Raw genomic sequence first — 115,343 nt, forward strand, 5'->3', positions numbered from 1 at the left:
CGGCCAGCGTGCTCCCCGTGAGGTAGCGCCACTGCGCGCCCGCCTCGCCGTCCGCGAGGACGCAGTCCTCCGCGTAGTCCGGCCCGGTGCGCGATCTCCAATCGCCGCCGAGGCGCTCTGTCGCGTCGTCGACCGCTTCCACCATCTGTCGCTTCGCGGTCTCAGCGTCCACTTGTGCCTCCGTTCGTCGTGAGTCTTCCGCGTCCGGCTCGTGCAGGGCGCAACCCGCCAGGATCGCGGAAACCGCCGCCAGCGCGAGCGAACCCGCGACGGTACGGCGAAGCGTGGTCCAACGGTTGGCGATCATCGTTCTCCGATCAAGGGGTCGAGGCGATCGAGCAGATCTTTGTCCCGGGCGGTCGGCGGCTTCGGACGGAACGGGGTGGCGTCGCCGTCGTTCCCGGTGGTGACCCGGCCGACGTTGTAGATCGACTCCGTATCCGCGTCCAGGTACCCAGCCCCGTCACTGGTGAGGGGGTCGTGGTTCAGGACCGGCCGCCGCTCCGGCGAATCAGCCGGATTGGTGTCCGTGCCGAACGTCGTTGCACCGAACACTGTCGTAGCGGGGTCCACATGGTGCCCGGGCGCGGTGCGACCGAGACCAGCCAGTTGGTCACCCTGCCCGGCCTCGTCGGGGAGCACGTTCCGCGCCTGCCCCACGTACACGTGTTCAGCATGCAGTTTCCCCGCGGAATCAACAGCGTTCGGCAGCCCCGCGGAACCCAGGGAGACGAACCGATCCACGTGCGCAGCTGTGGACGACAGCGCGACTGCAGCGGTGGTGGTGCCGTACGAGTGCGCGACGACGTTGGTGGTGGGCATGGCGCCACCGCGGACTGCTTCCAACCCTCCGATCGACGCGGCGAGGCGTTTTCCGCCCGCCTCAGCCTTCGCCATCCCGAGAACCGACGTCGCATCAGGCGTCTCGTACCCGATCCACGAGATCACCGCGCGATCAGGCGGGTTTGCACCACGCCCCTGTTCGTCGTAGATGTTCTGCGCCGCCATCGTCCACGAACTCATGTCCGCGGTCGTCGTGTTCATCCCCGGAACGGCCCACGTCACGGAGTCAGCCGTGTCGAGGTCACCGATCGAAACGGCCGCCAGCGGGGCTGGTCGTCGGTGAGCGACGAGGTAACGCTCACCGTCCGCCCCCTTCTTCGCCATCGTCGCGTTGATGTTGCGCAGGGACTTCAGCTCGGTCTTCAGCGCCGCGGTCCGCTGTGCCGCCGCCCGTGCGGCACCCTCGTCGCCCGTGGACGCCACCGACGCCAGGAGACTCTCGATCTCGAGCTCGACGTCGCCCAAGCGCTGGTTCAAGACCACGACGTTTGCCGTGCTCCGAGCCCAGTACGGGATGCCCTCCAGGTTGCCGAGCTCGGACAGCACCGACGTCGGCAGCGCGCGAAGGGCATCGGCGTCGACCTTCGTCAGGCCGAGCGCCGCCCACCTCGCAGCGACCTGCGCCGGCGTCAGGCCCGCCGCGAGCAACCCCTGGACGGCGGGGGCTGCCTGTCCCATGGCAGCGATGTCGAGCACAGCGTCGGCGAGCGCGCCGCCGCCTGCGTCCTCGATCGCCTGGGCGGTCTTGGCGATCCAGGACCGGTCCTCGTCGTTCTCCGCGACGTACCGGTCGAACCCAGCCGGCATGCTGCCGCGGTCGACCTGCACCCATGCGCACGAGGACCGGAACGACGACCAGGCCGAACGCACCCGCGCCGCCTCGGCCGAGGCCGCGGCGTCCAGGCCGGCCACCGTCGAGACGAACGTACGCAACGCCATCGGGTCGGCGGAGCTCTTGCCCCGGCTCGCCCCGGCTCCGTACCGCGCACGTTCGCGGCCGCGGAACTCGGCGTCGACGGTCGGTCGGGTGAGCGGCTCGTTCGAGGGTTCCCGGTCGACCAGCGTCCCCCAGAGATCGACCGCCGCGCCGGAGAACGGTCCGGCGAGCGCATCCGCATTCCGCTGACGCTCGGACTCTCGAGCCTTCCACGCGGCGTGCGCACGGACGCGCTCGCGCTCCTGCTCGGCGCGTTGGACGGCTCGGTCGACGCCGGACGCGAGGTCGGTCAGGACTCCGACGAGCTTGCCCCGGTCCTCGGCTTCGATGACCACGGCGTCGCGGAACCGGTCGGCGTACGAGCCTGCGAAGTCCGCCAGTGCCGACTCCGCCGCTCCCGAACGGCTCCCGCCCTGCCCGCGCAGGGTCGCTGCTGCTGCCCGTACCGCCGTTGCCAGTGCCGTCGCGCCCCCGGGTCGAACTCGATGTCCGCCATCGCCTTGCGTCCTCCCCGTGTCGCTCCCCAGCGACCCTACACCTGACACATCACCGGACGGCAGCCCGGTGCGACGTCGTCAGAGGACGTCGCCGCGGCCGCTGATCTTGAGCGCATCCACGACACCCTTGACCCGCTGCGCGTTCGCGCTGGTGGTCACGAGGAGCGCGTCGGGGGTGTCCACGACGACGATGTCCTCGACCCCGATGAGCGATATGAGCCGCTGGCTGTGCGAGATCACGATGCCGCTCGACGAGTCGGCCAGGATGCGCGCACCGTCGCCGAGGACGGCGAGGTTGTTCGGTCGACCACCGGACTGCAGCTTGGCGAGCGAGGCGAAGTCGCCGACGTCGTCCCAGTCGAAGTCGCCGGGGACGACGGCCATGCGTCCGGCAGCAGCAGCGGGCTCGGCGACGGTGTAGTCGATCGCGATCTTCTCGAGCGTGGGCCACACCGCGTCGACGACCGCGCCGCGGGCCGAGGTGTCCCAGGCGTCCGCGAGTTCGTCGATGCCGGCGAGCAGCGTCGGGTTGTTCCGGCCGATCTCCTCGAGCAGGACGTCGGCGCGGGCGATGAACATGCCCGCGTTCCACAGGTACGTGCCCTGTTCGACGTACGAGCGTGCGGTGTCCAGATCGGGCTTCTCGACGAACGACCGGACGGCGTGCGCGGTCGGTGCGCCCTCGATGTCCAGGGTGTCGCCATGCGCGTGGATGTACCCGAAGCCGATAGCGGGCTCGGTCGGCGTGATGCCGATGGTCGTGATGTACCCGGCACGGGCGACGGCGACGGCCTCGCGCACGGAACGGCGGAAGCCGCGGGCGTCGCCGATGACGTGGTCGGCGGCGAAGGAGCCGATGACGACGTCGGGTTCGCGGCGCACGAGGATCGCTGCGGCGAGGCCGATGGCCGCCGTGGAGTCCTTCGGCTCGCTCTCGAGCACCACGTTGTGGTCCTCGACCCCCGGCAGTTGCGACTCGACGGCGACGCGGTGCGCCCGTCCGGTCACGACCATGATCCGCTGGTCGCCCGCCAGCGGGGCGAGCCGGTCCCAGGTCTGCCGGAGCAGCGAGGCACCGGAGCCCGTCAGGTCGTGCAGGAACTTGGGTGCGTCCGCGCGCGACAGCGGCCACAGGCGCGATCCGATGCCCCCTGCGGGGATGATCGCGTAGAAGTCTTCGAGAGCGTCAGCCACGCGCTCACCGTACCGGTCCTGCCGCGCGGATCCTGGGTGGTCTCCGCACGATTCCCGCATGCGGGCTCCCGCAGGGCATCGTCGGCGTGCGCGCGGCGACGGCGTCGCGTTGTTCACCCGGCACCTCCGCCCCGTTCACGTCGTCGGCCCCGCGGGGTCACGTGGCGCCCGGAGCATGGGCGACACCATGAGCGCACGCAGCGTGGAGCGCGGCACGTCCCCCGGACCGTCGCCGTCGTGACCGAGAGCTTCCTGCCCACCCTCAACGGCGTGACCACCAGCGTCCTGGCGGTCCTCGACCACCTGGAACGACGTGGTCACCGCGCGGTCGTGATCGCACCGGACACCCCGGGGCTCGCGCAGTTCCGGTCGCGCAGCGCTGTCGAGCGCTACCGCTCCTTCGACGTGCACCGGATCCCCGCCGTCGCGTACCGGCAGTTCCCGGTCGCGCTCCCCACCCCGTCCTCGACACGATCCTCGCCGCCTCCGGCGCCGACGTGCTCCACGCCGCGAGTCCGTTCCTGTTGGGTGGGCGCGCGATCACGGCAGCCGGGAGGCTCGGCATCCCCTCCGTCGCAGTCTTCCAGACCGACGTGGCCGGTTTCGCCCGCCGCAACGGCTTGACGGCGACCGTCCCGTTGGTCCGCAGGATCCTCGGCCGCATCCACGCCGGCGCCTCGCTGACGCTCGCGCCGTCGAGCGCCACGGCCGCGATGCTCGCCGAGGACGGGGTCCCCCGCGTCGCACGCTGGGGACGCGGGGTCGACACCCAGCTCTTCCACCCGGCCCGGCGGGAGTCCGCCCACGTCCGGGCGCTCCGACGCCGGATCGCACCGCACGGCGAGACGATCGTCGGCTACGTCGGGCGGCTGGCCCCGGAGAAGGAGGTCGAACGGCTCGCCGAGCTCGGCGGGATCCCCGGCATCCGCGTCGTCGTCGCCGGCGGCGGGCCGTCCCGGGCGCTGCTCGAGCGACGACTACGGCACCTCGACGTCACCTTCACCGGACCGCTCCGCGGCGACGCCCTCGCCGACGCGTACGCCTCGCTCGACCTCTTCGTGCACACCGGTCCGGCCGAGACCTTCGGGCAGACCCTCCAGGAAGCGCACGCCTCGGGGCTCCCGGTGATCGCACCGGCGTCGGGTGGTCCGCTCGACCTCGTCGCTCCCGGACTCGACGGCGAGCTCTACGACACCGACGCACCGCAGGCCCTGCGACAGGCGGTCCTGCGGCTCCACCACGACCGTGCACTCGCGGAACGGATGGGATCGGCGGGCCGTCTCCGGGTCGAGGGCACCACGTGGGAGGCCGTCGGCGACCAGCTCCTCGCGCACCACGACACGGCCAGGAACATCGGCGCGCCGCCCGTGGGTCGGGGCCTGCGGGCCGGTCGGGACGAGAAGGTCAGCACCCGCGCATAGGATGGGTCGTGTTCCACACGAACACGAACGGCAAGGGCTCGCCGATCGGGCGAGCCCGTCCTATGGAAGGACGAGCTCATGGCTGAGCCCACCGGCGGCGGTACGGCGACCGCCGTCCCCGACGTCACGATCGAGGCGCCCCGCGCCTCTCGGAAACTCGAGGGCACGCTGTACCGCGGATCGACCGGCATGTGGTCGTGGGTCCTGCACCGGATCACCGGTGTCGCGATCTACTTCTTCCTGCTCGTGCACATCCTCGACACGGCACTGGTGCGCCTCTCACCCGAGGCGTACAACGCGGTCATCGGCACGTACAAGACCCCGATCATGAACCTCGGCGAGATCGCCCTGGTGATGGCCATCGTGTTCCACGCGTTCAACGGGCTCCGGATCATCCTCGTCGACTTCTGGTCCAAGGGACCGAAGTACCAGCGGGCCATGTTCTGGGTCGTCATCGTCCTGTGGGCGATCGCGATCGCGGGCTTCCTGCCCCGCCAGCTCATGAACCTCTTCGCGGACTTCAACTAGAGGGGCACCTGATGACCACGCAGATCGTCGAACCTCCCCGTTCCGCCTCGGCCGCCCGCCGCTCCACCAACTGGGAGAAGTGGGGCTGGATCTACATGCGCGGCTCGGGCGTCCTGCTCGTCGTGCTGATCTTCGGCCACCTCTTCGTCAACATGGTGGCGGGCGAGGGCGTCAAGCAGATCGACTTCGCCTTCGTCGCAGGCAAGTGGGCCAACCCGTTCTGGCAGGTGTGGGACTCCCTCATGCTCGTCCTCGCGCTGATCCACGGCTCGAACGGCATGCGCACGATCGTCAACGACTACGTGTCGAAGCCGGGCATCCGGAAGACGCTCCTCGCCGCGATCCTCATCGCGTGCGTCGTGCTGATCGTTCTCGGCCTGCTCGTCTGCTGGACGTTCGACCCGTGCCCCGCCGGCGCAGCCGCCGCGGACCTGCCCTCCTTCTGCCCGGCGCAGTAGCACCATCCCCGCTGCCGACCGCCTTCCCACCGTCTACGGAAAGACCCCTGTGACCGAGACCACCGTGCACCACCACCAGTTCGACATCGTCATCATCGGCGCAGGAGGCGCGGGCATGCGTGCCGCGATCGAGGCCGGCCCGAAGGCGAAGACGGCCGTCATCTCGAAGCTCTACCCGACCCGCTCGCACACCGGTGCGGCGCAGGGCGGGATGGCCGCGGCCCTCGCGAACGTCGAAGAGGACTCGTGGGAGTGGCACACCTTCGACACGATCAAGGGCGGCGACTACCTGGTCGACCAGGACGCCGCCGAGATCCTGGCGAAGGAGGCCATCGACGCCGTCATCGACCTCGAGAACATGGGCCTGCCGTTCAACCGCACGCCCGAGGGCAAGATCGACCAGCGTCGCTTCGGCGGCCACACCCGCGATCACGGCAAGTCGCCGGTCCGCCGAGCCTGCTACGCGGCCGACCGCACCGGCCACATGATCCTGCAGACGCTGTTCCAGAACTGCGTCAAGCTCGGCGTCGAGTTCTACAACGAGTTCTACGCGCTCGACCTCATCATGGTCGACGTCGTGGGCGAGGACGGCGTCACGCGCAAGCAGCCGGCCGGCGTCGTCGCGTTCGAGCTCGCCACGGGTGAGCTGCACGTCTTCCACGCCAAGGCGATGATCTTCGCGACCGGCGGCTTCGGCAAGATGTACAAGACCACGTCGAACGCGCACACCCTGACCGGCGACGGCGTCGGCATCGTGTGGCGCACGGGCCTGCCGCTCGAGGACATGGAGTTCTTCCAGTTCCACCCGACCGGCCTCGCCGGCCTCGGCATCCTGCTGACCGAGGGTGCTCGTGGCGAGGGTGCGATCCTGCGCAACGCCTCCGGGGAACGCTTCATGGAGCGCTACGCCCCCACCATCAAGGACCTCGCCCCGCGCGACATCGTCGCCCGGTGCATGGTGCAAGAGGTCGCCGAGGGCCGCGGTGCCGGCCCGAACAAGGACTACGTCCTGCTCGACTGCACGCACCTCGGTGCCGAGGTCCTCGAGACCAAGCTCCCGGACATCACGGAGTTCGCCCGCACCTACCTCGGCGTCGACCCCGTCGTCGAGCCGGTGCCGGTCATGCCGACCGCGCACTACGCGATGGGTGGCATCCCGACGAACACCGACGCACAGGTGCTCTACGACAACACCACCGTCGTCCCCGGCCTCTACGCCGCCGGCGAGTGCGCGTGCGTCTCGGTGCACGGCTCGAACCGTCTCGGCACGAACTCGCTCCTCGACATCAACGTGTTCGGCAAGCGCTCGGGCAACAACGCCGCCGAGTGGGTCAAGACCGCCGAGTTCCTCCCGCTGCCCGAGGACCCCGCGGCCGGCGTCCGGGCGATGCTCGACCAGCTGCGCGCCTCGACCGGCACCGAGCGCATCGCCGTCCTGCGCAAGGAGTTGCAGGACGAGATGGACAAGAACGCCCAGGTGTTCCGCACCGACGAGTCCCTCGCCCGCGTCACCGAGACCATCCACACGCTCCGGAACCGCTTCATGCAGGTCTCGGTGCAGGACAAGGGCAAGCGGTTCAACACCGACCTGCTCGAGGCCGTGGAGCTCGGGTTCCTGCTCGACCTGGCCGAGGTGGTCGTCTACTCGGCCCGCAACCGCAAGGAGAGCCGCGGCGGCCACATGCGCGACGACTACCCGAAGCGCGACGACGAGAACTACATGCAGCACACGATGGCGTACCTGACGGGCGACCCGCACTCGTCACTCGCCGACGACCACATCACGCTGGACTGGAAGCCGGTCGTCGTGACCCGGTACCAGCCGATGGAGAGGAAGTACTGAGATGACCGACACCCTGGTCTCCGACGCACCCCGGACCGACACCACCGACGCGCCTCCCGGGTCCTTCTCCGTCACGCTCATCATCCGGCGCTTCGACCCGGACGTCGACGACGAGCCGCGCTGGCAGGACTTCGACGTCATGATGCTGCCGACCGACCGCATCCTCGACGCCCTGCACAAGATCAAGTGGGACCAGGACGGCTCCCTGACGTTCCGACGCTCGTGCGCCCACGGTGTCTGCGGCTCGGACGCGATGCGCATCAACGGGCGGAACCGGCTGGCGTGCAAGACCCTGATCAAGGACCTCGACGTCTCCAAGCCGATCTACGTCGAGGCGATCAAGGGTCTGCCGCTCGAGAAGGACCTCGTCGTCGACATGGAGCCCTTCTTCAAGTCCTTCCGCGAGGTCCAGCCGTTCCTGCAGCCGAAGTCGGCGCCCACCCCGGGCAAGGAGCGCATCCAATCGGTGGCCGACCGCGCACGCTTCGACGACACCACGAAGTGCATCCTCTGCGCCGCGTGCACCTCGTCGTGCCCGGTGTTCTGGACCGACGGGCAGTACTTCGGCCCGGCCGCGATCGTGAACGCGCACCGCTTCATCTTCGACTCGCGTGACGACGCCGCCGAGGTCCGCCTCGACATCCTCAACGACAAGGAGGGCGTCTGGCGCTGTCGCACCACCTTCAACTGCACCGACGCCTGCCCCCGTGGCATCCAGGTGACGAAGGCGATCTCCGAGGTCAAGCAGGCCGTCATGCGGGGCCGCGCCTGACACTCGGGGTCGTCCAAGACTCGACATCGACTCCACCGATAGGCTCCGCTCCATGACGTTCGCGGCCACCCGCCCCATCCTCGACCAGCTCGGCTACACGATCCGCTACGTGCAGCTCCCCGGAGAGACCCTGCACGAGCCGCCGGTCGAGGGCGCGCTCCGCGTGGTCCCGGCCGAGGCGTCCGACGAGTTCGCGCTCGAGGTCGTCGACTACGGCACGGCCCGTCGCCTCGCCACCGCGCGCGGCGAGGAGGACGCGGTCGAGATGCTCCGTCGGTTCCTGAACCGGCCGTTCCCGGCTCCGCGCGACATCGCCCGGCACGAGCTCGACGGGCTCCGTGACCGTGCGGCGTCGACGTACCCGCAGCTGGCGCAGCAGGTGTCACAGGCCGGCGAACAGGGGCTGACCATCCAGATCCCCGCGGGCGTCCCCGTCGACCGCATCGGTGGTCCGGACGGCTACCTGCTGCACCCGCTCGACACCCCGCTGCCGAGCCGGTCGCTGCCGCCGCACGTCGCCGGTGTCCCGGAGACCCACCGCTACCTGGTCGAGCGCCCGTTCATGGTGAACGTCCGCTTCGTGCAGCCGTGGTTCGAGCAGCCGGGCGGCGCGCTCCGCTTCCAGATCGCCGACCCCACGGTCACCGTGCGCGACCTCGTCGTCGACGGTGCGCTGGCTCGACTCCGCGTGGTCTGACACCTCGCACGACGCAGATCGGCCCGCACCGCGCATTCGCGCAGTGCGGGCCGATCGCCGTTGTGCGGCGTTACGCCTGGTCGGGACGGTCGTACTGCGCACCGGCCGGGTTCGGCGGCAGGCAGCCGAACACGATCGCGGCGATGCCGACGAACATCCCGATGAGCCAGAGCGGACCGGCGAGGTTCGCGTCGTGCACGCGGCGCCACCCCAGTGCGATGTTCGGGATGAGGGTCGCGAGCCACCAGAGGCCGTACAGGACGAGCAGGATGAAGATCCAGGCCGGGGGCGAGCCCTCGCTGTGCGTGTAGCCGTACTCGTCGGTGGTGGACGTCGAGGCGCTCCACGAGATGATGCCGGCGATGAACCCGCCGTACAGAACGAGGGTCACGATCGCGTTCGCCAGGATCCAGTACCAGTACTCACTGCGGCTGGCGCGCCCGTCGAACCTGGCGTACTTCTTGAAGAAGCGCGTGAAGGCGTCGAGGAACCCTGCACCGTAGAAGGGTGCCCACAGCGGCGGCGCTCCGTCGGGCCCGACCGGGATCGGCGGACCGGCCTGCGGGTACGGGTCGGCGTACTGCTGGCCGTACCCGGGCTGCTGGCCGTACCCGGGCTGCTGCCCGTACCCGGGCTGCTGGCCGTACCCGGGCTGCTGCCCGTACCCGGGCTGCTGCCCGTACCCGGGCTGCTGGCCGTACCCGGGCTGCTGCCCGTACGGACCGGGCTGCTGCCCGTACCCCGGCTGCTGCTGCCCAGCATCAGGTTGCCCCGACGGCTGGTCGCCGCCGGGCTGGCCCCACTGCGGTGTGTCGTTGCTCATCGAGCGCCGGTGGGTCGGTCGTAGCGCTCTCCCTGCGGGTTCGAGGGCAGCAGGCCGAACACGATGCCGACGATGCCGACGAAGATCGCGATGATCCACAGGGCACCGGGCAGGTTGGCGTCGTGCAGGCGTCGCCAGCCGAGGGCGAGCGTCGGGATGATGATCGCGAGACCCCAGAGCAGCGCGAGGATGCCGGCGACCACGAAGAGCGCAGACGGGCTGGTCACCGTCGACTGCACGCTCGCCGAGGTGTCCGTCGACATCGACACCGTCGAGCGCTCCGAGGTGGCGAAACCGATGCCGTACAGGATGCCGAGCACGATGCCGACGATCACGTTCGCCAGGTACCACCACCAGAACTCACTGCGGCTCGCACGTCCGCTGAAGGTCGCGTACTTCTTGAAGAAGCGTCCGACGGCCTTGCCGAAGGAGATCCCGTACCAGGGGGCCCAGATCGGCGGCTCGCCGTTCGGTCCGGTCGCCGGCTGCTGGCCGTACTGCGGCGTTCCGTTGTACGGGTTCGGCTGGCCGCCCGGCTGCTGGCCGGACGGGTTCTGCGGGTACTGGTCACTCACGGTGTCCCCCTCGATCGTTGGCTGGTAGTCGGGTCCGAGTCAACCAGAACCGTCGCGAGGCCGCCGCTCGTCACCCACGGTGGGGTTCGTCGTACCGCTGCCCCTGCGGGTTCGAGCCCATCAGACCGACGATCAGCGAGAACAGGACGCCGAGTGGCGGGATGATGAAGAGGAAGGCGAAGTACCCGCTCAGGTTCACGTCGTGCAGTCGTCGCACCGTCAGCGCGATGAAACCGAGGGCGCAGGCCAGGGCCCACAACCCACTCAACCCGTTCGACGCGTCGTCGAAGAACGGCAGCACGTCGAAGAACCCGCCGACGATGCCGGTGGCCGCCGAGCCGATGACGTACCAGAGTGCCCAGAACCAGAACTCCGACTGGCTCGCGCGGCCGTCGAACCGGACGTACTTCTTCCAGAACCGCGGGAACGCCTGCACGAACGGGATCCCGTACCAGGGTGCCCACAGCGGGGCTGGCGCTGACCGGTCGGCTGCTGGCCGTACGGTCCGGGCTGCTGGCCGTACGGTCCGGGCTGCTGGCCGTACGGGTTGTGCGGCGGGTACTGGTCACTCACTGGTTCGTTCCTTCCGGGGACGACTGCGATCACCGTCGAGTCTGGCAGCGGCAGCGACCGGACGCGTCCCCCAGCGGAGGACAGCACAGCAACAGCGCTCCGACAGCGCTCCGACCAGCTCAGGGCAGCAGTGCCAGCTTGCCGCCGGGGTGCCCGGACTCCAGCAACTCCGCGGCCGCCTTCGCCTCGGCGAGCGGGAACGTCCGCGCCACCGGGACCTCGAGCTGTCCGGCCCCGGCCAGGTCGATCAGTCGCTGCCGGACCGAGTCGCGGAACGCCTTGCTCGCTGGCTGCGCCCCACCGACGGCGGCGAACCCCGCCTCGGCGGCACGCGCCTGCGCGGCGATCGTGACGATCCGGTCGCGATCCGCGACCACCGCGAGCGAGACGTCGACGGCCTCGTCGGTGCCCACGCAGTCCAGCGCCACGTCGATGCCGGAGGGTGCGAGCGACCGGACCCGTGCCTCCAGGCCGTCGCCGTACGCGACCCACTCGCCACCGAAGCGTCGCACGACGGCCGCACCGTGCTCGGAGGCGGTGCCGATGACGCGCGCGCCGAGCAGGCGGAGCTGCTGCAGCAGGCTGACGCCGACGGCTCCAGAGGCGCCGTGCACCAGCACGGTGTCGCGTCCCGCGGCACGGGTGACGCGCAGCATGTCCGCGGCGGTGGTACCCGCGAGCAACAGGTTCGCCGCCTCGGGGAAGCCGAGCCCGACGGGCTTCGCGAAGACGTCCGCTGCCGGGACGGTGAGGGACGACGTCCAACCGCCGGCGACCCGGAACGCCAGGACCTCGTCGCCGACCGCTCCCCGCCGGACGCGATGGTGGTGTCCGGTCCGACCGCGGTGAGCACGCCGGCGACCTCGTAGCCGACGGGTACCGGCAGGTCGGCCGGATCACCCTGCCGCGTGTGCTTCGTGTCGGCGGGGTTCATGCCGGCGGCGCGGACCGCGATGGTGACCTCGCCGGGTCCGGGTGCGGCGACCTCGGTGTCCACGAACTCGAGGACTTCGCTGCCGCCGAACCGCGGTGCCACCCAGTGCTTCGTCATGCGGCCGACGCTACGCCCCGATCCGCCGACGCCGTCAGTACCCGAATGACTGACGGCGCCGGCTCTCTCACCCGTCAGTGGTCCTCCAACGGGAGTCGACGTCGTGTACGGGAGGTTCGTGCACGGAGCACCATCACGGCGATGCCGCCGAGCAGCATCACGCCGGCCGCGGTGAGCGGGATCGTCGGATCGCTGCCGGTGAAGGCCAGTTCGGTCGTGCCGCCACCGTTGTCGCCGCCGACCACCGGGACCGCGGGAGCCGTCGAGGCGGGACCGGTGGGCACCGGGGCCGAAGCGGTCGGCGTCGGCGTCGCGGTGGGCGCCGGCGCGCGGACGGTCACGACGTAGGTCTCGGTGTCCGGCGGTGCGGTGCCGTTGTCGACCGTGATCGTCACCGTCGTGGTGCCGGGCGTGGTCGGCGTGCCGGAGATGACGCCCGTGTCCGGGTTGATCGTGAGTCCGGGCGGCAGGGTTCCGCCGTCGGAGTACGTGGGTGCCGGGTTGCCGGTCGCGGTGACGGGGAACGAGTACGGCGTGCCGGCGGTCGCGTCGGTCGGGGTACCCGAGGTGATCGTCGGTGCGACGCTCTCGGACGGCGTTCCGGCAGCCGGGCAGTTCGTCGGCCGGGTGATGGTGTTGTCGTCGAGCGTCACCGCTGCGTTCCGGGCGAGCAGTCGGCCGACGACCGTCGCACCCGTCGTAGCGGTCACGGACTGGTCGGCGAGGACGGTGCCCTGGAACTGTGCGGCACTGCCGATGGTCGCGGAGCTGCCGACCTGCCAGAACACGTTGCACGAACTGGCGCCACCGGTGATGACGATCCTGGTGCCGGACCCGATCGTCAGGGTCGACGCGGCCTGGAACACCCAGACCGAGTCCGCGCTGCCGGCCAGGGTCAGCTGGCCGGTGTTCGCGAGCTGCAGCGTGTCACCGTTGTAGACGCCCGGGCTGAGGCTGAGCCCGTTGAGCTCCTGGAGCCCGGTCTGCGTCGGCGTCAGCGAAGCCGCCACGTTGTACGCGGTCGTGGTGTCCGACTGGGCCTGCGCGGCCGCGGCGTCGGTCTGGTGGACGGTGCCGTTCACGGTCCCGTTGCCGGTGCCGCCGAAGCCGGTGATCGAGGTACCGGGGGAGACGCCGAGGTCACCGTTGACCACGGTCGGCCCGGTGTTCGTCACGGTCTGCGCGCCGAGGACGCCGTAGCTCGCGGCGGTGCCGAGACCGACGGGGCCGTCGATGATGGTGGCGGCGGACGCGGCCGAGGAGGCGCCGAGGGCGAGCGCCGCGGCGAGCGCGATCCCGGTGCTGGCGACGATGAGCGGACGGAGGATGAGGGTTCTGGCCACGACGGCCCCTGCCTGTGATGGCGAAGTGCCGAAAGAGCGTCGGAGACACCCGGCGTTCACCGTGTCCCGAGCGTGTCCGCATCGCATGTGTTCCGGGGTCCTGACTCCCAGGTTCACCCGGATCAGCCGATACCGGACAGAACCGGTCCGTCCTGGTCGACGACGGCCGTTCGGTATCGTCCTCTCATGCCGCGCGCCGCGATCGTCGTCAATCCCGTCAAGGTCGACCTGCGGGTCCTCCGCAACACCGTCACGGCCGAGGAGGAGCGGAACGGCTGGGGTCCCACGACGTGGTTCGAGACCGCGGCGTCCGACGACGGCCGCGCCGCCGCGCTCGATGCGCTCGCCACCGCGCCGGACGTCGTCCTCGTCGTGGGCGGCGACGGCACGCTGCGGGTCGCGGCCGAGGTGCTGCACGGCTCCGGCGTGCCACTGGCCGTGCTCCCTGTCGGCACCGGGAACCTGTACGCCCGGAACCTGCGCATCCCGCTGAACGACGTCGCCGGCTCGGTCCGAGCCGCCTTCAGCGGGACCGATCGGCCGGTCGACCTCGCGTTCGCCGAGCTCACCGACCCGCAGGGCACGACGACGCGCCACGCCTTCCTGGTGATGGCGGGCATCGGCCTCGACGCGAACATGGCGGCCAACACCAACGCACGGCTCAAGAGGCGGTTCGGCTGGCTCGCGTACTCCGACCCGATCATGCGGTCCGTGATCGGCAACCGGCAGATCGACCTGCGGTACCGACTCGACGACGGTGACACCCGGACGATGCGGGCGCACACCGTCATCGTCGGGAACTGCGGCACCCTGACCGCCGGCGTCCTGCTACTGCCCGCCGCGAAGCCGGACGACGGGGTGCTCGACGCGGTCGCGTTCCGCCCCGGTCGGACGGTCGGCTGGGCCGGCGTCGGCTACGGCCTGTCGCTGAACCGCTTCTTCCACCGGACCGGGTTCGGCCGGTTCCTGTCGTGGCTCATCCCGGACACCCGGACGCTGCGGTACACGAGCGCACGGGTCCTCGACCTCGAGCTGGACCAGCCCGAGCAGGTCCAGCTCGACGGCGACCCGTTCGGAACCGTGGTCGCGGTGCGGCTGGCGGTGGACCACGGCGGACTCACCATCCGGGTGGGGCCGTCGCGGTGACCACGTGATGACGGGAGGCCCGGTGCCAGCTGGCACCGGGCCTCCCGTCATCACTGGGCCGTGTCGAGAGCGTCAGCCGCGCGCGGTACGCACCCGGTCCGCGAACGCCGCGTGCAGCGGGTGCTCCGCGGCGAGGCCGGTGATCTGCGTCACCACGTCGGCATCGGACGCGTCCGAGGCCAGGAGCGCCTGCAGCTCGACGCTCTGCTCGTCGTCGGCGACGTCGAAGCGGAGCGCCGCGCCCATCGCGTCGAGCAGCGCGGTCGGCTCGGTGCCGTCCTCGGCCAGCGCCGCGGCGGGCGAGACGAAGCGCTCGTCGCGCGACAGCTTGCGGAGCGGCTGCCGGCCGACGCGTGTCACCGTGTCGGGCAGGTGGGGGTTCTCGAACCGGGCGATGATCGCCTGGACGTAGGCGCGGTGCACCTCGGGGTCCAGTTCGTGGCGACGGACGAGCAGGTCGCTCGTCTCTGCGAGGACGGACTCGAGCCTCGGAGCGCACGGCGGGGATCGCGATGGCGTCGGAGATCTTGTCGGCCCCGGCGACGAAGCCGTGGTACGCGACGGTGGCGTGCCCGGTGTTCACCGTGAAGAGCTTCCGCTCGATCGAGGCAGCGAGGCCGTCGACGTAGTGCGCGCCGGGGATCTCCGGCTCGTCCCCACCGAACGGCGTGCGGTCGATGGCCCACTCGAAGTAGGTCTCGACGGTGACGTCGAGGCCGGCGCCGTCGGGCTGGGCCGGCACGATGCGGTCGACGGCGGTGTTCGCGAACACGGCCTTCGCGAGCGCCGCGTCACGGCCCTCGGCCGGGAGCGCGTCGACGACGAACTCGCGCAGACGGTCCGTGGCGTTCAGGGCGTTCTCGCACGCCATCACGGCGATGGGCGCAGCGTCCGCGTCGCGCTGCTGGAGCGCTCGCGCGATCACCGGGGCGATGAACTTCAGGACGTTCGGGCCCACCGCGCAGGTGACGATCGCGGCAGCGGCGATCTCGGCGACGACGCCGTCCTCGTCCTGCGCGCTGTTCAGGGCGCGGAAGTTCGTGACCTCGTGGTCCTCGGCGCCGGTGCCGACCTCGTGCACGGTGTACGAGTCGGCGGCGGCGAGGGCGTCGATGAGCGGCGCGGCGACGTCGGCGAAGACGACCTCGTAGCCCGCTTCGTGCAGGAGCAGGCCGACGAAGCCGCGGCCGATGTTGCCGGCACCGAAGTGGACGGCGGTGCCCCGGTCGGTGGTGCTCACTCGTTGACCTCGCCGAGGATCGACAGGATCGCGCTGGTGTCGGCCGCGTCGGTGAGCTTCTGGACCTCGTCCTCGTCGGAGAACACGATCGCGATCTTGGACAGGATGTCGAGGTGCTCGTTGTTCACGCCGGCGATGCCGACGACGAAACGCACGGGGTTGCCGTCCCAGTCGATCGGGCTGGCGTAGCGGATGAACGACAGCGCAGAGGACTTGATGGCGTCCTTCGCGTCGTTCGTGCCGTGCGGGATGGCGAGGAAGTTGCCCATGTAGGTGGACACGCTCTTCTCACGCTCAAGCATCGCCGGGTAGTAGTCCGAGGTGACCGCGCCCGCAGCCTCGAGGATCTCGGCCGCTTCCTTCATCGCCTCCGACTTGGTCGGCGCGGTGTCCTCGGTGTGGATCCGGATCTGGCTCTCCTGCAGGACGGGCATCGTGGTTCTCCTTGGTGTTCGAGGTCGTGTCGGAGGGGACGGGGGTGTCCCCGTCCCCTCCGATACTGCACTTCGTTACTGGTGGTGGCGTTACTGGTTCTTGAGCTGCTCGACGACCTGGTCGTACTGCGGCGCGTTCATGAAGTTGCCGACCGACACGTGCTGCGCGTTCGGGTTCTTCTGCTTGGCGCGGTCCGTCAGCTCTTCCTGCGTGATGATCAGGTCCTCGTCACCGGAGAGGTTCGCGATCGCCTTGTTGGAGACCGTGACCCCCTCGATGCCCGCCTTCTTGATCTTGTTGCGCAGGACGCTGGCGCCCATCGCACTCGAGCCCATACCGGCGTCGCAGGCGAAGACCAGGTTCTGGACCCTCGTCGCAGTGGCGGTGGTGCCCGACGCGGCGGCCTCTTCGGTGCTGGCCGGGGCGTTGCCGCCGAGCAGACCCGCGGTGGCCGAGTTGACGTCGCGGCCCTTGTTCGCCTGGAGCTTCGCCATCGCGGCGCTCATGTCCCCGTCGTTGCCCATCTCGCGGTCACGCTTGCGGGTGGCGAGGAGGAAGAACGACGCGACCGCGAACGTGACTGCCGCGGACAGGACGACCGACAGGGTGACGCCGAGGAAACTGTCCCGCGGCGTGTTCAGGAACACCGCGAAGATCGATCCGGGGGACGCAGGTGCCGTCAGGCCGGAGTTGAAGATGACGTTCGTCAGCACGCCCGTGCCGCCACCGAGGATGACCGCGATGAACATGACCGGCTTCTGCAGCACGTACGGGAAGTAGATCTCGTGGATGCCGCCGAAGAACTGGATGATGATCGCGCCGGGGGCGGTCGAACGGGCGATGCCGACACCGAAGATGGTGAACGCCAGCAGCAGGCCGAGGCCGGGGCCGGGGTTCGCCTCGAGCAGGAACAGGATCGACTTGCCCGACTCCTTGACCTGGTCCACGCCGAGCTGGTCGAGCACGCCGTGGTTGATCGCGTTGTTGAGGAAGAACACCTTCGCCGGCTCGATGAACACGCTCGCGAGCGGGAGCAGGGAGTGGTTGATCAAGAACTCGACAGCTGCACCGAGTGCGGTCGCGATCCCGGTGAAGACCTTCGACAGCCAGAAGAACCCGGCCAGGAACAACCCGAACCCGAGGATGCCGGCGGCGTAGTTGTTGACCAGCATCTCGAAGCCCGGCTTGATCTTGCCGTCCCACAGACGGTCCAGCTGCTTGATGATGTACGCACCGAGCGGCCCGCAGATCATCGCACCGAGGATCATCGTCGAGTCGGACCCGAGGATGACGCCCATCGAGAAGATCGACCCGACGACGGCACCGCGGGTCTCGTAGACCATCCGGCCACCCTGGATCGCGATCGCGAGCGGGATGAGGTAGGTCAGGATCGGGCCGACGACACCGACGACGCTGCCGTCACGGGATCCACCGAGCGCGGCGACCGGCGTCCAGCCGTCCGGGATGAAGAAGGCCGTGATGATGCCCCACGCGATGAAGATCGCGATGTTGGGCATGACCATGCCGGAGAGGAACGTGCCGAACTTCTGAACGGCGACGCGTGCGCCGCCCCGCGACTTCGCGGGTGCGTCGGGCGCTGCAACGGACGACGTTGTCATGTGCGGTGACTTTCTGTGTGGTGGGACTGCTGCGGTGTGAAGGGGTGGTGGTGCTGGGTGGATCAGACGGCGTGCGCGGCCGCTGCGGCGGACTTCGCGGCCGCCGCCGTGGACGCGGCGAGTGCCGCCTGGGCCATCTCGCGGGCCTGTTCGAGCGTGTGCTGACCGAGTTCGGCGCGCACGTCGGCCAGGGCCGCGGGGGTCATGGAGAGGGTGGTGGCGCCGAGGCCGACGAGCACGACGGCGAGCAGCGGGTCGGCGGCGGCCTCACCGCAGATGCCGACGGGCTTGCCCGCGTCGGCACCGGCCGCACCGAGCTGCGCGACGAGGCGCAGGACGGCGGGGTGCCACGGGTCCTGGTACGACGCGACGGTGCCGAGCATGCGGTCGGCGGCCATCGTGTACTGGGTCAGGTCGTTCGTGCCGATCGACACGAAGTCCGCGTTCTGGAACACCTGTTCGGCCATCAGTGCGAGCGACGGCACCTCGGCCATGACGCCGGCGGTGCGGATGCCGAGCCTCGCGGGCCAGGGTGACGAAGTACTCGGTCTCCTCGGCGTCGGCGACCATCGGGGCCATCACCCAGAGGTCGGCCTCGGTCGCGGCGTCCGCCTGGGCCAGTGCGACGAGCTGGTCGCGCAGCACCTCGGGGTGGTTCCGCAGCGCACGGAGTCCGCGACGACCGAGCGCCGGGTTCTCCTCGTCCTTGTCGGTGAGGAACGGCAGCGGCTTGTCGGCGCCGGCGTCGAGCGCACGGACGACGACCTTCTTGCCCGGGAACGCAGCGAGGAGCTGACGGTAGGACTCGGTCTGCTCGTCGACGGTCGGCGCCTTCGGCGAGTCGAGGAAGAGGAACTCGGTGCGGAAGAGCCCCACGCCCTCCGCACCGAGAGCAACGGCACCCGCGGCGTCGGCGGGGCTGCCGAGGTTCGCGAGCAGGGGCACGACGTGACCGTCGGCCAGGGCACCGGCGGTGAGCGGTGCTGCGGCCGCGGCGAGCCGGTCGGAGATGCGCTGCTCGACCTCGGCCACGAGCGACTCGGACGGCTCGGTGACGACCGTGCCGGCGACGGCGTCGACGACGATCGACTGACCGTCGACCAGGTCGTCGGCACCGGTGACGCCGACGATCGCGGTGATGCCCTTGGCGCGGGCGAGGATCGCGGTGTGCGAGGTCGGTCCGCCGTCGCGGGTGACCAGCGCGAGGACCTTGTCGAGGTCCAGCAGAGCGGTGTCGGCCGGAGCGAGGTCACGGGCGACGAGGACGAACGGGGTGTCCGACTCGGGGACACCGGGGGCGTGCACGCCGCGGAGCTTCGCGATGATGCGCTGGGCGACGTCGTCGAGGTCGGCTGCGCGCTCCCCATGTAGCCGCCCATGCCGACGAGCAGGTCGCGGAACTGGGCGAACGCCTCGTACACGGCGCGCTCGGCGTTGGTGCCGCCGTCGATGCGCGTGTGCACGTCGTCGAGCAGGGTCGGGTCCTGCGCCATGAGCGCCTGCGCCTCGAGCACGGCCTGGGCGTCGCCGCCGGCGAGCTGTCCGCGCTTGTTGAGGTCCTCGGCCACCACGGCCAGTGCGTCGTGCACGGCCTGCTTCGCGTCGTCCGCCGAACCGGTCAGGGCGTCCTTCGACGGTTCGCCGAGCGGGTCCGCCATGCGGAGCACGGGGCCGTGGGCGACGCCACGACCGACGCCGGTGCCGAGCAGTTCGGACATTCGAGACTCCTTCATCTCACACGCGCTTGCGGTGGGGTGTTCGTTCGGTGCGCGCACGGCTGAGACGGGACCTCGCCGGTGCGGCTGAGCAGCACACTACCCCGATCCGCGTTGACAAACAAACACATCCGGGGATAAAAATGCAGAAACAGATGCCCGTTTGCGTCTGGCGGCCAGCCGCTTCGGCTCGGTTCCGTCAGGTTCGTGCCCGGTCATGTCCGTTCCGTTCCGACCAGGAGACGACGAGGTCCGATGTACGCACCAGAACGCCACCAGCGCATCGTCGAGCAGGCGCGCGCGCAGGGGCGGGTCGACGTCAAGGACCTCGCCGAGCTGCTCGAGGTCACTCCAGAGACCATCCGCCGCGACCTGACGAGCCTGGAGCGCCGCGGGTTGGTCCGACGCGCCCACGGCGGCGCGATCCCGGTCGAGCGGATCACGATCCACCCCGGCGTCGGCGACCGCGGCGGCATCAACCAGGCCGAGAAGATGGTCATCGCCGAGGCCGCGCTCGAGGAGCTGCCGGAGAACGGCTCGGTCATGATCGACGCCGGCACCTCCACCATCTGCCTCGCCGAGATGCTGCCGACCGACCGCGGACTCACCGTCGTCACGCACTCGCTCCCCGTCGCGATGGCCGTCGCGATGGCCGTCGCGAACCGCCCGGGCATCGACCTGCACCTGCTCGGCGGCAACATCCGCAGCGACTCCCTGGCCGGCGTCGGAACGTGGACACACCAGCTCATCGGCATGGTGAGCGTCGACGTCGCCTTCGTGAGCATCAACGGGATCACGCCGGAGCGCGGCCTGACGACCCACAACATGGCCGAGGCCGCCGTGAAGTCGGCGATGATCAAGTCCGCCCGCCGGAGCATCCTGCTCGCCGACCACACCAAGTTCGGCCGTGAGGAGTTCGGCCGCGTCGCACCCCTCGCCGCCATCGACACGATCATCACCGACCCCGCCGTCAACCTCGACCTGGTTCGCGAGGTCGAGGCCGCCGGCACCGAGGTGTTCTGGCCCGGTCGACCCTGACCGCTCGCCCGACCCGCCCATCCGGCGCTCGCTAGCATGAGCGCACCACCCATCGACAGGAGTACATCGATGTCCGAAGCCACCCGCACCGTGACCGTCGCCAGCGCGTCCGGCCTGCACGCGCGCCCCGCGTCCCTCTTCGTCCAGACCGTGACGGCCTCCGGCCACCAGGTAACGATCGCCAAGGGCGACAAGTCCGGCAACGCCGGCAGCATCCTCGCCCTGCTCGGCCTGGGCATCGAGAACGGCGACGAGGTCAGCCTCACCGTGACCGGCGACGACGCCGAGACCACCGCCGACAGCCTGGTCGAGTTCCTGCAGACGGACCACGACGCGGCCTGATCGCGCGGATCCGACGGACGGGAGGCACGGTGCCAGCTGGCACCGTGCCTCCCGTCCGTCATGCGGCGGCCCGTACTGCCGTGCTCGACGAGCCCCGTCCGGTGCGGTCCGCAGGCTGTCGGCGCCCGCCGATAAGGTGGTCGGCATGACACGCCTGCGCCTCGCATCCGTCAACGTGAACGGCGTCCGCGCCGCCTTCCGCAAGGGCATGGGCGACTGGCTCGCCACCCGCGACGTCGACGTGCTCGCCCTGCAGGAAGTCCGTGCGTCGAGCGAGGACCTGGCCGGTCTGCTCGGAGACGAGTGGGACATCGTGCACGACCCGGCGACCGCCAAGGGCCGGGCCGGCGTCGCGATCGCCTCGCGACACTCCGCCCAGATCCACCGCGTCGCCCTCGGACCGGACGAGTTCGACTCCGCCGGCCGGTGGCTCGAGGCCGACTACGAGATCGGCGGCACCACGGTCACGGTCGTGTCCACCTACGTCCACTCGGGCGAGGTCGACACCCCCAAGCAGGACGAGAAGTGGAAGTTCCTCGACGCCATGACCGAGCGGCTGCCCGCCCTCCGCGCGCACAACCCGCTCGCCGTCGTCGTCGGTGACCTCAACGTCGGGCACGACCAGCGCGACATCAAGAACTGGAAGGGCAACGTCAAGCGAGCGGGCTTCCTGCCGCGCGAGCGTGCCTACTTCTCGCGCTTCTTCGGTGCCGACGGCGAACCGGTCGAGGGCGCCGACGGCTCGACGGGGCAGGGGCTCGGCTGGGTGGACGTCGGGCGTGCGCAGGCCGGCGACGTCGAAGGGCCGTACACGTGGTGGTCCTGGCGCGGTCAGGCGTTCGACAACGACACCGGCTGGCGCATCGACTACCAGATGGCCACGCCGGGCCTCGCGGCGAAGGTCACGGAGTACACGGTCGACCGCGCCGCGGCGTACGACCAGCGATGGTCCGACCACGCTCCCGTGGTCGTCGACTACGAACTCTGATCCCCACTCCTTGCGCTCCACCTGACCCACAGGAACACCACCATGACCAAGACCCGCATCTTCTCGGGCATCCAGCCGTCCGCCGGCTCGCTGCACCTCGGCAACTACGTCGGGGCGCTCATGCAGTGGCGCGACCTGCAGGACGACTTCGACGCCATCTACTGCGTCGTCGACATGCACGCGATCACCTCGCCGCAGGACCCGGCCGAGCTCCGCGCGAGCACCCGGGCGACGGCCGCGCAGTACATCGCGTCGGGCATCGATCCGACGAAGTCGACGCTGTTCGTGCAGTCGCACGTGCCAGCCCACGCCGAGCTCGCCTGGGTGCTCAACACCCTCACCGGGTTCGGTGAGGCGAGCCGGATGACCCAGTTCAAGGACAAGTCGGCGCGGCAGGGGTCCGAGGCCGCGTCGGTCGGGCTCTTCACGTACCCGGTCCTGATGGCCGCCGACATCCTGCTGTACGACACCAAGGTCGTGCCGGTCGGAGACGACCAGCGCCAGCACGTCGAGCTCACCCGCGACCTCGCCGGACGCTTCAACTCGCGGTTCGGCGACACGTTCGTCGTGCCCGAGGCCCGCATCGGCACCGAGACGGCGCGCATCTACGACCTGCAGGACCCGACGAGCAAGATGAGCAAGTCTGCGGCGTCCGACAGCGGCCTGATCCGGCTGCTCGACGACCCGAAGCGCACCGCGAAGAAGATCAAGTCGGCCGTCACCGACGACGAGCGCGAGATCCGCTCCGACCGGCAGGCGAAGCCGGGTGTGACGAACCTGCTCGCGATCCTGTCCGCCTTCAGCCGGACCCCCGTCGCCGAACTCGAGGCATCGTTCGCGGGCAAGGGCTACGGGGACCTCAAGGGCGCGGTCGCCGACGCCGTCGTCGCCGAGCTCGAGCCGGTCCGCACCCGCACGCTCGAGCTGCTCGACGACCCAGCGGAACTCGACCGGCTGCTCGCCGTCGGCGCGGACCGTGCCGAGTCCATCGCCCAGGAGACCCTGGCGCGCGTGTACGACCGGATCGGGTTCGTCCCGCGCTCGCGCGGCTGACCGTGCTGCCGGTCACGCTGGAGTCCGCCCGGGTCCGACTCGACGTCCCGACCCGGGCGGACACCGCGGCGATCACCGACGCCTGCCAGGACCCGGACATCGTCCGCTGGACGACGATCCCCACGCCGTACCGCGAACAGGACGCACGGACCTTCGTCGACGCCCTGGTCGGTCCTGGCTGGGCGTCGGACCGCGAGTACACCTGGGCGATCCGTCGCAGTGGGTCCTCCTGGCTCGAGGGGATCATCGGGTACCGCACGGCCGGCCGCGACCTGGGGTTCTGGCTGGCGCCCTCGGCCCGCGGCGCCGGCTTGATGCGCGATGCGGTCGAGCTCGTCGTCGACTGGGCCGTCGCCGACGGGGCTCCGGACGTCTACTGGGAGTGCTACGAGGGGAACACAGCGTCGGCCGCGGTCGCCCGCAACGCCGGGTTCTCGTTCACCGGCGTCGGGCCCGCCCGGATCCCCGGACGCGACGGCGGCCCGACGACCGCTTGGACCGCCCTGCGCCGTGCCGACGGCGCGCCCGCATCGGACCTGGCGTGGCCCGACGCTCCGTGACGCAGCGCTCCGTGACCCGGTCCCGCATGACGCCGCGTTCACGACGATGACGCGTCACCGATCCACCGCCGGTAGGCTCGATCCGTGAGCGACACGGCACGACCCACCGAGGTCCGGGCGATGCGCCGCGGGCTCGAGCTCGCGGCCCTCGGACCCGTCGTGGGCGACCACGCACGGGTCGGCGCGGTGATCCTCTCCCCGCTGGCGACGTCCTCGCCGAGGGGTGGCACAAGGGTGCAGGAACCCCGCACGCCGAGGTCGACGCGATGGCGAAGGTCGATCCGGCACAGCTGCACGGCGCGACGGCCGTCGTCACCCTCGAACCCTGCAACCACACCGGCCGCACCGGCCCCTGCGCCGTCGCCCTGATCGAGGCCGGGGTCGCCCGTGTCGTGTACGCGATCGACGATCCGGGCGCGGACGTGCACGGCGGTGCCGACCGACTCCGCGCCGCCGGGATCGACGTCGTGTCCGGTGTGCTCGCCGACGAGGCCGAGGCGTTCCTCGAACGGTGGCTCCTGTCGGTCCGCCTCGGACGCCCGTGGGTGACCGTGAAGTGGGCCTCGAGCCTGGACGGCCGCGCCGCGGCTGCCGACGGGACGAGCAAGTGGATCACCGGCGCCGCAGCCCGACAGCACGTCCACGAGCAGCGTGCCGCGCACGACGCGATCCTGGTCGGCACCGGCACCGTGATCGCCGACGACCCGAGCCTGACCGCTCGGGGTGACGCGGGCGAACTCCTCGCCGACCAGCCGCTCGCGGTCGTGCTCGGTGACCGCGCCGTCCCAGAGGACGCCGCGGTCCGGCGACACCCCCGCGGGCTCGTGACACTGCCGGGGCACGACCTCGCCGCCTCGCTCGCCGCTCTGCGTGGGCACGGCGTGCACTCGGTGTTCGTCGAGGGCGGCCCCACCGTCGCGTCCGCGCTCATCGCCGCCGGGCTCGTCGACGAGTACCTCGTGTACGTCGCCCCGATCCTGCTCGGCGGGCCCCGGGTCGCCCTCGATGACCTCGGGGTGGGAAGCATGTCCGGGCGTCGGCGGTTGGACGTACTATCGACCACCAGCCTGGGCCCTGACCTGCTGGTCCGAGCCCGACCGCAGCGCAGCGCGACAGCGCAGCAGCAGACACCGCAGCAGCACGACGCAGCACCCGGGTTCGGAGACGACGGGCCCACGAACGACCGGAGCACCCCATGACCGACGCGCTGACCTCCTCCACCCCGGGCAGCCCCGTCCAGTTCGAGGTGTCGACGAACGTCCCCACCACCCACGGGACGTTCCAGATGCGCGCCTACCGCGACCTCGTGACCGGCGCCGAGCACGTCGCGATCATCGCCGCGCTGCCCGACGGGTCCGCCCCGTCCGACAGCGCCCTAGTCCGCGTGCACTCCGAGTGCCTGACCGGCGAGGCGTTCGGCTCGCTGAAGTGCGAGTGCGGGCCCCAGCTCGACGCCGCACTCGACACCATCGCTGCCGAGGGCGGGGTGGTGGTCTACCTGCGCGGGCAGGAAGGACGCGGCATCGGGCTCATCAACAAGCTCAAGGCCTACCGATTGCAGGAAGACGGCCTCGACACGCTCGACGCCAACCTGGCGCTCGGGCTGCCGGCCGACTCCCGTGCGTACGGCGGCGCCGCGGGCATCCTCGCCGACCTCGGGATCACCCGCGTGCGACTGCTGTCGAACAACCCCGAGAAGCGTCGCCAGCTCGAGGAGCACGGCATCACCGTCGAGTCGCTCGTGCCGCTGGTCGTCGGTGTCTCGGCGCAGAACGCCGGCTACCTCGACACCAAGCGCGACCGGATGGGGCACCAGCTGCCCGCGCACCTCGAAGCCGGGGCGGGCGCAGGCGCCAACAGCTGACTCAGGGCTGATTCGCAGGTGGGCGACATCTGTCGTACCATGTTGTCTTCCGTCACAAGCGGTCCCCCACCAACCGAACGCACCCGATCGGTGCCCGCGCCACCCTGCGCGAACCGATCGGTGTCCGCCGTTTCGGGTATCCGTGCTCCCTGCCAGGAGCGCGCACCACGGAAGACCACACGACACCCATGACCGCCGCACCGGCACCAGCAACCCCGACCTCAGCTCCGGCACCAGCAGGCAACCCACGCTCGCGCGTCGTCATCGCCAGCCTCGTCGGCACCTCGATCGAGTTCTACGACTTCTACGTCTACGCGACGGCCGCGGTCCTCGTCTTCCCGACGCTGTTCTTCCCGAACGAGGACCCCACGGCATCGCAGCTGTCGTCGTTCGTGACGTTCGCCCTCGCCTTCTTCGCGCGACCGATCGGGTCGATCATCTTCGGGCACTTCGGTGACCGGGTGGGCCGCAAGACCACACTCGTCGCGTCGCTGCTCGTCATGGGCACCGCGACGTTCCTGATCGGCTGCCTGCCGACGTTCAGCACCATCGGCGTGTGGGCGCCGGTCCTGCTCGCCGTGATGCGCTTCGCACAGGGCGTCGGCCTCGGCGGCGAGTGGTCCGGTGCGGCACTGCTCGCCACCGAGAACGCCCCCAAGGGCAAGCGCGGCGTCTTCGGTTCGATGCCGCAGCTCGGCGCTCCGATCGGCTTCCTGCTCGCGAACGGTCTGTTCATCGCGATCAACGCCGCGATGCCCGCCGGCGCCGACGGCACCCCGAACGCCGACTTCCAGGCGTGGGGCTGGCGCATCCCGTTCCTCCTCTCCGCGGTGCTCGTCATCGTCGGGCTGTACGTGCGCTTCAAGCTCGTCGAGTCGCCGGTGTTCCGCGGCGTGCAGGAGTCCGGCACGGTCGCGAAGGTCCCGCTGGGCCGGGTGTTCCGCACCTCGTGGAAGGCGCTCATCGTCGGCACGTTCGGCATGGTCGCGACGTACGTCCTCTTCTACTTCATGACCACGTTCACGCTGTCCTACGGCACCACCGGTGCCGAGGCCGGTCCGCTCGTCCCGAAGGTCGGCCTCGGCTACAGCCGCGGTGAGTTCCTGACACTGCTCATGATCGGCGTCGTGTTCTTCGGCATCTTCACCCCGATCGCCGGCATCCTGGCCGACAAGTTCGGGCGCCGGAAGACCCTCATCCCGACCACGATCGGCATCGCACTGTTCGGCCTCACGTTCCAGTTCTGGTTCGCGGCGTCCCAGGGTCCGATCACGGTGGTGACGTTCCTGATCGTCGGGCTGTCCCTGATGGGGCTGACCTTCGGACCGATGGGGGCCCTGCTGCCGGAGCTGTTCCCGACGAACGTCCGGTACACCGGCTCGGCGATCGCGTACAACGTCGCGTCGATCCTCGGTGCCTCGCTCGCACCGACGATCGCCCTGGCGCTGTGGAAGGCCGACGGCAACATCTTCCTGGTCGGGCTGTACCTGACGATCGCCGCCGTCGTGACGCTCGTCGCGCTGCTCTTCGTCCGCGAGACGAAGAGCAAGGAGTTCGCGGACGCCTGAGACGCGACCACCTGACGGACGGGCGCGCCCTGCGCAACGCTTCGCGTTGCCGCTGAGCAGGGCGCGCCCGTCCGTCGTGCGCGCACGCCCACTTCCCGGCGCGAGACGCCGTCGCACCAGCCTGTCCGTCAACTCAGGTTGACAGTTGTCGGTACGTCAATGTAGGTTGACAGCCATGGACCGACCGACCATCACGAGCCTCGCGGCAGGAGCCTCCGGGGACGACCCGTTCTCCGCCCTCGCCAACGTGCGCGAGCTCCGCCGTGAACTCGACCGGACCGAGGAACTCGCTGCTCGTGCCGCCCGGAACGCCGGGGCGTCGTGGCAGGAGATCGCGACCCTGCTCGGTGTCAGCCGACAGGCAGTGCACAAGAAGTACGGCAGAAACTAGGAACACGATGAGTCTCCCCTTCGCGCGCCCCAAGAAGACCGATGGCCCCCGCGCCACCTTCGGCCGCCTGTTGTCCTACCTGTTCGAGAACAAGCCGGCGATGGTCGTCATCATCGTGCTGAGCATCCTCGGCGCCGGGGCGTCGCTCGCGCAGCCGCTGCTCGTCAACCAGGTCGTCACGGCGGTGCAGCAGGGCAACACGCTCAGCACGCTCGTCTGGCTGCTCGTCGGGCTCGTCCTGGTCGCCGGCGTCCTGAACGGTGTGCAGCACTTCCTGCTGCAGCGTGCGGGCGAGGGCGTCGTGCTCTCCACGCGCCGCAAGCTCATCGCCCGCATCCTCAACCTGCCGATCTCGGAGTTCGACACCCGTCGCACCGGCGACCTGGTGTCCCGGGTCGGCAGCGACACCACGCTCCTGCGCGCCGTCCTGACCCAGGGCCTGATCGAGTCGATCGGCGGCGCCCTGACCTTCATCGGCGCGATCATCGCGATGGCGATCATCGACCCGCTGCTGCTCGTGATCGTGGTCGTCATCGTCCTGGTCGCGATCGTGGTCGTCGGCGGACTGAGCCGGCGCATCCGGGTCGCGTCGAAGCGTGCGCAGGAGAAGGTCGGCGACCTGACCGCGGCCGTCGAGCGCGGCATCGGCGCCGTCCGCACCATCCGAGCGGCCGGTGCCACCGAGCGCGAGGTGCACGAGGTCGACGGACACGCGACCGAGGCCTACCGGCGCGGCCTCGACATCGCGAAGATGTCCGCGTTCGTCGTGCCCGTCGCGAGCATCGTCATGCAGGTGGCGTTCATCGCCGTGCTCGGCGTCGGCGGCGCGCAGGTCGCTGCGGGCACCATCACCATCGCCACGCTCATCACGTTCATCCTGCTGCTCTTCATGATGATCATGCCGCTCGGCCAGGCGATGGGCGCCGCCGTCGCGGTCGCCCAGGCGCTCGGCGCGCTCGGCCGGATCGAGGAGATCCTGCACCTGCCGACCGAGGCGCAGGACGACGCCGCCGCGCGGCCCGCCGCCGCGGTCGCCTCCGACGACGCCATCACGTTCGAGCACGTCACGTTCCGGTACGCGGCTGCGGCGGATGCGTCCGGTCCGGACGGCGCCGTCGCGTCCGGCGCGGTGGATCGACCGGGAGGCCCGGATCGCCTCGCCGACGAGCGTCCGGCCGACGACGTGGTGCTCCACGACGTGTCGTTCCGCGTTCCCCGCGGCTCGCGGGTGGCACTCGTCGGTCCGTCGGGTGCTGGCAAGTCGACGACCCTCGCCCTGATCGAGCGGTTCTACGACCCCTCCGAGGGCGTCATCCGGCTCGGTGGCATCGACGTCCGGGGCATGGACCGCCAGGAGCTCCGCGCCCAGATCGGCTACGTCGAGCAGGACGCCCCGGTGCTCGCCGGCACCATCCGAGCAAACCTGCTGCTCGGTTCGCCGGACGCGACCGAGGACGACTGCGTCCGCGTGCTCGAGGCGGTCAACCTCGGCGAGGTGCTGCACCGCGACCCCCGCGGTCTCGACGCCCAGGTCGGCGAGGACGGCGTGATGCTCTCCGGCGGCGAGCGTCAGCGGCTGGCCATCGCCCGCGCCCTGCTCGCCGCTCCCCGATCCTGCTGCTCGACGAGTCGACGTCGTCGCTCGACGGCGTGAACGAGCAGAAGATGCGACTGGCGATCGACGCCGTCGCCGAGGACCGCACCCTGCTCGTCATCGCGCACCGGCTCTCCACGGTGGTGGACTCCGACGTCATCGTGGTGCTCGAGCACGGCCGGGTCGTCGGCGCCGGCACGCACTCCGAGCTCGTCGAGTCGACGCCGCTCTACCGCGACCTGGCGAAGCACCAGCTGCTGGTCTGAGACCGGGTGCCGCCACACCTCCGACGGCGGGGCGGCGGTGCGTCAGAGCTGTGCGCCTCCGGGGTTCGCGAGCCCCTCGTCCATGTCGCTGCGGTCGACGTGCCCGCCGGCCGCTCGGACGTCGTCGAGCGCGCGGGCGCTGCGGTCGTCGTCGACGCCGGCGACCAGGTCCTCGTAGACCGCGACGTCGATGCCGGCAGCACGGGCGTCGAGTGCCGAGGCCCGGACGCAGTGGTCGGTGGCGATGCCGACGATGTCGACGGAGTGCACCCGGTGCTCGGTCAGGATCTCCGGCAACGGCACACCCGCCTCGGTCCGTGCCTGGAACGCCGAGTAGTCCGGCGTGCCCTGGCCCTTGAAGACGTCGACGTCGATCGGCTCGGTCTCGAGCTCCGGGTGGTACTCGGCGCCCGGTGTGCCGGCCACGCAGTGCACCGGCCACGTGTCGACGAAGTCGGGCCCCTCGGGTCCGGCGAAGTGTCCACCGTTGTCGTCGTCGCCGTAGTGCCAGTCGCGGGAGCCGACGATCAGGTCGTACTCCTCGGCGTGCCGGCCGAGGAACGCGCTGATCCGTTCCGCGAGGGCCGCGCCCCCGGTCACCCCGAGTGCACCGCCCTCGGTGAAGTCGTTCTGGACGTCGACGATGAGGAGAGCCCGTGCCATGGGCCCATCCAACACCCGGTGACTCAGGAGTCGGTGAGCTTGCTCCCGCACGAGTAGGCGGCCGCGGTCACCGCGTCGAGCGCCGGCAGGGCGGCCGCGCGCGACGACCCGATGGCGTAGAACGCGAAGGTCAGGCGTGATCCGTCCGCGGCGTCGATGTACCCACCGAGGGTGTTCGCGCTGTCGATCCACCCGGTCTTCGCGTGCACCTTGCCGCGGGCGACGGCGTTCGCGCCGGTGAAGCGGCTGGCGAGGGTGCCGGACTGGCCCGACACGGGCAGGGCGTTCGCGAGGGTGCCGAGGCCCTTCGCACCGGCGGCGACCTGCACCATGAGGTGGGCGACGAAGTTCGGCGACACCGCGTTCGCGGCGCTCTCGCCCGAACCGTCCTTGATGACGATGCCGGCCGGGTCGACGCCGTAGGACCCGAGCGCCGACCGGTACACCGAGGTCAGCGAGGCCGCCGAACCGTTCGAGCCGGACTCCTTCGACGACACCCGAGCGAGCATCTCGGCGAGGGTGTTGTCCGAGTTCGGGATCATCTGCCCGATCAGCGTCGACACCGGCTGCGACGACACCGTCGCGATGGTGTTCGTGCTGGTCGTGGCGCGCTTGACGATCTGTGCCGACCCCGCCCCGGCGACCCCGGCGTTCGCCAGTGCCGTCCGGAACGCGGTACCCGCACGGCCGACCGGGTCCTCGGACCGGGGCGAGGTCGCCGCAGCCGGGTTCGCCCGGTCACCGTCGACCATGAGCGCCGTGACCTTCGGCTGGTACCCGATGGTGCGTTCGGACACCGGCCACGTGGGGTCCCACGCGTCGGCGTCGCTCCAGTACGTGTCGTCGGTCACGATCGTGCTGACCGGGGTGCCGCCGACCTTCGCCTTGACCTGCTGGGCGAGCTGCGCGAGCGTCGGGGCCCCCGGGTAGACGGTGCCCTTGCCGGCCGACAGGGTGGCGTCGCCGTGCCCGACCAGCGCGATGGTCCCGGCGGACTCCTGCGTGACCGTGGTCGGGATGCGGTGGCCGCCCCCGAGCACGGCGAGCGCCGTCGCCGTCGTCAGGGTCTTCATGACGCTGCCGGTCTGGGCGGCCTTGTCACCGTCCTTCGAGAACAGGACCTCGCCGGTCTTCGCGTCCATGACGTAGCCCTCGAACGCGCCGAGACCGCTCGCCGACGCCGCGCCAGCGATCGAGCAGGTGCGCAGGGCGGAGGGACCGGCCGGGTCCTCCGGCACGGTGCGGGCGGCCGGGGTGGGTGTCGGCGTGCTCGTCGGACGCTTCGTGGTGGCGGCCGACCGGCTCGGCGTCGCGGCCGCGCTCGATGTGGCCGCTGGCGCGGCGGTCGTGCGCGTGTCCGGTGTCATGGCCGCCGCGACCGCGACGGCACCGCCGGAACCGACCACCAGCAGCGCCGCGAGACCACCGGCGATCCACGGGACCGGACGACGCGCAGCAGAGGCACGCACGGCGGCGACGGCGGCGCGGACACGCTCCGGGACGGAAGGCGGGGTGGACTGCTGATCGGACATCGCGACCGATCCTACGGAACTGCGGCAGGAGCCTCCAGGCCGGATCTTCGCCCGGTGGACGACGGGACCCGGATCAGGGTGCTGTGGAGGGGTCGTCCGCCGGGTACCGGACCCCGACCTGGCGGCGGGCCTCGTCCATCACGGCCATGATCGCGACGGACTGTTCGGCGTCCATCGGGCCACCCTCGTACGCGCCCGAGGTGACCATCGCCTCGAACGCGCGGGCCTCGTGGCCGTAGCCGGCGAGCTCCTCGCGTGCGTCGAACTCCTCGACCACGACACCGTCGCGGTCCCGGATCCGCCACGTCGTCGGGGTGAACCAGGTCGAGTCGATGTCGATGCGCCCCGATTCCCCGATGACCGAGGCGGTGTTCGGGCTGCGCACGTCCATCCCGAAGTGCACCATCGACTGCGCACCGCCGTCGTGCGTCAGGACGAGGCCCATCTGCGTGTCGACCCCCTGCTCGCTCAGCGTGCCGGCCGCGACGAGCGAGGAGGGCACCCCCAGCACGTCAACGGCGAAGGACACCGGGTACACGCCCAGGTCGAGCAGGGCTCCACCGCCGAGGGCGGGATCGCGCAGCCGGTGCGACGGGTCGGTGGGCAGGGCCTGGTGGTGCGTCGCCTCGACGAGTACCGGACGGCCGATGCGCCCCTCGGCCAGGACCTCGCGGATCATCGCCATCTGCGGCAGGAACCGGGTCCACATCGCCTCGGTCACCGCGACGCCCGCTCGACGGGCAGCATCGACCACCGTCCGTGCCTCGGCCGCCGTCATCGTGAAGGCCTTCTCGACGAGGACGTGCTTGCCGGCGTGGATCGCGAGCAGGGCATCCTCGGCGTGCCGGACGTGCGGGGTCGCGACGTACACGGCGTCGACCGTGTCGTCGGCGACGAGGTCTTCGTAGGAGCCGTGCGCCCGTGGGATGCCGAACTCCGCCGCGAACGCCTCGGCGCCGCCGCTTGTGCGACTGCCGACCGCCGTGAACTCGATGCCCGCGGCGACGCAGTCGCCCACGAAGGACCGGGCGATGCCGCCCGTGCCGATGACTCCCCAGCGAACCGTCATGCGGCCATGTCTACCAGGACTGGCCGCAGCACTTTGGTATGGACTCCACGGGTGATTGCCAGCTAACGTGCTCCACGATCCCCCATCCGGGGGTCACTCCTCCCCGAGTCGAAGGTGTGCAGGTCCTCCATGCGCCGTTCCGTCCTCTCCGTCGTCGCCACCAGCGCCGCGATCGTCCTCACGTCCACCCTCGTCGGCGGTCCGGCCAGCGCACACGGGTGGGGCGACCCAGGACACGGACCGGGGCACTCCGCCGACGCCGGCCTGACGCCGCGCACCCACTTCACGATGGCTGCCGACGGCACGTCCGGTGCGACGCAGGGCGGCGAGGGCATCCCGAACATCGACTCCGTCAAGAAGACCATCGCCACCTACTACGGCGACCCCGGCACCGGACTCGCGAACCGCGCCGACTCCCCGTACATCCGCGAGATGCGATCGATCGTCGCCCGCCAGGGAGCGTCGCTGCAGCGCATCCACGACCGTGCCGTCCGGCACGGCGAGAAGCCCGCGATCGTCCTCGACGCCGACGACACCACCCTGTGGACGTACGACATGGAGGTCGCGGACATGCACTTCGTCTTCGACCCCGCACGGCAGGACGAGTGGGTGCAGGACGAGCGCTTCGCCGCCACTCCGTCCATGGTCGGCTTCGTCAACCGCGCCGCCGCGATGGGCTTCACCGTGTTCGGACTGACCGGCCGGAACGACGACCAGAAGACCGCGACCGTGCAGAACCTGTCGAAGGTCGGCTACACCGCCTTCACCGAGGACCACTTCTTCACGAAGTGGACCGGCAAGGGCGCCTCGCAGCAGCCGTCGTACGTGACCTGCGCCGCCGCGAGCTGCACGACCGTCGAGTACAAGGCCCTGACCCGCAAGCACATCGAGCAGGACCTCGGCTACGACATCACGCTGAACATCGGCGACCAGTGGAGCGACCTGCAGGGCGGGTACGCCGACCGGTCGCTCAAGCTGCCGAACCCCACGTACTACCTCCCTCCGCCGATCTGCCCGGCGTCTCCGAGCCCCGGCTGTCCCCACGGACGCAGTTCACGATGGCGGCCGACGGCTCCTCCGGTGCGACCCAGTCCGGTGAGGGCATCCCGAACATCGACTCCGTCAAGAAGACCATCGCCACGTACTACGGCGACCCCGGCACCGGACTCGCGAACCGCGCCGACTCCCCGTACATCCGCGAGATGCGATCCGTCGTCCGCCGGCAGGCCCCGTCGTCGCCGCCCAGTGCGCCGTCGGCCGCAAGCTGCACCGCAACCCCGCGATCGTGCTCGACGCCGACGACACCACGCTCTGGACGTACGACATGGAGGTCGCGGACATGCACTTCGTCTTCGACCCCGCACGGCAGGACGAGTGGGTGCAGGACGAACGGTTCCCCGCGACCCCGTCGATGGCCTCGCTCGTGTCGATCGCACAGCGTTCCGGCTGCACGGTCATCGGGCTGACCGGCCGGAACGCCGACCAGGAGACCGCCACCATCGACAACCTGCAGCGCGTCGGCTACCCGCAGTTCTCGGCCACGAAGCGCGGCACCGAGACGTACTACACGAAGTGGACCGGCGTCGGGGCGTCGCAGCAGCCGTCGTACATCACCTGCGCCACGGCGAAGTGCACCACCGTCGAGTACAAGTCGCAGACCCGGGCGCACATCGAGTCACGATCGGGCGGCCGGTACGACGTGGTCGCGAACTTCGGCGACCAGTACAGCGACCTGCTCGGCGGTTCGGCGGACCGCAGCGTCAAGCTGCCGAACCCGACCTACTACCTGCCCTGAGGCCGGCGCTCGCGCTCAGCGGCGGTGCTTGCCGAGCGCCGCGTCCGGCGCCGCCATCGGATGGTTGCGGAACCACCGCAGCAGGGCGCGCGCCTTGCTCGTGTCCGCGCTGCCGTCGCCGTCGGCCAGGAACGTGTCGAACCCGTCCGGCAACGGCGTCTCCGCGTCGCGGTCGAACGCCATCGTCCACTCGCCGAACCGCGGCGTGTGGATGCGCTCCTCCACGAGCAGGCCGACATCGGTGTGACGAGGGTCGTCGATGATGCGCTGGTAGGTCTCGAGCACCGCGTCCTCCGGACCCTCCAGCAACTGCATGAAACGGCCGTCCTTGTACACGAGCAGACCGGACAGGCCGGAGGCGGCGTTGCGGGACCGCGCATGCTCGAGCAGCGCGTCCAGGCGTTCCTGGTCGAAGGGCTCGTCAGCGGCACTCATGTAGAGGAGGGACAGCAGCATGACGACCTGACGACCTTTCGACGCGCGGAGCGGGTTCGGTTCCGATGGTGGCCGATGGACGTCGCCCCGGGAATCCCCAGAACGGGGAGGACGTGCGGTTGTCCGCACCCGTCACCGGGGATCGTACGTGCGGACCCAGTCGATCTCGAGGTGGCCTGGGTCGCCCCAGTTGCCGACCTGGAACATGTAGCGGTGCGGGGACGCCGGGACGTTCCGGGCGACCGTGTACACCAGCTCACCGTCGAGGTAGTAGTTGACCGCTCGCCCCGGGATCCACTCCGTCGTGTAGGTGTGCCACGAGCTCCAGGACACGTGGGTGTTGTAGTGGTCGAACCCCTTCTCGTGACCGGGCACCATCGAGTGGTGGAACACCCGGGGCGTGCCGTCGAAGTTGCCCTCGGGGAAGTTGACCTCGCCGTCGGCCCAGTCGTCCGACGTCGGCCACAGCATGACCGCGACGCCGTTGTCGGCACCGCCGATCGCGCGCGCTCGGATGCTGAACGTCCCGCCCACGTGGGACCAGGCGTCCTCCGGGGTGCCGAAGGTGCCAGCCGCACCGTGCTCGCCGTCCAGGGCGACGTCCATGTACCCGTCGTGCGCGCTGATCTGCGAACCCGACCAGTAGCGTCCACCAGTGCCGTCCGGGTACGGCTGCCACGATTGCGCGTACGTCGCAGCGAACGGTCCATCCGCCGCCGCTGGTGTGTCGAAGTCGACCGAGAAGGTCGGCACGCGGCCGATCGTCGGGTCGGAGCGGACAGCGGGGCCGTCCGTCCGCAGCGGCGTCGCGCTCGGACGCTGGCCCTGGGACGCAGCGGCTGCCGACGAGCGGCTGGATTCGGGGACTGCGGCGGCGCTCACGGCGAGTGCCACTGCCGCAGCACCCACGAGGACGATCATCGTCACACGGGTGAGCACAGTGCCTCCATCGGTCGTCCGCCGGAGGAGGCTGGGCGATGCGGGTTCTTGCGTCACAGGGACCCCCGCGACGTCGTCACGCTATCCCGGACCCGGTGCCCCTGTCTGTCCCACAGCCGAAGCGTGCGGCTTCCCGCCAACAGAAAAATCCCCGGTCAGGACTTGATGCAGATCCGTGACCGGGGATGTGTGCTGAGCCGCCTGTCGGAATCGAACCGACGACCTATTCATTACGAGTGAATCGCTCTACCGACTGAGCTAAGGCGGCGCGCTCGCTCCGATCCCGGAGCGGCACGATCAATGACTATACAGGCTCAGACGAGTGAACGCGAAACGAGCACGCCGAGCTCGGCGAAGGACCTGCGGAGCTCGTCGACCAGGTGCGAGCCGGTCTCGGACCCGGACCACTCCCACCACGCGTGCCGGAGCGCACCGAGCGCCACGATCGACGCCAGGCGCGCCCGACGACGGAGTGCATCGGGGTCCGCGGCGAGCTCGGGGTCCTCGCGTTCGAGCCGCCGGGCGACCGCGGCCTGGATCTCGGCCTGGAACTCCTTCATCGACTCCATGCGACGACTGAAGAGCTCGGAATTCGCCCGGAGCACCTGCTGCCGTTCCTCGATGAGTCCACGTTCCTCGATGAGCTCCTGCGTCGAGTGCACGAGCAGTGCGCCGAGGTCCGAAAGCAGGTGGCCATCGGGTCCCCGTCGACGAACTCCTGCAGCGCAGCGTCGTCGGGCAGCTCGGGGTCGTCCCCGAGGATCGCCTGTTCCTTGCTCGGGAAGTAGTTGAAGAACGTGCGGGGGAGACGTCGGCTCGACGCGAGATCTCGTCCACGGTGACCGCGCCGAGGCCGTCCTCGATCGCGATGCGGAGCGCGGCCGCCTGGATGGCGCGGCGGGTGGCGCGGCGTTTCCGTTCGCGCAGGCCGGGTTCAGCGTCGGACATGCCGTGATTGTCCCATGCCCCACTCGTCGCGGGGACTGTGCGTCGCGGGGAGTGTGCGTCGCGGGGACTGTGCGTCGCGGGGAGTGTGCGTCGCGGTCAGTGCCGGACGCGGGCGATCGTGACGAGTAGTGCCTCGAGCGCGAGCAACGCCGCCACGTTTGCGGCGATCCGCTGCCGGGCGAGGGCGATCGCGTCGAGCACTTCGAGCGCCGCGGCCGGCGTGACCGACTGCAGGGCCTGGTCGAGGTGGTCGCGCATCGCCAGGTTGACGGGTTCCGCCGGGGCGCCGAGACCGAGCAGGAGCAGGTCGCGGTACAGCGAGGACACGTCGACCAGGATGCGGTCGAGACCGTCGCGCAGGCTGCGGGTCGCACGGCGCTTCTGGTCGTCTTCGAGCAGACGGAGTTGCGAGCGGAGGGCCGGCGGGATCGTGCCGCCGGGTTCGACGCCGAGCGATCGCAGTGCGGCGTCGCGTTCCTCGGAGTCGCGCTGCTGCGTGATGGCCTTCGCGTCTTCGTCGGCGACGGCGAGCAGGTCGGCGGCGGCCATCACGGCATCACCGACACCGCGGACGCCGAGCACGGTCGTCAGGGTGCGACGCCGACGATCGCGGGCGTCCTCGCTCGTGGCCAGGCGCTGCGCCATCCCGATGTGGCTCTGCGCCTGCCGTGCTGCGTCCATCGCGAGGGCGCGGTCGATGCCGGTGCGGGCGACGAGCAGGTCGGCGACGGACTCGATGCCGGGGACCCGGAGGCGTACGGAGCGGACGCGCGACCGGATGGTGGGCAGCAGGTCGGCTTCACTCGGGGCGCAGAGGATCCAGACCGTGCGCTCCGGGGGTTCTTCGAGCGCCTTGAGCAGCAGGTTCGAGGTGCGTTCCGTCATGCGGTCGGCGTCCTCGATGATGACGATGCGGTACCGCCCGACCGACGGCGAGTAGTACGACGACGTCACGAGCTGCCGGATCTCGTCGATCGTGATGATCACGCGCTGCGTCGTGAGCACCGACACGTCGGGGTGGGTCTTCGCGGTGATCTGCTGCAGGGTGTGGTCGTCGTCGGGACCGTCGCCCACGAGGGCTGCGGCGAACGCCGTCGCCACGTTCGACCGACCGGACCCGGGTGGCCCCGTGATCAACCACGAGTGCGTCATGCCGCCGGTGCCGTCGGTCGACTCCGCGGCGTTCCGGAGGGAGGCGACTGCTTCTTCCTGACCGGTCAGGCCGTCCCACACGCTCACGGAGCCATCCTGTCAGTGACCACCGTCATGCGGGCGACGACCACCTTGCGGGCGCCCACGGTCATGCCGCGTCGATCGTGACGAGCGGGGCGACCGCGGCACGGATGGCACGCTGCACGTCCTCGGTGGATCCGCCGGCGTCGACCACCAGGAAGCGGTCGGGCTCAGCCGCCGCCATGTCCAGGAAGGCCCGTCGCACCGACTCGTGGAATGCCTCGGCCTCGGACTCCAGGCGGTCGAACGTGTCGCCACGGGCCGCGGCGACTCGGGCGCGTCCGACCGTCACGTCGAGGTCGAGCAGGATCGTCAGGTCCGGCGCCAGGCCGTCCGCCGCCCACTCCGACACCGAGCGGATGTGTTCGGCGCCGAGGCCGCGCGCGACGCCCTGGTAGGCGACCGACGAGTCGATGTACCGGTCCTGCAGCACGACCTCGTCGCGGGCCATCGCGGGACGCACGACCGTCTCGACGTGGTGCGCGCGGTCTGCCGCGTACAACAGCGCCTCGGCCCGGGTCGACACGTGCCCGCGCTCGTGCAGCACGATCTCGCGGATCCGGAGGCCCAGGTCGGTGCCTCCGGGCTCACGGGTGCGCAGGACGGTGCGGCCGTGCTCGACGAGCCACGCCGAGAGCAGCTCGGCCTGGGTCGTCTTGCCCACGCCGTCGCCGCCCTCGAGCGTGATGAAGCGTCCGGTCACTTCTTCTTCGCCGGCGCCCGTCGGGCCGGCGTCTTCTTCTTGACCGGGCCCTTGGCGCGCTTGTCCGCGATGAGCTGGACCGCGCGGGCGTGGTCGACGGCCTCGACGTCCTCGCCCTTCGGGATCGTCGCGTTCGTCTCGCCGTCGGTGACGTAGGGGCCGAAGCGCCCGTCCTTCATCTTGATCGGCTTGCCGGAAACGGGGTCCGCCTCGAACTCCTTCAGCGCGGAGCTCGCGGCACGGTTGCCGCCGTACTTCGGCTGCGAGAAGATCTCGAGCGCACCGGGGAGGTCGATGTCGAAGATCGCGTCCTCTCCCGGGAGCGTCCGGGTGTCCGTCCCCTTCTTCAGGTACGGGCCGTAGCGACCGTTCTGCGCGGTGATGTCGTTGCCGGTCTCCGGGTCCTGTCCGACGACGCGGGGCAGGTCGAGGAGCTTCAGCGCGGTCTCGAGGTCGACGGTCGCCGGGTCCATCGACTTGAAGAGCGAGGCGGTCCGTTCCTTGGGTGCCGCGGCCTTCTTCGTCGTCTTCTTCGCCGGGGCCTTCTTCGCCAGGGCCTTCTTGCCGGTCGTGGTCTCGGCGGGTGCCTCGACCGCTGCGGGCTCCGGGGTGGCAACCGCGGCGTCGACGACCTCGCCGGTCTTCGGGTCGACGGTGGGCTCGGGCTCCGGGGTGCGCTCCGTCACGTAGGGGCCGAAGCGGCCGTCCTTCGCCAGGACCTCCTTGCCCGTTTCCGGGTTGATGCCCACGACGCGGTCGCCGATGACGGGAGCGTCGACGAGTTCCTTGGCCTTCTCGACGGTCAGCTCGTCGGGTGCCAGGTCCTCGGGGACGTTGACGCGACGCGGCTTCTCCGGGTCATCGCTCGGCACCTCGATGTAGGGGCCGTAGCGACCGATCCGCAGGGTGAGGCCCGGTGCGAGCTCGACCGAGTTGATCTCACGTGCGTCGATCTCGCCGAGGTTGTCGATGACGGTCCGCAGGCCGCGCTGGTCGTCGTCGCCACCACCGAAGTAGAAGCCCTTGAGCCAGTCGACCCGGTCGGCGTCGCCGCGGGCGATCCGGTCGAGGTCCTCTTCCATCTCGGCGGTGAAGTCGTACTCCACCAGTTCGCCGAAGTACTCCTCGAGCAACCGGACCACGCTGAACGCGATCCAGTTCGGCACGAGCTGGGTGCCGCGCAGGGACACGTAGCCGCGGTCGATGATCGTCGGGCTGATCGTCGGGTAGGTCGACGGACGCCCGATCCCGAGCTCTTCCAGCGTCTTGATGAGGCTGGCCTCGGTGAAGCGCGGCGGCGGCGTGGTGTCGTGCCCCTTCGCCAGCACGTCGTGCACCTCGAGGTGCTCGCCCTGCTTGACGTCGGGCAGTGCGACGTCCTGACCGGCACGTTCGCTCGACTCGTGGCGGTCCTCGTCGCGGCCTTCCTCGTAGGCGCTGAGGAACCCGCGGAAGGTGATGACGGTGCCGGACGCGGTGAACTCGGCGTCCGTGCCGTTCGCGGTCGACGAGATGCCCTCGACCGACTCGGTCGACGCGATGCCGAGCACGATCGATGCGGTCGAACCCTTGGCGTCCGCCATCTGGGACGCGACGGTGCGCTTCCAGATGAGGTCGTAGAGCCGCCACTCGACACCGGTGAGCGTGCCCTGCAGTTCCTGCGGGGTGCGGAAGGAGTCGCCCGACGGACGGATCGCCTCGTGCGCCTCTTGCGCGTTCTTGCTCTTGCTCGCGTACAGACGGGGCTTGTCCGGCACGGTCGCGGCGCCGTACAGGTCGGCCGCCTGCTTGCGGGCCGCGTCGATCGCCTGCTTCGAGAGCGAGACCGAGTCGGTACGGATGTAGGTGATGTACCCGTTCTCGTACAGCGTCTGCGCCGCACGCGCCGTCTGCCGCGGCGACAGGCGCAGCTTGCGAGCTGCCTCCTGCTGCAGGGTCGACGTGGTGAACGGTGCCGCCGGCCGACGGGTGTACGGCTTCGAGTCGACGCTGCGGACGGTGGCGTCGCCGGCGCGCTCGAGCACGGTGGTCAGCGAGGCGGCTGCGGCCTCGTCCAGGCGCACGACGTCACCGCTGAGCGCACCGCGGTCGTCGAAGTCGCGCCCGGAGGCGACGCGGGTGCCCTGGATCCGGGCGAGTCGCGCCGAGAAGGAGGACTCCCCCGTCTTCTCGAACCGAGCGGAGAGGTCCCAGTAGTTGGCCGAGACGAACGCGAGACGCTCGCGCTCGCGGTCGACCACGAGCCGGGTCGCGGCGGACTGCACACGACCGGCCGAGAGGCCGGGAGCGACCTTGCGCCACAGGACCGGCGAGACCTCGTACCCGTAGAGACGGTCGAGGATGCGGCGGGTCTCCTGTGCGTCGACGAGGGCGGTGTCGAGCTCACGGGTGGCCTCCTGCGCACGCTGGATCGCCTCCTTCGTGATCTCGTGGAAGACCATCCGCTTGACGGGGACCTTCGGCTTGAGGACCTGGAGCAGGTGCCAGGCGATCGCTTCACCCTCGCGGTCTTCATCTGTTGCGAGGTAGAGCTCGTCGGCGTCCTTGAGCGCACGCTTGAGCTCGGCGACCGTCTTCTTCTTGGCGTCGGACACGACGTAGTACGGCTCGAAGCCGTTGTCGACGTCCACCGAGAACTTGCCGAGGGAGCCCTTCTTGAGCTCGGCCGGCAGGTTCTTGGGCTCGACGAGGTCGCGGATGTGTCCGACCGAGGCCTGGACTTCGTATCCGTCACCGAGGTATTGCGCGATCGTCTTCGCCTTCGCAGGGCTCTCGACGATCACGAGCTTCTTCGTGCCTGGCACGTGTCTCCTTGATCCGTGGTGCTGGTCGGCCCTGGACACGAACGTGTCCGGGTCGCCCGGGACATCGGTGACCGGTGGCCGACAGGCACACCATACACACCGTGGTCGGGGTGGTCGTCCGCCGGACCGGCGACCGCGGATGCGCCGACGGCGAACGGTCCGGAGCCGATGACCACCCGTACCCGGGCCGTCGCGGTGGCGAGGTCGCAGGCCACGAGGGCCGAGCCGTTCGCCTGTGCGACCCGCTCGGCGACGTCGCACGGCGACCCGGTCAGGAGTCCGACGGACGCCGCAGCGGCCGAGGTCGCGGCGGCGTCGGCGGCGTCCCCGGCCCGGACTGCCTGCGTGCGGTGTCCGGCGGCGGCGAGCGCCGACGACGCGACGAGCACCCCGACGCCGAGGACGGCGGCGACGAGCACGGTCACCGAACCGCGCTCGGGGTCAGCGTCCCCCGGTCGCAGCACACGCCGTCGCCCGGAGCGGCAGCGCCGAGAACGGACCGGTGCCACCGCGCGTCGCGTCGACGCACACCAGGTCGTCGGTGCGCCGGACGGTGACGGAGGATCCGGGTGCGATCCGCTCGGCGGCGGCGAGTCCGACGGCGTCGTCGCCGCGCCCGACGCCCCGCGCGGCCGCCGCAGCGGCCGACTGCAGGCGTCCCTGTCCGTCGACGACCAGCACGGCCGCGACGAGCAGGGTGAGGACGAGGGCGACGGCAGGCAGCACGACCGCGAACTCGACCGTGACCGAGCCCCGGTCGGAGCGCCGCCCGTGGTCACAGCGAGAGGGCACCGCGGACGAGTTCGGTGAGGATGGTCTGCACCTCGCCCGAGCGCATGACGGCGACGAGTACGCCGGCGAACGCCACGGCGGCGAGGATGACGACCGCGTACTCGGCGGTCGCGGACCCCTGGTCGTCCTGGGCGACGGCGCGGAGCCGGTCGAGGACGCGGTTGGTGCGACGGATTCGGTTCGGGGTGGTGCTCATGGGTTCGTCCCTTCTGTTGCGGTGATCCCAGCGTCGCGCGTGGCCACCGCACGATCGGGGCCGCGAGCGCCATCTGTGGAGAGGTCATCGCGCACCGACGACAGTGGAGGAGAGGACGCCGACCACGACGGGGACCACCCCGACGAGCACGAACGCGGGCAGGACGCAGACGCCGAGCGGCAGCACCAGTCGGACGGCCAGGCGCTCGGCCGCGGCGAGCCCGGCGGCGGCAGCGTCATCACGGACGTCCTCCGCGGCGCGTCGCAGCAGTCCCGCCGCGGGCACGCCCGCCCGCCTGGCCAGGTCGAGGACCTCGCGCAGACGGACCACGTCGGCCGCCGGCGGGACGATCCCGTCGGCGGCACGACGGACCGCCTCGCCGGCGTCGATCCACGAACCGCCGCCCGAGACGGCGACCGCCCAGGCGTCGAGGACGACCCCGGGCACGCGTCCGTCCGGCGTCGCCGACCGGACGAGCCGTGCGGTCCACGCGCGCCCGGACAGGACGAGCACGGCGGCGAGCGCTGAGCAGACCCAGCCGAGCGGCGAGCCCGTGAGCACCTGCACGGCGCCTGACCCCCACGCGGCCCCGAGTCCGAGGCCGAACAACGGCAGCGCCAGGACGACGCGGGCACTGGTGCGCGGGCCGGCGAGGGCGACCCGGACCGCCCGGTCCGACGCGGCCGATCGACGGAGCGCTCCGGCGAGGGCACCGAGGGTCTCCGCGACGGGGGCACCGGTCCGCTCCGCGACCCGCAGGACGACGGCGATGTCCGCGGACGCGGGAGCGAGCCCCGCGCGAGCGGCCCCCGCAGGGAGCCGGCCGACCAGTTCCCAGGCCCGCGGCGGCGGGACCCCGGCGGCGACGAGCGTCGCGACCCGGTCCAGGGTGCCGGCCACGCGCGCCGGGTCGAACGGCACGGGACGCCGGGCCCGACGCCCCGGGAGCGACCCCTTGCTCACGGTGCTCCGTCCACCGGGCGCACCCCGAGCCTCCCGTCCGACCCGACGTGGAACGCGCCCACCGCGGCGAGCCGTCGTCCACCAGCCCGACGCTCGACGTGGAGCACCAGGTCGAACGCACTGACCGCTTGTCGGGCCAGCGCCTCGACGCCGAGCCCGGCGAGGGCGCCGAGCGCCTCGAGCCGAGCGGCGACGTCCGCGACACCGTTGGCGTGCACGGTGCCGGCGCCCCCGTCGTGGCCCGTGTTCAGCGCGGACATGAGCTCGCGGACCTCGGCGCCCCGGCACTCCCCACGACGATCCGGTCCGGGCGCATCCGCAGGGCCTCACGCACGAGCCGGTCGAGGCCGAGCGCGCCGACGCCCTCGGCGTTCGCCTGCCGTGCTTCGAGTGCGACCACGTGCGGGTGGGCGATGCGCAGCTCGGCGACGTCCTCGACCGTGACGATCCGCTCGTCGACCGGGACGGCGGCGAGCATCGCGGCGAGCAGGGTGGTCTTGCCGCTGCCGGTGGCACCGGTGACCAGGACGTTGCGGCGCTGGTGCACGGCGTCCTCGACGATGGAACGCGGCACGTGCTCGAAGGTGCCGGCGCGGTCGAGGGCGGCGAGGGTCGGACGGTCTGGGTGTGGGAGCCGGATCGAGAGGGCCGTGCCACCGACCGAGACCGGGGCGAGCACGACGTGCACTCGGATCCCGTCGCCGTGCCGGACGTCCGCGCACGGCGTGGTCTCGTCGACGTGGCGGCCGCCGAGCGCCACCAGCCGCGTGGCGAGTTCGCGGGTGCGTGCCTCGGTCAGGCGTGGCGCGACGGCTTCGAGTCCGACGCCACGGTCGGTCCAGGTGCCGACGCCGCCGACGACCAGGACGTCGGTGACCCCGGCGTCCGTCACCAGTCCGGCGAGTTCCTCGAACTCGACGGCACCGTGCGTCCGGCGTCGGAGGGCAGCGGCAGCAGCCCCGGGAAGGAACGGCCCGGCCTCGGGCAGGAACGGCGTGGCACGGTGACGGTGCATGACGCCAGAGCGTAGGAGGAGAGCCGTTTTCGGCATCCGGTGCCACAACCAGCCTGTGGAGGGTAAGTGCCGACGGCACCAACGGACCGATTTGTCCCCCGAAACGGAAAGCCGTACCCCACTCGGCGACGAGCGCCCGACACGGCGTGACGGCAGACCACGCGCGCAGGTCCCGTCGATCACGGGCGCCGGGACGGAGTAGCAACTGCTACGAGACCGCCAGGCACTCCATGCGTGAGCATGTACCGGTCTGTCCACTCGACCGGCGTCCCCGCGCGGATCGCCGCCGATCGTCGGCGGCCGGCGAACGCTGATCGCTCGAGCCGGACCCCGGACAAAAGAAGAGGCGGCACCGGTTGGGGGAACTGGTGCCGCCTGGACACCGAAGGATTGGGGGAAATCCGATTCGATGCCGCCGGAAACGAGTCCAGCAGGATCTACTGTACCCCACGATCCGCCCCTCGGGGCAACCCCCGACACGACCGCCGGGCGTGCCGCCGCGACCAGGACACACCGTCGTCCGCCGTCGCGGCCCCGCTGCCCCGCACCCGGGCCCGCCGCCGCGGCCCCGCTCCCCGCACCCGGGCCGCGACTCGTCACGGAACCGCGCAGCGCACGGGCCGAGGGGTAGTCTCCGTGGCGCACCCTGAGGACGCAACGACGCGAAAGGACATCGATGTCCACTCCGACCCAGACCGACCACCGCGAGGACGACGGCGCCACCTTCCCGCCGACACCCGAGTTCGTCGCCGACGCCGTCGCGCACGAGGACCTGCACGAGGCCGCCGCCGCCGACCGCGAGGCCTTCTGGGCCGAGCAGTCCCGCAGCCTGCTCGACTGGCGCACCCCGTTCACGCAGACCCTCGACTGGTCCGGCGCCCCGTTCGCGAAGTGGTTCGCCGACGGCACGCTCAACGTGGCCGAGAACTGCCTCGACCGGCACGTCCGCGCGGGCAACGGCGACCGCGTGGCGATCCACTTCGAGGGCGCACCCGGCGACACCCGCCGGATCACCTACGCCGAACTCACCGCCGACGTGCAGCGCGCCGCGAACATGCTCACCGACCTCGGTGTCGGGCAGGGTGACCGAGTGGTCGTCTACCTCCCGCTCATCCCCGAGGCGGTGGTGACGATGCTCGCCGTCGCCCGCATCGGTGCCGTGCACTCCGTGGTCTTCGGCGGGTTCAGCGCCGAGAGCCTCCGTGCCCGCATCGAGGACGCCGGCGCGAAGCTCGTCGTCACGGCGGACGGCGGCTGGCGCCGTGGCACGGTGTCCGCGCTCAAGCCCGCGGTCGACGAGGCACTCGAAGGCGAGGGCACCGACAGCGTCGAGCACGTCCTGGTCGTCAAGCGCGGTGGCAACGAGATCGCCTGGAACGACCGCGACGTGTGGTGGCACGACGAACTGGCGAAAGCGGACGCCACCCACGAAGCGCAGGCCTTCCCCGCCGAGAACCCCCTCTTCATCCTCTACACCTCTGGCACGACCGGGAAGCCGAAGGGCATCGTGCACACCTCCGGCGGGTACCTGACCCAGGCCGCGTACACGCACAAGAACGTGTTCGACATGCACCCGGAGAAGGACGTCTACTGGTGCACCGCCGACATCGGCTGGATCACCGGGCACTCGTACGTCGTCTACGGCCCCCTGGCGAACGGCGTGACGCAGGTGCTCTACGAGGGCACCCCGGACGAGCCGAAGCCCGGCCGCTGGTGGGACATCGTCGACTCCTACGGCGTCACCGTCCTGTACACCGCGCCGACCGCGGTCCGAGCGGCGATGAAGGCCGGCCGCGAGATCCCCGAGGCCCGCAGTCTCGAGACCCTGCGACTGCTCGGCAGTGTCGGCGAACCCATCAACCCCGAGGCGTGGAACTGGTACCGCCAGGTCATCGGCCACGACCGCACGCCCATCGTCGACACCTGGTGGCAGACCGAGACCGGCGCGATCATGATCTCCGCGCTGCCCGGCGTCACGAAGCTCAAGCCCGGCGCCGCACAGACGCCGCTGCCCGGCATCGTCGCCGAGATCGTCGACGACGACGGCAACCGAGCCGACCCCGGCGAGAGCGGCTACCTCACCATCACCGAGCCGTGGCCGTCGATGGCGCGCGGCATCTGGGGCGACCCGGACCGCTTCGTCGAGACGTACTGGTCGCGGTTCCCCGGCCGCTACTTCGCCGGCGACGGCGCACGGCTCGACGGTCAGGGCGACATCTGGATCCAGGGCCGCGTCGACGACGTCATGAACGTCTCCGGCCACCGCCTGTCGACGGCCGAGATCGAGTCCGCACTGGTCGGACACGAGGGCGTCGCCGAGGCCGCCGTCGTCGGAGCCGCCGACGAGACGACCGGGCAGGCGGTCGTCGCGTACGTCATCCTGACCGCCGAGGCCGCTGCGGACGTCGACCGCGAATCGGCGTCGACCGAACTCCGCAACTGGGTGGGCAAGCGCATCGGCGCGATCGCGAAGCCCCGTCAGGTGGTCATCGTCCCCGAACTGCCGAAGACGCGCTCCGGCAAGATCATGCGGCGTCTGCTCCGCGACGCGGCCGAGGGCCGCCGCATCGGCGACACGACGACGCTCGCCGACCCGACGATCATGGCGACCATCGCGGAACTCATGGAGTCCCGGTGACGGAAGCAGGGCCTCCCGTCCATCTCGGACTGGAGGCCCTGCTCACGTTCGTTCCGTCGGTCGCTGCCGTCAGGCGGTGAGCTCCACCACCAGCTCGACCTCGACAGGAGCGTCCAGCGGGAGCACCGCGACGCCCACCGCGCTCCGCGCGTGGACCCCGGCATCGCCGAAGACCTCGCCGACCAGCGTGGAGGCACCGTTCGCGACCCCGGGCTGGCCCGTAAAGGACGGCTCCGACGCGACGAACACGGTGACCTTGACGACGCGGGCGACGCGGTCGAGCGAGCCGGCGACCGACTCGACCGCGGCGAGTGCGTTGAGCGCTGCCACGCGGGCCTGCGTGGTGGCGGTCTCGGCGTCGACGGACGCCCCGACCTTGCCGGTGACGGGCAGTGCGCCGTCGACGAACGGCAGCTGGCCGGCCGTGTAGACGTACTGGCCGGTGACGACCGCGGGGACGTACGCCGCGACGGGTGCGGCGACCGGCGGGAGGGTCAGCCCCAGCTCGGCGAGGCGGTCCGCGATGCTCATGCGTCGGCCTTCGTGCGCTTGAGGTACGCGACGAGCCCACCCTCGGGGCCGGTGACGATCTGGACCAGCTCCCAGCCCTCGTCCCCGTAGTTGTTGAGGATGGCGGTGGTGTTGTGGATCATCAGGGGCGTGGTGAAGTACTCCCAGCGAGTCATGCGGTTCCTTGCCAGCCTTTCAGTCGTGGGTGTCGTTTAGGCTGCATCCTATGTCTGCCCAGAAGACGTCTGCCTCGCGGACCAAGCCCGTCTCAGCAGTCGGCGCCTTCATCGGATTCGTCGGGTTCAGTGCCCTCGCCGGCCTGCTGGTCACGATCGGGGTCACCCCGGCCATCGCGGTCGCCGGTGTCACGACGACGTCGACGATCGGTGTGTTCGAGTCCCTGCCGGAGTACATCGAGATCGGTGACCTGCCGCAGCGCAACGAGCTGTACGCCTACTCGGGCGGCAAGTCGGTGCACTTCGCGACCGTCTACGACCAGAACCGCCAAGAGCTGAAGTTCGACAAGATCAGCGACCAGCTCAAGAACGCGGCCATCGACGGCGAGGACAAGCGCTTCTACGACCACGGCGGCGTCGACATGACCTCGCTCATCCGCGCAGGCGTCGGCAGCGTCGCCGGTGGGCTCGGCGAGTCGGGCGGTGGGTCGACGCTGACCATGCAGCTCGTCCGCAACATCAAGATGAACCAGGCGCTCGAGCTCCCCACGAAGAAGGAGCAGCAGAAGGCCTACAACGAGGCCGTCGAGCAGACCATCCCCCGCAAGCTCGAGGAGATGAAGCTCGCCATCGGGCTGGCGAAGAAGTACTCCAAGAAGGAGATCCTCACCGCCTACCTGAACATCGCCTACTTCGGCGACCAGACCTACGGCGTGCAGGCGGCGGCGCAGCACTACTACAACAAGAGCGCGACCGACCTGACCCCGGCCGAGGCGGCCTCGCTGCTCGCCATCGTGCAGTACCCCGAGGCGCGCAACCTGTCGAGCCCGAAGAAGTACGAGGCCAACGTCGCCCGGCGCAACGTCATCCTCAAGTCGATGTACGCGCAGAAGAACCTGACGAAGGCCGAGTACGACCAGGCCATCGCGGCGAACCCGAAGGACTACGTCCACCTGACCGCTCCCTCGCAGGGCTGCCGGGCGTCGGTGGGCGACGGTTCGCAGTTCTTCTGCGACTACGCCGTCAAGGTCGTCAAGGAGATGTCGCAGCTCGGCTCGTCGCAGAAGGCCCGCGACACCGCGTGGCGCAACGGTGGCTACTCGATCCAGACGACGCTGAACATCGACCTCAACGCCGAGCAGAAGCAGCTGCTCAACACGTACGACAACAAGGCCGAGACCCGCCTGGCACTCGGTGCGACGCTCAACTCGATCGAGGCCGGCACGGGGCGCATCCTGACGATGGCGCAGAACAAGGACTACGACCAGTCCCTGAAGTCCGCGCCGACGTCCACCTCGATCAACTACAGCGTCGACTACAAGTACGGCAACTCCGGCGGCTTCCAGACCGGCTCGACGTTCAAGGCGTTCACGCTGCTGGACTGGATCAAGACCGGGCACGGGCTGAACGAGACGGTGAACGGTACGGCGCGCGTCGTCAGTCCGTGGACCCGATGTGGTGAGACCGACTACACCAGGTTCGATGTGTCGAACGACTCCCCGGCGAGAACGGCAACTACAGCGTCCTCGGAGCGACGGCTGGCTCCATCAACGGCGCCTTCGCTTCCATGGCACAGAAGCTCGACCTCTGCGACATCAAGAACATCGCTCAAGACTTCGGTGTGCACCGTGCGGACGGCACCGAGCTCCGCGACAACCCGTCCTTCATCCTCGGAACCAACGAGATCGCGCCGATGACGATGGCTGCCGCGTACGCGGCCATCGCGAACAACGGCATCTACTGCGCTCCCGTCGCCATCGAGCAGATCACGAACGCTGACGGCAAGAAGCTCGGCGGTCAGCAGAAGAGCTGCAAGCAAGCCATCGATCCGGCTGTCGCCCAGACTGCCGTCTACGCGATGAAGCGCACCATCACCAGCGGTACGGCACGGGGTGCTCAGACGCCCGATGGCCAGCAGCTGTTCGCCAAGACCGGCACCACCGACGAGGCGGAGCAGATCTGGTTGGTCGGAGCGAGCTCCCGGGTCGCCACCGCCTACTGGCAGGGCAACACCGACGGCAAGAAGATCAACCTCCGGCACTTCAGCAACGGTGTGAACGGGACGTACGCGGGCACCCGAGCGGAGGTCTGGCGGCAGGCGCAGACACCGGTGAACGCTGCCTACCCGGGCGGAGCGTTCACGGACCCGTCGCCGACCTCGATCCGGGGCAACAGCTCGCCGGTGCCCGACGTGTCGGGCAAGTCGGCCGCCGATGCCAAGGCGACGCTGGCAGCAGCTGGGTTCACGTACGTGGACGGTGGCGCACAGCCAGGAGCCCAGAAGGCCGGCACCGTGACCTCGACGTCCCCGTCGGCGGGTTCCTTTCTGTCGAAGAACTCGAGCGTCACCGTGTACACCTCCGACGGCTCGCAGATCACGGTCCCCTCGGTGACCGGCAAGCCCCTCGCCGACGCCCGCGCGCAGCTCAACGAGGTCGGACTGACGAACGTCGCGATCTCCGACCAGTTCGCCAAGGGCGGCGGGGACAAGGAGTGCCGCGTCGCTGCGGTCGACCCGGGCGTGCACACGGACGCCAGCAAGGGCTCGACGGTCACGCTGACGCTGTACGGCGACAAGAACGGCAAGGCGCCCAAGGACTGCAAGTGACCCGCGGCCGCGCCGCCCTCGGGGTCATCGGAGCCGGCGCGGCCGTCGGCGCCGCTGCGTTCGCCTGGGGATCCCTGGTCGAGCGCCGACGCTTCGGCATCCGGTGGGAGACCGTCCCGGTCCTCCCGCCGGGGTCGCGTGACGTCACCGTCCTCCATCTCTCCGACATCCACATGGCCCCGTGGCAGGCCGACAAGCAGCAGTGGCTGCGCGACCTGTCGCTGGTCGAGCCGGACTTCATCGTCAACACCGGTGACAACCTCGGACACGCGACGGCGAATGCCGCCGTGGAGTACGCGCTGGAGCCGTTCCGCGGCGTCCCCGGCGTCTTCGCGTACGGGTCGAACGACTTCTTCGGGCCGTCGCCGCGCAACCCGCTGAAGTACTTCTCCGGTCCGAGCCGGATGCACGGCGGAGCGAAGCCCGTCGAACTCGACATCGACCGGCAGACGGCGTTCTTCGAGTCCCTCGGTTGGCTCGACCTGAACGACCACGCCCACGCCGTCGAGCTCCGCGGCTCGCGCTTCGAGCTGTTCGGCACCTCGGACGCCCACCGCGACTGGGACCGCCTCGACCTGCTCCCCACGAACGTCGACGAGATGCGCGGCGAGGTGCCCTGGTCAGAGGACGAGGACGGCCCCACTCCCGTCGCGATCGGTGTCACGCACGCGCCCTACCGCCGTGTGCTCGACGCCTTCGTCACCCAGGGCGCAGACGTCATCTTCGCCGGGCACACGCACGGCGGCCAGGTCCAGGTCCCCGGGGTCGGTGCCCTCGTCACGAACAGCGACCTGCCCCGCCGGTACGTCAGCGGACTGCACAAGTGGGAGCACCGGAACCACTGGTCGTGGCTCGAGGTCTCGGCCGGTCTCGGCACCTCGATCTACGCGCCCGTGCGCTTCGCTTGCCGCCCCGAGGCGGTCGTCGTCACCCTCACCGCCCGCACCTCCTGACGACGCGCCCGGGAGTTCGCCGGATGGTCGTGAGCACCCCGATCATCGGATAGTATTGTCGGGTTGCTCCGGTACGGAGTGATCACACCGCGGGGTGTGGCGCAGCTTGGTAGCGCGCCTCGTTCGGGACGAGGAGGTCGCAGGTTCAAATCCTGTCACCCCGACACTGTGTTGAGACAGTACGAAGAAGGCCCTGGTTCTCCGGAACCGGGGCCTTCTTCTTGTTCACGGTGGGGCGCTCGGTACTACACCTTCCGACACACGACGTGACCGCTGCTCCTCCGGCTGCGACGACGCGGCTAGCCTCGACAGCGATGTCACGCACCGACCACCTCCGCCCGGTCCTCGAACGGATCGCCGCACAGTTCCCCGAGCTCGCCGACGACCCGGTCCTCACGCGGAACCTCGTCGACAACGTGACGTCGATGGTCGCCGAGGCACACGAGCGCTACGTCGCCGGTGCCGAGGACAGCGTGGTGAGCGGCGCGTACCTCGATCCGGACCACCTGGCCACCGGCTCTCTGCACGCCGAGCAGTCCCAGCACCCGGCCGGCGCGATGCTCGCCGCGGAGATGCTCTTCGACGCCTACCTGCCGGTCTTCGTGGACGAGGTCCGCGCGGAGTCCACCGCCGAGGTCCTGCGCGCCACCCGGGCCCTGCATGCGGGCATCTGGAGCCGGTTCCCCGCCGGGGCCGTCGCCTACACGGAAGCGCTGCGCCAGCGCGTCACGACGGCGCACCTGGACTCCCGCACGCAGATCGCCCGAGACCTGCACGACCGCGTGGCGCACGGCATCCTCGCCGGGCTGCAGCGACTCGACCTGGTGCTGCTGACCGATCCCCCGGCCGGCGAACGGGCCGACCAACTCGACGACGCCGCACGGCTGCTGCGCGGAGCACTCGGCGACGTGCAGGACCTCGCGGTGAGCCTGCACGCCCGCGTCGGCGACTCCCTGCTCGACGATGCGGTCGCCCGGCACGCCAGGGACCTGTTCGCCGACGACGACCGTCTGTCGTTCAGCACCACGGGTACGCCCGAGCACCTGCCGAACTGGCAGGCCGAGGAAGCACTGACGATCCTGCTCGAGGCGCTCACGAACCGGCGGAAGCACGCTGCGGACTCCGCCGCCGAGGTGCACTTCGCGTGGACCCAGGCCGCCCTCGTCGTGACGGTGTCCGACGACGGTCCGGGCTTCGACCCCGCCGCCGACACTGATGGGCGCCTCGGGCAGCAGACCATGCGCGAGCGAGCCGCCGTCATCGGGGCGCGACTCGACGTCGAGAGCACCCCGAGTACCGGCACCGACACCGGCACTGGTTCCGGCACCACCGTCCGCCTGACGATCCCGAGGGGGACGCTGTGACCGTCACGCATGTCGCCATCGTCGACGACCACCAGCTGTTCCGCGAAGGACTGGCCACGATCCTCGCGGCCGTCCCCACGATCCGTGTGGTCGCACACGGCGAGCGTCCGTCCGACGTCCTCGACTCCCCCGAGGCTGCCGCCATCGACGTCCTGCTCCTCGACGTCGAGCTCGACGGCCGACGCGCTCGCACCACGATCGCCACGGTGCGCCGAACCCGTCCGGACATCCGCGTGGTGGTGCTCACGATGCACCGGGATGCCGTCCTGCGCCGGACACTGCTCGACGCCGGCGCGGTCGACTTCGTGACGAAGGACACCCCGAGCCGCGAGCTCGTCAACCGCATCGCACGGGCCGCGCACGCCGACGCCGCGCCGGTGACGTTCCCGATCGACCTGGTCAGCGAGGCCCGCGCGGGCTCACCGCTCAGTGACCGCGAACTCGAGGTCCTGCGGCTCCTGGCGGCCGCACGCACCAACGCCGAGATCGCGGCGGACCTGCAACTCGCGATCGGCACGGTCAAGCGGCACGTCTACAACGTGTTCCGCAAGCTCGACGTCGGTTCGCGGGTCGGCGCCGTGGCTGCAGCGACGCGCCTGGGCCTGCTCACCTGAGGCTCCGCTCCACTTGGTGAGCAGAAATGGTCGGGTGCCCGACGGCGACCCGACCATTTCTGCTCACCAAGCGAACTCGAACTAGACCGACGCCCCCGCGGACGCCGACGCACCCGCGGGCACGAGCCGCCCCGCGGCGTGCAACCCCGCGATGACGTCGAGCGCCTGGTGCCGGTACCGCGCCTGCGCAGCCCCCGGCGCGACGATCACGCCGTTCGCCCCGGTGGACTCCACGAGCGCGTTGATCTTGTCCGCCACCTGGTCGGCGGTGCCGTACGCCTGGCGCTCGGTCCGCGCGGCGATGAACCGACGCTCGAGGTCGTTGAACTCGTACGCACGGGCCTCGTCCATCGAGACCGGCTCGGGCTTCGCCCCCTGCCGCATCCGGATGAACGAGATCATCCCGGGAGCGCTCTGCTCGTCGACGACGGCCGGGTCCTCGTCGGTGACGACCTGCACGCCGATGAGTGCGTTCGGCGTCTGGCGGAACCGCGAGGGCCGGAACGAATCGCGGTACAGCGCGAGCGCCGCCTCGGTGTTGTCCGACGCGAAGTGGTGGGCGAAGGCGAACGAGACGCCGAGCGCCCCGGCCACCTGCGCGCTGTACCCGGAGGAACCGAGCAGCCAGAACTCCGGCACGTCGCCGAACCCGGGGACGGCACGGATGCGGGACAGCGGGTTCGACTCGTCCATGCCGGTGAAGAACCCGATCAGGTCGGCGAGGCGGTCCGGGAAGTCGTCGACGTCGAGCCGGTCGGTGCGGCGCAGCGCCATCGCGGTCGCCCCGTCGGTGCCCGGCGCACGGCCGAGCCCCAGGTCGACGCGGTCGCCGTACAGCGCACGGAGCGTGCCGAACTGCTCGGCGATGACGAGGGGTGCATGGTTCGGCAGCATGACACCGCCGGAACCGATGCGGATGGTCGAGGTGGCCGCGCCGACGGCGCTCAGCAGGACCGCGGGGGCCGACGAGGTGATGCCGGGCATGCCGTGGTGCTCGGCGACCCAGAACCGCTCGTAGCCGAGCTTCTCGGCGTGGACCGCCATGTCGATCGAGCCCTGCAGGGCTTCGGTGTTGGACTGGCCGTACTCGCGCGTCGCCAGGTCCAGGACGGACAGGTGCAGGGTGTCGTCGCTCATGTGGTCACCAACGCGCGCCGCGGCACACGCATTCCACGACGAGACCGCCTCCTCCACCGGTCAGGACACGCCGTCGTCCGCCAGCCGACCGGTCACCAGGCGTCGCCCGGACGTCGCACAAGCGACGGTTCGCGACCGAACGGCGGACGCATGCGGCGCGCCTTGGACGTCAGGCGCGACGGCCGGGAGGCCCGTGGCGGGGCTGCACCGCGCCTCCAGGCCGTCTGCGGTCGCGTCTCGGACGCCGAGCGGTCACGACGTGCTGCGCGCACCGCGCGGACCGGTCACGTCCGGTCGCCCGACGAGCGCACCGCCGACGCGACGCGACCGCTCGACGAACCCGAGCGGGGTGTCGTGACCGGCCGACGGGCGCGACCGCTCAGGCGCCGTCGAGCCGGCCGCCGGACTCCGTCAGGTAGCAGTTGGCGCAGAGCGACTCGTAGGCCACGTCGACGCCGTCGATGGCGACCTGCGAGCCGTCGAAGACGAACCGGCCGTCGACGGTGCGGGCGTTGAAGACGGCCTTGCGACCGCACCGGCAGATCGTCTTGAGCTCTTCGAGCGAGTGTGCGACCTCGAGCAGACGTGCGCTGCCCGGGAACGCCTCGGTGCGGAAGTCGGTGCGGATGCCGTACGTGATCACCGGGATCTCGTCGAGGACCGCGATGCGCAGCAGGTCGTCGACCTGTCGCGGGGTGAGGAACTGCGCCTCGTCGACCAGCACGCAGCTGACGGCGCGGACCATGCCGTCGAGGCGGTCGGACTGGGGGTCGACGGCGCCGGCCGCGGCGACCGCGGACCGGACGTCGGCATCAGGGGCGAAGACCAGGTCGACGGTGCGGGTGACACCGAGGCGGGACACGATCTCACGGTCGCCCTTGGTGTCCACCGCGGGCTTCGCGAGCAGGACCCGGTGACCGCGCTCTTCGTAGTTGTAAGCAGCCTGCAGGAGCCCCGTGCTCTTGCCGCTGTTCATCGCGCCGTAGCGGAAGTAGAGCTTCGCCACTACGCGAGGAACCCGTCCTCGGCGGCCCGCCGGATCAGGTCGGACTTCTTCGAGGCGGGACGGCCGACCTTGCTGTACTTCTCGCGGACCCGGCGCAGGTAGGTCTTCGCGGTCTCGTACTGCACGTTCATCTGCGCGGCGACCTCGTTGGTCGAGTAGCCGGACACGTACAGCCGCAGCGCTTCTTCCTCGCCGTGGCTGAGCTTCGGACGCTGGTGTGCGGCCGCGCCGGTGGGCAGCGGACGCCACTCGCGCGGCTGCGGGGTCTCGCGTGCGACGCCCATGATCTCGCGGGCGACGTCCATGACCTCGCGCATCGGCAGGGACTTCGACAGGAACGCCGCGGCGCCTGCTGCCAGGGCACGGTCGCGGGATTCGCGGCTGTCGACGCTGGAGAGCACGATCACCTTCGCGCCGGCGGCACGGCAGGTGCGGACACGGGCCTCGATCGAGACGGGTTCCTTGAGCTGGAAGTCGAGGAACACCAGGTCGGTCGGGAAGCTGTCGCTGTGGACCATCTCGAGCCAGGTGTGCGCGGTCAGGGCCAGGTCGAAGTCGAACGCGTTCACCGCGATCCAGCTCGACAGGCTGTCCAGCAGCACCTCGTGGTCGTCGAGGATGGCCAACCGCACACGTCGTGCCCCCGGGTTCGGGAGGGACGGGGACCCCTCCGAGAGCCTGTTCGGGTCAGTGCTGGTCATAGGAGAACCTTAGTGCGAGGGCGGACGGACGAACCGCGACGTCGAGGTCGGGGAACGTCACACGGAGGACGGCGAAGTAGGGGTCGAAGGTGTGGTGGATCCCGATGTCGGAGTCGGCCACGGCGAGGTCGAGTGCGAGCAGCACGCGGGCGCCGCGGGCAGGGTCGGTGCGGGCCGGGTCGGCGCGTGCTGGATCGCCGCGGGTGGCCGCGCCGTCCTGCCCGTCCGCGCGCCGCACCGTTGCGCGGAACCCGGCAGGGTCGACGGTCGAGGCACGGAAGGCCGCCCGGAGGAACGTCCGCACCACGGAGCGCTGGTCGGCGTCGAGCAACGCGGTGAGCCCGTCCGGGTCGTCGACGACCGGGGCGTCTGCGCCCTCGACCCGCACGGCCTGCTCGAACCAGGTGCGGTCCGCGTCGGCGACCATCGCCCGGCGGATGCCGTCGGCGATCAGTCGTGCCCGTTCGCGGTCGGCGTCGGTGATGACATCCCGCGTGCGCAGCTCGGCGAAGAACGGCGCGACGTCGCGGGCGAGGATCGTCGACCGGTCCTGCTGCACGCTCGCCGCGATGCCGTCCCGCTCCGCACGCTCGACGGAGTAGGAACCGGCCCGGATCTGCACCCGCTCGGCCAGGCCCGCGAACGTCCACGCGAAGACGGCCGACGCAGCGGTCAGCACCAGGGTCGGCGCCGCCGCCAGGAAGGCTGCGACGGCGACGGGGATCTCGTGCGGGAACGTCGCGGCGCCGACGCCCCAGGTCACGGCGTTGACGACGGCGAGCAGGGCGCCGCCGATGGTCAGGTCCGTCCACGGCCGGTACGGCGCGACCATGACGATGCCGGTCGCGGTGATGAGCGACATGAAGTCGTTCAGGGCGCTGCGATCGGGTCCCCACTGCGCGGCGACGCTCGTCACCGCCGCCAGGCCGAGCAGGCCGACGTGCGCGACGAACGCCCAGCGCGGGAACGGTGCGCGGAACGGACTCGAGGCGGTGAAGACGACCGCTGCCGACGCCGCGACCAGGATGACGGTGAGCGCGCTGAGGGTGGGGCTGCCCACGACGTCACGGTCGAACACGGACACCAGGAGCGCCCAGACGATGCTGGCGGCGCCGAGCCCGATCGCGAGCGGACGCGACCCCATCGCGCCGAGCGGGTCGTACTGCTGCGCGGTCCGACGGGCCTCGGCCGTGGCGCTCACCGGTCGGCTCCTTGCACGTCAGGGGCCGCGGCGTCGGTCGTGGGGGTGACCGGTCCGAACGGCACCGTCATCATCACGCTCGTCCCCGAACCGGGTGACGACCAGATCTGGACGTCGCCGCCCACCCGACCGATGCGGTCACGGACGGAGCCACGCAGGCCCATCCGGTCGGAGCCCGTGGAGTCCTCGTCGAAACCACGACCGTCGTCGACCACCATCACGGTGCACGATGAACCGTCGTCGAAGACGCTGACCTCGGCCGCGTCGACACCGGCGTGCTTGCGGACGTTGGCCAGACACTGCCCCACAGCGCGGACGAGCGCGGTGACGGCACGCTGGTCGAGCCGGTCGAGTGCGGACGGGTCGCCGGACACCGTGACGTCGAGACCGGCCGCACGGTGCTCGTCGACCATGACGGCGAACGCGTCGACCGCTGCACCCGGTCGCTGCCGGGCGTCCGGTGCCAGCCATCCCTTGCCGGTCAGGACGGCGACGTCGGCCTCGACGGTCCGCGCCAGGTGCGGGTCCATCGGCCCGTCGGGAGCCAGGGCGATCGCGTTGAGGTGGTTCAGGACGGTGTCGTGCAGGATCGCAGCGGCCTCGGCTTCGACCCCGGCACGGTACGCGGAGACGTGCTCCTCACGCGCCGACCGCAGCAGCTCCGGCTGCACCCGCTCCGACCGACCAGTGCTCCGGCTCGTGAACAGCACCAGGACGACCACGAAGCCGAGCGTCACCCAGGCGAGCACGAGGGGACGCGGCGGGCCGTCGGCCTGGACGACCGCGATCCACGTCGCCGCCCGACCGGTCAGGAACCCGAGGAAGGACCACAGCACCACGCGGCTCGGCAACGCGCCGGCACCGCCGACCAGGATGAGCGGGATGACCGCCAACGACAACAGGTACGAGGTGACCCAGCCCAACGGGACCTGCTGCTGCACGACCATCGCGAACCACCAGGCGCAGACGCCGCCGACGACCAGGAACGCGACCGCGGAGCGCCACGTGCCGAACTGCACGTGCACGCCGATCATGCCGAGCATCGGGACGAGCGCCAGGACCGCACTGATCACCTGTACGTCGGGCTCGGACAGCCGGTACAGCAACAGCGCGATCGCCGCCGCCACCAGCGACCCGATCGCACCGGCGTGGAAGGCCCGCACCGTCGACCACGCGTTCACTCGCGGAGCGAGGTGCGTGGGGATGCCGAGCACGAGATGGGTCCTTCCGGGTGGCGGGAATGCCGCCCACGATCAAACACCTCGGTGCTGACCGTGTACCCCGAAACAGCGTCCGTTCGGCGACCCGGTCGATGATACCGGCCCCCACGACGCACCGATGTCCCCCGAACGCGCGCACCTCGGTGCTCAGAACAACGTCTGCGTCGTGACCGGTCGGAGCAGACGGCGGTCGAAGCCCGGATCCGCACGCTTGAGCGGCGAGGCCGTGGGGATCGACTGTTCCTGCGGCACCGTCGAGGGGTCCGAGAAGCCCATCGACCCTGTCGCCGGGTCGACCCGCCCGAGGCCGACGCCGTGCGCCGCCAGGATCGGTCGGATGCGCTCCGACAGCCACCGGCGGTAGTCCTTCGGCGCGAAGGTGTTGTCGAGGTACATCGCCCGGTAGCGCGCCACCAGGTCGGGCCGTTCGCGTCCGAGCCACTCGAACCACCACGGCTTCACGCCCGGCCGCAGGTGCAGCGCGGAGTACATGACGCTCGTGGCGCCGGCCGCCGCAGCCCGACCGACGGCGTCGTCGAGGTGTGCACGGGTGTCGGTGATGTACGGCAGCACGGGCATGAGGAACACCGCACAGTCGAGCCCGGCGTCGCGGATCGCCCGCACGGTGGCGAGCCGCGCGGCCGTCGTGGGCGTGCCGGGCTCCACCGACTGCTGCAGGTCGTCGTCGTACACGGCGATCGACATCGCGAGGTCGACCGGCACCACCTTCGCCGCCTCGGCCAGGAGCGGCAGGTCGCGCCGGAGCAGCGTGCCCTTCGTCAGGATGCTGAACGGTGTGCGGCTGTCCGCCAACGCCTGGATCACCCCGGGCATCAGTCGGTACCGCCCCTCGGCCCGCTGGTACGGGTCGGTGTTCGTGCCGAGCGCGATCGGGTGGCGGTCCCACGTGGGCTTGCCGAGCTCGCGCCGCAGCACGTCGGCCACGTTCGTCTTCACGACGATCTGCTGGTCGAAGTCGGCGCCGCCGTCGAACTCGAGGTAGGTGTGCGTCGGCCGCGCGAAGCAGTACACGCACGCGTGGCTGCACCCCCGGTACGGGTTGATGGTCCACCCGTAGGTGCCGGAACCGTCGGCGCTCGGCACCCGGTTCAGCGCGCTCTTCGCCAGGACTTCGTGGAACGTGACGCCCGCGAACTCGGGCGTCGTCACACTGCGGACGAACCCGCTGTTCGACTCCATGCCCGGCAGCGCGTCGCTCTGCTCGGCATCGATCGCCTGTCCACTCCACCGCATGCCGTCATTCGAACACATGTTCGAACGGGCCGCAAGCCGGAGCTGGTCAGTGGTGCAGTCCGAGCACCTTCGCCGTGCGCTCGAGGGTGGCATCGGCCAGGGCGGCGTCGTCTCCGAGGTCCTGCCCGTAGGTCGGGACCATCTCGAGGACCGCGTCCTGCCAGGCGTCCCAACGGTCGGGGAAGCACTTCCGGAGCAGGCCGAGCATGATCGGCACCGCGGTCGACGCCCCCGGCGAGGCCCCGAGGAGCCCGGCGATCGAACCGTCGGCAGCCGTGATGACCTCGGTACCGAACTGCAGCACCCCGCCCTTGTCCTTGTCCGGCTTGATGACCTGCACCCGCTGGCCCGCGATGATCTTGTGCCAGTTCTCCGGCTCGGCGCTCGGCATGAAGTCGCGCAGCGCGTCGAACTTGGTCTGCTTCGAGGCGAGCAGCTGGCCGATCAGGTAGCGCACCAGGTCGAAGTTCGAGAACGCGACGCTCAGCATGGGGCGCAGGTTGTGCGGTCGGATCGACTTGAACAGGTCGAGCAGCGACCCCTGCTTCAGGAACTTCGGGCTGAACCCGGCGTACGGCCCGAACATCAGCGACGCGTTGCCGTCGACGATGCGGGTGTCCAGGTGCGGCACCGACATCGGCGGCGCACCGACGCTGGCCTTGCCGTAGACCTTGGCGGCGTGCTTCTGCACGACTTCGGGATCGTCGGTGCGCAGGAACTCGCCGGAGACCGGGAAGCCGCCGTACCCGCGGATCTCCGGGATGCCGGACTTCTGCAGCAGCTGCAGGGCCCCACCACCGGCACCGACGAAGACGAACTTCGCGGCGATCTTCTGCGTCGACCGACCGACCTCGTTGAGGACGTCGAGCGCCCAGCCGTCGAATTCCTTGCCCCGCGAGATGTTCTTGACCTGGTGGTTCGGTTCGAACTCGAGACCGTCGAGCTCGAGCTGGTCGAACAGCTGTCGGGTGAGCGACCCGAAGTCGACGTCGGAGCCCGCCGCCGAGTAGGTCGCCGCGATCGGCTGGTCCTTCTTGCGGCCGGGGATGAGCACGGGTGCCCACTTGCGGATCTGGGCGGGGTCGTCGGAGAACTCGATCCCGGCGAACAGCGGGTGCCCCCGCATCGCCTCGTACCGCTTGCGCATGTACTCGACGTTGTCCGCGCCCCAGACGAAGGAGATGTGCGGGGTCGGGTTGATGAAGTTGGACGGGTCGGGCAGCGCGCCGGTCTCGACCAGGTGCGACCAGAACTGCCGCGAGACCTGGAACTGCTCGTTGACCGTGACGGCCTTCGCGATCTCGACGCGACCGTCGGCGAGCTCGGGCGTGTAGTTCAACTCGCAGAGCGCGGAGTGCCCGGTGCCGGCGTTGTTCCACGGGTTCGAGGACTCCTGCGCGACGGCGCCGAGACGCTCGTAGACGCGGATCTTCCACGATGGCTCGAGCCGGTGGATGATCGCGCCGAGGGTGGCGCTCATGATGCCTCCCCCGACGAGGACGACATCGATCGGGTCCACCTGCTTCACTGCCACCCGTCGATCCTACCGGCGTCGACCGACAGGCCGGTCAGCCGCGCGCGGAGACCGAGTCGCCGCGTGCGGCCGTGCCGCTACGCGGCGACGGTACGGCGCGCGACGATCGCCTCGGCGATCTGCACCGCGTTGAGCGCTGCACCCTTCCGCAGGTTGTCGTTGCTGACGAACAGCGCGAGCCCACGACCCTCGGGCGCGGACTGGTCGGCACGGATGCGGCCGACGAACGCGGGGTCCTGGCCGGCGGCCTGCAGCGGCGTCGGCACGTCCGACAGCTCCACACCGGGTGCGCTCGACAGGATCTCGGTCGCACGCTCGGGCGACAGCGGACGCTCGAACTCGGCGTGCACCGAGATGGAGTGGCCGGTGAAGACCGGCACACGCACGCACGTGCCGGCGACGAGCAGGTCGGGGAGCTCGAGGATCTTGCGGCTCTCGTTGCGGAGCTTCTTCTCCTCGTCGGTCTCCCCAGGCCGTCCTCGACGATGCTGCCGGCGAGCGGCACGACGTCGAAGGCGATCGGGCGGACGTACTTGACCGGCTCGGGGAACGTCACGGCGGAACCGTCGTGGGTGAGCGCTGCGGTGTCCTGCTCGAGGGCGGCACGCGCCTGGCCGAGCAGTTCCTCGACACCGGCGAGCCCGGAGCCGGAGACGGCCTGGTAGGTCGTCGCGACCAGACGGCGGAGCCCGGCTTCGGTGTCCAGCACCTTGAGCACCGTCATGATCGCCATGGTGGTGCAGTTGGGGTTCGCGATGATCCCCTTCGGGGCCTGGTCGATCGCGTGCGGGTTGACCTCGCTCACGACGAGCGGGACCTCGGGGTCCATGCGCCAGGCGCTCGAGTTGTCGACGACGAGCGCCCCGGCCGCGGCGAACTTCGGCGCGAGGGCCCGCGAGGCGGTGGCGCCGGCCGAGAACAGGGCGATGTCGATCCCCGACGGATCGGCCAGCTCGGAGTCCTCGACCACGATCTGCTCGCCGCGGAACGGCAGGGTCGTGCCGGCGGACCGGGCGCTCGCGAAGAACCGGACCTGGTCGGCCGGGAACGCGCGCTCTTCGAGCAGACGACGCATCACGGCGCCGACCTGTCCGGTGGCGCCGACGACGGCGACGGTGAGGGTGCTCATGCGGTGCTCCTGGGGGTCAGCGGGTCAGCGTGGGTCAGCGGCCGGTGCCGGCGTAGACGACGGCTTCGGCATCGGCGTCGAGGTCGAACGCGCTGTGCACGACCCGCATCGCCTCGTTGAGGGTGTCGGCGCGGGTGACGACCGAGATGCGGATCTCCGAGGTGGAGATCATCTCGATGTTGATCGACGCGTCGTGCAGCGCGCGGAAGAGCTTCGCCGAGACGCCGGCGTTGGTGCGCATGCCGGCACCGACCAGGGCGAGCTTGCCGATCTGGTCGTCGTACTGGATGCTCTCGTACCCGATGTCGGACTTCGCGACCTCGAGCGCCGTGAGCACGGTCTGGCCCTGGTCCTTCGGCAGGGTGAACGAGATGTCCGTCCGCCCGGTCGACGCCGCCGACACGTTCTGGACGATCATGTCGATGTTCGCCCCGGCGCGTGCGACGTTGGTGAAGATCTCGGCGGCCTTGCCCGGCTGGTCCGGGACGCCCACGACGGTGATCTTCCCCTCGGAGAGGTCTCCGGCGATCCCGGTGATGATCGGTTCTTCCACGGTTTCCCCTCGGCAGGGTTGTAGACGATGGTGCCCTCGGTGTTGTTGAACGAGGACCGGACGTGCAGGGTGACGCCGTGCCGGCGGGCGTACTCGACGGCACGGATGTAGAGGACCTTGGCGCCGGACGCCGCGAGTTCGAGCATCTCCTCGCTCGTGATGCGGTCGACCTTGCGGGCCTTCGGCACGACACGAGGGTCGGCGGTGAAGATGCCGTCGACGTCGGTGTAGATCTCGCAGACGTCGGCGTCGAGCGCGGCGGCGAGCGCGACGGCGGTCGTGTCCGAGCCACCCCGGCCGAGCGTGGTGATCTCGCCCGTCGTGCGGTTGAACCCTTGGAACCCCGCGACGATGGCGACGTGGCCGGAGTCGAGCGCCTCGCGCACGCGCTTCGGGGTGACGTCGACGATGCGCGCCTTGCCGTGCTGCGCGTCGGTGAGCATGCCCGCCTGGCTGCCGGTGTACGACGAGGCTTCGACGCCGAGGCTCTTGATCGCCATCGCGAGCAGCGCCATCGAGATGCGCTCCCCGCGGTCAGGAGCATGTCGAGCTCACGGCCGGCGGGGATCGGGGTGACCGAGTGCGCCAGGTCGACGAGTTCGTCGGTGGTGTCGCCCATGGCCGAGACCGCCACGACGACGTCGTTGCCGGCCTTCTTCGTCTCGACGATCCGCTTCGCCACGCGCTTGATGCTCTCGGCGTCCGCGACGGAGGATCCACCGAACTTCTGCACGATCAAGGCCACTGGCTGGTACTCCCGGAGACGGCGACACCGCGAGGTCACGCGGTCTCACAATGGTAGTCGGTGTTTCGAGGATGTTGCGTGCGAGCCACCCCAGACGCAACGATCCTGCGTGGGGCTCAGCCGCCGACGACGCGCCGGCCCTCGAACGCACGGCCGAGCGTGACCTCGTCGGCGTACTCGAGGTCACCGCCGACCGGCAGACCCGAGGCCAGCCGGGTCGTCCGGATGCCCATCGGGACGAGCAGCCGGCTCAGGTAGGTCGCCGTCGCCTCGCCCTCGAGGTTGGGGTCGGTCGCGATGATGACCTCCTCGACCGTGCCGTCGGCCAGGCGGGTCATGAGCTGCTGGATCCGCAGGTCGTCCGGGCCGATGCCGTCGATCGGGCTGATCGCGCCACCGAGCACGTGGTAGAGCCCGCGGAACTCACGGGTGCGCTCGATCGCCGCGACGTCCTTCGCCTCTTCCACCACGCAGATCGTGGCCGGCGACCGGCGCGGGTCGCGGCAGATGCTGCACTGGACGTTCTCCGTGACGTTGCCGCAGATCTCGCAGAAGCGCACGCGCTCCTTGACGTCCGCCAGCAGCTCGGACAGCCGCGACGGGTCGAACGACTCGGTCTGCAGGATGTGGAACGCGATGCGTTGCGCCGACTTCGGGCCGATGCCCGGCAGGCGACCGAACTCGTCGATGAGGTCCTGGACGATCCCGTCGTACATCAGGCACCGTCCTGGTGGAGAGCGGTCTCCTCGATGAACTGGGCATTGAGGATCTCACGCACGACGGCCTCGCCGTAGCGACCGGCGACCGGCGCACGACGTGCCGGTGGTGCGGTCCGTGGCGCGGCCGGCGGAGCGGTCTGCGCGCGCGGGGCGGCCGGCGCCTGCGCGGGCGCTGCGGCGGATCGACCGTGACCGGGGTCCGGGAACGGCGCGCCGTCGTCGTACGGTTCGTCGTCCAGCGGGTAGTCGTCGACGGGCACGCCCGGTACGACGGGTCCTCCGGGAGGCGCGGCGACCGTCGACGACGCCGCCTGCACACCGCCGTCGGTCGGCTGCACCCCTGCGGTGCGGTGGCACCGGCGGGTTGCGCGGGCGCCTCGGACCGGGGCTGCTGCGGATCGACGGACTCGGCCGGGGCGACGGGCGCGGCGGCCGGGGCGGTGCCGAAGGGTGCCGCCCAGCCGGGCTCGACGGACTCGGGCACGGCGTCGGCGGTGGGGTCGCTGGCGGGGATCGTGGCGACCGCCCAATCGGTCACGGGTGCGCCGGACGGTGCGGGCGCCTGCGCGGGAGCGGGTGCCTGCGCGGGAGCGGGTGCTTGCGCGGGAGCGGGTGCCGACGCAGCAGCGGGAGCCGGCGCCTGCTCGGCAGCCGGTGCCTGCTGGGGAGCGGGTGCCGATGCCGGGGCGGGTGCCTGCGCCGGAGCGGGTGCTTGCGCCGGAGCAGGTGCCTGCGCCGGACGGGGCTCCGGCTCGGTGGCGGCGGGAATGGACTCCGGCGTGGACGCCGCGGCTTCGGGTGCCGCCGTCGTGGCGGGCGCTGCGGAGGCGGCGGCCTCGGCAGGGGCGACCGGGCCGTCACCGGTGGCTGCAGCAGCGTCGGAGGCCGGAGCCGACGACGGAGCGGGCGCGGCGGACTGCGGTGCCGACGATGCCTGCGGCTGCGCTTGTGGCTGCGCAGCGGGCTGGCTCGCCGGCGCCGGACGGCCGGCCGGGGCGGACGGCTGCTGTGCGGGAGCCGGGGTGCGCTGTTGACCAGGACCCCCGGGACCGCGGGCGACGAACTTCACGCGGAGCCCGATGACGTCCATGATCGCGGCGCGGAGCAGTTCGCTGACGCTGGCCGAGGGGTCGGACATCTCCTTGAACGAGGCGACGTCCTGCTGGCTCGGGAAGGTCAGGGTCAGCACGTCGTCGCGCAGCGCGGTCACCTGTGCGGTGACGACCACCGACCACGCCGACCGCTTGGCGTGCTGCACGTGCTCGACGATCTGCGGCCAGGCGTCGCGCATCTGCTGGAAGCCCACGGCGCCGACGGTCCGGACCGCCGGCTCGTCACCGATCGTCGTGCCCTGGCCCGTGGACGAAGCACTGACGGGTGACGAAGCACTGACGGGTGACGAGGTGCTGACGGGTGACGAGGCGCTGACGGGTGACGAGGCGCTGACCGGTTCGGCGGCCCGGGCGGTCGGGGCAGCGGGCTCGGGAGCGCTCGGGACGGCGGCAGCCCAGGAGGCTGCGGCATCACGTGCCGCACTGCCGGCGTCGGACTGCGCCGCCGGAGCCGGGTTCACCGACGCCGCGGCGGGAGCCTGCTGCCCCGCCGGGGCCTGCTGCGCCGCCGGGGCCTGCTGGGCCGCGGGGACCTGCTGCGCGGCGGGCTCCTGCCGACGCGGCGCCGCAGCCGACGACGGGGCCGGTTCGGGCACCGGGCTGGTGGCGGCCGGCTGTGTCGACCCCTGCGCTGCGACCGCGCCGGACGGTGCCTGGTGTCCGCCGGCGTCCCCGACACCGACTCGGCGCTCGAGCCGCTCCACCCGAGCGAGGGCCCCGCGCTGGGTGTCGTCGGCCTCGGGCACGAGCATGCGCGCCGTCATGAGCTCGAGGTGCAGCCGGGGCGAGGTCGCTCCGGTCATGTCGGTCAGCGCCTTGTTCGCGATGTCCGCCCCACGGGACAGCCCGGTGGCACCGAAGACGCCGGCCTGCCGGGTCATGGTGTCGAGCTCGTCCGGCGAGACACCGCGCAGGACCGCTGCGGCGCTCTCGTTCGTCGCCGCGACGACGATCAGGTCGCGCAGCCGCTCGAGCAGGTCCTCGACGAAGCGACGCGGGTCCTGACCGGTCTGCACGACCCGGTCGATCGCGGCGAAGGCGGAGGCCGGGTCGGCCACGGCGAGGGCGTCCACGACGTCGTCGAGCAGCGCGGCGTCGGTGTAGCCGAGCAGGGCGACCGCGCGCTCGTAGGCGATCGCGCCGTCTTCGCTGCCGGCGATGAGCTGGTCGAGCAGGGACAGGGTGTCGCGGACGGAACCGCCGCCGGCGCGCACGACCAGGGGCAGGACGCCGGGTGCGACCGTCACCGACTCCTGCGTGCAGAGCTGCTCGATGTACTCGAGCATGACGGCGGGCGGCACGAGCCGGAACGGGTAGTGGTGGGTGCGCGACCGGATGGTGCCGATGACCTTCTCCGGCTCGGTCGTCGCGAAGATGAACTTGACGTGCTCCGGGGGTTCTTCGACCAGCTTGAGCAGGGCGTTGAACCCCTGCGGGGTGACCATGTGCGCTTCGTCGAGGATGAAGATCTTGTAGCGGTCACGCGCGGGGGCGAACACGGCGCGGTCACGGAGGTCGCGCGCGTCGTCGACGCCGTTGTGGCTCGCGGCGTCGATCTCGATGACGTCGAGCGAACCGCTGCCGTCGCGCGCGAGCTCGACACAGCTCGGGCAGACGCCGCACGGGGTGTCGGTCGGCCCCTCTGCGCAGTTGAGACACCGCGCCAGGATGCGGGCCGAGGTCGTCTTGCCGCAGCCACGCGGGCCGCTGAACAGGTAGGCGTGGTTGACGCGGTTGGTGCGGAGCGCCGTGCGGAGCGGGTCGGTGACCTGCGACTGCCCGATCAGCTCGGCGAAGTTCTCGGGCCGGTAACGGCGATACAGGGCGGTGACCACGCGACCAGGGTAGCCGGGACGACCGACACCCGCGTGCCCCTCCACAGGTCCACGGGCACTGGATCGGACCGCCTGCGCAGGGTGGGCCGAGCGCACGGACGGCACCGCGCCTCCCGGCCGACACGGGGTCGGACAGGAGGCGCGGTGCGGGACGCTGCTCGGGCTCAGCCGCGGCTGCGGCGGCGGGCGCCCCTGGCCAGGCGGGAGAGCCCCAGCAGACCGAGGAAGACTCCTCACGCACCCGCGCAGGAGACGGACACAGCCCCGGCTCCCCCTACGGAGACAGAAAAGACTCCTCACGCACCCACGCAGGAGACGGACACAGCCCCGGCTCCCCCTACGAAGACAGAAAAGACTCCTCACGCACCCACGCAGGAGACGGACACAGCCCCGGCTCCCCCTACGAAGACAGAAAAGACTCCTCACGCACCCGCCAGAGCCCGGCTACCCTTGCTGCGTTTCCGCCCTGGGGGAGTTCACCTGGATGGCGTCACGTGAGGAGCCGCCGACAACTCTACCGGATGCGACCAGGCAGGATTGACACATGAAGATCGCCATCGCCGGAGGACACGGCCAGATCGCACTGCTCCTCGCCCGCCAGATCACCGACGCCGGACACGACGCCGTCGCGATCGTCCGCAACCCCGCGCACGTCGCCGACGTGGAGCAGCAGGGCGCCACGGCGATCGTCGCGGACCTCGAACAGCTCGGCGACGACGACCTGGCGCTGCGCCTCCGCGGGGTCGACGCCGTGGTGTTCGCCGCCGGCGCCGGGCCGAACAGCGGTGCGGAGCGCAAGCTCACCGTCGACCGGGACGGCGCGATCCTGCTCGCGGACGCCGCGGAGCGCGCCGGCATCGACCGGTACGTGATGGTCTCGGCGATGGCGGCGGACACCTACGATGCCGAGGCCGCGGTGGTCCCCGCGAAGGACGACGCCGCCGTGTTCCAGGTCTACCTCCGGGCGAAGGCCGAAGCCGACGCGAACCTGCGCGCCCGACGGCTGCGGTGGACGATCGTGCGTCCGGGCGGCCTGCTCGACACCCCGCCGCAGGGGACGGTCGACGTCGGGCGCAACGTACCGCGTGGCTCGATCCCCCGGGCCGACGTCGCCACGGTCGTACTGCACGCGCTGCTCGACGACTCGGCCGTCGGTGTCCAGTTCGAGGTCACGAGCGGGAACACGCCGATCCCCGCGGCCCTCGACGCGCTGTCCTGAGGCGCGCGCCTCGTCCGCACCGTGCGCACCTCCTCACCCCCGTGCGAGCTTGCACGCTCCGTGCCGCGCCACAAGCGCGCACCCAGCCACCAACCCCGCACCAGCCCACCCAGGCCGCACCATGCGGTGACCGCGACACAGCGCCGGACGGGAGGCACGGCGCCAGCCCGCCCCGCGCCTCCCGTCCGCACCGTGCGCACCTCGTCACCCCGTGCGAGCTTGCACGCTCCGTGCCGCGCCACAAGCGCGCACCCAGCCACCAACCCCGCACCAGCCCACCCAGGCCGCACCATGCTGGCACCAGGCCGCGCAGCGCCCCACGCCCCGCGTCAGAGCGCGACCGCAGCCGACTGCCGGGCGATCTCCAGTTCTTCGTTCGTCGGGATCACGAGCACCGCGACACGTGACGTGTCCGTGGAGATGACCCGGGCCTCCCGGGAGCCCAGCTCGTTGCGGTCCGCGTCGATCTCGATGCCCAGGTGCTCGAGCCCGGCGAGCACGCGCCGGCGCAGCAGCGCGTTGTTCTCGCCGACGCCGGCGGTGAAGACCACCGCGTCGAGCCCGCCGAGCTGCGCGGTGTACGCGCCGACGTAGCGACGGATGCGGTGGCGGTACACAGCGAGCGCCGCCTCGGCGACCTCGTCGCCGTTGAGGGCGGCGTCCTGGACGTCGCGCATGTCGCCGTTGCCGGTCAGTCCGAGCAGCCCGGACTGCTTGTTGAGCATGGTGTCGAGTTCGTCGAAGGACAGCCCGGCCTCGCGGTGCAGGTGCAGCAGGACGGCGGGGTCGAGGTCGCCGGAACGGGTGCCCATGACGAGGCCCTCGAGCGGCGTGAGGCCCATCGACGTCTCGATCGACTTCCCGCCGTCGATCGCTGCGGCCGAGGCACCGTTGCCCAGGTGCAGCACGATGGTCTTCAGCTCGGACAGCGGGCGGTCGAGGAAGACGGCGGCCTGCTCGGAGACGTACTTGTGGCTCGTGCCGTGCATGCCGTAGCGGCGGATGGAGTACTTCGCCGCCAGGTCGGCCGGGATCGCGTACGTGTACGCATGCGGCGGCATGGTCTGGTGGAACGCGGTGTCGAACACGGCGACGTGCGGGACGTCGGAGAACACCTGCTTCGCGGCCCGGATCCCCTCGAGGTTCGCCGGGTTGTGCAGCGGCGCGAGGCTGTTCAGTGCCTCGATCTGTCGTTCGACGTCGTCCGTCACCACCGTCGCGCGGTCGAAGGTGGTGCCGCCGTGCACGACGCGGTGGCCGACGACGGCCGGCGGGTGCTCGTCGAACGACGGGCCGACCTTGGCGAACGCGTCGATCATCGCCTGGAACCCGGCGGCGTGGTCCGGCACGGACGCGGCGTCGTTCGACGACGACGCCCCCGTCAGCGCGTTGGTGTGCTTCCACGCGCCGGCCGACTCGCCGATGCGCTCCACGAGCCCGGAGGCGAGCGTGCGCTCCCCTCGAGTTCGATGAGCTGGTACTTGAACGAACTCGATCCGGAGTTCACGACGAGGGCTGCGGTCACGGGTGGTGTCGCTTTCTGCTCATGGCCTGGTCGGCCGGACGGGAGGCGCGGTGTGCGTCACGCGGGTCAGGCCACGTCGGACGCGGTGCCGGCCTGGATCGCGGTGATCGCGACGGTGTTCACGATGTCGCTGACGAGCGCGCCGCGGGAAAGATCGTTGATCGGCTTGCGCAGTCCCTGCAGGACCGGCCCGATGGCGACCGCGCCGGCGGAGCGCTGCACGGCCTTGTAGGTGTTGTTGCCCGTGTTGAGGTCCGGGAAGATGAAGACGGTCGCCTTGCCGGCCACCGGGGAGTCCGGCATCTTCGTGCTCGCGACCGTCGGGTCGGCAGCGGCGTCGTACTGGATCGGGCCCTCGACGAGCAGGTCCGGGCGGCGTTCGCGCACGAAGGCGGTGCCGGCGCGGACCTTGTCGACGTCGGCGCCGGAGCCGCTGTCGCCGGTCGAGTAGCTGAGCATCGCGACGCGGGGGTCGATGCCGAACTGGGTCGCCGTCTCGGCCGACGAGATCGCGATGTCGGCGAGCTGCTCGCTCGTCGGGTCCGGGATCACCGCGCAGTCGCCGTAGACCAGGACGCGGTCGGCGAGCGCCATCAGGAACACGCTCGACACGATCGAGGTGTCCGGACGGGTCTTGATGATCTCGAAGGACGGCCGGATGGTGTGCGCCGTGGTGTGCTTCGCGCCGGAGACCATGCCGTCGGCGAGCCCGAGCTGCACCATCATCGTGCCGAAGTACGAGACGTCGGTCACGGTGTCGCGCGCGAGCTCGATCGACATGCCCTTGTGCGCCCGGAGGCGGGTGTACTCCTCGGCGAAGCGTTCGCGGAGCTCGGGGTCGAACGGCGACACGAGCTGGGCGGCGTCGAGGTCGAGGCCGAGTTCGGTCGCGCGGGTGCGGATCGCGGCGGGGTCCCCGAGGATCGTCAGTTCGCAGACCTGGCGGGCGAGCAGCGTCGACGCCGCGCGGAGGATACGGTCGTCCTCGCCCTCGGGCAGCACGATGCGCTTGCCGTACCCCCGTGCCCGGTCGAGCAGACCGTGCTCGAACATGAGCGGCGTGACGACGCCGGACGGCGTGAGCTGCAGGCGGTCGCGCAGGGACTCGGCGTCGACGTGCTGCTCGAACAGGGCGAGCGCGAGGTCCGCCTTGCGGGGCGAGTCCGCCGCCAGGCGCCCGCGGGTCTGCGTGATGCGGAGGGCGGTGTCGTACGTGCCCAGGTCGTTCTGCGCGATCGGCAGCGAGCTCGACAGGCCCTCGAGCAGCCGGGAGATCTGCGGTGCGGTCTCGAACCCGCCGTTCAGGATGACGCCGGCCAGGCTCGGGAACGTGTCCGACTGGTTCGCCAGCAGGGTCGCGATGAGCACGTCGCTGCGGTCACCGGGGACCACGACGATGCCGCCCTCGATCAGGCGGGGCAGGACGTTCTCCATGCTCATGCCGGCGACGACGGTGCCGAGTGCCTCGCGGTCGAGCAAGGCGTCGTCCCCGCGCACCAGGGTCGCGTCGGTCGCCTGCAGCAGCGCGCGGACGGTCGGGGCGACGAGGACGCGGTCCTCCGGGATCGCCCACACGGGCACGTCCGGGTGGTCGTCGTGCACGGCCCGCTCGACACTCGCCACGATGGCGGCGAGGGCCTCCGGGTCGGCGCGGTTCACGACGACGCCGAACAGCTGCGCGTGTGCCGCCCGCAGCTCGCTCGTCGTGACGTCCGCGACCTGCGCCATCCCCTCCGGCGTGCGGGCACCGCGCTCGGCCGCGTCACGACCACCGAGGACGAGGAGGACCGGGGCACCGAGGTTCGCGGCGACCTTCGCGTTGAACGACAGCTCGGTGGGGCTGCCGACGTCGGTGTAGTCGGACCCGAGCACGACCACCGCGTCGCACTGCCGCTCCACCTGGGCGAAGCGGTTCACGATGGTGCCGAGCGCTGCGTCCGGATCCGCGTGGACGTCGTCGTAGGTGACCCCTACGGCGTCGTCGTACGAGATCCCGACCGCCGTGTGCTGCAGCAGGAGTTCGAGCACGTAGTCGGGTTCGGCGACCGAGCGGGCGACGGGGCGGAACACGCCGACGCGGCCGACGGAGCGTGCGAGGGTCTCGAGGACACCGAGGGCGACGGTGCTCTTGCCCGTGTGCCCTTCTGCTGACGTGATGTAGATGCGGGTCGACACGCGCCCCAGGGTAGTCGCCGGACATGTCACGACAACTGGGAGCACCGCCCTCGACGACACACGGTCGTGAGCACCCCGCAGAACCTGTACCATTGGGTGTCGCCGTCGCGAGACAGCGCAAGGAGAATTCGCCTAGTGGCCTATGGCGCACGCTTGGAAAGCGTGTTGGGTGCAAGCCCTCGGGGGTTCGAATCCCCCATTCTCCGCCAGCAGCAGTTGGGTGCGCGCGCAGCACCCGACTGCGGGGTTCGAATCCCCCATTCTCCGCCGAGCAAGCCCCGCACCACGGTGCGGGGCTTTCTTCGTTCGCGGCGTTCCTCGTCGCCGGTCCCCTACGCGACGGACCCACCTGTCCCCTGTTCGCCAAGGACTGGCCGTCAAACGCCGATCCGGGGTGGAACGGGCTGTCCCCGGTCCCCGTCGTTCACCTATGCTTGCCGGAGCGGACGACTCCGGGACGAGTCGACCGCGGTGCATCGAGCGGCAGGGGCGTCGCTCGCAGGGCGGCCGATTCGGCGTGCCCGGGAGACCCGAGGGTTCAGGAGACGCGCATGGGGGACACGACGGTGCCAGCGACGCCACACCTGCGCGCCACCGTGTACGACGTCGTCCTCCGCCCCCGCCGGTCCCTCGTCCGCTCGACCGCTCTGAGCATCGTGTTCTCGGCCGTGCCGCTCGCCGTCGCCCTGGTCTGGGTGTCGTTCCCGTTCCGGACGTGGGCGATTGTCGCGACCGTGGTCGTCGCGCTGGCGGTCCTCGTCGGCGTCGTCTTCGTCCGACTGAGCACTGCGTACATCGGCATCGACCCCGACGGCCTGACGATCCGGGGCGTGGTCACCGCGCACCGCCGGATCCCCCGTGACCGCGTGCACAGCCTGGCGCTCGCCACCACCTACGGCAGCTCGGTCGACCGCACCATGCGCGAGCTCGTGGCGTTCGACGCGACGGGCGCGCACCTGTTCCGCATCCGTGCCGACGTGTGGGGCGACGACGGGCTCGCCCAGGTCGTCGACGCCCTGGGCGTCCAGGTGACGGAGGAAGCACGTCCGGTCTCGGCCCGGGTCTTCGCGAAGCGCTACCCGTCGAGCCGCGCCTGGTACGAACAGCGGCCGGCCTACCTGTTCGTCGGCGGCGTGGCGGCACTCGTCGTCATGGGTCTGCTCGTCGTCGAGTTCACCGGCCTGCTCGGTCGCTGACGCTCGGAGCTGCTGGACGTCACCGACGGCGGCGCAGCGTCGAGAAGATCCCCTGCACGACCTCCTTCGCGATCGTGCCACCGAGCCGTGACCCGAGCAGGTCCGACAGCGGGTCGTCCGCCTTCCGAGAGGTCGTCGTCCGCGTGCTCCGCCCCGACCGGCCCGAACGCCGCGACGCCGCAGCCCGCTCGGCCTTCTCGAACTCGCGCTGCGTCCGCTCGTACTCCTTCTGCGCAGCAGCCCGCTCGCGTTCCTCCTGCTTGGCCTGCGCCGCGGCCTCCTTGGCCGCGGTCGCCGCAGCACGCGCCGCTTCCTTCTCGGCCTCGGCCGCCGCGAGGGCTGCGTCCTTCTGCGCGTCGGCCGCAGCGGCCTCGGCAGCTGCTGCCTCCATCCGGCGCGCGAGCATCTCGTGCGCCGAATCCGGATCCACCCGGGTGCCGTACGTCGCGAGCAACGGCGATGCCTGCACCCGCGACTGCATCTCGGCTGCGGGCATCGGGTCCATCGAGCCCTGCGGCGCGCGCAACCGGGTCCACGCGACCGGCGTCGGCGCGCCCTTCTCGTTCATGACCGTGACGATCGCCTCGCCGGTCGCCAGCGAGGTCAGCACCTCGCCCAGGTCGTAGTCGCTCGAGGGGTAGGTCGACACCGTCGCCCGGAGCGCCTTCGCATCATCGGGGGTGTGCGCCCGCAGCTGGTGCTGGATGCGGGACCCGAGCTGCGCCAGGACGTCGTTCGGCACGTCCTTCGGGGTCTGGGTCACGAAGAAGATCCCGACGCCCTTCGACCGGATCAACCGCACGGTCCGCACGATCTGGTCCGTGAAGTCCTTCGACGCCACGCTGAACAGCAGGTGTGCCTCGTCGAAGAAGAACACCAGCTTGGGCTTGTCCTGGTCGCCCACCTCTGGCAGTTCGTTGAACAGGTCGGCCAGCAACCACATCAGGAACGTCGAGAAGACCTCGGGCTGGTCCTGCACGCCCGGGACCTCGAGCAGGCTGACGACCCCCGGCCGTCCGCCGCCGTGCGCAGGAACACCTGCGTGTCGATCTCGGGCTCGCCGAAGAACTGGTCGGCACCCTTGTCGGCGAACGTGATGAGCTCGCGCAGGATCACCCCGGCGGTCTGCTTCGACAGACCACCGAGCTCGGCGAGTTCGCCCTTGCCCTGGTCGCCCACCAGGAACGTCAGCACGCTCCGCAGGTCGGCCAGGTCGACGAGCGGCAACCCGGCCTGCTCGGCGTAGTGGAACACCAGTCCGAGCGAGGACTCCTGGGTGTCGTTCAGGCCGAGCACCTTCGACAGCAGCAACGGCCCGAACCCAGACACCGTCGCGCGGATCGGCACGCCCGTGCCCTGACCACCGAGCGAGAAGAGCTCCGCCTGGCTCGCGACACCCTGCCACTGCTGGCCGATGCCCGCGGTGCGCGCGAGCAGCTTCTCGTTCCCCTGCCCGACCACCGCGAGCCCCGACAGGTCGCCCTTGATGTCGGCCGCGAAGACCGGCACGCCGTTCGCCGCGATCTGCTCGGCCAGGACCTGCAGCGTGCGGGTCTTGCCGGTGCCGGTCGCGCCGGCGACCAGCCCGTGCCGGTTCAGCATGCCGAGCGGGATGCGGACCTGCACGTCGGGCTGCGCCTCGCCGTTCACCAGGGCGCCGAGTTCGAGCGCCTGCCCCTCGACGGTGTAGCCGGTGCGGATCGCGGCGACGGCGTCCGGTCCGAGCGGGCCTCCGCCACTGGCGGGAGGCGCGGTGCCGGCCGCCGGTACCGGGACGGCCGCGTCGGGGGCCGCCGTCGCGTCGTCCGGGACGGCTGCGGCTGGTCCTGCGGTAGTGGGCTCTGGAACCGGTGGGGTGGCGGAGGCGGGCCGCGCGTCGGGGGCGAGCTGTGCCTCCTGTCCGGAGGGTGCCGGTGACTCGGCGACCGCCGGTTCGGCGTCCGGCGTGAGTGCTGGTGCTTGTGCCGCGAGCGCGGCCGCGAGCTCCTCGGCCCGCTGCGCGGCTTCGTCGGCCAACCGGCGTGCCTCGTCCGCTGCCTGTTTGGCGGCCTCGGCCGCTGCCCGTGCCTGCTCCACCGCGTCGCTCATGGGCACAGCCTATGGACGCGCGGAGGCCGCTGTCCGGCTGTTCCGGGCAGCTGTGGAGAACCCGTCAGTGCGTGAGCTCGGGGACCGTCCGGGGCCGCACCACGAACCACAGGATCAGGATGGCCATCACCGAGGTCGAGGCCATCACGATCGCCATCGGGGTCGCGGTCGTGATGCCGAGCCAACCGACGATCGGCGAGATCAGGCCGGCGACGCCGAAGTTCAGGGCGCCGAGCAGCGACGCCGCCGTGCCGGCCTCCTTGCCGTGCGCAGCCAGGCCGATGACCTGCACGAGGGGGAACGAGAACCCGCACGCCGCGATGAAGAACCACAGGGGCACGAGCACGCCCACGAGCCCCGCACCGAGCTGGTCGAGCACGATGATCGCGATCGACGCCAGGAACAGGGTCGCCGTCGAGCACGCCAGGATCCACTGCGGCCCGACGCGCTGCGCCAACCGCGCGGAGATCTGCACACCGAGGACGACGCCCACCGAGTTCACCGCGAAGAGCAGTCCGTACTGCTGCGCGTCGAGTCCGTAGACACCCTGGAACAGGAACGGCGACGAGCTGAGGTACGAGAACAACCCGCTGAACACCATCGCCCCGATGAGCGCGACCCCCACGAAGATCCGGTCGGAGAACAGCGCCTTGTACCGCTGACCGATCGTGGAGTGCCCGGCCTCGCGGCGACGGGCGGGGGCAGGGTCTCGACGATGAGCAGGATCGACGCGATCACCACGGCCAGGCCGTAGCAGGCGAGGAACACGAAGATGCCGCGCCAGCTGGTGAACTGGAGCATCTGCGAGCCGATGAGCGGCGCGAGGATCGGCGCCAGCCCGTTCACCATCGCCAGGCGGGACAGCATCCGGACCAGCGGCTTGCCGCCGAACAGATCGCGGACGGTGGCCATCGCGACGACACCGCCGGCGGCCGCACCCATGCCCTGGAGCACGCGGAACACCGCGAGGAGCTCGATGTCGGGAGCGGTCGCCGCGCCGATCGACGCGGCGATGTGCACCGTCGTCGCGATGATGAGCGGCAGCCGGCGGCCGACCTTGTCGCTCCACGGACCGACGAGCAGCTGCCCGAACGCGAACCCGAGCGTCGTCGCCGTGAGCGTCAGCTGCACGGCGCCGTCGGTGACGCCGAACTGCTCCTTGATCGCCGGGAACGCCGGCAGGTACAGGTCGATCGTGAACGGCCCGAGCGCCGTCAGGGCACCCAGGACGAAGACGTAGACGAGTCGCTGCCCACGGGAGAGGGAGTCTCCGGGGTGCAGGACGACCCGGAGCGAACCGGTGGTGGCGGGCGCGGTCACGAGCAGGGGTCCTTCGGCGGTGAGGGGCGGGGAGGTGATCGCGGCGTCGATCGAATCGATTCGTCCGCGGAACCATCCTACGGGCCGACGGAACACTCCCGACGCCGTCGGCACGGATTGCCCGCGTGTTGCCACCCGCCGTCCGCGTGCCGATCCCGCGCCATGCGGTACCGTCGGACTGCTCGGGGGCCTCCGGGTGAACCGGATCAGAAGGGGGTGGGTGTCATGGTGGATGCCCGGATCCTGCACACGACCGCCGCCCTGCGCGAAGCGATCCTGCGACTGGCGGCCGACCGCCCCGTCTCCGAGATCACCGTCGCGGACGTCACCCGTGCCGCCGGCATCAACCGCGCGACGTTCTACTCGCACGCGGTCTCCCCGGTTCGCTGCTCGCCGACGTGCTGACGCCGGAGCTCGACCGCATCCGGCAGGACGACGCCGACGACCGACGGGCCGCAGCCGCCCGCGGGGCTGACGCGGCCGAGCTCGCGACCATCACGCGACGGGGCATCAACGCGGTCGTCGAGCACGTGACCACCCACCGCGACATCTACGCCAAGGCACTGCCGGACCCGAACGACGCGTCACTGCACCGGCTGCTCGTGGGCCACTTCACCGAGTCGAGCGCTCTGCACATCCGCGAACTCGACGCCGACCGCCGCCCGGAACTCCTCGACGACGTGGCCGCCGGCTACGTCGCGCAGGGCTTCGTCGGGGCGATCGAGGCGTGGCTCGCCGGGCCCCGGCGGTCGCGGAAGGCGCTCGTCGAGACGATCACGCTGTCGTTCCCGGCCTGGTGGAGCTGAGCTGAGCCGCCTGCTGGCGCAGCGCTGACCGGCCCGGTGGCGCTGAGCCGAGCCGCCTGCTGGCGCAGCGCTGACCGGCCTGGTGGCGCAGCACGGCTCGGCTCACTCCGCGTCGGTCGAGTCGCCGTCGCTCGGCTCGGTCTCCGGCTTCTCGCCGCGCTGCAACGACCGCACCACCTCGACGGCGGTGGCCGACAGGTCCGCGTCGTCGGCGCTTGCTGGCACCCGGTAGTCGGCGGACACGCCGTCGCCCCCGTGCCGCTCGCCGGCAGCGGATCGCCCAGGGACACCACCACGACGCCGGCGTCGTGCGCCGTCTGGATCACCCCGGTGAGCGCAGACGGCCGAGCCGCGTGCACGAGCAGGGCCTTGGCACCCTTGCGGACGAGCTGGGCGACCGCGGTCCGCTGGGACGCCGCCGCACCGGACGCGGGCGCGACCCGGACGTCGGGACGGAATCCGGCACCGGACAGGCCGGTTCGCAGGTCCTCGCCCAGAGCCGCGTCGCCGTCGACCAGCACGACGCCGATGACGGCCTGCTTGTCGAACCCGCCGTCGGAGCTGGTCAGGTCCGTGCTCTGCACCGGCGTGGGCGCAGCGGACGTCGTGCCCTGGCAGCCGGCCAACGCGAGGGCGGCCGTCAGGACGACGGCTGCAGCGACGATGCGCACCACGGGTGTCTCCTCTTCGGTCCGGTCTGCCACGCTACCCGGCTGCGCGGTCCGGCGACGCCGACGACACCGGCGCGGGGACGGGTCCGAGCCGCCGGACCGCGGCGATCGCCAGTGCGGCGAAGCCGATCATCGCCGCGAAGACCAGGGGAAGGACACCGTGCCCTCGGCGCCGCCGGTCGCGGTGAACAGCAACCCGGTGACCGCCAGACCGATGACGCTGCCCGCGGCGTCGGCGATGGTGAGCGCCGAGCTCGCGAAGCCGTCGTCGCCTTCGCCCGAGAACCGCAGGGTGAGCATCGACGTCCGCGGGTAGATCGCCCCCATGCCCGCGCCGCCGACGAACCAGCCGGCGACGAGCACCCACCACGGCAGGTCGAGCGTCGCCACCGCGAAGGCCGCCAGCAGGCTCACCAGGACGAGCGCGAGTCCGACACCGAAGGTCCGACGAGCGGTCAGGCGGTGCTCCCCAGCCGACCGTGCGCCCAGCTCGAGGCCGCCCAGCTGAGCGCGGCGACGGTCAGCGCGAGCCCCGCTGCCGATGCGGACAGGCCGTGCTTCGCCTGCAGCAGGAACGGCACGTACGCCTCGCTGCCGAAGAACGACGCCGCCACGAGCCCGCGCAGCAACACCACCGAGGGCAGTCCGGCGGCAGCGCGGAAGGTGCCGGTCGGCAGCAGCGGGCGCAGCGCGAACCACGTCCCGACCAGGCCGACCACGACCGCGGCCGCCATCCCCCACGGGGTCAGGTCCGGCGCGACGTTGAGCAGCAGGATCGACACGGCCGCAGCGACCGACCACCCGATCCGGATCCGCTGCCACGGCGGCCGCAGCTCGACCGCCGGTGCCTGCAGCCGCCCGAGCGTCGGCACGAGCACGGTGAACGCGCCCACGGCGATCACGAGCGCCCCCGCGAAGACCCAGTGCCAGTTCCACGTGTCGGTGACGATGCCGGCGATCGCCGGGCCGATGAGCGCCGGGACCACCCACGCGGCCGCGAACCCGGCGAACACCGGTCCGTGCAGCTCGGCGGGGAAGATCCGGGCGACGAGCACGTACAGCACGACGTCGATCGCACCGGCACCGAAGCCCTCGACCAGTCGACCGACGAGGAAGACCTCCATCGTCGGCGCGAGCATGACCACGGCGGTCCCGACGGCGAACAGCAGCGCGGAGACCCAGGCGACGATCCGGCCGCCGGCGCGGTCGGTCCAGTTGCCGGCGAGCACCATGCCGGGCACCCCGGCCGCGAGCGGTGCCGCGAAGGCCAGGGCGTACAGGGCCTCGCCGTCCAGGTCGCGACTGATCACCGGCATGATCGTCGTCATCGCCAGGTTCTGGAACGCCGCGACGCCCACGATGGCGACCATGCCGATCGTCGCGAGGGCGTACCGGCCGCTCAGCAGGCCCGTCCTCGTCGCCGTGGTGCTCACCCGCTCATCGTAGGGGCGAGGGGCGACACCGCCGACGTCGCGGGGCGCGGACCACGCGCAATGCGCGTCAGCGCCTGCTGCAGGTCCGCGTCAGCGCGTCAGCGCCTGCTGCAGATCCGCGATCAGGTCGCCCGCGTCCTCGATGCCGACGGACAGCCGCACCACGTTCTCGGGCACCGCGAGCTCCGTGCCCTTCACCGACGCGTGGGTCATCTCGCTCGGGTACCCGATGAGCGACTCCACACCCCCGAGCGACTCCGCCAGCGCGAACAGCTCCGTGGACTCCGCGAAGCGCCGGGCCGCGTCCGGGCCGCCGGACAGTGCGACGGACAGCATCCCGCCGAACCCGCGCATCTGGCGGGCCGCGACGTCGTGCCCCGGATGGTCGGTGAGCCCCGGGTAGTAAACGCGTTCGATGCCCGGCGCGGTGACGAGTGCCTCGGCGACGGCCTGCGCGTTCGCGGAGTGGCGCTCCATCCGGACCGCCAGGGTCTTGATGCCGCGGGTGGTCAGGAAGGCGTCGAACGGCGACGAGATCGCACCGGCGCCGAACTGCAGGAACTGCACCTTCGCCGCGAGCTCCTGGTCGGCGAGCACCACGGCCCCACCGACGACGTCGGAGTGGCCACCCAGGTACTTCGTCGTCGAGTACACGACGACGTCGGCACCGAGCGACAGCGGCTGCTGCAGGTACGGCGACGCGAAGGTGTTGTCCACGACGACGAGTGCACCGGCCTCGTGCCCGAGGGTCGCGAGTCCGGCGATGTCGGCGATCTTCATGAGCGGGTTGGTCGGTGTCTCGACCCAGAGCACGGTGTCGTCGGGAGCGCCCTGCAGCGCGGCCCGGACCTGGTCGAGTTCGCTCATGTCGACGACGACGAGCTCGACGCCCCACGGCACGTGCAGTCGGCTGACCAGACGGTGGGTCCCGCCGTAGACGTCGTTCCCCATCACGACGCGACCCCCGGGACGGAGCGCCGCCCGGAGCAGGGCGTCCTCGGCGGCGAGACCGGACGCGAACGAGTACGCGGCCACGCCGCCGTCCAGGTCGGCGAGCAGCGTCTGCAGGGAGTCGCGCGTCGGGTTGCCGGCGCGGGAGTACTCGTAGCCGTTCCGCATCCCACCGATGCCGTCCTGCACGTAGGTGGACGTCAGGTGGATCGGCGGGATGACGGCGCCGGTGGGGCCGTCGGGCTCCTGGCCGGCGTGGACGGCGCGGGTGCTGAACTCGGTCATGCTGGCTGCGTTCCTTACTCGGAGAGGTAGGTCAGGAGATCGTGGCGGGTCAGGACCGTGACCGGCTTGCCGTCCTCGACGACGAGCAGGGCGTCCACCGTCTCGAGGGCTCGACGCGCTGCGGAGACGGACTCGCCCACGCCGATCAACGGGAGCGGCTCGCCGACGAACCCGGTCAGCGCGTCCGTCATCTTCGCGGCACCGGTGAAGACCTGTTCGAGCAGGTCCTTCTCGGCGACGGCCCCGATGACCTCGCCGATGACGACCGGGGGTTCCGCGCTGAGCACGGGCATCTGCGACACCCCGTACTTGGTCATGATGTCGACGACCTCGCGCACGGTGTCCGCCGGGTGCGCGTGCACCAGGTCGGGCAGGCGGCCGTCCTTGCCGGCGATGAGCGACCCGACGGTGCGCGCCTCGTCGGTCTCGGCGAAGCCGTACGAGCGCATCCACCGGTCGTTGAAGATCTTGCCGAGGTAGCCGCGGCCGCCGTCGGGCAGCAGCACCACGACGACGTCGTCCTCGGTCAGGTCGCGGGCGGCCCGCAGCGCGGCGACGACCGCCATGCCGCTGGACCCACCCACGAGCAGGCCCTCCTCCCGCGCCAGTCGCCGGGTCATGGCGAAGGAGTCGGCGTCCGACACCGCGATGATCTCGTCCGGCACCTCGGGGTCGTAGGCGGTCGGCCAGAAGTCCTCACCCACACCCTCGACCAGGTACGGCCGACCGGTGCCGCCGGAGTAGACCGAGCCCTCGGGGTCGGCCCCCACGATGCGGACACGGCCGTCGGACGCCTCCTTCAGGAAGCGCCCGGTGCCCGAGATGGTGCCGCCCGTCCCGACGCCCGCGACGAAGTGGGTGATCTGCTGCTCGGTGTCGCGCCAGATCTCCGGACCGGTGGTCTCGTAGTGGCTGCGGGGGCCGTTCGGGTTGGCGTACTGGTTCGGCTTGTAGGCGCCGGGGATCTCGCGGACGAGCCGATCGGACACCGAGTAGTACGACTCCGGGTGCTCCGGCGCCACTGCCGTCGGGGTGACGACGATCTCGGCGCCGTACGCCGTTAGGACGTTGCGCTTGTCCTCGCCGACCTTGTCCGGCAGCACGAACACGCACCGGTAGCCGCGCTGCTGGGCGACGAGCGCGAGCCCGACCCCGGTGTTGCCCGAGGTGGGTTCGACGATCGTCCCGCCGGGCCGGAGGTCACCGGAGGCCTCGGCCGCATCGATGATGCGCGTGGCGATGCGGTCCTTCGACGATCCGCCGGGGTTGAGGTACTCCACCTTCACCAGGACGGTCGCGCGCACCCCCTCGGTGACCCGGTTGAGCTTGACGAGCGGGGTGTCGCCGACGAGGTCGACCACGGAGTTCGCGTAACGCACGGGCCCGAGTCTAGGACGCCGACACCGCGTTCTGCTGGGATGCGACGTGCGCGGACACCGCTGCGGACACCTCGGCGCGTCGACGGTCGATCACGTCGCCCATGTCGCGCGCCAGCGCTGGGGTGGACCGCACGATCTGGTCGAGCGCCGTGGCGGGGACGACCAGCACCGCGACCTCGGTGCGCGCCGTGGCGGTCGTGAGCAGGGCCTCCCGGGTCAACGCCGTCTGCCCGACGTAGTCGCCGGCCTCGACGCGGGTCGCCGGCAGGTCGGCGTCCTCGAACGGGACCCGCAGGTCAACGCTGCCCGACAGGACGAACCGCACCGAATCCGGCACCGAGCCGACCCGGTGGATGACCTCGCCGGCCGCGTAGCGCTCGAGCCGCACCGTCGGCGCGAGCGCCGCGGTGTCGTCGCCGGTCAGGTACAGCGTCGCGGCGATCGAGGCGAGCGCCTCGTCGCGGCGTGCATCGGTGACGAAGTCGTCGGTGGTGTCGCCGTCGAGCCCGAGCCCCTCGCGACGCGCCGCGTACCAGAGCCACATCCGGAACTGCGCCAGCGCGTCCGCCTCCTGCGACGGCCCGCGCACCTCGAACGACAGGTCGTAGGCCGCGCCGCCCGCCGGGACCGCGACGGGCTGCGTCCCCGGGTACCGCTGGGGCAGACCGGCGGCGACCCGCTGCAGCAACGCGACGACCGCGGCGGGCGGGTCGTCCGTCGTGAAGGTGACGGAGGTCGTGACCGGGAACGTGCCGCCGGTTCGGCTGAGGTTCGTGAACGACGAGCCGGCGAGCGAGGAGTTCGGCATGATCAGGATGCCGGCACCGGTGTCGATGTGCACCGACCGCCAGTTCACCTCGACCACCCGGCCGCGCGTCCCGCCGGTGTCGAGCCAGTCGCCCAGGCGGAACGGCTGCTCGAAGAGCAGGAACAGTCCGGCGATGACCGGGCCGACGGCGGACTGCAGCGCGAGGCCGATGACGAGGGACCCCACGCCGAGCGCCGTGAAGATGCCGCCGACGTCGGCACCCCACACGATCTTGAACACCAGCGCGAGCCCGAGGGCGATGAGCACGATGCGGGCGATGTCGACGAAGATCGACGGGATCTTCTCGCGCCAGCTGCCCTCGCGTGCGTTCGTGAACAGCACGATGTTCAGGCCGTTCAGCACGAAGACGATGACCAGGAACCCGAGCACCGTGCCGATCACCTGGTTCACGACCGGCTTGCCGGGGTCGACCGCGTCGGTCACCTGCACCGACAGCACCAGGATCGCGATGATCGGCACGACCGCGTTGCGGAACAGCCCGACGACCTTGTGCATCGGGTTGTGGTGCCGCTCGAGGGCGGACTGCAGCTCGGTGAGCACCAGGAGCACGACCGGCAACCCGACGATCACGCCGATCGACGGCCAGAACCACGACTGCTCCCAGAACGCGGTCACGACGCCACCCGCTCGAGCTTCCAGACCTTCTGCGGACCGGTCTGGGTCTGCACCGTCCCGACGTCCTGCACGCCACCGCGGTCACCGAGCTTGTCGATCACCCGCTGCGTCGCGTAGACACCGGGCGCGGGCGCGATGCCCTGGACCCGGTAGGCCAGGCTGACGGCGTCGCCCCACATGTCGTAGACGATGCTGGAACGACCGACCAGACCGCTCGTCACCTGCCCGGTGTCGATGCCGGCACGCAGCCCGACATTCGACCCGTGCTGGGCGTTGAAGCGCTCGAGCGCGCCCTGCGCCTCTTCCGCCCAGTCGACCACCCGTCGCACGTTGTCGACGCGGGGCACGCTCAGTCCGCAGCTGGCCAGGTACCCGCTGCGCGTGGTGCGCACGCGCTCGATGCCGTGCCGACCAGCTGCCTCGTCGAGGGCCCGCCACAGGTCGTTGAGCAGCGACAGCGACTCCTCCGCCGTCAGGCCGGCGGCGAAGTCGTCGTACCCGATGATGTCCGCGTAGACGACGGCGACGTCCTGGTGGTCCGAGGCGATGGTCTCGTCACCCTGCTTGTACCGCCGGGCGACCTCCTCCGGCATGAGCGTCAGGAGCAGGGTGTCGTTCTGCCGCCGCTGCTCGTCGAGCAGGTCCTGCTTCACCTGCAGACTCCGGCTCATGTCGTTGAAGGCGAGGCCGAGGTCGCCGATCTCGTCACCGGCCTTCGTCTTCACCTCGACCCCGAGGTCGCCGCTGCTGACACGGTTCACCGCGGTCTGCAGGCGGCGGATCGGCCGGACGAAGACCTGTGCCAGCAGCAGCGACAGCAGGCTCACCAGGACGATGATGGCGACCAGGGACAATCCGATGTTCCGGGCGAAGTCGTTCACCGGGGCGAAGGCCTCGGCGGTGTCCATCTGCGCCACGACCACCCAGCGCAGGCCGTCCACCTCGAGCGGCGCGTACGCCGCGAGCACTTCCTTCCCGCGGTAGTCGGTCGAGATCACCGTGCCCGACTTGCCCTGCAGCGCCCGGGTCACCGGCGTCGAGTTGACCTCCTGCAGGAGCACCGACCCCTTCACGGCGATCTGCCGCGCGGCCGTGCTCGGCGCCGTCCCGGCCGCGATCACGTCGCGCTGGTACTGCTTCGGGTGCTCGAGCAGCTGGCGCGGGTAGGACCGCATCAGGTGGTCAGCCCCGACCAGGTACGACTCCCCCGTGTCGCCGAGTCCGTCGGCGGCCCAGTCCTGGTTGCCGGTCATGACCTGGTTGATGAGGTCCACCGGCACCTGCACGGCCATCACGCCGGTGATCTTGCCGTCGTCACCGACCGGCGACATCACCCACAGCGTCGGCACGTTGAGGCTCGGTGCGTACCGGGCGAAGTCGGTCACCACGAAGTCGTCCGCACTGGTCAGCTGCAGTGCCTGCTCGTACCCGATCGCCAGGTTCGAGTCACGGTACGGGCCGTCCTGCAGGTTGGTGCCGAGGTCCGCACCGGAGTACGTGGAGTACGTCACGTCGCCGTCGGTGTCCATGAGGAGCAGGTCCTCGTAGCCGGCGGACTCGACCGCCTGCCGGAAGTACGGCTGGTACTCGGCGTGCGCCTCGGACCAGCTGCTGCCGTCGCCGGCGTCGTCGAGCTGCGCGGCCTCGTCGTAGTCGTCGAAGGGCGCCGTGTAGCGGGCCTGCAGGTACGCCTGCGGATCGGTCGTCGGTGCGAACTGGTCGGGGTTCGCCGAGCCGCCGCTCCGCGCGTCCAGCTGCGGGACGAAGGTGTCCGAGTACCAGGCGTCGACCTTCGAGTGGTCGGCGTCGGACACCGGACGGTCGCGCAGGTCGTCCCACCCCGCCGAGAACGCCTTCGTCGCGCCGATCACGCTCTCGTTGCGGGTCTGCGCGACGACCGTCTGCGTGAACTGGTCGAACGACCGCTGCAACTCGGTGATCCGCGACTCGCGCAACGACGTCACCTGGTTGAGCGCGGCAGCCTCGAGCGAGGCGCGACCGTTCAGGTACCCGACGACGCCGACCACCAGCGCCGCGACGATGCTCACTGCGAGCAGCATCACCAGGAGCTTCGACTGGATGTCGAGTGAGCCGCTCGTCAGGAACGCCCGGAACTTGCCCTTCCTGCGAGGTGCGTCCTCGACGACGCGAGGACCGACCGTCTGCCCCGACGTGTCCGTCGTCGGTGGGATCGGGTCAGGGCCGGCGCTGCTGGTGTCGGACGTCGGTGGGACTGCAGTCACTTCGAACTCCGCTCAGGAGGGCAGGGTGCACGCGTGCGCGTCAACCACAGGTACCACGCGAGCAACACTCGTGTCAGGTATCCGACGTCCGTTGCGGTTTCGTGACCACCGTCGTCGGGTTGGCGACACCTGTCGCGGTGCGGGCTGGAGACGGCGGGCTGGAGACGGCGGGCTGGAGACGGCGGGCGGTCGGACGGGAGGCGCGTTGCGGCCCCGTCACGGGCCTCCCGTCCGCCGTCGGGTCACCTGTCCGTTCCGCGCACGCGCAGCGTGCGTCGGCGCCGGTCGGTCTGTGGCCACCGGCGCCGGCCGGCCGGCTCAGCGCTCGACGGCGTCCGCCGGTGTGTTCTGCTGCCGGTGCAGGAGCGCGTAGGTGCCGTCGAGCGCGAGGAGTTCGTCGTGCGTGCCCTGCTCGACGATCCGCCCGTGGTCGAGCACGAAGATGACGTCGGCGTCTCGGATCGTCGACAGCCGGTGCGCGATCGAGATCGTGGTGCGCCCCGCGGCGGCGGTGTCGAGCGCGGTCTGCACGACCCGTTCCGAGATCGAGTCCAGCGCGCTCGTCGCCTCGTCGAGCACGAGCACGGGCGGGTCCTTCAGGAGCACGCGGGCGATCGCGATCCGCTGCTTCTCGCCGCCGGACAGCCGGTACCCGCGCTCCCCCACGACGGTGTCGTAGCCGTCCGGGAACGAGGCGATCGTGTCGTGGATGTTCGCCGCCCGTGCCGCCCGTTCGACCTCGTCGTCGGTGGCGTCCGGCTTGGCGTACCGCAGGTTGTCGCCGATCGTCGCGTGGAACAGGTACGTCTCCTGGCTGACGATCCCCACGTGGCGCATGAGGTCCTCGTGCACGAGGTCGCGGACGTCCTGCCCGGCGAACCGCACGGAGCCCTCGGTCGCCTCGTACAAGCGCGGCACCAGGTACGACACGGTCGTCTTGCCCGCGCCCGACGGACCGACGAAGGCAGCGAACTGGCCGGGCCGGAGCTCGAACGAGACCCCGCGGAGCGCTCGGCTTGTCGGCCTCGCCGTCCGGGTAGGTGAACGTCACGTCGTCGAAGGCGACGTGACCGACCATCGTGTCGTCGACGGGCTTCGCCGTGGGCGAGTCAGTGATCGCGGGCTTGAGATCGAAGTACTCGAAGATCCGAGCGAACAGCGCTCCGGAGGTCTGCAGGTCGAGCACCACCCGGAGCAGTCCGACCGTCGGGAACAGCAGGCGCGACTGCACCGTCGTGAACGCCACGATGGTGCCGGCGGTGATCGGGACGTCGCCGATGATCAGCCAGGCCGCGACGAGGTAGATGATCGCCGGGATGATCGACAGGAAGATCTGCACGATCGCGAAGAACCACTGGCCCGACATCTGCTGGCGGACCTGCAGCTGGATCTGGTTGCGGTTCTCGTCCCCGTAGCGGCGGGTCTCACTGCGCTGCTGGTTGAAGCTCTTGGCCAGCAGGATGCCGGAGACGCTCAGCGCCTCTTGCGTGATCGCCGTCATGTCGGACAGCGACTCCTGCGTCTGCCCGGCGATGCGGGCACGGACCTGCCCGACCCGACGCTGCGCGATGACGAGCAACGGGAGCAGCACGACCGCGACCAGGGTCATCTGCCAGCTCAACAGCAGCATCGCGACGATCGCGGCGATGACCGTGACGGTGTTGCCGAGCACGGACGAGATCGTGTTGTTCAGGACGCTCGCGACGCCGCCGACGTCGTTCTGCAGGCGGGACTGGATGACACCGGTCTTCGTGCGGGTGAAGAACGCGAGCTCCATGCGCTGCAGGTGCCCGAACAGGCGCATCCGCATGGCGCCCATGACCTTGTTGCCGACCGTCGCCGTCAGGTACGTCTGCCAGACGCCCACCCCGGCGCTCGCGATCCAGAGCAACACCATCGCCGACACGAGCTCGACCAGCACCGGGACGTCGGGGCTGCCGGACGGTGGGAACAGGCCGCGGTCGAACGCCTGCTGCGTCAACAGCGGCGGGATCACCGAGATCGCCGCGCCGATCAGCACGAGGACGACCGTCAGGATGATCGACCTGCGGTGTGGGACGAACAACCCGGCGATCCGCTGCACCAGGTGCGGGATCTTCGGCGCTTCGGCGTTGGCGGCCTTCTGTGCACGGAAGTCACCGCTGGAGATCCGGCCGCCGCCGCGCGGACCACCGCCACCGCCGCCCCCGCGCATCCCGCCGCCCATGCTCATGCAGCAACCGTATCCCCGCGGTCGGACATCGGCGCCCGCTCGACGACCGCCGTTCCGCGGTGCAGTCCGACAGCCGTATTTGACCCCGTTCAGGGGCGTGCGAGCATGTGCCGTCCCCGCCCCCGCACCACCGAGGTCCCATGACGTCCGCGCCGTCCCGTCCCACGTCCCTCCGCCAGCAGCTCGCCCGCCGCAAGCCGATCGAGCAGCTGCAGTCCGAGGCCGCCGTCGGCGTCAACGGCGAACCACTCCGCCGGTCGCTCGGTGTCTGGCACCTGACGATGATCAGCGTCGGCGCGACCCTCGGTACCGGCATCCTCGTGGTGCTCGGCACGGCCGTGCCGCTCGCGGGCCCGGCCGTGTGGATCTCCTTCGTCGTCGCCGGGATCGCGGCCCTGCTCTCGGCGCTGTCCTACGCCGAGATGGCCGGAGCCGTCCCGACCTCGGGGTCGAGCTACTCGTACACCTACGCCACCATGGGCGAGGGCATCGCCTGGGTCTGCGGGTGGTGCCTCGTCCTCGAGTACGCCGTGTCGGTGGCAGCGGTCGCGGTCGGCGCGAGCGAGTACGTCGACGAGACCCTGCGCGTGTTCGGGCTGCACCTGCCGACCGCCCTGTCCGCGCCGCCGGGTGACGGCGGCGTCGTGAACCTGCCGGCGGCCGTCCTGGTCCTGCTCGCCACCGTCGTCCTGATCCCCGGAGCCCGCGAGAGCGCCTGGGTGAACACCGTCATGGTCGTCGTGAAGATCGCACTGCTCGTGTTCTTCGTGGTCGTCGCCTTCACGGCCTTCCAAGCGCAGAACTTCGAACCGCTCGCACCGATGGGTGCCGCCGGGGTGACCGCTGCGGCCTCCAGGCTCTTCTTCTCGTACATCGGTTTCGACGCCGCCTCCACCGCCGGCGAAGAGGCGAAGAACCCCCGCCGCGACCTCCCCGGGCGATCATCGGTTCGATCGCGCTCATCACGGCGCTGTACATCCTCGTCGCCGTCGCCGCGATCGGTGCCCGTTCGTGGACCGACTTCTCGTCCTCCGAGGCCTCGCTCGTCCGCATCGTCGTCGACGTCACGGGACAGCCCCTCGTCGCGCTGGTCTTCTCGATCGGCGCGGTCGTCGCGATCGCGAGCGTCGTGCTGACGGTGCTTTACGGCCAGACCCGGATCCTGCTCACCATGGCCCGCGACGGCCTGGTCCCGAAGGTCTTCGGTCGGGTCTCGCGGCGCACCGGCACCCCCATCGCGAACACGTTGATCATCGGCATCGCGGTCACGATCGTCGCCGCACTGGTCCCCCTCGGCGAGCTCGCCGACGCCACCAGCATCGGCACCCTCGTGGCGTTCGCGCTCGTCAACGTGTCGGTCATCGTGCTCCGTCGCTCGCAGCCCGACCTCGAGCGCTCGTACCGCGTCCCGCTGTTCCCCGTCGTGCCGATCCTCGGTGCCCTGAGCTGCGTGCTCCTGGCGGTGTTCCTCGGCGCGACGACGTGGATCGCGTTCGGCATCTGGATGGTCGTCGGCGCCGTGCTCTACCTGGCCTACGGCCGCCGTCACAGCACCTTGCGCTGACCGCCCGGCCCGCCCCGTCCCGGCCTGCGACACCTCCGCCAAAGCGACAGTGTGCCGCGAACGGTTCGCGAACATCTGTCGCTCTGCCAGGAGGCTCGGCCCGGGTCCGGCGGGAAGTGTCGCTTTGGCAACACGATCGGTCTGACCTCCACCCAGCCACCGACGACCGCCGCGGTCAGCGGCACGGCACGCCGTGCTGTCGGAACAGCGACCGCAGTCGTTCAGGTGCCACGAGGTGCTCCCAGTACACGCGGACGAAGCCGTTCACCTCTGATCGGCCCCGGACACGGTCCTCTCGCTGCTTCTCGGTCCACACCGCATCGGCGCCGGTCCTCCCTCCGAGCATCCCGGGGTCCTCGTACTTCTGTCGGCCGTCGAACTCCACGACGATGCCCTGGCGTGGGAGCCAGAAGTCCACGCGGTCGACACGGCCGTCCGGTGAGCGGAACTCGTGCTGCGGTTCCCAGTCCGGACAGTGCAACTCCGCCGCGCGGACCGCCAAGTACGACTCCCCGACCGATTCGTGGCGCACGTCGCAGATCGCCAGGGCCTGTTCGAGTCGTACCGCGCCCCAGGGACCTCCGGCAACGCACAGACGCTCGAGCTCCCCGCGTTCGACACCGCTCCGCAGCGCGTGGTCGAGCCCCACGACGGCATCGGCGAGGGTGCCACGCCGAGCGTTCTCGACGGTGGTCTGCGCCAAAGCGGTGAACGGGACACCGTGGAACAGCCTCCCCGACCGCTCGGGCGCACCGGCGTGCACGGTCAGTCCCACGCGGTGCCGGTCGTGCTCGAGCCCGGCGTCGACGGCTTGGACACGCTCGGGCCACGGATCGAGTCGTGGCAGACCGAACACCGCGGCAGCCGAGTCGAGTGCGAACACCGCGTCGGACCGGAGCAACGGGATGACGGCCCGCATCCGGACGAGGTGTCGGGAGCGACCGTCAAGAGCCTCCCACGGCGCGCGTTCGACGTAGACGCCGTGCCGGACGCGCACGAGCTCATCGGCCCGCTGCCGTCGCTGGAGATGGCGGGCGCCAGCCCGATCGAGGTCGTTCGTGCGGAAGATCTCGATCGCGTTGGCAGGGTGCATGACAGCACACTGTCGCTCGAGACGACCAGTCTCAGGGTCCGGAGCCGATCTGTGGACAACCGCCGCGCCTCCCGGCGGTCAACGGTGTCCCGCCAAAGCGACAGATCTCAGCAATGAGCGACTGAATGTTCTGCCATCGCGACAGAACCCCGCGAACAGTCGGCGGCACTCTGTCGCTTTCGCGGTAGCGGACGCCCGCGAGCTGTCGCTCAGCGCGAAAAGTCCCCACCCGCACGCACGCACCGCACCCCGCGCAACGACGAAGGCCGCCACCCCGAGGGGCAGCGGCCTTCGTGAACCGAACGGTCGAGACTACGCGAGCTCGATCGTGGCGCCAGCGGCCTCGAGGGTCGCCTTCGCCTTGTCGGCGGTCTCCTTGTTCGCACCCTCGAGGATCTTGGCGTCGGCGGTCTCGACGAGCGCCTTGGCCTCACCGAGGCCGAGCGACGTCAGGCCACGGACCTCCTTGATGACCTGGATCTTCTTGTCACCAGCGGACTTGAGGATGACGTCGAACTCGGTCTTCTCCTCAGCGGCCTCGGCCGGGGCAGCGGCGGCCGGAGCGGCAGCAGCGGCCGGGGCAGCAGCGGTGACCTCGAAGACCTCTTCGAACTTCTTCACGAAGTCCGAGAGCTCGATGAGCGTGAGCTCCTTGAAGGCCTCGATGAGCTCGTCCTGCGAAAGCTTCGCCATGATTTTCTCCTACTACTAGCTAATACGTGTGGTTGTGGAACGCGAGCCTGATCAGGCCGCGGACTCCTGCTTCTCGCGAAGGGCGTCCACAGTGCGGACGGCCTGCGAGAGCGGGGCCTGGAACAGGTACGCAGCACCGAACAGCGAGGCCTTGAAGGCGCCGGCGAGCTTGCCGAGCAGAACTTCACGGGACTCGAGGTCGGCGAGCTTGTCCACCTCGGTCGCGGAGAGCGGGTTACCGTCGAAGTAACCACCCTTCACCACGAGCTCGGGGTTCGCCTTGGCGAATGCACGCAGCGACTTCGCGACGGCGACGGTGTCACCGTGGACGAAGGCGAGAGCGGACGGACCGGCGAGTTCCTCGTCGAACGAGGAGATGCCGGCGTTGTTCGCCGCGATCTTGGTCAGCGTGTTCTTCACCACGGCGTACGTGGCGTGCTCACGGATCGAGTTGCGGAGCTCCTTGAGCTGCGCGACCGTGAGACCGCGGTACTCGGTGAGCAGAACGGCGTTCGAGCTACGGAAGGACTCCGTGAGCTCGGCGACCGCAGCTTCCTTGTTCGCCATGGTTCTCCTTGGGGTTTCTTGCCGGCTAGCCCCAGGTCTCCACACATGAAAAAAGCTCCGGCGCAGAGGCTCGGAGCTGCTCTCACAAGATGGTGGGAGTGGTTCGGAACACCTGCGCGGGATGCCTCATGCATGAGGACCTTCGGTCACGCTGCGAGCAGCACGACATCCGGCGGTCTTTGGCTTCGAGAACAGTAGCAGATGCGGTGGACGAGACCAAACGGCGGTCGGGAGGCGCGGTGCGGGCCCGCCCCGCGCCTCCCGACCGTCAGTGGGTCGCGTCCACCGCGGCGGGCGTCCCCGACCAGTCAGCGGACGCCGGAGAAGCGTCCGCACCAGCGGCCGACACGGCCGGAGCGGCCGACGGATCCACCGGCAGGTGCACCGTGAACACGGTGTCTCCCGGCACGCTCGCGACCTCGACGCTGCCGCCGTGCGCCTGCACGACCGCGTCCACGATGGCGAGCCCGAGCCCCGTCGACCCCACGGTGCGCGACCGGGAGCTGTCGGCACGGGCGAACCGCTCGAACAGCTTCGGCAGGAACTCCGGGTCGATGCCCTGCCCGGTGTCGCGCACGGTCAGGTCGACACCGGGGCCGGACGGCGACGGCGCGAGACCCACGGTGATGCGCGTGCCGTCGGGCGTGTGGGTCCGGGCGTTCGTGACGAGGTTCACGATGACCTGGTGCAGGCGCGCGGCGTCCCCCACGACCACGACGGGCGACGACGGCACGTCGATCTCGATGACGTGCCCCGGCGAGGCGGCGTGCGCGTCGTTCACGGCGTCGAGCACGAGCCCGGTCAGGTCGACCTCGTCGAACTGGATCTCGCGCCCCTCGTCGAGGCGGGCGAGGAGCAGCAGGTCCTCGACCATCGACGTCATCCGGATCGACTCGGACTCGATGCGGCTCATCGCGTAGACGACGTCCTTCGGCAGGTCACCGCCCATCCGACGGGTGAGCTCGGCGTACCCGCGCACCGAGGCGAGCGGGGTGCGGAGCTCGTGCGAGGCGTCGGCGACGAACTGCCGGACCTTCTGTTCGGACCGTTCCCGGGCCTGCATCGCGCTGCCGATGTGCCCGAGCATCCGGTTGAAGGCGCTGCCGACCCGGCCCACCTCGGTGCGGGGGTCGCTGTCGGGCACGCGGACGCCGTCCAGGGCATCGCTGCGGTCGAGGGGCATCCGGGCCACGGTCGAGGCGGTCTCGGCGACGCGCTCGAGCGGGCGCAGCGAACGCCGGACCACGACGGCGGCGACGATCGAGGCGGCGAGCAGCGCGGCGCCGACGACGATGACGACCACCCAGAACAGTTTCCAGACGCTGTCGTAGACCGACGCCATCGGCAGTCCGACGACCAGCACGGCGGGACCGACGTCCACTGCCGTGATCCGGTAGCGGCCGATGCCGGAGCCGAGGTCGACCGTGGTCGGATCGGCACCGACGCGCACCGTACCGAGTGCCGCCACGCTCGACTCGGTGATCCCGCCCGGGCGCCCGTACTCGTCGAGCACGTTCGCGATGACGACCTGCCCGTCGACGAAGTACGCGGTCAGGGTCCCGGCGGCCTGGCCGGACAGCCGCGTGAGGTCGATGCCCGGCTGACCCGACTCGTTCTGCTGCAGGTACCGCTGCGCGCGGTGCGTGGCGCCCGTGATCTGCTTGTCGATCGCGCCCGTCTGGATCGAGGAGAGCGCGATGATGCTCGCCGCCCCGATCACCGCGCTGACGGCGACGACGAGGGCGACGATGCTCAGGACGAGCCGGCGCCGGAGGGTCACGAGGTGGGCTTGATGACGTACCCGACGCCGCGCACCGTGTGGATCATCGGGGTCTCGCCGGCGTCGATCTTCTTCCGCAGGTACGAGATGTAGATCTCGACGACCGAGGACTTGCCGCCGAAGTCGTACGACCACACGCGGTCCAGGATCTGCGCCTTCGACAGCACACGACGGGGATTGCGCATCAGGAACCGGAGGAGCTCGAACTCGGTGGCGGTCAGCTCGATCGGCCGGCCGGCACGGTGCACCTCGTACGACTCCTCGTCGAGCACCAGGTCCCCGACGACGATGCGGGAGTCGCCGGCCTCGGAGATCGAGATCTGCGAGCGGCGGATGAGGCCCCGCAGCCGCGCGACGACCTCTTCGAGGGAGAACGGCTTCGTGACGTAGTCGTCGCCACCGGCCGTCAGCCCGGTCACGCGGTCCTCGACCGAGTCCTTCGCGGTGAGGAACAGCACCGGGGTGTCGTCGTTGTTCTGCCGCAGCCGACTGAGCACCTGCAGCCCGTCGAGGTCCGGCATCATCACGTCGAGCACCATCGCGTCGGGCTTGAACTCCCGCGCCGTCGTGAGGGCGTCCTGCCCACCGTTCGCGCTCTTGACGTCCCAGCCCTCGTAGCGGAGCGCCATGGACAACAGGTCGGTGAGGCTGGCTTCGTCGTCGACGACCAGGATGCGCAACGGGGTTCCGTCGGCACGCGTGAGGCGCGGGGCTGCTGCAGGCTGGGAGATGGTCACGTCTTCGAGTATCGAGGAATTCCTATGAGCTGTCTGTGGACCGCCCCTCCGCGCTCTGTGGATCGCTCCGAGTGCACTCGGCTGCTCCTTCGTAGGTTGGGGGATGTTGCGATCCTCCGCTTGGCCACCGTCCGCCAGGCACGTCGACACCGCGGGGATCGAGGAGACGGCCGGGAGGCCCGGCTCGAGCCCGGCAGACCGTCTGACGGCCGCGCGCACGCTCGCCGCCACCGCCCCGCTCCTGTCCGTGGGGACCGCCGGCGGTTTCCTCGCCACGCTCGCCGCCGTCGCCGCGGGCGACGTCGCGACCGCCCGCACCGTCGAACCCCACCTCGACGCGCTCGGCATCCTGCAGCAGGCCGACGTGCCGGTCCCCGCCGACTCGACCTGGGGCGTCTTCGCCGCCGAGGGCCCGGGACTCCGCCTCGAGGCCGCGCTGCAGGACGACGGCACGGCGCTCCTCACCGGCACGAAGCCGTGGTGCTCCCTCGCGTCGACGCTGTCGCACGCGCTGGTGACCGCGCACGCCGGCGACGACCGCGTCCTCGTCGCGGTGGACCTGCGGCAGGACGGCGTCACCGCGCACGACGAGGCCTGGGTCGCCCGTGGCATGCCCGACGTACCGAGCGGACCGGTGGACTTCGACGGCGTCCCGGCACAGCTCGTCGGTGCACCCGGCTGGTACCTGCGACGGCCTGGTTTCGCGTGGGGCGGCATCGGTGTCGCGGCGTGCTGGTGGGGCGGCGCGGTCGGAGTCGGGCGGGTCCTGCGCTCGCTGGCCGCAGCCCACCCGGAGTCCGAGCTGCTGCAGGCCGCCCTCGGTGCGACCGTGCTCGACCTCGCGGACGCCGAGGACGCCCTCGCCGACGCCGCCGCCCGCATCGACCGCTCCGAGGACCCCGACGCTCCCGACGTCGACTGGCCACTGCTCGCCCAGACGGTGCGCTCCCGGGTCCGTCGGAGTGTGGACTCCGTGCGCGAGCGGGTCGTCGCCACCGTCGGCCCGGCGCCCCTGACCTCGGACCCCGCCGTCGCGGCACGGGTCGCCGACCTCGAGCTGTACGTGCTGCAGGACCACGGCGCACGCGACCTCGCCCGGATCGGCCGGATGGTCACGGAGCGCGGCGGTGTCGCGTGGTGAGCTTCGACCACCGCGAGCCGGGCACCGACCCCGCGGCGTGGACCCCGTTCCTCGACTCGGTGCCGACCACACCGGTGGACCTGGACGGCATCCGCTCGGTGATGGTCGTCGCGCCGCACCCCGACGACGAGACCCTGGGCGCCGGCGGACTGATCGCCAGCGCCGCGGATGCCGGGATCCCTGTGCACGTCGTGCTCCTGACCCGCGGCGAGCGCTCCCACCCGGACTCCCCCACCACGACCGCCCCGGAGCTCGCAGCCGTGCGCGACGCCGAGTTCACCCGCGCCCTGGCCACGCTGCACGCCGGTGCGACGTCGTCGTCGGTCGGCATCCCCGACGGCGGCACCCGCGAACACCGGGACGAGGTCACCGACGCCCTGCGGCAAGCGCTCGACGACGCGGAGCGACCGACGCTCGTCGTGGCGCCGTGGCGGGGTGACGGCCACCGCGACCACCGCATCGCGGGCGAGGTCGCCGAGGAGGTCACCGCCGGAGCGGCCGGGGTGTCGCTGCTGACCTACCCGATCTGGGCATGGCACTGGGATGACCCGTCCGCATCCGCACAGCCGTGGGGCCGAGCCCGGGTCCTGCCGCTCCCCGACGCCGTGCGGGCACGGAAGCGTGCCGCCCTCGACGCCTACGGCTCGCAGATCCGACCGCTGTCAGGTGCCGCCGGGGACGAGGCGATCGTGGACGACCGGCACGCCGCGCACCACCTGCGGTCGACCGAGTGGTTCTTCGCGCCCGAGCCGACGGCGTCGCGCTCGCGGGAGTCGTTCGACGCGCACTACGAGCGGAAGCCCGAGGGGTGGGACTTCGAGGGCTCCTGGTACGAACGCCGCAAGCGTGCCGCGACGCTCGCCGCGCTCCCCGGCAGCGGTACCGGTCGGCGCTCGAACTCGGCTGCGCCACGGGCGTGCTGACCGCCGCGCTCGCCGAGCGGGCCGACGCCGTGCTCGGCACCGACATCTCGGCCGCGCCGTTGGCCCAGGCTGCCGTCCGCGCGCCGGGTGCCCGGTTCGTGCAGGCCTCGCTGCCCGCCGAGTGGCCGACGGGTCGGTGGGACCTCGTCGTGATGTCCGAGGTGGGCTACTACCTGTCCCCCGCCGACCTCGACGAGACGATCGACCGGGTGCTGGCGTCGCTCGACGACGACGGCGTGCTGGTCGCGTGCCACTGGCGCCACCCCGACGACGAGGCGGTGTCGAGCGGCGACGCGGTGGACGACCGGCTCGCGGAACGGTGGCCACGGCCAGCGCTCGTCCGGCACGTCGAACCGGACTTCGTGCTGAGCGTGCTGCCCGGCCCCGGCGTCGTGTCGGTCGCACGGGCCGAGGGGCTGGTCCGGTGACCGCGTCCTCCGGCGTCACGCGCATCGACGTCGTGCTGCCCGCCCACGACGAGGAGGACCGCATCGCCGCCTGCCTCGACGCGTTGCTCGCTGCTCGCGCCCGACTCTCCGCGGGACACCCGGACGTGGCGGTCTCGGTGACCGTCGTGCTCGACGGCTGCACCGACGACACGGCGACGGTCGTCGAGCGCTTCCCCGTCGACGTCGTCGCGACCGCCCACGTCGGGGTCGGTCGGGCGCGCACCATCGGTGCCACGCACGCCCTCCGGCAGTACCCCGCCGACCCGGTGTCCCGCTGGCTCGCCCACACCGACGCGGACTCGCGGGTGCCGGAGGGCTGGCTGGTCCAGCAGGCCGGCGCCCTCAGGTCCGGCGCGCACGTGCTCGTCGGCGCCGTCGTCCCCGACCCGGACGACCTGGACCCGGTCGTGCTCGCTCGGTGGACGCAGGCGCACCCGCCCGGAGCCGCGCTCGGGCACGTGCACGGCGCGAACCTCGGCGTACTGGCATCCGCGTACCTGGCGCTCGGCGGGTTCGACCCCGTCCCCGAGCACGAGGACATCCGGCTCGTCGAGCGGGCGCGAGCGATGGGGTTCCGCGTGGACGCGACGGTCGACCTGCCGGTGGTGACGAGCGGTCGGTTCGCGGGCCGCACACCCGGCGGCTACGCGGAGCACCTGCGCCGGGAGTACGGCGACGCGAGCTGAGCGCCCCTTAGACAGCTCATAGGCTGCCGATGGGGCGGCCACTGACCGGCTGCCTACGTTCTCCTCCGTCGGCCCCGCCGTGCGCTCTGCACGGCCGGTGACCCCAGCCGGCCACCACCGAGGAGAACCATGTTCCTGACGTACCTCAGGCGCGAACTCACGAACCGCAAGAAGCAGACCGTCATCATCGCGATCGGCATGGCGTTGGCCATCGCACTCGTGGTCATCGTGTCCTCGATCGCGGGCGGCGTGAAGGCGGCCCAGTCCAGCGTCCTGCAGTCCGTGTACGGCGTCGGCACCGACATCACCGTCACGAAGACGACGACCCCGAGCGCGTCGGGCTCCGGTCGGCCGAGCTTCGACTTCGGCAGCCAGAGCGGTGACGACAGCGACAGCAGCGGTTCGACCGACCTGTCGCAGTCACGGCTCGCCGTCGCCCGCGGTACGAGCACGCTGAGCGCCGCCAACCTGACCACCGTCACCGGCACCGACGGCGTCAAGGCGGCGACGGGTGTGCTGACCCTCGAGAACAGCACGTTCTCGGGTCAGGTCCAGCAGTCGACCGACGGCAGCAGCACGGACAGCAGCAGCTCCGACAGCAGCGGCACGGACAGCTCCACCCAGCAGGGTCCGCCGAGTGGCGACTCCGGTCAGGGCGGCGGCTTCGGCGGCGGCTCGTTCAACGTCGACTCGTTCACCGTGACCGGCATCCCCGTCTCGGGCGACGCCGTCGGGCCCCTGACCAGCACCGAGCTCACCAAGGGCCGCACGTTCACCGCGAAGGACGCCGGCAAGGACGTCGTCGTGCTGGATGCGTCCTACGCGAAGAGCGAGTCAAAGGCGGTCGGTGACACCGTCGACATCGGCGGCACCGACTTCGAGGTCATCGGCATCGTCACCTCGACGGGTTCGTCGTCCACGACCGGCTCGAACACCTACATCCCCCTCGACACCGCGCAGGCGCTGGCGGACCTCGACGGCAAGGTCACCTCGATCTACGTGTCCGCCGAGTCCTCGTCGGACGTCAGCGCGATCAAGACCGCCCTGCAGAAGAAGCTCACCACGGCCACGGTCTCCACCGAGTCCGACCTGGCGTCGAGCGTCTCCGGTTCGCTGAGCACCGCGTCGAGCCTCGTCTCGAACCTCGGCACCTGGCTGTCGATCGTGGTGCTGGCGGCGGCGTTCCTCATCGCGATCCTCTTCACGATCTCCGGCGTCACGAGGCGCACCCGCGAGTTCGGGACCCTCAAGGCCATCGGCTGGTCGAACGGCCGCATCACCCGGCAGGTCGCGGGCGAGTCGCTCGTGCAGGGCCTGATCGGCGGCGTCCTCGGCGCAGCGGCCGGCCTGATCGGCATCCTCGTGGTGAACATCATCAGCCCGACCATCTCGGCGAGCGCCTCGAGCACGACCGGTGGCGGCGGCGCGGGTGGCGGCGGCGGCATGCCCGGTGGCGCGGCGACCGCGGCCGCGGGCAGCGGCACGACGGGCGGCGCCCCGGCCGGCGGCTTCGGCGGCGGCGCGAGCACCGCGTCGACGACCGACGTGGTCCTGCACGCCCCGGTGACCGTCGAGGTCATCCTGCTGGCGATCGGCCTCGCGATCCTCGGTGGCCTCATCGCCGGCGCACTCGGCGGCTGGCGCGCAAGCAAGCTCCGTCCGGCCGAGGCACTGCGGAGCGTGGCCTGATGCCCGGCCCCGCCACCGGCGCGGTGCCGACCACCGGACCCGCACCGACCCCGAGCACGCGACCAGAAGGAGTGACCGTGACCAGCACCGACACCGCACCCGGCCAGGCGGAGGCGAGCCGCGCCTCCAGTCCGATGTACCGGCTGACCAACGTCAGCAAGACGTACAAGCAGAAGAACCGCACCGTCACCGCCCTGACGAACGTGGACCTGACGATCCCGCAGGGACAGCTCGTGGCGATCCAGGGGCCGACCGGCGGCGGCAAGTCGACGCTGCTGCAGATGCTCGGGGCGCTCGACCGGCCGACGGCCGGGTCGATCCACCTCGGTGGCGACCGCGACGTGGCGAAGCTCGGCGACCGCGCACTGACCGACCTGCGGGCGACCGAGATCGGCTTCGTGTTCCAGAGCTTCAACCTCATCCCGACGCTGACGGCGCTCGAGAACGTCGAGACGGCGTTCGCGGGGTCACTCGCGAACCGAGCACGTTCGGAGATCCGCGAACGGGCCACGGCTGCGCTCCGCGAGGTCGGGCTCGGCGAGCGGATGGAGCACCTGCCGGCCGAGCTCTCCGGCGGGCAGCAGCAGCGCGTCGCGATCGCCCGCGCGCTGGTGAAGAACCCCAGCGTGCTGCTCGCAGACGAACCGACCGGCGCGCTCGACGAGGGCACCCGCGACGAGATCATGGGGCTCATCGAGAAGCAGTGGAAGGAACGCGGGCTGACGGTCGTCATCGTCACGCACGACTCGTGGGTGGCGAAGCGGGCCGAGCGACGCCTGCACCTCAAGCAGGGGCAGGTGCGCGAGGTCTGAGGGACCCGAGTCTCGCGGTGGGCGACAGCCCTCGTGGCCACGGGCCCGAGGACTGTCGCTCAGTCCGAGTCTCGACCCACGGGGTAGTCGCAGTAGGCGAACCACCGCGAGTCCAGCGACCACGGCGGCACGTTGACCGTGCCCTGGCCGCCGTCGAGCACGACGAGGGTCTCCGGCACCGGCATGATCCGGGCGCCGCGGACCAACACCCCGGGCAGCCGCCGCAGCTCCACGCGCTGGTCGGCCGGGTGGCCCTGCACCCCCGGCTCGTACGACAGGTAGAGCAGGTGCTCCCCGTCCGGCGAGAGGTGCGGGAACCAGTTCACCCGGTCGTCGTTCGTGATCCGGACCGGGTCGGTCGCCCCTGGCCACAGCGCGACGAGCTGCGCGGTGCCCGGCGTGAACCGCTCCGAGTTCCACACGAGCACCTCGCCCGCGAACGAGACGCCGTCGTCGGGGTGCTCGTCGCGGGTCAGGAACGTCGGGTCCCCGGTGGCCGGGTCGACGAGTGCGACATCGGTGGTCCAGACGCCCTCCTCGGTGCGCTCCCCGACGATCGCCGCGAGGGTCTCCCCGTCCGGGGAGATGCCGTGCAGGTAGAACTTCCGGACGACCGGCAGCGCGGTGGTCACGTCGGTGAGGGTCGCCGCCGCTCCGCCGGCCGGCACGGGCACCCGGTACAGGTCCCCGTCGCGGCCGCTCACCACGACGGAGTTGCCCGAGGGGTCGAGCACGTGGTCGTTGTTGATCTCGGGGACGCCGGGCATCGGCACCGGCACGAGCGCGGTCTCGTCGAGCACCTGCCCGCCGTGCTCGAGGAGCCAGAGGTCGCCGTCGCCGTTCAGCAGGATCGTGCCGTCGTCGAGCACGTTCGGCGCCTCGACGAGCACCGTGCTCGACTCGAACACCAGCCGCGAAGTCCGCGACTCGAGGTCGTAGACGTGCACCCGGCTGGTCTGTCCTGGCAGCAGCTGCCGCCCACGCGCTCCACTCATGCGCCCCATCCTGCCCGGAACGACGAGACTCGGGCTGAGCGACGTCGCTCGTGCTCGATGGCACGAGGACTGTCGCCCAGCCCGAGTCTCGGGGCCGGGGTGTAACCGGCTACTTCACCGCACCGGCGGTCAGACCGGCGACGAACTGGCGCTGCACGATGAGGAACGCGATCACCACGGGGATGGACACGACCAGGGACGCGGCCATGATCTGGTTCCAGTACACGTTCGTCTGCGTCGAGTACTGCTGCAGACCGACCGCCAGGGTCTGCCCGTCGCCGTTGGTCATGACCGAGGCGAAGAGCACCTCGCCCCAGGCCGTCATGAACGAGTAGATGCCGACCGCGACCAGCCCCGGGCGGGCCGAGGGCAGGATGACCCGGAACAGGGCCCCCATCGGACCGGAACCGTCGACCATCGCGGCCTCGTCGAGCTCACGCGGGATGGTCTCGAAGTAGCCGGCGAGCATCCAGATCGAGAACGGGAGCGTGAACGTCAGGTACGTGATGATCAGGCCGGTCCAGCTGCCGACGAGCTGGATGCCGAGCGAGTTCCCGAGGTTCGTGAAGATGAGGAACAGCGGGAGCAGGAACAGCACGCCGGGGAACATCTGGGTGGAGAGCACCGCGGTGGTGAAGGTGCTCTTGCCCTTGAAGTTCCAGCGCGAGACACCGTAGGCGGCGAACGTCGCGATGATCAGCGAGAACACCGTGGCGACCGTGCAGACGACGAGCGAGTTCACGAAGTACTTGCCGAGCGGCACCGTCGACCACATGTCGATGAACGGCTGGATGGTGATGTTGGTCGGGATCCACGTGAAGTCGTTCTGCACGTCACCGAGCGGCTTGATGGCCGTGGTGATCATCACGTAGAGGGGCACGACCGTGAACAGGGTCAGGATGACCAGGGTCACGACCTTGAAGGACTTGGCGCCGAATGTCTCACGCACGGACGGACCTCCGGTTGGTCACGGCGAGGTAGATGCCGGTGACGATGAGCAGGAAAATGAGGAGCAGGACGCTCATCGCGGCACCGGAGCCGAAGTTCCAGGTGATGAAGGACGCGTTGTAGATGTGGAAGCTCAGCAGGTCCGCGGCCGGGGGCTGTGCGGTCGAGCCGAACAGCACGAACGGCGTGTTGAAGTCGTTGAACGTCCAGAGGAACATCACGAGGACGAGCGTCACGTTGACCGGGCGGACCATCGGCAGCGTGATCGAGCGCCACTGCCGGAACGGCTTCGCACCGTCGACCGAGGCGGCTTCGTACACGTCGTTCGGCACGGACTGCAGTCCGGCCATCAGCATCAGGAACGCGAAGGGCCAGGTCTTCCAGATCGCCACGACGACGACGGAGACGAAGGCGTTCGAGCCGATCAGCCAGAACGGGCCGGTGCCGTTGAACAGGTGCAGCTGGTCGACCAGGACGTGGTTCACCGCACCCGAGTCACGCTGGAACATGAACTTCCAGGTGATGATGCCGGCGTACATCGGCAGCGCGTACGGCACGAGGAACAGGGTGCGGAACAGACCGCGACCCCTGAACGGCTTCTGCAGCGCGACCGCGGCCGCCATGCCGAAGGTCCAGGAGAGGCCGACGACCAGCACCGTGAACCCGCAGGTGATCAGGAAGGAGTGCAGGACGCCCTTGCCGATCGCCTGGTCGAAGTCGACGACGACCGAGTAGTTGTGCAGTCCCGCGAAGGGTGCAGCGCCCCAGTTGGCGATGAAGTACTTGGTGAGCTGGATGAACGAGATCCAGATGCCGGTGAGCATCGGGACGATGTGGATGAGCAGCTCGAACAGGATGGCCGGCGCGACGAGCGCGTAGGGCAGCCAGTTGGTCTTGCGCTTGCGACCTGGCGGACGGCCCGACAGCGTCGAGCCCTTCGTGTGCGTCAGGTCGATGCGCTCCGCATCGGGCAGGACCGTCGTGGACATGGGCGGGGGCCTTTCGGCAGGAGGGGGTTCGGGTGCTTCGCACCCCGGTCCGTGGCAGCGGACGGGAGGCACGGCGTGCGTGAGGCGGGACGCTCACTGCCGGCGGATGGCCGGCTCTGGGGCTGTGGGGCCGGTGACGACCTGCCCCGGCGCGTCCGGCTGTGGACGCGAGGGTGGAGGCCCGGGGGCGTCCTTGCGGACGCGCCCCGGTCCTCCTGGCTGGATCAGCCGTTCGCCTGGGACACCTGGTCCTGGGCGGTCTGCAGCGCGGTCTTGATGTCGCTGTCGGACACGGTGCCACCGGTGGCGATCTTGGCGAACATGTCGTTCATCGCCTTGCCGACGGTGGACTCGAACTGGTCCTCGGCGGGGACCAGCGGGAGGGGCTTGGCCTTGTTGTTGTAGATGTCGAGGAACGTCTTCGTCTGCTCGTCGGTGACCGAGTCAGCCGCGGCGGCGAGCACCGGGAGGGCCGAGTACGGCTTGTCGAGCGTGGTCTGCGTGTCCGCGCTCGTCATGTACTTGACGAACTTGAGCGCGCCGTCCTTGTTCTTCGTGTTCTTGAAGATCGACAGGTTGATGCCGGCCGGGAACGACGCGATGTCCTCGCCGTCAGCGGTGGTCGGGAACGGCACCACGCCGAACTCGTCCGTCTTCATGCCCTGCGAGGTGATCGTCGCGTTCGCATTGTTCTGCGTCAGCATCATCGCGGCCTTGCCGTTCGCGAAGTCCGAGACGGCCTGCGTGCCGTTGTCGTACTGCGCGTTCGAGGTGTTGACGACCTTGTCGGACTGCATCAGGTCGAGGTAGCGCTTGATGCCGTCGACGTTCGCCTTGTCGGTGAAGGTCGGCTTGCCGTCCTTGTCGAACCACTCGCCACCGTTCTGCGCCGAGGTGATGAACGCGAAGTGCGAGTTCTCGGTGTACGAACCACCGGCGATGGTGAAGCCGTACTTGCCGCCGGTGGTGAGCTTCTTGGCGTCCGCCGTGAGGTCTTCCCACGTGGTCGGTGCCTCGAGGCCGGCGTCCTTGAACATGGACTTGTTGTAGTACAGGCCGTACGCGAGGCCGTAGAGCGGGACGCTCGTGACGGTCTTGCCGGGGGCGCCACCCGTGGAGAGCGCGACCTTGCCGAACTTGTCGGCACCGCCGATCGCCTTCATCTCGGAGTCGCCGTACTCCTGGAACGCACCGGTCGCCTGGAGCGAGGTGGCCCAGGTGTTGCCGATGTTGACGACGTCCGGGCCCTGGCCCGAGGTGACGGCGGTCTGGATCTTCGTCTGCAGGTCGTTCCAGCCGATGACCTGGAGGTCGACCTTGATCCCGGTCTCCTTCGTGAACTCCTTGAGGACGGGGGTCAGCACCTCCTTGTCGTTCTGGAGCGACGTGCCCTGGTTGGACGCCCAGTAGGTGAGCGTCTTGGAGTCGCCGGAGGAACCGGACGATCCGGAGGAGCAGGCTGCGAGGCCGGTCACGGTGAGTGCGGCGGCCGCGGTGATGGCCAGTGCGCGGATGGCAGTGCGCATGACTCTCTACTTTCTCGTCGTTGAGATGGTGCAGGGATGGTGCAGGGTGGAACTTCGGGTGCTGCTGTGGTGTGCGGGGCGGATCCGAGCCGGTCAGGCCAGGGTCTGCTCCGCGGGGTCCCAACCCTCGGGGAGGGTCTGGGAGGGCGACACGGTGCTCTCGACGAGCACCGCCTCGCCACGTTCTGCCGCCGCGGCGATGGAGACCATCACGTCGAGGACGTGGAAGGCGAGGGCACCGGGGACACGGTTCTCGTCGCCTGCGCGGAGCGAGCGGGCGAGGTCGACCACGCCGGTGCCGCGCGAGTAGGTGGAGCCGACCGCGGGGATCGTCTCGGGCTCCTCGGCGCCGAGCGCGTACAGTTCGGTGTCGCCGTCGAAGTTGTTCGGGTCCGGGAAGACGACGGTGCCGGTCTCGCCCGCGATCTCGACGACGCCCGTGCGGCCGCGGTCCGACTCGAACGAGAAGACGCTCTGCGCGCTCCCGCCGTCCTCGAACTCGATCAGCGCGGAGTGGTTCGTCGGGACGTCGACGGGGAACTCGGTGCCCGCCTTCGGGCCGGAGCCGATCGTGCGCGTGGCGCGGGACTTCGACGCCGTCGCCGTGACCTTCTTCACCGGACCGAACGTCTGCACCAGGGTGGTGATGTAGTACGGGCCGATGTCGAACAGCGGGCCCGCACCGTACGCGAAGAGGAACTCGGGGCTCGGGTGCCAGGACTCCGGGCCGGGGCTCTGGAAGAGCGTCAGGCCGTTGAGCGGCTTGCCGATGCGGCCGTCGCGGATGGTGCGGAGCGCGGTCTGCAGGCCGGCGCCGAGGAAGGTGTCGGGTGCGACGCTGACGGTCTTGCCCGCGGCGCGTGCGGCGTCACGGAGTTCGGTCGCGCTCTCGCGGTCGAGGGCGTAGGGCTTCTCGCCCCACACGTGCTTGCCGGCGGCGAGGACCTGCAGGGCGACCTCGACGTGGGCGGCCGGGATCGTGAGGTTGACGACGATCTCGATGTCGTCGTCGGCCAGGAGCTCCTCGACGGTGCCCGACCCGGCGACGCCCCACTTCTCGGCCTGGGCGGCTGCGCGCGGCAGGTCGATGTCGGCGATGAAGCGGACCTCGACGTCGGGGAAGACGGTGAGGTTCGACAGGTACTGGTCGGAGATGACCCCGGCGCCGATGACGCCGACGCCGACGCGGCCGGTCCGGGTGCTGCTGTCGAGGGCGGTGGACGCCGTGGTGTCGGTCATGCGCGGGCCCCCTCGAGGAACGTGTACGAGTCGGCGACCGCCTGGAAGACGTCGCCCTCGTGGCCGTCGAGCTCGACGACGTGGAGTGCGTCGGGTGCGGCGGCGAGGATCTCGCGGATCGGCATGATGCCGTTGCCCACGGCGACCTGCTTGTCGTCGTCGTGCGAGCCGTCGCCGTCCTTGACGTGCAGGAACTCGATCTTGTCGCCGTACTTGCCGATGATCGCCACCGGGTCGTCACCGCCGACCTTGACCCAGTAGGTGTCGAGCTCGAGCACGACGTCGTCGGACAGGGCGTCGGCGAAGACCTCGTAGGCGCTGACGCCGTCGATGCGGTTCGAGAACTCGAACGCGTGGTTGTGGTAGCCGAGGACCAGGCCGTGGTCGGCCGCGCGGGGGGCGAGGGCGCTCAGTTCGCGGGCGATGGCCTCGACGTCCTCGCGGGTTGTCCAGCGGGCCTCGTCGATGTGCGGGTCGATCAGGGTGCCGAGTCCGACGGTGACGCTCGCGTGGAAGATCCGCTCGAGGTCCTGCTCGCCGGCGTCCAGCAGTCGTGCGTGTCCGCTCGGGGCGGCGAGGCCGGCGTCGCGGAGCGCGGCGGCGAGTTCGTCGGCGTTGTCGACGAAGCCGAAGGCCTCGACGTTCGTGTAGCCGATGTCGGCGATGCGCTGGAGCGTGCCGGGCAGGTCGGCCGAGAGGGCGTCGCGGACGGTGTAGAGCTGAACCGAGATCGGTTGGGTCACCAGGGGTTCTCCTCGTCGAGATGGTGCGGTCGTCACTGACCGAGCGTCACACTATGACCACTTCTGTCGGCGGTCAAGCAGAAGTTCGTGGAAGGTCGACGAACTTCGTTGCGTGGCGCGTTCGATGTGTGCTTCACTCCCCCATGGTCGACTTGACTCGGACGGCAGCGTCGCCTCCGGTCGGGACGAGCGAGCTCTTCCAGATCCTCCGCGACGGCGTGCCGCGGACCCGGGCCGAGCTCGCCGCACTGACAGGACTCGCACGCTCCACCATCGGCGTGCGCCTGGATTCCCTCATCGAGGTCGGTCTCGTCGGCCCCGTCGACACCGCCGTCTCCACGGGAGGACGGCCGCCGGCCCAGGTCGCGCTGAAGCCACGCGCCCGGCTCGTCATCGCCGCCGACCTCGGCGCCTCGCACGGCCGTGTCGCCGTCACCGACCTGGTCGCCGCCCCGCTCGCCACCCGCGAAGCACGCATCGACATCGCCGCCGGCCCGGTGGAGACCCTGTCGTGGCTCGTCGCCACCATCGACGAGCTGCTCGACGAGGTCGGCCGCGCCCGACAGGACGTCATCGCCATCGGCATCGGCGTGCCCGGTCCGGTCGAGTTCTCGACCGGACGCCCGGCGAACCCGCCGATCATGCCCGGGTGGGACGGCTTCGACGTACCGTCGTGGCTCCGTCAGCACATCGCAGCGCACGTCCTGCTCGACAACGACGTGAACATCGCGGCCCTCGGCGAGCGGGAGCACGGCTGGCCCGACGTCGACCACCTGTTGTTCGTCAAGGTCGCCACCGGCATCGGGTCCGGCATCGTGTCGGACGGCGCACTGCAACGCGGCGCCCAGGGCACCGCCGGTGACATCGGCCACGTGCGGGTGTCCCGCGCCGGCGACGTCCCCTGCCACTGCGGCAACACCGGGTGCCTCGAGGCGGTCGCGTCCGGTCCGGCGATCGCCCGTGCCCTGCGTGCGAAGGGGCACGACGCCCACACCGGCGCCGACGTGCTGGACCTGGTGAACCGGTCCGACCTCGACGCGATCTACGCCGTCCGACAGGCGGGCCGCGACATCGGTGAGGTCCTCGCCACCTGCGTCTCGCTCATGAACCCGTCGGTGATCGTCCTGGGCGGCTCGATCACGCAGGCCGGGGAGCACCTGCTCGCCGGCGTGCGCGAGGTCGTCTACTCGCGGTCGATGCCGCTCGCCACCGAACACCTCGTCATCGCCCAGTCGCGTGCGGGGTCGCTCGCCGCGCTGCAGGGCGCAGCGGCACTCGCGATCGGCTACGCGCTCTCCCCGCCGGGGTCGACGAGCTGGTCGCGTACACCGAGGGTCGCGAGCTGGTCTCCTGACGCACACGCCGCACTCGTGAGCGCGTCGGATTCGGTCCTGCCGGTGGTCGGGGGAGAATCGTCGGGTGACGATCGTGCAGCCCACCCTGTGGGGCGACCTGGACCCCGGACTGGAGGAGCTGTCTGCCTCCCTCACGCCGGCTGCGGTCCCCGGGCGCGATGCGTTCACCGCCCTGCGCGGCCACACCGAGCGGATCGTCGCGCACTCCTCGGACCGCTTCGCCTGGCTCCGCGCCCGCGCCGCGGGCATCACCGCGACCGACGTCGCGCGGCTCGCCTCGCTGCACGCGGTCGAGGCCGTCGTCACCGAGAAGCGCTACGGCTCACGGTTCTCCGGCAACGCGTTCACCGAGCACGGCAAGGACCGCGAGCCCCACATCGCCGCCTGGGTCGCGGCCACCCACGGCATCCAGCCCTCGGCGCACCTGTTCCACGCCGCTGCGAACCGCGCGCACCTCGCCACCCCGGACGGCGTCGGTGTCCAGGGGTCGCGGGTGGTGCTCGCCGAGATCAAGACCACCGCGAAGGGCTGGCGGAGCATCCCCCGGCACTACCTGCGGCAGATCTGGTGGCAGCAGTACGTGCTCGGCGCCGATCGCACCCTGTTCGTCTGGGAGCGCCACGACGGCTTCGTCCCCGTCGCCGACGAACCCGAGTGCCGATGGGTCGACCGTGACGACGACCAGATCCGCGGGCTCGTGCAGCTCGCCGACCTGGTGCTCGACAAGCTGCGCGACTTCCGTTCGTAGCGCCGCAGCTCAGACCTTGACCAGTCGCAGCCGGCTCATCCCCACGACCAGGACGCCGAGCAACCCGATCGAGACGCCCACGCCGACGCAGTAGATCGCCACGACGCCGTAACCCTGCGCCGGGTCGAGGAACGGGTACGGCACCCAGCCGTCGGTCGCGCCACGGATCAGGATGACGATCGTCCACACCGCGGGGTAGATCAAGAACCACCAGACGTGGCGGAGGAGCAGCTTCGACCGGTCCGAGAACAGCAGCCAGTCGAGGACCGCGTACACCGGGATGACCTTGTGCAGCACGTCGTTCGACCACTGGACGTTCGCCGACACGTCGACGTTCGTCAGCAGGGTGTTGTAGACGATCCCGGTCGTGGCGATGTAGACCGTACCGGCGCCCCGGAGCAGGCTCACCCGCAGGTCCCCACGCTTGCGGCGGGCCGAGGCGACGAGGGTCACCGCCAGGGCCACGGCGATGATGACGTTCGACTGGATCGTGAAGTAGCCGAAGAAGTTCCACGGGTTGTACACGTCGGTCTTCGAGCTGACGAGCCACTGGGCGACGATCGCGACGACGACGGCGATGACGGCGATCAACCGGAGCGAGTTGACGAGGGTGCGCACGACACCACGCTACCGGGACGCGCGAGCCTGCACGCGAGAAAGGCCCGCACCGTTACCGGTGCGGGCCCCTCCGTGAGTCAGTGACTCGGAGTCAGTGGACTCAGATGCTGTTGACGTCCAGCGGGATGCCGGGACCGAAGGTCGTCGAGACGGCGCCCTTCATGACGTAGCGGCCCTTCGAGGAGCTCGGCTTGAGGCGGTTGATCTCCTCGAGCGCGGTCGAGATGTTCTCGTCGAGCTGCTCCGGCGTGAACGAGGCCTTGCCGACGACGAAGTGCACGTTCGCGTGCTTGTCGACGCGGAACTCGATCTTGCCGCCCTTGATGTCGTTGACGGCCTGCGCCACGTTCGGGGTCACGGTGCCGGTCTTCGGGTTCGGCATGAGGCCACGCGGGCCGAGCACCTTGCCGAGACGACCGACCTTGCCCATGAGCTCGGGCGTCGCGACGGCGGAGTCGAAGGCGGTGTAGCCCTCGGCGACCTTCGCGATGAGCTCGTCGCCACCGACCTCGTCGGCGCCGGCTGCGATCGCGGCCTCGGCCGCTGCACCCGTCGCGAACACGATGACGCGGGCGGTCTTGCCCGTGCCGTGCGGCAGGATGACCGTGCCGCGGACCATCTGGTCCGCCTTGCGCGGGTCGACGCCGAGCTTCAGCGCGACCTCGACCGTGGAGTCGGTCTTCGCAGAGCCGGTCTCCTTGGCCAGGGCGACTGCCTCGGTCGGGGTGTAGAACTTGTCGGCCTCGATCTTCGCGGCCGCGGCTTCGTAGGCCTTGGACTTCTTCGCCATGGTGGTCTCCTTGCGAGATACGTGGTTGACGAGCCGGCGCGGCTCTCCCACGGAAAGGTGTCTGGGTGTGGGCCGGAGCCCGATCGGTGCTTAGGCCTCGACCGTGATGCCCATCGAGCGTGCGGTGCCGGCGATGATCTTCGCGGCCTGCTCGATGTCGTTGGCGTTCAGGTCGGCCTGCTTGGTCTCGGCGATCTGACGGACCTGGTCCATCGAGATCTTCGCGACCTTGACCGTGTGCGGGGTCGCGGACCCCTTCTGCACACCAGCAGCCTTCTTGATGAGCTCAGCGGCCGGCGGGGTCTTCAGGACGAACGTGAACGAACGGTCCTCGTAGACGGTGATCTCGACCGGCACGACGTTGCCACGCTGCGACTCGGTCGCCGCGTTGTACGCCTTGCAGAACTCCATGATGTTGACGCCGTGCTGACCGAGTGCCGGACCGATCGGCGGGGCCGGGTTGGCGGCTCCCGCGTTGATCTGCAGCTTGATCAGGCCCGTGACCTTCTTCTTCGGTGCCATGACTTGTCTTCCTCCTGGAATCGAACGCACGGGGATCCGTGCACTCTCCCGCTGGTCCGGCCGTTCCGGACCGCGGTGAAGGCCCACACGCACGAGGCGTGCGGGCCCAAACTCGATGAGTCTACCCGAACGGGCAGACCTGGACTAGAGCTTCGTGACCTGGTCGAAGCTGAGCTCGACCGGGGTCTCGCGCTCGAACAGCGAGACGAGGACGGTGAGCTTGCCGCTCTCCGGCTTGATCTCGGAGATCGAACCCGGCAGGCCCGCGAACGAGCCTTCCTTGATGGTGATCGTCTCGCCGACCTCGAAGTCGACCTCGGCCGCGGGCTGCGCCTGCAGGGAACCGCCGGACTTCGAGCCACCCTTGGTCGGGGCGGCCTCGGCGACCTGCACGAGGGACTTGAGCATGCCGAACGCCTCGTCGAAACGGAGCGGCGTCGGGTTGTGGGCGTTGCCGACGAAGCCGGTGACACCCGGGGTGTGCCGGACGACGGACCACGAGTCCTCGTTGAGGTCCATGCGGACGAGCACGTACGAGGGGATCCGGACGCGGGTCACCAGCTTGCGCTGCCCGTTCTTGATCTCGACGACGTCCTCCATCGGGACCTCGACCTGGTAGATCGACTCCTCCATCGACATCGACACCATGCGGTTCTCGATGTTCGACTTCACGCGGCGCTCGAAGCCCGCGTAGGAGTGGATGACGTACCACTTGCCCGGCTTCATCCGCAGCTCGACCTTGAAGGCCTCGTACGGGTCGACCTCGGCCTCTTCGGCGTCGTCGTCCTCGGCGTCGATCGCTTCGTCGGCGGCGAGGGTCTCGTTCGCCGCTTCGGCGGTCTCGGACTCGAGTTCGATCTCCTCCTCGTCCTCGACCGCCTCGACGGCCGCCTCGGCCTCGTCAGCCGAGTCGATCTCGAGGGCGTCCTCGACGACGGCGTCGGCCTCGGGGTCCTTGGACTCCTGCAGTGCCGTCAGCTCCTCGTCGATGCCGAGGGACTCGTCGTCCTCGGACTCGACGGAGATCGCGCGCTCCTCGGCGGACTCGGCGGAGCGCTCCTCGCCGGTCTCGACGTCGCCTTCCTGGTTCTCCTCGACCTCGGAGGACTGCTCGGCAGCCGTCGCGAGGTCGATGTCGTCGCGGGAGTAGTCAGACACAGTCGATTCTTTCCGTTCGGTGGTGCGGGTCGGGATGGCGGACGGTCCTGGTCACGATCGGCACCGTCTCGGGCGACCGTACTCCAGTGGACTGCCGCACTCGGCAGTCGACGTCCGGGTCAGGCCGTGGGCCCGTTGCCGAAGACGTACCCGACGCCGAGACCGAACACGAAGTCGAGGATCGACACCAGGATCATCATCACGACGACGAAGACGAGCACGACCAGCGTGTAGCTGAAGAGCTCCTTGCGGGTCGGGGTTACGACCTTGCGCAGTTCGCCGATCACCTGACGGATGAAGAGCACGATGGCAGCGATCGGACCCCGGCGCTCGGCCCGGTCCTGCTTCGCCTTGGCGACGACGTCGTCCGCCGTCGTCTCCATGTCTTTGCTCGCCAACTTCTACCCTTCCAGAGTTGCAGGGCGGACAGGACTCGAACCTGCAACCTGCGGTTTTGGAGACCGCTGCTCTACCAATTGAGCCACCGCCCTTCAGAGCACGTCCGTCACCGATCGTGTTCCGGTGGTCGAGTGTACGGGAGTCCGTCACACGGTGTCCACTTGGCCCCCTCCACGGCGTGCCGCGCCGATAGGCTGGCACCCGTGAGCACCGCAGCCCCCGGCCCCGAGTCCACCGCAACCCCCGCCGCCGCGCCGACCGATCGGCCGCGCATCGCGTCCCGCATCGCGGCGATCGCCGAGTCCGCGACGCTCAAGGTCGACGCGAAGGCCAAGGCCCTGAAGGCCGCGGGCCGACCCGTCATCTCCTTCGCCGCCGGCGAGCCCGACTTCGCCACGCCCGACCACGTGGTCGCCGCCGCGGTCGAGGCCGCACAGGACCCGAAGAACCACCGGTACACGCCGGCGACCGGTCTGCCGGAGCTGAAGCAGGCCATCGCCGAGAAGACCGCACGCGAGTCCGGCATCACCGTCGAGCCGTCGCGGGTGATCGTCACCAACGGCGGCAAGCAGGCCGTCTACCAGGCGTTCCAGACGATCGTCGACGCCGGCGACGAGGTCCTGCTCCCCGCCCCGTACTGGACCACCTACCCCGAGGCCATCCGCCTGGCCGGTGGCGAGCCGGTCGAGGTCTTCGCCGGCAGCGACCAGGGCTACCTCGTCACGGTCGAGCAGCTCGAGGCCGCGCGCACCCCGAAGACGAAGGCGCTGCTGTTCTGCTCGCCGTCGAACCCGACCGGCGCCGTGTACACCGCCGAGCAGACCAAGGCCATCGGCGAGTGGGCACTCGAGCACGGCATCTGGGTGATCAGCGACGAGATCTACCAGGACCTCGTGTACGACGGACTGCGGTTCACCGGCATCCTCGACGCCGTGCCGGCCCTCGCCGACACCACGATCCTGGTCAACGGCGTCGCGAAGACCTACGCGATGACCGGCTGGCGCGTCGGCTGGTTCATCGGTCCGGTCGACGCGGTCAAGGCCGCGTCGAACCTGCAGTCGCACCTGTCGTCGAACGTCTCCAACGTGTCCCAGCGCGCCGCGATCGCCGCCCTGACCGGGCCGCAGGAGCCGGTGGCGGCCATGCGCGAGGCCTTCGACCGCCGTCGGCAGGCCATCGTCGCCGGGCTCAACGCGATCCCGGGCTTCGTCACGCCGACCCCGCAGGGCGCCTTCTACGTCTACCCGGACGTCACCGCACTGCTCGGTCGTGAGTGGGCGGGCTCGACCCCGACGACGACCCTCGAGCTGGCCGACCTGATCCTCGAGCACGCCGAGGTCGCGGTCGTCCCGGGCGAGGCCTTCGGCCCATCCGGGTACCTGCGCCTGTCGTACGCCCTCGGCGACGACGACATCGCCGAGGGCGTGGCCCGCCTGGCGGAGTTCTTCGCGTAGCCCTGCCCCACGCAGAACGGGCCGCCTCGTCGAGGTGGCCCGTTCTGCGTTCCGGGAGGCCCGTGGCCGGGTCGTGCCAGTGGGTTCAGTCGAGCAGGTCCCCGACCACGACGGGCTCCGGCACGAGCGACACCCCGAAGCGGTTCAGGACCGTGACCTGCACGTACCGTGCGAGCTCGGCCACCTGGACCGCCGTCGCGCCGCCACGGTTGGTCAGGGCCAGGGTGTGCTTCGACGAGATCGCCGCACGCGACCCCGGCACGGCGTAGCCACGGTGCACCCCCGCGTGCTCGATGAGCCAGGCCGCGCTGAGCTTGACGTCGTCGCCCGCCGGCCACCGTGGCGCGTCGGCGGGGAGGGTCTCGGCGAAGGCAGCGGAGACGATCGGGTTCGTGAAGAACGATCCGGCGCTCCAGGTGTCCCGGTCGTCGGCGTCGAGCACCATGCCCTTCGAAGCGCGGAGACGCAGGACCTCGTCGCGGACCGTCGTGGGTTCCACGAGAGCACCGAGGGACACTCCGAGCGAACCGGCGAGCTGGGCGTACCGCACCGGGACGCCGTGTTCACCCGCTGCACCGAGTCGGAACTCGACCGTCAGCACGACACCACGGCGTCCGTGCTTGAGGGTCGACGTGCGGTAGCCGAGCGCCAGCTCGGCCGCGGGCACCCACGTGCGCTCCCCCGTGGCCGCATCGAGGAACTCGACCCGGGTGAGCACGTCGGAGAGCTCGACCCCGTAGGCGCCGATGTTCTGCACGGGGGCGGCGCCGACGGTGCCCGGGATGCCGCTGAGGGCCTCCAGGCCGGTCCAGCCGTTCGCGACGGTGGTGGCGACGAACGCGTCCCAGGGTTCGCCGGCCGCGACGCGGACGGTGACGCCGTCGGCGTCCGTGTCGGCGTCCACCCCCGTGGTGCGGACCAGGACGACGGTGCCGTCGAAGCCGGAGTCGGCGACCAGCACGTTGCTGCCGCCGCCGAGGACCAGCCACTCGTGGTCGTCCCACGCGGAGCGCGTGTGGTCGACGAGCTCGTCGGTCGTCGTGGCCGTGAGCAGCCGCGCGGCCGCCCCACCGACGCCGAGCGTCGTGAGGTCGGCGAGCACCGGCTCGTGCACGGTCAGCGGAACGCCACCGTGACCTGCGCCTTGCCGAGCACGGTCTGCCCGCCGGCGGTCACGGTGAGGTCGATGCGCTTCGGTCGGCCGTCGTCGTCGACGGTGCCGACCTTCGCGACGATGCCGATGGTCGCGCCCTGCTCCGGGTCCACGACGACGGGGCGGGTGAAGCGGACGCCGTAGCCCGCGACCCA

The 115,343-nt window shown here is 70.6% G+C and carries 91 protein-coding genes, 4 tRNA genes, 1 other RNA gene and 20 pseudogenes (2 of these 116 running past the window's edge); 42 read left to right on the forward strand and 74 right to left on the reverse strand.

The window, feature by feature from the left end; all coding sequences use genetic code 11:
- From JN350_RS15270 to JN350_RS15280, 3 genes are all read right to left on the reverse strand, one after another.
- A protein-coding gene (locus JN350_RS15270; RefSeq protein ID WP_205462723.1) for a hypothetical protein crosses the window boundary here: on the reverse strand, positions 1–307 show its 5' portion. Its footprint begins 206 nt before the window's first position; only the first 307 of its 513 coding nucleotides appear in the window; its start codon is at positions 305–307; its stop codon lies beyond the left edge, outside the window.
- Complete coding sequence (locus JN350_RS15275) at positions 304–2,115, reverse strand: alpha/beta hydrolase (protein WP_205462724.1); 1,812 nt, start codon at positions 2,113–2,115, stop codon at positions 304–306. Before JN350_RS15275 ends, JN350_RS15270 begins: the two co-directional genes overlap by 4 nt.
- 240 nt (positions 2,116–2,355) lie before the next feature.
- Positions 2,356–3,471, reverse strand: a complete 1,116-nt coding sequence (locus tag JN350_RS15280; protein WP_205462725.1) for a mannose-1-phosphate guanylyltransferase — start codon at positions 3,469–3,471, stop codon at positions 2,356–2,358.
- A 464-nt stretch (positions 3,472–3,935) separates the two neighbouring features.
- Between JN350_RS15280 and JN350_RS21120 the strand changes: the two are divergent.
- From JN350_RS21120 to JN350_RS15310, 7 genes and pseudogenes are all read left to right on the forward strand, one after another.
- Positions 3,936–4,184, forward strand: a pseudogene (locus tag JN350_RS21120) (glycosyltransferase); the annotation flags it as partial.
- Complete coding sequence (locus tag JN350_RS21125; protein WP_461964469.1) at positions 4,185–4,892, forward strand: glycosyltransferase; 708 nt, start codon at positions 4,185–4,187, stop codon at positions 4,890–4,892.
- 78 nt (positions 4,893–4,970) lie between these two features.
- Complete coding sequence (gene sdhC, locus JN350_RS15290) at positions 4,971–5,420, forward strand: succinate dehydrogenase, cytochrome b556 subunit (protein ID WP_123313763.1); 450 nt, start codon at positions 4,971–4,973, stop codon at positions 5,418–5,420.
- A gap of 11 nt (positions 5,421–5,431) precedes the next feature.
- On the forward strand, positions 5,432–5,878 hold the full coding sequence (gene sdhD / locus JN350_RS15295) for a succinate dehydrogenase, hydrophobic membrane anchor protein (protein ID WP_111086628.1): 447 nt from the start codon (positions 5,432–5,434) through the stop codon (positions 5,876–5,878).
- 49 nt (positions 5,879–5,927) lie between these two features.
- Positions 5,928–7,721, forward strand: a complete 1,794-nt coding sequence (sdhA, locus tag JN350_RS15300; RefSeq protein ID WP_111086629.1) for a succinate dehydrogenase flavoprotein subunit — start codon at positions 5,928–5,930, stop codon at positions 7,719–7,721.
- Between the two features lies 1 nt (position 7,722).
- Positions 7,723–8,493, forward strand: coding sequence for a succinate dehydrogenase iron-sulfur subunit (locus tag JN350_RS15305; protein ID WP_111086630.1), 771 nt, complete (start codon positions 7,723–7,725; stop codon positions 8,491–8,493).
- Positions 8,494–8,545: 52 nt separating this feature from the next.
- Entirely contained in the window at positions 8,546–9,190 is a 645-nt protein-coding gene (locus tag JN350_RS15310; RefSeq protein ID WP_111086631.1) for a TNT domain-containing protein, read from the forward strand.
- Between the two features lie 70 nt (positions 9,191–9,260).
- On the opposite strand, the gene JN350_RS15315 is transcribed toward JN350_RS15310, so the two are convergent.
- From JN350_RS15315 to JN350_RS15335, 6 genes and pseudogenes are all read right to left on the reverse strand, one after another.
- Positions 9,261–10,013: a DUF805 domain-containing protein gene (locus tag JN350_RS15315; RefSeq protein ID WP_205462726.1), complete on the reverse strand. Its 753-nt coding sequence runs from the start codon at positions 10,011–10,013 to the stop codon at positions 9,261–9,263.
- Positions 10,010–10,588 (reverse strand): DUF805 domain-containing protein, encoded by a 579-nt coding sequence (locus tag JN350_RS15320; RefSeq protein ID WP_205462727.1) that lies wholly within the window; start codon positions 10,586–10,588, stop codon positions 10,010–10,012. The genes JN350_RS15315 and JN350_RS15320 overlap by 4 nt, the downstream gene beginning before the upstream one ends.
- A 70-nt stretch (positions 10,589–10,658) precedes the next feature.
- A complete protein-coding gene (locus tag JN350_RS15325; RefSeq protein ID WP_205462728.1) occupies positions 10,659–11,024 on the reverse strand; it encodes a DUF805 domain-containing protein in 366 nt (121 codons plus the stop codon).
- A 256-nt stretch (positions 11,025–11,280) separates the two neighbouring features.
- Complete coding sequence (locus JN350_RS21130; protein WP_461963153.1) at positions 11,281–11,817, reverse strand: zinc-binding dehydrogenase; 537 nt, start codon at positions 11,815–11,817, stop codon at positions 11,281–11,283.
- Between the two features lie 206 nt (positions 11,818–12,023).
- Positions 12,024–12,212, reverse strand: a pseudogene (locus JN350_RS21135) (alcohol dehydrogenase catalytic domain-containing protein); the annotation flags it as partial.
- Positions 12,213–12,286: 74 nt separating this feature from the next.
- A complete protein-coding gene (locus JN350_RS15335) occupies positions 12,287–13,555 on the reverse strand; it encodes an ice-binding family protein (protein WP_205462729.1) in 1,269 nt (422 codons plus the stop codon).
- 186 nt (positions 13,556–13,741) lie between these two features.
- On the opposite strand from JN350_RS15335, the gene JN350_RS15340 reads away from it, so the two are divergent.
- Positions 13,742–14,701, forward strand: a complete 960-nt coding sequence (locus JN350_RS15340) for a diacylglycerol/lipid kinase family protein (protein ID WP_205462730.1) — start codon at positions 13,742–13,744, stop codon at positions 14,699–14,701.
- Between the two features lie 72 nt (positions 14,702–14,773).
- Here the strand turns inward: JN350_RS15340 and JN350_RS15345 are convergent.
- The 4 genes and pseudogenes from JN350_RS15345 to ptsP form a co-directional block, all read right to left on the reverse strand.
- A pseudogene (locus JN350_RS15345) lies at positions 14,774–15,941 on the reverse strand (mannitol-1-phosphate 5-dehydrogenase).
- Positions 15,938–16,375, reverse strand: a complete 438-nt coding sequence (locus JN350_RS19745) for a PTS sugar transporter subunit IIA (protein ID WP_123313772.1) — start codon at positions 16,373–16,375, stop codon at positions 15,938–15,940. The pseudogene JN350_RS15345 and the gene JN350_RS19745 overlap by 4 nt, the downstream one beginning before the upstream one ends.
- Positions 16,376–16,465: 90 nt before the next feature.
- Positions 16,466–17,995 (reverse strand): PTS mannitol transporter subunit IICB, encoded by a 1,530-nt coding sequence (locus JN350_RS15350; RefSeq protein ID WP_240347356.1) that lies wholly within the window; start codon positions 17,993–17,995, stop codon positions 16,466–16,468.
- 62 nt (positions 17,996–18,057) lie between these two features.
- Positions 18,058–19,713: pseudogene (ptsP, locus tag JN350_RS15355) on the reverse strand (phosphoenolpyruvate--protein phosphotransferase).
- Positions 19,714–19,965: 252 nt separating this feature from the next.
- On the opposite strand from ptsP, the gene JN350_RS15360 reads away from it, so the two are divergent.
- From JN350_RS15360 to JN350_RS15405, 10 genes and pseudogenes are all read left to right on the forward strand, one after another.
- Complete coding sequence (locus tag JN350_RS15360) at positions 19,966–20,748, forward strand: DeoR/GlpR family DNA-binding transcription regulator (RefSeq protein ID WP_205462731.1); 783 nt, start codon at positions 19,966–19,968, stop codon at positions 20,746–20,748.
- 36 nt (positions 20,749–20,784) lie between these two features.
- Positions 20,785–21,090 (forward strand): HPr family phosphocarrier protein, encoded by a 306-nt coding sequence (locus JN350_RS15365; protein ID WP_461963157.1) that lies wholly within the window; start codon positions 20,785–20,787, stop codon positions 21,088–21,090.
- Positions 21,091–21,235: 145 nt separating this feature from the next.
- Positions 21,236–22,078: an exodeoxyribonuclease III gene (locus JN350_RS15370; protein ID WP_205462732.1), complete on the forward strand. Its 843-nt coding sequence runs from the start codon at positions 21,236–21,238 to the stop codon at positions 22,076–22,078.
- Between the two features lie 42 nt (positions 22,079–22,120).
- Entirely contained in the window at positions 22,121–23,131 is a 1,011-nt protein-coding gene (trpS, locus tag JN350_RS15375; RefSeq protein ID WP_111084195.1) for a tryptophan--tRNA ligase, read from the forward strand.
- Between the two features lie 2 nt (positions 23,132–23,133).
- Entirely contained in the window at positions 23,134–23,691 is a 558-nt protein-coding gene (locus JN350_RS15380; RefSeq protein ID WP_205462733.1) for a GNAT family N-acetyltransferase, read from the forward strand.
- 120 nt (positions 23,692–23,811) lie between these two features.
- Positions 23,812–24,890 (forward strand): annotated as a pseudogene (gene ribD / locus JN350_RS15385) (bifunctional diaminohydroxyphosphoribosylaminopyrimidine deaminase/5-amino-6-(5-phosphoribosylamino)uracil reductase RibD).
- A 29-nt stretch (positions 24,891–24,919) separates the two neighbouring features.
- Positions 24,920–25,555 (forward strand): annotated as a pseudogene (ribA, locus tag JN350_RS15390) (GTP cyclohydrolase II); the annotation flags it as partial.
- A gap of 188 nt (positions 25,556–25,743) precedes the next feature.
- Positions 25,744–27,123 carry an MFS transporter gene (locus JN350_RS15395; protein WP_205462735.1) on the forward strand — a complete coding sequence of 460 codons (1,380 nt, stop codon included), beginning with the start codon at positions 25,744–25,746 and terminating at the stop codon, positions 27,121–27,123.
- A gap of 175 nt (positions 27,124–27,298) precedes the next feature.
- Positions 27,299–27,514 (forward strand): helix-turn-helix domain-containing protein, encoded by a 216-nt coding sequence (locus tag JN350_RS15400; RefSeq protein WP_123292166.1) that lies wholly within the window; start codon positions 27,299–27,301, stop codon positions 27,512–27,514.
- A 7-nt stretch (positions 27,515–27,521) separates the two neighbouring features.
- Positions 27,522–29,374: pseudogene (locus tag JN350_RS15405) on the forward strand (ABC transporter ATP-binding protein).
- A 42-nt stretch (positions 29,375–29,416) separates the two neighbouring features.
- Here the strand turns inward: JN350_RS15405 and JN350_RS15410 are convergent.
- The 3 genes from JN350_RS15410 to JN350_RS15420 form a co-directional block, all read right to left on the reverse strand.
- Positions 29,417–30,037 carry an isochorismatase family protein gene (locus JN350_RS15410; RefSeq protein ID WP_205462736.1) on the reverse strand — a complete coding sequence of 207 codons (621 nt, stop codon included), beginning with the start codon at positions 30,035–30,037 and terminating at the stop codon, positions 29,417–29,419.
- Positions 30,038–30,060: 23 nt separating this feature from the next.
- On the reverse strand, positions 30,061–31,569 hold the full coding sequence (dacB, locus tag JN350_RS15415; protein WP_205462737.1) for a D-alanyl-D-alanine carboxypeptidase/D-alanyl-D-alanine endopeptidase: 1,509 nt from the start codon (positions 31,567–31,569) through the stop codon (positions 30,061–30,063).
- Between the two features lie 73 nt (positions 31,570–31,642).
- Positions 31,643–32,638 (reverse strand): Gfo/Idh/MocA family protein, encoded by a 996-nt coding sequence (locus JN350_RS15420; protein WP_205462738.1) that lies wholly within the window; start codon positions 32,636–32,638, stop codon positions 31,643–31,645.
- Positions 32,639–33,070: 432 nt separating this feature from the next.
- On the opposite strand from JN350_RS15420, the pseudogene JN350_RS19750 reads away from it, so the two are divergent.
- A pseudogene (locus tag JN350_RS19750) lies at positions 33,071–33,577 on the forward strand (HAD family acid phosphatase); the annotation flags it as partial.
- 346 nt (positions 33,578–33,923) lie between these two features.
- A complete protein-coding gene (locus JN350_RS19755) occupies positions 33,924–34,433 on the forward strand; it encodes an HAD family acid phosphatase (protein WP_240347357.1) in 510 nt (169 codons plus the stop codon).
- A gap of 15 nt (positions 34,434–34,448) precedes the next feature.
- Here the strand turns inward: JN350_RS19755 and JN350_RS15430 are convergent, their stop codons facing one another.
- The 12 genes and pseudogenes from JN350_RS15430 to JN350_RS15485 all read right to left on the reverse strand — a co-directional run bounded on the left by JN350_RS15430 (position 34,449) and on the right by JN350_RS15485 (position 44,497).
- Positions 34,449–34,889, reverse strand: coding sequence for a BLUF domain-containing protein (locus JN350_RS15430; protein ID WP_205462739.1), 441 nt, complete (start codon positions 34,887–34,889; stop codon positions 34,449–34,451).
- 111 nt (positions 34,890–35,000) lie between these two features.
- Complete coding sequence (locus JN350_RS15435; protein WP_205462740.1) at positions 35,001–35,807, reverse strand: glycoside hydrolase family 16 protein; 807 nt, start codon at positions 35,805–35,807, stop codon at positions 35,001–35,003.
- Between the two features lie 195 nt (positions 35,808–36,002).
- Positions 36,003–36,075: transfer RNA gene (locus JN350_RS15440), tRNA-Thr, on the reverse strand.
- 46 nt (positions 36,076–36,121) lie between these two features.
- Positions 36,122–36,469, reverse strand: coding sequence for a hypothetical protein (locus JN350_RS15445; protein ID WP_205462741.1), 348 nt, complete (start codon positions 36,467–36,469; stop codon positions 36,122–36,124).
- A gap of 382 nt (positions 36,470–36,851) precedes the next feature.
- Positions 36,852–37,994 (reverse strand): DNA polymerase III subunit delta', encoded by a 1,143-nt coding sequence (locus JN350_RS15450; protein ID WP_205462742.1) that lies wholly within the window; start codon positions 37,992–37,994, stop codon positions 36,852–36,854.
- Positions 37,995–38,055: 61 nt separating this feature from the next.
- The gene (gene tmk / locus JN350_RS15455) at positions 38,056–38,691 is read right to left on the reverse strand and encodes a dTMP kinase (protein ID WP_205462743.1); all 636 of its coding nucleotides are present in this window, start codon (positions 38,689–38,691) and stop codon (positions 38,056–38,058) included.
- A complete protein-coding gene (topA, locus tag JN350_RS15460; protein WP_205462744.1) occupies positions 38,688–41,495 on the reverse strand; it encodes a type I DNA topoisomerase in 2,808 nt (935 codons plus the stop codon). Before topA ends, tmk begins: the two co-directional genes overlap by 4 nt.
- The gene (locus JN350_RS15465) at positions 41,471–41,920 is read right to left on the reverse strand and encodes a hypothetical protein (RefSeq protein WP_205462745.1); all 450 of its coding nucleotides are present in this window, start codon (positions 41,918–41,920) and stop codon (positions 41,471–41,473) included. Before JN350_RS15465 ends, topA begins: the two co-directional genes overlap by 25 nt.
- A 16-nt stretch (positions 41,921–41,936) precedes the next feature.
- Positions 41,937–42,287 carry a TadE family protein gene (locus tag JN350_RS15470; protein ID WP_263089857.1) on the reverse strand — a complete coding sequence of 117 codons (351 nt, stop codon included), beginning with the start codon at positions 42,285–42,287 and terminating at the stop codon, positions 41,937–41,939.
- The gene (locus JN350_RS15475; RefSeq protein ID WP_205462747.1) at positions 42,271–42,483 is read right to left on the reverse strand and encodes a DUF4244 domain-containing protein; all 213 of its coding nucleotides are present in this window, start codon (positions 42,481–42,483) and stop codon (positions 42,271–42,273) included. Before JN350_RS15475 ends, JN350_RS15470 begins: the two co-directional genes overlap by 17 nt.
- An 84-nt stretch (positions 42,484–42,567) precedes the next feature.
- A complete protein-coding gene (locus tag JN350_RS15480) occupies positions 42,568–43,446 on the reverse strand; it encodes a type II secretion system F family protein (RefSeq protein ID WP_205462748.1) in 879 nt (292 codons plus the stop codon).
- Positions 43,443–44,497 (reverse strand): annotated as a pseudogene (locus tag JN350_RS15485) (CpaF family protein). Before JN350_RS15485 ends, JN350_RS15480 begins: the two are co-directional and overlap by 4 nt.
- Before the next feature lie 640 nt (positions 44,498–45,137).
- Here JN350_RS15485 and acs point away from each other — a divergent pair.
- On the forward strand, positions 45,138–47,099 hold the full coding sequence (gene acs / locus JN350_RS15490; RefSeq protein WP_205462749.1) for an acetate--CoA ligase: 1,962 nt from the start codon (positions 45,138–45,140) through the stop codon (positions 47,097–47,099).
- A gap of 69 nt (positions 47,100–47,168) precedes the next feature.
- Here acs and JN350_RS15495 read toward each other — a convergent pair whose 3' ends face one another.
- Both JN350_RS15495 and JN350_RS15500 read right to left on the reverse strand, forming a co-directional pair.
- Positions 47,169–47,630, reverse strand: a complete 462-nt coding sequence (locus JN350_RS15495; RefSeq protein ID WP_205462750.1) for a RidA family protein — start codon at positions 47,628–47,630, stop codon at positions 47,169–47,171.
- Complete coding sequence (locus JN350_RS15500; RefSeq protein ID WP_205462751.1) at positions 47,627–47,785, reverse strand: DUF4177 domain-containing protein; 159 nt, start codon at positions 47,783–47,785, stop codon at positions 47,627–47,629. Before JN350_RS15500 ends, JN350_RS15495 begins: the two co-directional genes overlap by 4 nt.
- A gap of 50 nt (positions 47,786–47,835) precedes the next feature.
- Between JN350_RS15500 and JN350_RS19760 the strand changes: the two are divergent.
- The 6 genes and pseudogenes from JN350_RS19760 to JN350_RS15525 all read left to right on the forward strand — a co-directional run.
- Positions 47,836–48,606, forward strand: a pseudogene (locus tag JN350_RS19760) (transglycosylase domain-containing protein); the annotation flags it as partial.
- 746 nt (positions 48,607–49,352) lie between these two features.
- A complete protein-coding gene (locus JN350_RS19765) occupies positions 49,353–50,393 on the forward strand; it encodes a PASTA domain-containing protein (protein ID WP_240347358.1) in 1,041 nt (346 codons plus the stop codon).
- Complete coding sequence (locus tag JN350_RS15510; RefSeq protein ID WP_205462752.1) at positions 50,390–51,346, forward strand: metallophosphoesterase; 957 nt, start codon at positions 50,390–50,392, stop codon at positions 51,344–51,346. Before JN350_RS19765 ends, JN350_RS15510 begins: the two co-directional genes overlap by 4 nt.
- A gap of 90 nt (positions 51,347–51,436) precedes the next feature.
- Positions 51,437–51,510 (forward strand) — tRNA-Pro (locus JN350_RS15515).
- A 150-nt stretch (positions 51,511–51,660) separates the two neighbouring features.
- On the forward strand, positions 51,661–52,710 hold the full coding sequence (locus JN350_RS15520; RefSeq protein WP_205462753.1) for a sensor histidine kinase: 1,050 nt from the start codon (positions 51,661–51,663) through the stop codon (positions 52,708–52,710).
- Positions 52,707–53,324, forward strand: a complete 618-nt coding sequence (locus JN350_RS15525; RefSeq protein WP_205462754.1) for a response regulator transcription factor — start codon at positions 52,707–52,709, stop codon at positions 53,322–53,324. The genes JN350_RS15520 and JN350_RS15525 overlap by 4 nt, the downstream gene beginning before the upstream one ends.
- Positions 53,325–53,405: 81 nt before the next feature.
- On the opposite strand, the gene JN350_RS15530 is transcribed toward JN350_RS15525, so the two are convergent.
- The 12 genes and pseudogenes from JN350_RS15530 to ffs form a co-directional block, all read right to left on the reverse strand.
- Positions 53,406–54,461, reverse strand: coding sequence for an LLM class flavin-dependent oxidoreductase (locus tag JN350_RS15530; protein WP_205462755.1), 1,056 nt, complete (start codon positions 54,459–54,461; stop codon positions 53,406–53,408).
- Positions 54,462–54,840: 379 nt separating this feature from the next.
- Positions 54,841–55,467, reverse strand: coding sequence for a thymidine kinase (locus tag JN350_RS15535; RefSeq protein WP_205462756.1), 627 nt, complete (start codon positions 55,465–55,467; stop codon positions 54,841–54,843).
- A complete protein-coding gene (locus JN350_RS15540; protein WP_111084224.1) occupies positions 55,467–56,099 on the reverse strand; it encodes a response regulator transcription factor in 633 nt (210 codons plus the stop codon). Before JN350_RS15540 ends, JN350_RS15535 begins: the two co-directional genes overlap by 1 nt.
- Before the next feature lie 55 nt (positions 56,100–56,154).
- Complete coding sequence (locus tag JN350_RS15545; RefSeq protein ID WP_205462757.1) at positions 56,155–57,369, reverse strand: hypothetical protein; 1,215 nt, start codon at positions 57,367–57,369, stop codon at positions 56,155–56,157.
- Complete coding sequence (locus JN350_RS15550; RefSeq protein WP_205462758.1) at positions 57,366–58,583, reverse strand: sensor histidine kinase; 1,218 nt, start codon at positions 58,581–58,583, stop codon at positions 57,366–57,368. Before JN350_RS15550 ends, JN350_RS15545 begins: the two co-directional genes overlap by 4 nt.
- Positions 58,584–58,736: 153 nt before the next feature.
- On the reverse strand, positions 58,737–59,843 hold the full coding sequence (locus JN350_RS15555) for an Rv2578c family radical SAM protein (protein ID WP_205462759.1): 1,107 nt from the start codon (positions 59,841–59,843) through the stop codon (positions 58,737–58,739).
- A 46-nt stretch (positions 59,844–59,889) separates the two neighbouring features.
- The gene (locus JN350_RS15560; protein ID WP_205462760.1) at positions 59,890–61,377 is read right to left on the reverse strand and encodes a malate:quinone oxidoreductase; all 1,488 of its coding nucleotides are present in this window, start codon (positions 61,375–61,377) and stop codon (positions 59,890–59,892) included.
- A 77-nt stretch (positions 61,378–61,454) separates the two neighbouring features.
- Positions 61,455–62,506, reverse strand: a pseudogene (locus JN350_RS15565) (aspartate-semialdehyde dehydrogenase).
- Positions 62,507–62,540: 34 nt separating this feature from the next.
- A pseudogene (locus JN350_RS15570) lies at positions 62,541–63,804 on the reverse strand (aspartate kinase).
- Between the two features lie 116 nt (positions 63,805–63,920).
- A complete protein-coding gene (gene recR, locus JN350_RS15575; RefSeq protein ID WP_111084231.1) occupies positions 63,921–64,520 on the reverse strand; it encodes a recombination mediator RecR in 600 nt (199 codons plus the stop codon).
- Positions 64,521–65,613: 1,093 nt separating this feature from the next.
- Positions 65,614–67,470: pseudogene (locus tag JN350_RS19770) on the reverse strand (DNA polymerase III subunit gamma and tau); the annotation flags it as partial.
- Positions 67,471–67,880: 410 nt separating this feature from the next.
- An RNA gene (gene ffs, locus JN350_RS15585) (signal recognition particle sRNA small type) lies at positions 67,881–67,977 on the reverse strand.
- A 37-nt stretch (positions 67,978–68,014) separates the two neighbouring features.
- Here ffs and JN350_RS15590 point away from each other — a divergent pair.
- A complete protein-coding gene (locus JN350_RS15590) occupies positions 68,015–68,689 on the forward strand; it encodes an SDR family oxidoreductase (RefSeq protein ID WP_205462761.1) in 675 nt (224 codons plus the stop codon).
- A 329-nt stretch (positions 68,690–69,018) separates the two neighbouring features.
- Here the strand turns inward: JN350_RS15590 and JN350_RS15595 are convergent.
- Positions 69,019–70,214: pseudogene (locus JN350_RS15595) on the reverse strand (acetate/propionate family kinase).
- A gap of 66 nt (positions 70,215–70,280) precedes the next feature.
- Positions 70,281–72,389 carry a phosphate acetyltransferase gene (gene pta / locus JN350_RS15600; protein ID WP_205462762.1) on the reverse strand — a complete coding sequence of 703 codons (2,109 nt, stop codon included), beginning with the start codon at positions 72,387–72,389 and terminating at the stop codon, positions 70,281–70,283.
- Positions 72,390–72,510: 121 nt separating this feature from the next.
- On the opposite strand from pta, the gene JN350_RS15605 reads away from it, so the two are divergent.
- Together JN350_RS15605 and JN350_RS15610 are read left to right on the forward strand one after the other, a co-directional pair.
- Positions 72,511–72,598: transfer RNA gene (locus JN350_RS15605), tRNA-Ser, on the forward strand.
- A 342-nt stretch (positions 72,599–72,940) separates the two neighbouring features.
- Positions 72,941–73,585, forward strand: a complete 645-nt coding sequence (locus tag JN350_RS15610) for a hypothetical protein (RefSeq protein WP_205462763.1) — start codon at positions 72,941–72,943, stop codon at positions 73,583–73,585.
- Positions 73,586–73,604: 19 nt separating this feature from the next.
- Here JN350_RS15610 and JN350_RS15615 read toward each other — a convergent pair.
- A pseudogene (locus JN350_RS15615) lies at positions 73,605–75,673 on the reverse strand (helicase HerA-like domain-containing protein).
- Positions 75,674–75,737: 64 nt separating this feature from the next.
- Positions 75,738–77,242, reverse strand: a pseudogene (locus tag JN350_RS15620) (multidrug effflux MFS transporter).
- Between JN350_RS15620 and JN350_RS15625 the strand changes: the two are divergent.
- Positions 77,219–77,398: a TetR family transcriptional regulator gene (locus JN350_RS15625; RefSeq protein ID WP_205462764.1), complete on the forward strand. Its 180-nt coding sequence runs from the start codon at positions 77,219–77,221 to the stop codon at positions 77,396–77,398. The pseudogene JN350_RS15620 and the gene JN350_RS15625 sit on opposite strands and share 24 nt — an antisense overlap.
- On the forward strand, positions 77,392–77,799 hold the full coding sequence (locus tag JN350_RS15630) for a hypothetical protein (protein ID WP_205462765.1): 408 nt from the start codon (positions 77,392–77,394) through the stop codon (positions 77,797–77,799). Before JN350_RS15625 ends, JN350_RS15630 begins: the two co-directional genes overlap by 7 nt.
- 102 nt (positions 77,800–77,901) lie before the next feature.
- Here JN350_RS15630 and JN350_RS19775 read toward each other — a convergent pair whose 3' ends face one another.
- From JN350_RS19775 to JN350_RS15670, 9 genes and pseudogenes are all read right to left on the reverse strand, one after another.
- Positions 77,902–78,042 (reverse strand): hypothetical protein, encoded by a 141-nt coding sequence (locus JN350_RS19775; protein WP_240347359.1) that lies wholly within the window; start codon positions 78,040–78,042, stop codon positions 77,902–77,904.
- A gap of 41 nt (positions 78,043–78,083) precedes the next feature.
- Positions 78,084–78,503 (reverse strand): annotated as a pseudogene (locus tag JN350_RS21140) (substrate-binding domain-containing protein); the annotation flags it as partial.
- A gap of 96 nt (positions 78,504–78,599) precedes the next feature.
- Positions 78,600–78,884 (reverse strand): hypothetical protein, encoded by a 285-nt coding sequence (locus JN350_RS15640; RefSeq protein WP_205462767.1) that lies wholly within the window; start codon positions 78,882–78,884, stop codon positions 78,600–78,602.
- 41 nt (positions 78,885–78,925) lie between these two features.
- Positions 78,926–79,903, reverse strand: coding sequence for an MFS transporter (locus JN350_RS15645; protein ID WP_205462768.1), 978 nt, complete (start codon positions 79,901–79,903; stop codon positions 78,926–78,928).
- Positions 79,904–79,993: 90 nt separating this feature from the next.
- Entirely contained in the window at positions 79,994–81,139 is a 1,146-nt protein-coding gene (locus JN350_RS15650; RefSeq protein WP_205462769.1) for a cystathionine gamma-synthase, read from the reverse strand.
- Between the two features lie 14 nt (positions 81,140–81,153).
- Positions 81,154–82,518: a cystathionine beta-synthase gene (locus JN350_RS15655; RefSeq protein WP_194672742.1), complete on the reverse strand. Its 1,365-nt coding sequence runs from the start codon at positions 82,516–82,518 to the stop codon at positions 81,154–81,156.
- Positions 82,519–82,528: 10 nt separating this feature from the next.
- A complete protein-coding gene (locus JN350_RS15660; RefSeq protein WP_205462770.1) occupies positions 82,529–83,962 on the reverse strand; it encodes a mechanosensitive ion channel domain-containing protein in 1,434 nt (477 codons plus the stop codon).
- The gene (locus JN350_RS15665; protein WP_205462771.1) at positions 83,959–86,205 is read right to left on the reverse strand and encodes an adenylate/guanylate cyclase domain-containing protein; all 2,247 of its coding nucleotides are present in this window, start codon (positions 86,203–86,205) and stop codon (positions 83,959–83,961) included. Before JN350_RS15665 ends, JN350_RS15660 begins: the two co-directional genes overlap by 4 nt.
- Positions 86,206–86,523: 318 nt before the next feature.
- Positions 86,524–88,399 (reverse strand): annotated as a pseudogene (locus JN350_RS15670) (ABC transporter ATP-binding protein).
- A 158-nt stretch (positions 88,400–88,557) separates the two neighbouring features.
- Here JN350_RS15670 and JN350_RS15675 point away from each other — a divergent pair.
- Positions 88,558–89,981 (forward strand): annotated as a pseudogene (locus JN350_RS15675) (amino acid permease).
- 175 nt (positions 89,982–90,156) lie between these two features.
- Here JN350_RS15675 and JN350_RS15680 read toward each other — a convergent pair.
- From JN350_RS15680 to JN350_RS15700, 5 genes are all read right to left on the reverse strand, one after another.
- A complete protein-coding gene (locus tag JN350_RS15680) occupies positions 90,157–91,074 on the reverse strand; it encodes a type IV toxin-antitoxin system AbiEi family antitoxin domain-containing protein (protein WP_205462772.1) in 918 nt (305 codons plus the stop codon).
- Positions 91,075–91,386: 312 nt separating this feature from the next.
- Positions 91,387–91,767, reverse strand: coding sequence for a 50S ribosomal protein L7/L12 (gene rplL / locus JN350_RS15685; RefSeq protein WP_017888664.1), 381 nt, complete (start codon positions 91,765–91,767; stop codon positions 91,387–91,389).
- Positions 91,768–91,818: 51 nt separating this feature from the next.
- Positions 91,819–92,334 carry a 50S ribosomal protein L10 gene (gene rplJ / locus JN350_RS15690; RefSeq protein ID WP_111084245.1) on the reverse strand — a complete coding sequence of 172 codons (516 nt, stop codon included), beginning with the start codon at positions 92,332–92,334 and terminating at the stop codon, positions 91,819–91,821.
- 268 nt (positions 92,335–92,602) lie between these two features.
- On the reverse strand, positions 92,603–94,114 hold the full coding sequence (locus JN350_RS15695; RefSeq protein ID WP_205462773.1) for a sensor histidine kinase: 1,512 nt from the start codon (positions 94,112–94,114) through the stop codon (positions 92,603–92,605).
- On the reverse strand, positions 94,111–94,851 hold the full coding sequence (locus JN350_RS15700; protein ID WP_017888661.1) for a response regulator transcription factor: 741 nt from the start codon (positions 94,849–94,851) through the stop codon (positions 94,111–94,113). The genes JN350_RS15695 and JN350_RS15700 overlap by 4 nt, the downstream gene beginning before the upstream one ends.
- Before the next feature lie 103 nt (positions 94,852–94,954).
- On the opposite strand from JN350_RS15700, the gene JN350_RS15705 reads away from it, so the two are divergent.
- From JN350_RS15705 to JN350_RS15725, 6 genes are all read left to right on the forward strand, one after another.
- Positions 94,955–95,992, forward strand: a complete 1,038-nt coding sequence (locus JN350_RS15705; protein ID WP_205462774.1) for an acyl-CoA dehydrogenase — start codon at positions 94,955–94,957, stop codon at positions 95,990–95,992.
- Complete coding sequence (locus tag JN350_RS15710; protein ID WP_240347360.1) at positions 95,989–96,915, forward strand: PIG-L family deacetylase; 927 nt, start codon at positions 95,989–95,991, stop codon at positions 96,913–96,915. The genes JN350_RS15705 and JN350_RS15710 overlap by 4 nt, the downstream gene beginning before the upstream one ends.
- Positions 96,909–97,343 (forward strand): class I SAM-dependent methyltransferase, encoded by a 435-nt coding sequence (locus tag JN350_RS19780; protein ID WP_240347361.1) that lies wholly within the window; start codon positions 96,909–96,911, stop codon positions 97,341–97,343. Before JN350_RS15710 ends, JN350_RS19780 begins: the two co-directional genes overlap by 7 nt.
- Positions 97,340–98,050 (forward strand): glycosyltransferase family 2 protein, encoded by a 711-nt coding sequence (locus JN350_RS15715; protein WP_205462775.1) that lies wholly within the window; start codon positions 97,340–97,342, stop codon positions 98,048–98,050. Before JN350_RS19780 ends, JN350_RS15715 begins: the two co-directional genes overlap by 4 nt.
- 129 nt (positions 98,051–98,179) lie before the next feature.
- On the forward strand, positions 98,180–99,739 hold the full coding sequence (locus JN350_RS15720; RefSeq protein ID WP_205462776.1) for an ABC transporter permease: 1,560 nt from the start codon (positions 98,180–98,182) through the stop codon (positions 99,737–99,739).
- 134 nt (positions 99,740–99,873) lie between these two features.
- Complete coding sequence (locus JN350_RS15725) at positions 99,874–100,551, forward strand: ABC transporter ATP-binding protein (RefSeq protein ID WP_111084468.1); 678 nt, start codon at positions 99,874–99,876, stop codon at positions 100,549–100,551.
- Between the two features lie 59 nt (positions 100,552–100,610).
- Here the strand turns inward: JN350_RS15725 and JN350_RS15730 are convergent, their stop codons facing one another.
- The 6 genes from JN350_RS15730 to JN350_RS15755 form a co-directional block, all read right to left on the reverse strand.
- The gene (locus JN350_RS15730; protein WP_205462777.1) at positions 100,611–101,546 is read right to left on the reverse strand and encodes a TolB-like translocation protein; all 936 of its coding nucleotides are present in this window, start codon (positions 101,544–101,546) and stop codon (positions 100,611–100,613) included.
- A gap of 109 nt (positions 101,547–101,655) precedes the next feature.
- A complete protein-coding gene (locus JN350_RS15735) occupies positions 101,656–102,495 on the reverse strand; it encodes a carbohydrate ABC transporter permease (RefSeq protein ID WP_111084253.1) in 840 nt (279 codons plus the stop codon).
- On the reverse strand, positions 102,488–103,483 hold the full coding sequence (locus tag JN350_RS15740) for a carbohydrate ABC transporter permease (protein WP_111084254.1): 996 nt from the start codon (positions 103,481–103,483) through the stop codon (positions 102,488–102,490). Before JN350_RS15740 ends, JN350_RS15735 begins: the two co-directional genes overlap by 8 nt.
- A 224-nt stretch (positions 103,484–103,707) precedes the next feature.
- Positions 103,708–105,009 carry an ABC transporter substrate-binding protein gene (locus tag JN350_RS15745; RefSeq protein WP_205462778.1) on the reverse strand — a complete coding sequence of 434 codons (1,302 nt, stop codon included), beginning with the start codon at positions 105,007–105,009 and terminating at the stop codon, positions 103,708–103,710.
- Positions 105,010–105,102: 93 nt separating this feature from the next.
- Positions 105,103–106,248, reverse strand: coding sequence for a Gfo/Idh/MocA family protein (locus tag JN350_RS15750; RefSeq protein ID WP_205462779.1), 1,146 nt, complete (start codon positions 106,246–106,248; stop codon positions 105,103–105,105).
- The gene (locus JN350_RS15755; protein WP_111084257.1) at positions 106,245–106,991 is read right to left on the reverse strand and encodes a sugar phosphate isomerase/epimerase family protein; all 747 of its coding nucleotides are present in this window, start codon (positions 106,989–106,991) and stop codon (positions 106,245–106,247) included. The genes JN350_RS15750 and JN350_RS15755 overlap by 4 nt, the downstream gene beginning before the upstream one ends.
- A 143-nt stretch (positions 106,992–107,134) precedes the next feature.
- Between JN350_RS15755 and JN350_RS15760 the strand changes: the two are divergent.
- Positions 107,135–108,214, forward strand: a pseudogene (locus JN350_RS15760) (ROK family transcriptional regulator); the annotation flags it as partial.
- A gap of 196 nt (positions 108,215–108,410) precedes the next feature.
- The gene (locus JN350_RS15765; protein ID WP_205462780.1) at positions 108,411–109,094 is read left to right on the forward strand and encodes a YqaJ viral recombinase family protein; all 684 of its coding nucleotides are present in this window, start codon (positions 108,411–108,413) and stop codon (positions 109,092–109,094) included.
- A gap of 9 nt (positions 109,095–109,103) precedes the next feature.
- Here the strand turns inward: JN350_RS15765 and JN350_RS15770 are convergent, their stop codons facing one another.
- From JN350_RS15770 to JN350_RS15795, 6 genes are all read right to left on the reverse strand, one after another.
- A complete protein-coding gene (locus JN350_RS15770) occupies positions 109,104–109,712 on the reverse strand; it encodes a Pr6Pr family membrane protein (RefSeq protein ID WP_205462781.1) in 609 nt (202 codons plus the stop codon).
- A 100-nt stretch (positions 109,713–109,812) separates the two neighbouring features.
- Positions 109,813–110,502, reverse strand: coding sequence for a 50S ribosomal protein L1 (rplA, locus tag JN350_RS15775; protein WP_111084260.1), 690 nt, complete (start codon positions 110,500–110,502; stop codon positions 109,813–109,815).
- A gap of 90 nt (positions 110,503–110,592) precedes the next feature.
- Positions 110,593–111,024 carry a 50S ribosomal protein L11 gene (gene rplK / locus JN350_RS15780; RefSeq protein ID WP_022906459.1) on the reverse strand — a complete coding sequence of 144 codons (432 nt, stop codon included), beginning with the start codon at positions 111,022–111,024 and terminating at the stop codon, positions 110,593–110,595.
- 144 nt (positions 111,025–111,168) lie between these two features.
- Complete coding sequence (gene nusG / locus JN350_RS15785; RefSeq protein WP_205462782.1) at positions 111,169–112,182, reverse strand: transcription termination/antitermination protein NusG; 1,014 nt, start codon at positions 112,180–112,182, stop codon at positions 111,169–111,171.
- A gap of 119 nt (positions 112,183–112,301) precedes the next feature.
- Positions 112,302–112,565 (reverse strand): preprotein translocase subunit SecE, encoded by a 264-nt coding sequence (secE, locus tag JN350_RS15790; protein WP_228504884.1) that lies wholly within the window; start codon positions 112,563–112,565, stop codon positions 112,302–112,304.
- 35 nt (positions 112,566–112,600) lie between these two features.
- Positions 112,601–112,673, reverse strand: a tRNA-Trp gene (locus JN350_RS15795).
- A 180-nt stretch (positions 112,674–112,853) separates the two neighbouring features.
- On the opposite strand from JN350_RS15795, the gene JN350_RS15800 reads away from it, so the two are divergent.
- Positions 112,854–114,035, forward strand: coding sequence for a pyridoxal phosphate-dependent aminotransferase (locus JN350_RS15800; RefSeq protein ID WP_205464482.1), 1,182 nt, complete (start codon positions 112,854–112,856; stop codon positions 114,033–114,035).
- Between the two features lie 85 nt (positions 114,036–114,120).
- Here the strand turns inward: JN350_RS15800 and JN350_RS15805 are convergent, their stop codons facing one another.
- Together JN350_RS15805 and JN350_RS15810 are read right to left on the reverse strand one after the other, a co-directional pair.
- The gene (locus JN350_RS15805) at positions 114,121–115,137 is read right to left on the reverse strand and encodes a UDP-N-acetylmuramate dehydrogenase (protein ID WP_240347362.1); all 1,017 of its coding nucleotides are present in this window, start codon (positions 115,135–115,137) and stop codon (positions 114,121–114,123) included.
- A 14-nt stretch (positions 115,138–115,151) separates the two neighbouring features.
- Positions 115,152–115,343 carry the final stretch of a MaoC/PaaZ C-terminal domain-containing protein gene (locus tag JN350_RS15810; RefSeq protein WP_205462784.1) on the reverse strand. The gene runs 234 nt beyond the window's last position, so only the last 192 of its 426 coding nucleotides appear in the window; its start codon lies off the right edge, out of view — the gene reads right to left on this strand; the stop codon is at positions 115,152–115,154.

Source organism: Curtobacterium sp. 24E2, assembly GCF_016925595.1.
Taxonomy (GTDB): Bacteria; Actinomycetota; Actinomycetes; order Actinomycetales; family Microbacteriaceae; genus Curtobacterium.

What these genes read in the sequence shown, in the direction of transcription:
- JN350_RS15680 (WP_205462772.1), bottom strand. Translation starts at nt 91,074, where the DNA reads ATGCACCCTGCCAACGCGATCGAGATCTTCCGCACGAACGACCTCGAT.
- JN350_RS15365 (WP_461963157.1), top strand. Translation starts at nt 20,785, where the DNA reads ATGAGCGCACCACCCATCGACAGGAGTACATCGATGTCCGAAGCCACC.
- sdhD (WP_111086628.1), top strand. Translation starts at nt 5,432, where the DNA reads ATGACCACGCAGATCGTCGAACCTCCCCGTTCCGCCTCGGCCGCCCGC.
- JN350_RS15745 (WP_205462778.1), bottom strand. Translation starts at nt 105,009, where the DNA reads ATGCGCACTGCCATCCGCGCACTGGCCATCACCGCGGCCGCCGCACTC.
- rplL (WP_017888664.1), bottom strand. Translation starts at nt 91,767, where the DNA reads ATGGCGAAGCTTTCGCAGGACGAGCTCATCGAGGCCTTCAAGGAGCTC.
- trpS (WP_111084195.1), top strand. Translation starts at nt 22,121, where the DNA reads ATGACCAAGACCCGCATCTTCTCGGGCATCCAGCCGTCCGCCGGCTCG.
- JN350_RS15705 (WP_205462774.1), top strand. Translation starts at nt 94,955, where the DNA reads ATGTTGCGATCCTCCGCTTGGCCACCGTCCGCCAGGCACGTCGACACC.
- rplJ (WP_111084245.1), bottom strand. Translation starts at nt 92,334, where the DNA reads ATGGCGAACAAGGAAGCTGCGGTCGCCGAGCTCACGGAGTCCTTCCGT.
- JN350_RS15625 (WP_205462764.1), top strand. Translation starts at nt 77,219, where the DNA reads ATGGTGGATGCCCGGATCCTGCACACGACCGCCGCCCTGCGCGAAGCG.
- acs (WP_205462749.1), top strand. Translation starts at nt 45,138, where the DNA reads ATGTCCACTCCGACCCAGACCGACCACCGCGAGGACGACGGCGCCACC.
- JN350_RS15650 (WP_205462769.1), bottom strand. Translation starts at nt 81,139, where the DNA reads ATGACCGAGTTCAGCACCCGCGCCGTCCACGCCGGCCAGGAGCCCGAC.
- JN350_RS15430 (WP_205462739.1), bottom strand. Translation starts at nt 34,889, where the DNA reads ATGCTGCTGTCCCTCCTCTACATGAGTGCCGCTGACGAGCCCTTCGAC.
- dacB (WP_205462737.1), bottom strand. Translation starts at nt 31,569, where the DNA reads ATGTCCGATCAGCAGTCCACCCCGCCTTCCGTCCCGGAGCGTGTCCGC.
- JN350_RS15315 (WP_205462726.1), bottom strand. Translation starts at nt 10,013, where the DNA reads ATGAGCAACGACACACCGCAGTGGGGCCAGCCCGGCGGCGACCAGCCG.
- rplK (WP_022906459.1), bottom strand. Translation starts at nt 111,024, where the DNA reads ATGGCACCGAAGAAGAAGGTCACGGGCCTGATCAAGCTGCAGATCAAC.
- recR (WP_111084231.1), bottom strand. Translation starts at nt 64,520, where the DNA reads ATGTACGACGGGATCGTCCAGGACCTCATCGACGAGTTCGGTCGCCTG.
- JN350_RS15340 (WP_205462730.1), top strand. Translation starts at nt 13,742, where the DNA reads ATGCCGCGCGCCGCGATCGTCGTCAATCCCGTCAAGGTCGACCTGCGG.
- JN350_RS15350 (WP_240347356.1), bottom strand. Translation starts at nt 17,995, where the DNA reads ATGACAACGTCGTCCGTTGCAGCGCCCGACGCACCCGCGAAGTCGCGG.
- JN350_RS15720 (WP_205462776.1), top strand. Translation starts at nt 98,180, where the DNA reads ATGTTCCTGACGTACCTCAGGCGCGAACTCACGAACCGCAAGAAGCAG.
- JN350_RS15610 (WP_205462763.1), top strand. Translation starts at nt 72,941, where the DNA reads ATGGGGGACACGACGGTGCCAGCGACGCCACACCTGCGCGCCACCGTG.
- JN350_RS15360 (WP_205462731.1), top strand. Translation starts at nt 19,966, where the DNA reads ATGTACGCACCAGAACGCCACCAGCGCATCGTCGAGCAGGCGCGCGCG.
- JN350_RS15475 (WP_205462747.1), bottom strand. Translation starts at nt 42,483, where the DNA reads ATGAGCACCACCCCGAACCGAATCCGTCGCACCAACCGCGTCCTCGAC.
- secE (WP_228504884.1), bottom strand. Translation starts at nt 112,565, where the DNA reads ATGGAGACGACGGCGGACGACGTCGTCGCCAAGGCGAAGCAGGACCGG.
- sdhC (WP_123313763.1), top strand. Translation starts at nt 4,971, where the DNA reads ATGGCTGAGCCCACCGGCGGCGGTACGGCGACCGCCGTCCCCGACGTC.
- JN350_RS15730 (WP_205462777.1), bottom strand. Translation starts at nt 101,546, where the DNA reads ATGAGTGGAGCGCGTGGGCGGCAGCTGCTGCCAGGACAGACCAGCCGG.
- JN350_RS15530 (WP_205462755.1), bottom strand. Translation starts at nt 54,461, where the DNA reads ATGAGCGACGACACCCTGCACCTGTCCGTCCTGGACCTGGCGACGCGC.
- JN350_RS15520 (WP_205462753.1), top strand. Translation starts at nt 51,661, where the DNA reads ATGTCACGCACCGACCACCTCCGCCCGGTCCTCGAACGGATCGCCGCA.
- JN350_RS15305 (WP_111086630.1), top strand. Translation starts at nt 7,723, where the DNA reads ATGACCGACACCCTGGTCTCCGACGCACCCCGGACCGACACCACCGAC.
- JN350_RS15555 (WP_205462759.1), bottom strand. Translation starts at nt 59,843, where the DNA reads ATGCGGTGGAGTGGACAGGCGATCGATGCCGAGCAGAGCGACGCGCTG.
- JN350_RS15370 (WP_205462732.1), top strand. Translation starts at nt 21,236, where the DNA reads ATGACACGCCTGCGCCTCGCATCCGTCAACGTGAACGGCGTCCGCGCC.
- JN350_RS19765 (WP_240347358.1), top strand. Translation starts at nt 49,353, where the DNA reads ATGGCACAGAAGCTCGACCTCTGCGACATCAAGAACATCGCTCAAGAC.
- JN350_RS15420 (WP_205462738.1), bottom strand. Translation starts at nt 32,638, where the DNA reads ATGACGGTTCGCTGGGGAGTCATCGGCACGGGCGGCATCGCCCGGTCC.
- JN350_RS21130 (WP_461963153.1), bottom strand. Translation starts at nt 11,817, where the DNA reads ATGCTGCGCGTCACCCGTGCCGCGGGACGCGACACCGTGCTGGTGCAC.
- JN350_RS21125 (WP_461964469.1), top strand. Translation starts at nt 4,185, where the DNA reads ATGCTCGCCGAGGACGGGGTCCCCCGCGTCGCACGCTGGGGACGCGGG.
- JN350_RS19745 (WP_123313772.1), bottom strand. Translation starts at nt 16,375, where the DNA reads ATGCCCGTCCTGCAGGAGAGCCAGATCCGGATCCACACCGAGGACACC.
- JN350_RS15410 (WP_205462736.1), bottom strand. Translation starts at nt 30,037, where the DNA reads ATGGCACGGGCTCTCCTCATCGTCGACGTCCAGAACGACTTCACCGAG.
- JN350_RS15495 (WP_205462750.1), bottom strand. Translation starts at nt 47,630, where the DNA reads ATGAGCATCGCGGACCGCCTCGCCGAGCTGGGGCTGACCCTCCCGCCG.
- JN350_RS15400 (WP_123292166.1), top strand. Translation starts at nt 27,299, where the DNA reads ATGGACCGACCGACCATCACGAGCCTCGCGGCAGGAGCCTCCGGGGAC.
- JN350_RS15395 (WP_205462735.1), top strand. Translation starts at nt 25,744, where the DNA reads ATGACCGCCGCACCGGCACCAGCAACCCCGACCTCAGCTCCGGCACCA.
- JN350_RS15750 (WP_205462779.1), bottom strand. Translation starts at nt 106,248, where the DNA reads ATGACCGACACCACGGCGTCCACCGCCCTCGACAGCAGCACCCGGACC.
- JN350_RS15590 (WP_205462761.1), top strand. Translation starts at nt 68,015, where the DNA reads ATGAAGATCGCCATCGCCGGAGGACACGGCCAGATCGCACTGCTCCTC.
- rplA (WP_111084260.1), bottom strand. Translation starts at nt 110,502, where the DNA reads ATGGCGAAGAAGTCCAAGGCCTACGAAGCCGCGGCCGCGAAGATCGAG.
- JN350_RS15310 (WP_111086631.1), top strand. Translation starts at nt 8,546, where the DNA reads ATGACGTTCGCGGCCACCCGCCCCATCCTCGACCAGCTCGGCTACACG.
- JN350_RS15725 (WP_111084468.1), top strand. Translation starts at nt 99,874, where the DNA reads ATGTACCGGCTGACCAACGTCAGCAAGACGTACAAGCAGAAGAACCGC.
- JN350_RS15740 (WP_111084254.1), bottom strand. Translation starts at nt 103,483, where the DNA reads ATGTCCACGACGGTCCTGCCCGATGCGGAGCGCATCGACCTGACGCAC.
- JN350_RS15500 (WP_205462751.1), bottom strand. Translation starts at nt 47,785, where the DNA reads ATGACTCGCTGGGAGTACTTCACCACGCCCCTGATGATCCACAACACC.